This is a genomic window from Collinsella ihumii, assembly GCF_900046475.1.
Taxonomy (GTDB): domain Bacteria; phylum Actinomycetota; class Coriobacteriia; order Coriobacteriales; family Coriobacteriaceae; genus Collinsella; species Collinsella ihumii.
On the sequence record NZ_FCOU01000010.1, the window covers coordinates 57,355 to 172,697 of the forward strand.

96 protein-coding genes, 3 tRNA genes, 1 other RNA gene and 3 pseudogenes (2 of these 103 only partly in view) are annotated in these 115,343 nt (G+C 64.3%); 19 read left to right on the forward strand and 84 right to left on the reverse strand.

The window, feature by feature from the left end; genetic code table 11:
- The 3 genes from BN3789_RS08260 to BN3789_RS08270 all read right to left on the reverse strand — a co-directional run.
- A protein-coding gene (locus tag BN3789_RS08260; RefSeq protein ID WP_066832786.1) for an ATP-dependent Clp protease proteolytic subunit crosses the window boundary here: on the reverse strand, positions 1-344 show its 5' portion. The gene continues 277 nt to the left of window position 1, outside the view; the window shows 344 of its 621 coding nt (coding positions 1-344); the start codon lies at positions 342-344; its stop codon lies off the left edge, out of view.
- 127 nt (positions 345-471) lie between these two features.
- Positions 472-1,776 carry a trigger factor gene (tig, locus tag BN3789_RS08265; RefSeq protein WP_066832788.1) on the reverse strand — a complete coding sequence of 435 codons (1,305 nt, stop codon included), beginning with the start codon at positions 1,774-1,776 and terminating at the stop codon, positions 472-474.
- A 73-nt stretch (positions 1,777-1,849) separates the two neighbouring features.
- Positions 1,850-1,933: transfer RNA gene (locus tag BN3789_RS08270), tRNA-Leu, on the reverse strand.
- Positions 1,934-2,202: 269 nt separating this feature from the next.
- Here BN3789_RS08270 and BN3789_RS13510 point away from each other — a divergent pair.
- Positions 2,203-2,628: pseudogene (locus tag BN3789_RS13510) on the forward strand (IS110 family transposase); the annotation flags it as partial.
- A gap of 229 nt (positions 2,629-2,857) precedes the next feature.
- A complete protein-coding gene (locus BN3789_RS08280) occupies positions 2,858-3,307 on the forward strand; it encodes a transposase (RefSeq protein WP_066832794.1) in 450 nt (149 codons plus the stop codon).
- A gap of 445 nt (positions 3,308-3,752) precedes the next feature.
- On the opposite strand, the gene BN3789_RS08285 is transcribed toward BN3789_RS08280, so the two are convergent.
- From BN3789_RS08285 to BN3789_RS08295, 3 genes are read right to left on the reverse strand one after another with little or no spacing between them, the layout of a single operon-like run.
- Entirely contained in the window at positions 3,753-6,182 is a 2,430-nt protein-coding gene (locus BN3789_RS08285; RefSeq protein WP_202615104.1) for a xanthine dehydrogenase family protein molybdopterin-binding subunit, read from the reverse strand.
- Between the two features lie 3 nt (positions 6,183-6,185).
- Complete coding sequence (locus BN3789_RS08290; protein WP_202615105.1) at positions 6,186-6,746, reverse strand: (2Fe-2S)-binding protein; 561 nt, start codon at positions 6,744-6,746, stop codon at positions 6,186-6,188.
- Complete coding sequence (locus BN3789_RS08295) at positions 6,743-7,594, reverse strand: FAD binding domain-containing protein (protein WP_066832797.1); 852 nt, start codon at positions 7,592-7,594, stop codon at positions 6,743-6,745. The genes BN3789_RS08290 and BN3789_RS08295 overlap by 4 nt, the downstream gene beginning before the upstream one ends.
- A 364-nt stretch (positions 7,595-7,958) precedes the next feature.
- On the opposite strand from BN3789_RS08295, the gene BN3789_RS08300 reads away from it, so the two are divergent.
- Together BN3789_RS08300 and BN3789_RS08305 are read left to right on the forward strand one after the other, a co-directional pair.
- Positions 7,959-9,233, forward strand: coding sequence for an ammonium transporter (locus tag BN3789_RS08300; RefSeq protein WP_066832800.1), 1,275 nt, complete (start codon positions 7,959-7,961; stop codon positions 9,231-9,233).
- Positions 9,234-9,387: 154 nt separating this feature from the next.
- Positions 9,388-9,726 carry a P-II family nitrogen regulator gene (locus tag BN3789_RS08305; protein ID WP_066832802.1) on the forward strand — a complete coding sequence of 113 codons (339 nt, stop codon included), beginning with the start codon at positions 9,388-9,390 and terminating at the stop codon, positions 9,724-9,726.
- A gap of 960 nt (positions 9,727-10,686) precedes the next feature.
- Here the strand turns inward: BN3789_RS08305 and BN3789_RS08310 are convergent.
- The 5 genes from BN3789_RS08310 to BN3789_RS08330 all read right to left on the reverse strand — a co-directional run bounded on the left by BN3789_RS08310 (position 10,687) and on the right by BN3789_RS08330 (position 15,168).
- Positions 10,687-10,887: a hypothetical protein gene (locus tag BN3789_RS08310; RefSeq protein ID WP_066832807.1), complete on the reverse strand. Its 201-nt coding sequence runs from the start codon at positions 10,885-10,887 to the stop codon at positions 10,687-10,689.
- 218 nt (positions 10,888-11,105) lie between these two features.
- Positions 11,106-12,461 carry an NADP-specific glutamate dehydrogenase gene (gene gdhA / locus BN3789_RS08315; protein WP_066832810.1) on the reverse strand — a complete coding sequence of 452 codons (1,356 nt, stop codon included), beginning with the start codon at positions 12,459-12,461 and terminating at the stop codon, positions 11,106-11,108.
- A gap of 253 nt (positions 12,462-12,714) precedes the next feature.
- Complete coding sequence (selD, locus tag BN3789_RS08320; RefSeq protein WP_066832813.1) at positions 12,715-13,764, reverse strand: selenide, water dikinase SelD; 1,050 nt, start codon at positions 13,762-13,764, stop codon at positions 12,715-12,717.
- A gap of 96 nt (positions 13,765-13,860) precedes the next feature.
- Positions 13,861-14,103 (reverse strand): putative Se/S carrier protein, encoded by a 243-nt coding sequence (locus BN3789_RS08325; protein WP_066832816.1) that lies wholly within the window; start codon positions 14,101-14,103, stop codon positions 13,861-13,863.
- 27 nt (positions 14,104-14,130) lie between these two features.
- The gene (locus BN3789_RS08330; RefSeq protein ID WP_229254295.1) at positions 14,131-15,168 is read right to left on the reverse strand and encodes an aminotransferase class V-fold PLP-dependent enzyme; all 1,038 of its coding nucleotides are present in this window, start codon (positions 15,166-15,168) and stop codon (positions 14,131-14,133) included.
- Between BN3789_RS08330 and BN3789_RS13275 the strand changes: the two genes are divergently transcribed.
- Complete coding sequence (locus BN3789_RS13275) at positions 15,103-15,264, forward strand: hypothetical protein (protein ID WP_229254282.1); 162 nt, start codon at positions 15,103-15,105, stop codon at positions 15,262-15,264. The two genes, BN3789_RS08330 and BN3789_RS13275, sit on opposite strands and share 66 nt — an antisense overlap.
- Before the next feature lie 31 nt (positions 15,265-15,295).
- Here BN3789_RS13275 and yedF read toward each other — a convergent pair whose 3' ends face one another.
- The 8 genes from yedF to BN3789_RS08370 form a co-directional block, all read right to left on the reverse strand.
- On the reverse strand, positions 15,296-15,940 hold the full coding sequence (gene yedF, locus BN3789_RS08335; protein ID WP_066832819.1) for a sulfurtransferase-like selenium metabolism protein YedF: 645 nt from the start codon (positions 15,938-15,940) through the stop codon (positions 15,296-15,298).
- 237 nt (positions 15,941-16,177) lie between these two features.
- Positions 16,178-17,014: a formate/nitrite transporter family protein gene (locus BN3789_RS08340; protein WP_066832822.1), complete on the reverse strand. Its 837-nt coding sequence runs from the start codon at positions 17,012-17,014 to the stop codon at positions 16,178-16,180.
- Between the two features lie 1,010 nt (positions 17,015-18,024).
- Positions 18,025-18,098 (reverse strand) — tRNA-Gly (locus BN3789_RS08345).
- Between the two features lie 6 nt (positions 18,099-18,104).
- Positions 18,105-18,181: transfer RNA gene (locus BN3789_RS08350), tRNA-Pro, on the reverse strand.
- A 791-nt stretch (positions 18,182-18,972) separates the two neighbouring features.
- Positions 18,973-19,926, reverse strand: coding sequence for an S-layer homology domain-containing protein (locus BN3789_RS08355; RefSeq protein WP_066832825.1), 954 nt, complete (start codon positions 19,924-19,926; stop codon positions 18,973-18,975).
- Between the two features lie 269 nt (positions 19,927-20,195).
- Positions 20,196-21,377, reverse strand: a complete 1,182-nt coding sequence (locus BN3789_RS08360) for an MFS transporter (RefSeq protein ID WP_066832828.1) — start codon at positions 21,375-21,377, stop codon at positions 20,196-20,198.
- Between the two features lie 341 nt (positions 21,378-21,718).
- The gene (locus BN3789_RS08365; RefSeq protein WP_066832831.1) at positions 21,719-22,504 is read right to left on the reverse strand and encodes an acyl-CoA dehydratase activase; all 786 of its coding nucleotides are present in this window, start codon (positions 22,502-22,504) and stop codon (positions 21,719-21,721) included.
- A 126-nt stretch (positions 22,505-22,630) separates the two neighbouring features.
- Positions 22,631-23,941, reverse strand: a complete 1,311-nt coding sequence (locus BN3789_RS08370) for a double-cubane-cluster-containing anaerobic reductase (RefSeq protein ID WP_066832834.1) — start codon at positions 23,939-23,941, stop codon at positions 22,631-22,633.
- A 545-nt stretch (positions 23,942-24,486) separates the two neighbouring features.
- Here BN3789_RS08370 and BN3789_RS08375 point away from each other — a divergent pair.
- Positions 24,487-25,698 (forward strand): L,D-transpeptidase family protein, encoded by a 1,212-nt coding sequence (locus tag BN3789_RS08375; RefSeq protein WP_066832837.1) that lies wholly within the window; start codon positions 24,487-24,489, stop codon positions 25,696-25,698.
- 283 nt (positions 25,699-25,981) lie between these two features.
- Here BN3789_RS08375 and BN3789_RS08380 read toward each other — a convergent pair whose 3' ends face one another.
- From BN3789_RS08380 to BN3789_RS08400, 5 genes are all read right to left on the reverse strand, one after another.
- The gene (locus BN3789_RS08380; RefSeq protein ID WP_066832839.1) at positions 25,982-27,061 is read right to left on the reverse strand and encodes a sulfate/molybdate ABC transporter ATP-binding protein; all 1,080 of its coding nucleotides are present in this window, start codon (positions 27,059-27,061) and stop codon (positions 25,982-25,984) included.
- 3 nt (positions 27,062-27,064) lie between these two features.
- Positions 27,065-28,594 (reverse strand): molybdate ABC transporter permease subunit, encoded by a 1,530-nt coding sequence (gene modB / locus BN3789_RS08385; protein WP_066832842.1) that lies wholly within the window; start codon positions 28,592-28,594, stop codon positions 27,065-27,067.
- Between the two features lie 118 nt (positions 28,595-28,712).
- On the reverse strand, positions 28,713-29,588 hold the full coding sequence (gene modA / locus BN3789_RS08390; protein WP_066832844.1) for a molybdate ABC transporter substrate-binding protein: 876 nt from the start codon (positions 29,586-29,588) through the stop codon (positions 28,713-28,715).
- 277 nt (positions 29,589-29,865) lie between these two features.
- Complete coding sequence (locus BN3789_RS08395; RefSeq protein ID WP_066832847.1) at positions 29,866-30,339, reverse strand: MogA/MoaB family molybdenum cofactor biosynthesis protein; 474 nt, start codon at positions 30,337-30,339, stop codon at positions 29,866-29,868.
- Between the two features lie 38 nt (positions 30,340-30,377).
- Positions 30,378-31,643: a molybdopterin molybdotransferase MoeA gene (locus BN3789_RS08400; protein ID WP_066832850.1), complete on the reverse strand. Its 1,266-nt coding sequence runs from the start codon at positions 31,641-31,643 to the stop codon at positions 30,378-30,380.
- Between the two features lie 181 nt (positions 31,644-31,824).
- Between BN3789_RS08400 and BN3789_RS08405 the strand changes: the two genes are divergently transcribed.
- Positions 31,825-33,231 carry a chloride channel protein gene (locus tag BN3789_RS08405; RefSeq protein WP_066832853.1) on the forward strand — a complete coding sequence of 469 codons (1,407 nt, stop codon included), beginning with the start codon at positions 31,825-31,827 and terminating at the stop codon, positions 33,229-33,231.
- A complete protein-coding gene (locus BN3789_RS08410; protein WP_066832856.1) occupies positions 33,228-34,238 on the forward strand; it encodes a diacylglycerol/lipid kinase family protein in 1,011 nt (336 codons plus the stop codon). The genes BN3789_RS08405 and BN3789_RS08410 overlap by 4 nt, the downstream gene beginning before the upstream one ends.
- 490 nt (positions 34,239-34,728) lie before the next feature.
- On the opposite strand, the gene BN3789_RS08415 is transcribed toward BN3789_RS08410, so the two are convergent.
- From BN3789_RS08415 to BN3789_RS08440, 5 genes and pseudogenes are all read right to left on the reverse strand, one after another.
- The gene (locus BN3789_RS08415; RefSeq protein ID WP_066832859.1) at positions 34,729-35,844 is read right to left on the reverse strand and encodes an IS110 family RNA-guided transposase; all 1,116 of its coding nucleotides are present in this window, start codon (positions 35,842-35,844) and stop codon (positions 34,729-34,731) included.
- A 360-nt stretch (positions 35,845-36,204) separates the two neighbouring features.
- Positions 36,205-38,889, reverse strand: coding sequence for an Ig-like domain-containing protein (locus BN3789_RS12420; protein WP_229254283.1), 2,685 nt, complete (start codon positions 38,887-38,889; stop codon positions 36,205-36,207).
- Between the two features lie 297 nt (positions 38,890-39,186).
- A pseudogene (locus BN3789_RS13515) lies at positions 39,187-39,732 on the reverse strand (CAP domain-containing protein); the annotation flags it as partial.
- Between the two features lie 297 nt (positions 39,733-40,029).
- On the reverse strand, positions 40,030-41,307 hold the full coding sequence (locus BN3789_RS08435; protein WP_066832873.1) for an AAA family ATPase: 1,278 nt from the start codon (positions 41,305-41,307) through the stop codon (positions 40,030-40,032).
- A 321-nt stretch (positions 41,308-41,628) separates the two neighbouring features.
- Entirely contained in the window at positions 41,629-41,928 is a 300-nt protein-coding gene (locus BN3789_RS08440) for an ATP-binding protein (RefSeq protein WP_324608432.1), read from the reverse strand.
- Between the two features lie 48 nt (positions 41,929-41,976).
- On the opposite strand from BN3789_RS08440, the gene BN3789_RS08445 reads away from it, so the two are divergent.
- Both BN3789_RS08445 and BN3789_RS08450 read left to right on the forward strand, forming a co-directional pair.
- Positions 41,977-42,264 carry a transposase gene (locus tag BN3789_RS08445; protein WP_066832877.1) on the forward strand — a complete coding sequence of 96 codons (288 nt, stop codon included), beginning with the start codon at positions 41,977-41,979 and terminating at the stop codon, positions 42,262-42,264.
- Between the two features lie 32 nt (positions 42,265-42,296).
- Positions 42,297-43,175 carry an IS3 family transposase gene (locus BN3789_RS08450; protein WP_229254297.1) on the forward strand — a complete coding sequence of 293 codons (879 nt, stop codon included), beginning with the start codon at positions 42,297-42,299 and terminating at the stop codon, positions 43,173-43,175.
- 415 nt (positions 43,176-43,590) lie between these two features.
- Here the strand turns inward: BN3789_RS08450 and istB are convergent, their stop codons facing one another.
- From istB to BN3789_RS08565, 25 genes and pseudogenes are all read right to left on the reverse strand, one after another.
- Positions 43,591-44,373, reverse strand: coding sequence for an IS21-like element helper ATPase IstB (gene istB, locus BN3789_RS08455; RefSeq protein ID WP_066832890.1), 783 nt, complete (start codon positions 44,371-44,373; stop codon positions 43,591-43,593).
- Complete coding sequence (gene istA, locus BN3789_RS08460; RefSeq protein WP_066832893.1) at positions 44,370-45,620, reverse strand: IS21 family transposase; 1,251 nt, start codon at positions 45,618-45,620, stop codon at positions 44,370-44,372. The genes istB and istA overlap by 4 nt, the downstream gene beginning before the upstream one ends.
- Positions 45,621-45,752: 132 nt before the next feature.
- The gene (locus BN3789_RS08465; RefSeq protein ID WP_147569633.1) at positions 45,753-46,322 is read right to left on the reverse strand and encodes a Mu transposase domain-containing protein; all 570 of its coding nucleotides are present in this window, start codon (positions 46,320-46,322) and stop codon (positions 45,753-45,755) included.
- Positions 46,319-46,873, reverse strand: a complete 555-nt coding sequence (locus BN3789_RS08470) for a transposase (protein WP_066832897.1) — start codon at positions 46,871-46,873, stop codon at positions 46,319-46,321. Before BN3789_RS08470 ends, BN3789_RS08465 begins: the two co-directional genes overlap by 4 nt.
- Positions 46,874-47,268: 395 nt before the next feature.
- Positions 47,269-47,940, reverse strand: coding sequence for an HAD family hydrolase (locus BN3789_RS08475; protein WP_066832899.1), 672 nt, complete (start codon positions 47,938-47,940; stop codon positions 47,269-47,271).
- Between the two features lies 1 nt (position 47,941).
- Entirely contained in the window at positions 47,942-49,534 is a 1,593-nt protein-coding gene (locus BN3789_RS08480; RefSeq protein ID WP_066832902.1) for an aldolase catalytic domain-containing protein, read from the reverse strand.
- 54 nt (positions 49,535-49,588) lie between these two features.
- Positions 49,589-50,353: a 3-deoxy-manno-octulosonate cytidylyltransferase gene (locus BN3789_RS08485; protein ID WP_202615107.1), complete on the reverse strand. Its 765-nt coding sequence runs from the start codon at positions 50,351-50,353 to the stop codon at positions 49,589-49,591.
- 936 nt (positions 50,354-51,289) lie between these two features.
- Positions 51,290-51,985, reverse strand: coding sequence for a 6-hydroxymethylpterin diphosphokinase MptE-like protein (locus tag BN3789_RS12425; RefSeq protein ID WP_161938994.1), 696 nt, complete (start codon positions 51,983-51,985; stop codon positions 51,290-51,292).
- A gap of 94 nt (positions 51,986-52,079) precedes the next feature.
- Positions 52,080-53,564, reverse strand: a complete 1,485-nt coding sequence (locus BN3789_RS08495; protein ID WP_147569635.1) for a lipopolysaccharide biosynthesis protein — start codon at positions 53,562-53,564, stop codon at positions 52,080-52,082.
- Positions 53,565-53,628: 64 nt separating this feature from the next.
- Complete coding sequence (locus tag BN3789_RS12760) at positions 53,629-54,810, reverse strand: hypothetical protein (RefSeq protein WP_147569637.1); 1,182 nt, start codon at positions 54,808-54,810, stop codon at positions 53,629-53,631.
- Positions 54,803-55,912 (reverse strand): glycosyltransferase family 4 protein, encoded by a 1,110-nt coding sequence (locus tag BN3789_RS08500; RefSeq protein ID WP_079989211.1) that lies wholly within the window; start codon positions 55,910-55,912, stop codon positions 54,803-54,805. Before BN3789_RS08500 ends, BN3789_RS12760 begins: the two co-directional genes overlap by 8 nt.
- Positions 55,913-56,422, reverse strand: a complete 510-nt coding sequence (locus BN3789_RS08505; RefSeq protein ID WP_066832912.1) for an acyltransferase — start codon at positions 56,420-56,422, stop codon at positions 55,913-55,915.
- Positions 56,419-57,600, reverse strand: a complete 1,182-nt coding sequence (locus BN3789_RS08510; protein WP_079989212.1) for a glycosyltransferase — start codon at positions 57,598-57,600, stop codon at positions 56,419-56,421. The genes BN3789_RS08505 and BN3789_RS08510 overlap by 4 nt, the downstream gene beginning before the upstream one ends.
- 2 nt (positions 57,601-57,602) lie before the next feature.
- The gene (locus BN3789_RS08515) at positions 57,603-58,808 is read right to left on the reverse strand and encodes a UDP-N-acetyl glucosamine 2-epimerase (protein WP_324608433.1); all 1,206 of its coding nucleotides are present in this window, start codon (positions 58,806-58,808) and stop codon (positions 57,603-57,605) included.
- 1 nt (position 58,809) lies between these two features.
- A complete protein-coding gene (locus BN3789_RS08520; RefSeq protein WP_066832914.1) occupies positions 58,810-59,499 on the reverse strand; it encodes a TIR domain-containing protein in 690 nt (229 codons plus the stop codon).
- A gap of 7 nt (positions 59,500-59,506) precedes the next feature.
- A complete protein-coding gene (locus BN3789_RS08525) occupies positions 59,507-59,944 on the reverse strand; it encodes a hypothetical protein (protein ID WP_066832916.1) in 438 nt (145 codons plus the stop codon).
- A 2-nt stretch (positions 59,945-59,946) separates the two neighbouring features.
- A complete protein-coding gene (locus tag BN3789_RS08530; protein ID WP_066832920.1) occupies positions 59,947-61,137 on the reverse strand; it encodes a polysaccharide biosynthesis C-terminal domain-containing protein in 1,191 nt (396 codons plus the stop codon).
- On the reverse strand, positions 61,137-62,183 hold the full coding sequence (locus BN3789_RS08535; RefSeq protein WP_066832923.1) for a polysaccharide biosynthesis protein: 1,047 nt from the start codon (positions 62,181-62,183) through the stop codon (positions 61,137-61,139). Before BN3789_RS08535 ends, BN3789_RS08530 begins: the two co-directional genes overlap by 1 nt.
- Complete coding sequence (locus BN3789_RS08540) at positions 62,180-62,920, reverse strand: WecB/TagA/CpsF family glycosyltransferase (protein ID WP_161938996.1); 741 nt, start codon at positions 62,918-62,920, stop codon at positions 62,180-62,182. Before BN3789_RS08540 ends, BN3789_RS08535 begins: the two co-directional genes overlap by 4 nt.
- Before the next feature lie 39 nt (positions 62,921-62,959).
- Complete coding sequence (locus BN3789_RS08545; RefSeq protein WP_229254284.1) at positions 62,960-63,697, reverse strand: sugar transferase; 738 nt, start codon at positions 63,695-63,697, stop codon at positions 62,960-62,962.
- Between the two features lie 84 nt (positions 63,698-63,781).
- Positions 63,782-64,303 carry an antiterminator LoaP gene (gene loaP, locus BN3789_RS08550; RefSeq protein WP_066832938.1) on the reverse strand — a complete coding sequence of 174 codons (522 nt, stop codon included), beginning with the start codon at positions 64,301-64,303 and terminating at the stop codon, positions 63,782-63,784.
- 206 nt (positions 64,304-64,509) lie between these two features.
- The gene (locus BN3789_RS08555; protein WP_066832941.1) at positions 64,510-65,109 is read right to left on the reverse strand and encodes a hypothetical protein; all 600 of its coding nucleotides are present in this window, start codon (positions 65,107-65,109) and stop codon (positions 64,510-64,512) included.
- Between the two features lie 608 nt (positions 65,110-65,717).
- Positions 65,718-65,846, reverse strand: coding sequence for a hypothetical protein (locus BN3789_RS13355; RefSeq protein WP_267872875.1), 129 nt, complete (start codon positions 65,844-65,846; stop codon positions 65,718-65,720).
- 204 nt (positions 65,847-66,050) lie between these two features.
- Positions 66,051-66,359, reverse strand: a pseudogene (locus tag BN3789_RS08560) (peptide chain release factor-like protein); the annotation flags it as partial.
- Positions 66,360-66,703: 344 nt separating this feature from the next.
- Positions 66,704-67,282 carry a xanthine phosphoribosyltransferase gene (locus BN3789_RS08565; RefSeq protein ID WP_066832947.1) on the reverse strand — a complete coding sequence of 193 codons (579 nt, stop codon included), beginning with the start codon at positions 67,280-67,282 and terminating at the stop codon, positions 66,704-66,706.
- Between the two features lie 366 nt (positions 67,283-67,648).
- Between BN3789_RS08565 and BN3789_RS08570 the strand changes: the two genes are divergently transcribed.
- The 4 genes from BN3789_RS08570 (at position 67,649) to BN3789_RS08585 (ending at position 72,149) form a co-directional block, all read left to right on the forward strand.
- On the forward strand, positions 67,649-68,731 hold the full coding sequence (locus BN3789_RS08570; protein ID WP_066832950.1) for a 6-phosphofructokinase: 1,083 nt from the start codon (positions 67,649-67,651) through the stop codon (positions 68,729-68,731).
- Between the two features lie 152 nt (positions 68,732-68,883).
- Entirely contained in the window at positions 68,884-69,363 is a 480-nt protein-coding gene (mscL, locus tag BN3789_RS08575; RefSeq protein ID WP_066832953.1) for a large conductance mechanosensitive channel protein MscL, read from the forward strand.
- Positions 69,364-69,617: 254 nt separating this feature from the next.
- On the forward strand, positions 69,618-69,893 hold the full coding sequence (locus BN3789_RS08580; protein WP_066832956.1) for a metal-sensing transcriptional repressor: 276 nt from the start codon (positions 69,618-69,620) through the stop codon (positions 69,891-69,893).
- A 144-nt stretch (positions 69,894-70,037) separates the two neighbouring features.
- Complete coding sequence (locus BN3789_RS08585; RefSeq protein WP_066832959.1) at positions 70,038-72,149, forward strand: heavy metal translocating P-type ATPase; 2,112 nt, start codon at positions 70,038-70,040, stop codon at positions 72,147-72,149.
- 555 nt (positions 72,150-72,704) lie between these two features.
- Here the strand turns inward: BN3789_RS08585 and BN3789_RS08590 are convergent.
- Both BN3789_RS08590 and BN3789_RS08595 read right to left on the reverse strand, forming a co-directional pair.
- Positions 72,705-73,655 carry an alpha/beta fold hydrolase gene (locus BN3789_RS08590; protein WP_066832962.1) on the reverse strand — a complete coding sequence of 317 codons (951 nt, stop codon included), beginning with the start codon at positions 73,653-73,655 and terminating at the stop codon, positions 72,705-72,707.
- A 196-nt stretch (positions 73,656-73,851) separates the two neighbouring features.
- A complete protein-coding gene (locus BN3789_RS08595; RefSeq protein WP_066832964.1) occupies positions 73,852-75,132 on the reverse strand; it encodes an O-acetylhomoserine aminocarboxypropyltransferase/cysteine synthase family protein in 1,281 nt (426 codons plus the stop codon).
- 410 nt (positions 75,133-75,542) lie between these two features.
- Between BN3789_RS08595 and BN3789_RS08600 the strand changes: the two genes are divergently transcribed.
- Positions 75,543-78,284: a cellulose biosynthesis cyclic di-GMP-binding regulatory protein BcsB gene (locus BN3789_RS08600; RefSeq protein WP_161938997.1), complete on the forward strand. Its 2,742-nt coding sequence runs from the start codon at positions 75,543-75,545 to the stop codon at positions 78,282-78,284.
- A 640-nt stretch (positions 78,285-78,924) separates the two neighbouring features.
- On the opposite strand, the gene BN3789_RS13440 is transcribed toward BN3789_RS08600, so the two are convergent.
- The 4 genes from BN3789_RS13440 to BN3789_RS08615 form a co-directional block, all read right to left on the reverse strand.
- The gene (locus tag BN3789_RS13440; protein WP_187119132.1) at positions 78,925-79,095 is read right to left on the reverse strand and encodes a DUF1949 domain-containing protein; all 171 of its coding nucleotides are present in this window, start codon (positions 79,093-79,095) and stop codon (positions 78,925-78,927) included.
- A 140-nt stretch (positions 79,096-79,235) separates the two neighbouring features.
- Complete coding sequence (locus tag BN3789_RS13445; protein ID WP_187119133.1) at positions 79,236-79,571, reverse strand: YigZ family protein; 336 nt, start codon at positions 79,569-79,571, stop codon at positions 79,236-79,238.
- A 230-nt stretch (positions 79,572-79,801) separates the two neighbouring features.
- Positions 79,802-80,425: a DUF47 domain-containing protein gene (locus BN3789_RS08610; protein WP_066832969.1), complete on the reverse strand. Its 624-nt coding sequence runs from the start codon at positions 80,423-80,425 to the stop codon at positions 79,802-79,804.
- Positions 80,426-80,521: 96 nt separating this feature from the next.
- Positions 80,522-81,523, reverse strand: coding sequence for an inorganic phosphate transporter (locus BN3789_RS08615; RefSeq protein WP_411431535.1), 1,002 nt, complete (start codon positions 81,521-81,523; stop codon positions 80,522-80,524).
- A gap of 346 nt (positions 81,524-81,869) precedes the next feature.
- Here BN3789_RS08615 and rnpB point away from each other — a divergent pair.
- Positions 81,870-82,231: RNase P RNA component class A (gene rnpB / locus BN3789_RS08620), an RNA gene on the forward strand.
- Between the two features lie 148 nt (positions 82,232-82,379).
- Here the strand turns inward: rnpB and BN3789_RS08625 are convergent.
- The 20 genes from BN3789_RS08625 to BN3789_RS08730 all read right to left on the reverse strand — a co-directional run bounded on the left by BN3789_RS08625 (position 82,380) and on the right by BN3789_RS08730 (position 107,327).
- Positions 82,380-83,078 (reverse strand): DivIVA domain-containing protein, encoded by a 699-nt coding sequence (locus tag BN3789_RS08625; RefSeq protein ID WP_066832976.1) that lies wholly within the window; start codon positions 83,076-83,078, stop codon positions 82,380-82,382.
- Positions 83,079-83,138: 60 nt separating this feature from the next.
- Positions 83,139-83,369: a YggT family protein gene (locus tag BN3789_RS08630; RefSeq protein WP_229254286.1), complete on the reverse strand. Its 231-nt coding sequence runs from the start codon at positions 83,367-83,369 to the stop codon at positions 83,139-83,141.
- 51 nt (positions 83,370-83,420) lie between these two features.
- Positions 83,421-84,146 carry a cell division protein SepF gene (locus BN3789_RS08635; RefSeq protein ID WP_066832981.1) on the reverse strand — a complete coding sequence of 242 codons (726 nt, stop codon included), beginning with the start codon at positions 84,144-84,146 and terminating at the stop codon, positions 83,421-83,423.
- 70 nt (positions 84,147-84,216) lie between these two features.
- Positions 84,217-84,951, reverse strand: a complete 735-nt coding sequence (locus BN3789_RS08640) for a YggS family pyridoxal phosphate-dependent enzyme (RefSeq protein WP_066832984.1) — start codon at positions 84,949-84,951, stop codon at positions 84,217-84,219.
- Between the two features lie 135 nt (positions 84,952-85,086).
- The gene (locus tag BN3789_RS08645) at positions 85,087-85,944 is read right to left on the reverse strand and encodes a phosphate signaling complex PhoU family protein (RefSeq protein ID WP_066832987.1); all 858 of its coding nucleotides are present in this window, start codon (positions 85,942-85,944) and stop codon (positions 85,087-85,089) included.
- Between the two features lie 267 nt (positions 85,945-86,211).
- On the reverse strand, positions 86,212-86,994 hold the full coding sequence (locus tag BN3789_RS08650) for a purine nucleoside phosphorylase YfiH/LACC1 family protein (RefSeq protein ID WP_147569639.1): 783 nt from the start codon (positions 86,992-86,994) through the stop codon (positions 86,212-86,214).
- A 1,883-nt stretch (positions 86,995-88,877) separates the two neighbouring features.
- Positions 88,878-90,032, reverse strand: coding sequence for a cell division protein FtsQ/DivIB (locus BN3789_RS08665; protein WP_229254288.1), 1,155 nt, complete (start codon positions 90,030-90,032; stop codon positions 88,878-88,880).
- A gap of 542 nt (positions 90,033-90,574) precedes the next feature.
- Positions 90,575-91,486 (reverse strand): UDP-N-acetylmuramate dehydrogenase, encoded by a 912-nt coding sequence (gene murB, locus BN3789_RS08670; RefSeq protein WP_066833001.1) that lies wholly within the window; start codon positions 91,484-91,486, stop codon positions 90,575-90,577.
- A gap of 3 nt (positions 91,487-91,489) precedes the next feature.
- Entirely contained in the window at positions 91,490-92,914 is a 1,425-nt protein-coding gene (gene murC / locus BN3789_RS08675) for a UDP-N-acetylmuramate--L-alanine ligase (protein WP_066833003.1), read from the reverse strand.
- A 117-nt stretch (positions 92,915-93,031) separates the two neighbouring features.
- On the reverse strand, positions 93,032-94,159 hold the full coding sequence (gene murG / locus BN3789_RS08680) for an undecaprenyldiphospho-muramoylpentapeptide beta-N-acetylglucosaminyltransferase (protein ID WP_066833005.1): 1,128 nt from the start codon (positions 94,157-94,159) through the stop codon (positions 93,032-93,034).
- 177 nt (positions 94,160-94,336) lie between these two features.
- Entirely contained in the window at positions 94,337-95,818 is a 1,482-nt protein-coding gene (gene ftsW, locus BN3789_RS08685) for a putative lipid II flippase FtsW (protein WP_147569641.1), read from the reverse strand.
- Positions 95,819-95,826: 8 nt separating this feature from the next.
- Positions 95,827-97,233, reverse strand: a complete 1,407-nt coding sequence (gene murD, locus BN3789_RS08690) for a UDP-N-acetylmuramoyl-L-alanine--D-glutamate ligase (RefSeq protein ID WP_066833012.1) — start codon at positions 97,231-97,233, stop codon at positions 95,827-95,829.
- Positions 97,234-97,242: 9 nt separating this feature from the next.
- Positions 97,243-98,274, reverse strand: coding sequence for a phospho-N-acetylmuramoyl-pentapeptide-transferase (gene mraY, locus BN3789_RS08695; RefSeq protein ID WP_066833014.1), 1,032 nt, complete (start codon positions 98,272-98,274; stop codon positions 97,243-97,245).
- Positions 98,275-99,711 (reverse strand): UDP-N-acetylmuramoyl-tripeptide--D-alanyl-D-alanine ligase, encoded by a 1,437-nt coding sequence (locus BN3789_RS08700; protein ID WP_066833017.1) that lies wholly within the window; start codon positions 99,709-99,711, stop codon positions 98,275-98,277.
- Between the two features lie 142 nt (positions 99,712-99,853).
- Positions 99,854-101,701 (reverse strand): peptidoglycan D,D-transpeptidase FtsI family protein, encoded by a 1,848-nt coding sequence (locus tag BN3789_RS08705; RefSeq protein ID WP_229254289.1) that lies wholly within the window; start codon positions 101,699-101,701, stop codon positions 99,854-99,856.
- A 22-nt stretch (positions 101,702-101,723) separates the two neighbouring features.
- The gene (locus BN3789_RS08710) at positions 101,724-102,203 is read right to left on the reverse strand and encodes an FtsB/FtsL family cell division protein (protein WP_066833020.1); all 480 of its coding nucleotides are present in this window, start codon (positions 102,201-102,203) and stop codon (positions 101,724-101,726) included.
- Between the two features lie 95 nt (positions 102,204-102,298).
- Positions 102,299-103,264: a 16S rRNA (cytosine(1402)-N(4))-methyltransferase RsmH gene (rsmH, locus tag BN3789_RS08715; RefSeq protein WP_079989215.1), complete on the reverse strand. Its 966-nt coding sequence runs from the start codon at positions 103,262-103,264 to the stop codon at positions 102,299-102,301.
- A 27-nt stretch (positions 103,265-103,291) separates the two neighbouring features.
- Positions 103,292-103,726 (reverse strand): division/cell wall cluster transcriptional repressor MraZ, encoded by a 435-nt coding sequence (locus tag BN3789_RS08720; protein ID WP_066833023.1) that lies wholly within the window; start codon positions 103,724-103,726, stop codon positions 103,292-103,294.
- A gap of 703 nt (positions 103,727-104,429) precedes the next feature.
- Entirely contained in the window at positions 104,430-105,323 is an 894-nt protein-coding gene (xerD, locus tag BN3789_RS08725; protein WP_229254290.1) for a site-specific tyrosine recombinase XerD, read from the reverse strand.
- A gap of 342 nt (positions 105,324-105,665) precedes the next feature.
- Entirely contained in the window at positions 105,666-107,327 is a 1,662-nt protein-coding gene (locus BN3789_RS08730) for a CTP synthase (RefSeq protein WP_066833026.1), read from the reverse strand.
- A gap of 597 nt (positions 107,328-107,924) precedes the next feature.
- On the opposite strand from BN3789_RS08730, the gene BN3789_RS12915 reads away from it, so the two are divergent.
- A complete protein-coding gene (locus BN3789_RS12915) occupies positions 107,925-108,263 on the forward strand; it encodes a nucleotidyltransferase family protein (RefSeq protein ID WP_161938998.1) in 339 nt (112 codons plus the stop codon).
- Positions 108,244-108,609, forward strand: coding sequence for a HepT-like ribonuclease domain-containing protein (locus BN3789_RS08740; RefSeq protein WP_066833029.1), 366 nt, complete (start codon positions 108,244-108,246; stop codon positions 108,607-108,609). Before BN3789_RS12915 ends, BN3789_RS08740 begins: the two co-directional genes overlap by 20 nt.
- 390 nt (positions 108,610-108,999) lie before the next feature.
- On the opposite strand, the gene BN3789_RS12435 is transcribed toward BN3789_RS08740, so the two are convergent.
- Both BN3789_RS12435 and BN3789_RS13285 read right to left on the reverse strand, forming a co-directional pair.
- Complete coding sequence (locus tag BN3789_RS12435) at positions 109,000-109,830, reverse strand: DUF4143 domain-containing protein (RefSeq protein WP_324608434.1); 831 nt, start codon at positions 109,828-109,830, stop codon at positions 109,000-109,002.
- Positions 109,758-110,978 (reverse strand): LuxR C-terminal-related transcriptional regulator, encoded by a 1,221-nt coding sequence (locus BN3789_RS13285; protein WP_066833035.1) that lies wholly within the window; start codon positions 110,976-110,978, stop codon positions 109,758-109,760. The genes BN3789_RS12435 and BN3789_RS13285 overlap by 73 nt, the downstream gene beginning before the upstream one ends.
- Before the next feature lie 427 nt (positions 110,979-111,405).
- Between BN3789_RS13285 and BN3789_RS08755 the strand changes: the two genes are divergently transcribed.
- Positions 111,406-111,708, forward strand: a complete 303-nt coding sequence (locus tag BN3789_RS08755) for a hypothetical protein (protein WP_066833038.1) — start codon at positions 111,406-111,408, stop codon at positions 111,706-111,708.
- A gap of 238 nt (positions 111,709-111,946) precedes the next feature.
- Here the strand turns inward: BN3789_RS08755 and BN3789_RS12920 are convergent, their stop codons facing one another.
- Both BN3789_RS12920 and BN3789_RS08770 read right to left on the reverse strand, forming a co-directional pair.
- Positions 111,947-114,427, reverse strand: a complete 2,481-nt coding sequence (locus BN3789_RS12920) for an S-layer homology domain-containing protein (RefSeq protein ID WP_066833051.1) — start codon at positions 114,425-114,427, stop codon at positions 111,947-111,949.
- A gap of 294 nt (positions 114,428-114,721) precedes the next feature.
- Positions 114,722-115,343 carry the 3' portion of a DUF1846 domain-containing protein gene (locus tag BN3789_RS08770; RefSeq protein WP_066833054.1) on the reverse strand. The gene runs 860 nt beyond the window's last position, so only the last 622 of its 1,482 coding nucleotides appear in the window; its start codon lies beyond the right edge, outside the window — the gene reads right to left on this strand; the stop codon is at positions 114,722-114,724.

The following is a 115,343-nucleotide window of genomic DNA, read 5'->3' on the forward strand; positions in this document are numbered from 1 at the left end:
CCCTTCGCACCGCTCGCCAGCAGGACGGCGGCCATGCTCGCCGCCATGCCCACGCAGATGGTGGACACGTCGGGCTTGATGAAGTTCATGGTGTCGAGGATGGCAAGACCCGAATACACCTCGCCGCCCGGAGAGTTGATGTACAGCGAGATGTCCTTCTCGGCATCCTGGCTCTCAAGGTGCAGCAGCTGGGCGATGACGAGGTTGGCCGTCGTGGAGTTGATCTCCTCGCCCAGGAAGATGATGCGATCGTTGAGGAGTCGAGAATAGATGTCGTAGCTGCGCTCGCCGCGCGGCGTCTGCTCGATGACGTAGGGCACGAGCGCGGAATCGATCCGGTACATGGTGCTTCCCCTTTCGCAATCTTTCTCATTTACGTAGGTACGGTGCACGTCTGGCGCCACGCGCCCGATCATGCACCGTACTCGCGATCCCGGTTACCCCGGTATGATACCCACCTGGGGGCAGATGTTACTCGGCGTCAGCCTCGGCGTCGTCCTTCTTGGCGAACTCGTCGACCTCGGTGACGACCGCGGTGTCGACCAGCCAGTCAACGGCCTTGGAGCGGCGGATGGAGTCGCGGACGGCGGGCATGCGGCCCTCGGAGAGGAACGCGGCCTTGGAGGCGGCGACATCCTGGATGCCGGCGCGCTCGAACTCGGCGTCGACGTCCTCGTCGGTGACCTCGATGTTGAGCTGGCGGGCCAGCGCGTCGAGGGCGAGGGACTCGCGGGCGACGTCGTCGGCCTGGTGATGCAGGTCGGCGAGGAAGGCCTCGGTGGACATGTTGGACATCTTCAGCCAGGAGTCGAGCGTCATGCCGCGGCCGGACAGGCTCTGCAGGAAGTTCTGGCCCAGCTCGGAGAACACGGACTGCTCGTAGTCCTCGTCGACCTTCTCGAGCTCAAGACGCTCGGCCAGCTTGGCGACGGCGCGGTTCTCCTTGATGCCCGGGAGCTTGGAGGACTTGTCGGCATCGAGCTCGGTCTTGACGGCGTCGCGCATGGCGGCGATGTCGTCGAAGCCGAAGGACTCCTTGGCGAACTCGTCGGTGAGCTCGGGCAGGACGCGCTCCTTCACGCTCTTGACGGTCACCTTGACGGAGGCCTCCTCGGCGCCCTCGACCTCGGGGGTCCAAGAGATCTCCTTGGTCTCGTCGACGTTCATGCCGACCAGGCCCTCGTCGAAGGCGGCGGGCAGGTTGCCGGAGCCGACCACGATCATGCGGCCCTCGCCGGCGAGCGCCTCGGCGTTCTTGACGTTCTCGATGTCGACGGTGACGTAATCGCCGTTCTGGACGGCGCGCTCAGCGTCGTTGAAGGTGGCGTGATAGCCCATGAGCATCTCGATCTGGGCGTCGATCTCGCCCTCGGTGACCTCCGCGGGAGGCATCTCGATCTCGACGGGATCGTAGGAGGTGAGCTCGCAGCTGGGGCGCAGCTGGAACTCGATGGTGTAGACGTAGTCCTCGTGGTCCGCGACGATGTTGTCGACGTTGTCGTAGTTGCCGGCCTTGACCGGGACGATGTCGAGCTCGTTCAGGACGTCGGCCTCGTTGGCGCCGATCAGGTCGTTGGTGGCCTGAGCCAGCACGGCCTGGGCACCGAGCATGTTGTCGATGACGGGACGAGGAGCATGACCAGCGCGGAAGCCCGGGAAGCGGTATTTCTTGGCAGCCTCACGGTAGGCCTTCTTGATGGCAGCGTCGACGTCGGCGGCCGGAATGGTGACCGTCGCGGTGAGCTTTGCGTCCTTCACGTCAGAAGTGATGTTCAACGTTCCTCCTCTTACATACTGTCGGCATGGTCAGGGTGCCGATAGCCCTTGTAACCGGTTGATACGGCGAAAATGGTGCGGGCGAAAGGACTCGAACCTTCACGGGAAGCCCACTGGAACCTAAATCCAGCGCGTCTACCAATTCCGCCACGCCCGCCTATTTGCGCACAGTTTATGAATGATAGCAGATAGCGCCTGCACGCGGGCGATGAAGCTTTTCGGGTTGCCTACGCTCACGTTCCGCGCACATGAAGGGGTTGGTTGACGATATGTTCATCGGGTGACCAGGTCGCAGCCGCCCCTGGCCGAGGGGGAAGCCCCGTCGCTCGGAGCGTGGGTTAGCATCGTCTCGTGTCAGCAAGGCGGCCGCCAGGGCCACAGAGAGAAGGGGGCTTCCCGATGAGCGAGTATACCACCCAGGTCGGCATGGACGTGCACGCGCGCAGCGTGTCCTGCAGGGCGCTGAGGCCCGACACAGGCGAGTGCTGGTCGGGCACGTTCCGCGGGGAGGGCTTCGAGCGCGCCCTGCTCGAGTGGCTGAGGGGGCTCCCCCAGCCGGTGAGGTGCGCGTACGAGTCCGGCTGCACGGGCTTCTGGCTGAGCCGGTTCCTGGAGGGGGCCGGCGTCGCCTGCGGCGTGGTCGCCGTCTCCACTATGCCGCGCTCCCCGAGGGACAGGCGCCACAAGAACGACAGGCGCGACGCCGCCGTCGTGCTGCGCGAGATGTGCAACCCCGCCAGCGACGTCTCCTACGTGTGGGTCCCCGACCCGCAGACCGAGGGCGCCCGCGACCTCGCCCGGGCCGCCGACGCGGCCGCCCGGGACGTCCGCTCCGCCAGGCAGCGCGTGAGCATGCTGCTGCTCAAGCACGGGTTCGCCTGGTGCGAGAGGACGCCCTCCGGCAACCTGAGGAAGACGTGGACGCGGGAGTGGCGCAGGTGGGCGCTGTCGCGCGACCTGGGCGACGCCCTGTCGAACAGGGCGCTCGAGATGGAGTTCGGCGCGGTCGAGCGCCTCGAGCGCGAGGCCGCCGGGCTCCGGGCGGGGCTGGGGCGAGGCGGGGCGCAGGTGGCGGCCCTACGTGGACGCGCTCGTCCGCCTCAAGGGCGTCGACGTGCAGACCGCCTTCCTCGCGTGCGCCGAGTTCGGGGACTTCTCGCGGTTCCGCAGCGGCAGGGCCGTCTCCCGCTGGATCGGGTGCACCGCCTCGGAGAGCTCCAGCGGCGAGGCCGACCGCCGGGGCCCGATCACCAAGGAGGGCAGCTCGCGCCTGCGCCGCGCGCTCGTCGAGGGCGCGGCCTCGATGCCGCGCCGGAACGGGCGCCCGAAGCGCGTGCGCCCGGGCCACGAGGTGTCCCCCGCGGTCGAGGAGATGGCCGCAGCCGCCAACGAGCGGCTCCGGCGGCGCTACGAGCGCCTCAGGGGCGCCGGCAAGCACGCCAACGTCGCCAGGGTGGCGGTCGTGAGCGAGATGGCGCGCTGGATCTGGGCGATAGGCCTGCAGGTGCAGCGCGAGCTCGCCGCCGCCTAGCGCGCGGCGCGAGATAGGGCCGTCCCCTCCGCCGGCCGGGCCCGCGGCGCGCGGGGCAACTCGCGTCCGTCCCCATGCGCGGCCCCGCGGCAGCCCGCCGCCGGGCCATGCGCGTCCGTTGACTCCCCGCCGCGAGGCGGGGGCTGCGACACTGCCCGCACCGAAGAGAGCCGTACTGCGGGCCGGGGCCCTCCCCGGCATCCGCGATTCTGTGAGTGGAACGCGTTGGGCGTCCGAGGTTCCCCGGGGCCGCCGGGCCCCGGTTCGAGGACACGCCCGCGGCCCGCCGGCGGGGGTGGGGGAAGCCGGCCCCCGGGCCAGCTACCCGGGGGCCGGCGGAATATTGCCTATTGACAGTCCGATGAACATATGTGGGGACGGGTTCGTTTCAACCCATTGGGGCCGCAGAACGGCAAAACCCATCTGCTCTGCGGCCCCGGGACCCCTACTCTCCGAACAGCGCCTTCTCGGGCGTGATCGGCAGCGTGCGCACATAGTTGCCGGTGGCGTGCGCCACGGCGCTCGCGATGGCCGGGCTCGGCGTGTTGATGACGACCTCTCCGATGGACTTGGCGCCGAACGGGCCGGTCGGCTCGTAGCTCGGCGCGAACTCCACGCGGATGTTCGGCACATCGAGGCGCGTGGGCACCTTGTAGCTCATGAACGAGCGGGTGCGCATGCGGCCGCGGTCGCTGTACTGCACGTCCTCGGTGAGCGCCATGCCGATGCCCTGGCCGATGCCGCCTTCGGCCTGCACGCGGGCGAGGTTCTCGTTCACGACCGTGCCGCAGTCGACAACGCTCACGTAATCGACGACCGTGACCTTGCCGGTCGCCTTGTCGACATCGACCTCGGCGATGCCGCTCATGAAGGGCGGCGGGCTCGTGGGCGAGCTCGCGGCAGCATGCGCCGTCAGGCAGTCGCCGTCGCCGCCCGCCACGAGCTTGTTGGCGAGCTCGGCGAGCGCCATGCGCGCCACCGGCTCGGCATCGGGCGCCTCCTGGGCCACGCGGTAGGAGCGCGCGATCGCGTCGATGTCGTCGTCGATGTCCGTGAACTCGGGGCGATCGGCCTCCACGCCGTCGATATCGAGCACGCCGGGCTCGAACGCCAGCAGCTCGTCGCCATCGAACAGCACGTCGGCGGCGTCCACGCCCATGAAGCCCGCGGCACGGCGGCGCAGCTCGGCGATGAGCTTTTCTGCGGCCTTCACCACGGCCATGCCGGTCAGGTAGGTCGAAGCGCTCGCATACGAGCCGGTGTCGAACGGCGACACGTCCGTGTCGACGCCGTGCACGACGATGCGGTCGGTGTCGCAGCGCAGCGCCTCGGCGGCGAACTGGGCCAAGATGGTGTCACAGCCGGTTCCCATATCGGTCGCGCCGATGGAGAGCGTATAGAAGCCGGTCTCCTCCAGGCGCAGGTCGACCGAGCCGATGTCGATGCGCGCGATGGCGGAACCCTGCATGGACAGCGCGCAGCCGAGCGCGCGCACGCGGTCGCCCAGGTCGCGACGGAGCGGCTTGTCCTTCCAGCCGATCATCTCCATCGCGCGCTCGAGGCACGCCGACACGCCGCACGAGTACAGCACGTTGTCGTCGTACTGGGCCAGGCGCTCGCCCTCCTGGACGAGGTTCTTGAGGCGCAGCTCGCAGGGGTCCATGCCCAGGCGGTCCGCCAGCTCGTTGACGGCCGACTCGACGGCGAACAGGCCCTGCGTGGCGCCGTAGCCGCGGTAGGCCCCGGCGGGCATGGTGTTGGAGTACACGACGTCGAAGGCGAACCGGCTCGCCAGCGCGCGGTTGTACAGCGGCAGGCTCTTGTGGCCGGACAGGCCGACCGTCGTGGGGCCGTGCTCGCCGTATGCGCCCTGGTTGGAGAGCGTATACAGGTCGATCGCCACGATCGTGCCGTCGTTTTTGGCGCCGAGGCGCACGTGCATCCGCATCTCGTGGCGCGAGTTGGACGAGCTGAACGTCTCCTCGCGCGTGTAGACGATCTTGGAGGGGCGCCCGGTCTTGTAGGTGACGAACGCGCAGAAGATCTCGTTGCAGCCGCTCTGCTTGGCGCCGAAGCCGCCGCCGATGCGCGGCTTAATCACGCGCACGCGCGACTGCGGGATGTCGAGGGCGTTGGCCACCATGCGGCGCACGTGGAAGGGCACCTGCGTGGAGGAGGTCACCGTGATGCGGCCGTAGGCGTCGAGCTCGGCGAAGGAGCGGAACGTCTCCATCATGCCCTGGTTGTCCGCAAGCGTGTGGTAGGTCTCGTCCACCACGATGTCGGCCTGCGCGAAGGCGGTGTCGAGGTCCCCGTGCTCCGAGAGGCCGGAGGCCACGACGTTGTGCATGCGGTCGTTGTTGATCCATGCGCCGTTGACGTGGTAGTTGTCCTCGGTGTGGATGACGATGGGGTTGTTCTTCGCCTTCGTGAAGTCGAGCACGGGCTCCATGACCTCGTAGTCGACCTTGATGAGCTTGAGCGCGCGGGCGGCGGCGTCATCGTTCTCGGCGGCGACGATGGCGACCTCGTCGCCCACGTAGCGCACGGTCCGGTCGAGGATCAGGCGGTCGTAGGGGCTCGCCTCGGGATAGGACTGGCCGGCGAGCGTGAAGCGGCGGTCGGGGACGTCCCTATAGGTGTAGACGGCGACCACGCCGGGCACCTTCTCCGCGCGCGACGTGTCGATGTCGCGGATGCGGGCGAAGGCGTGCGGGCTGTGCAGAATCTTGACGCTCAGCACGTCCGCCGGGGCGAGGTCGTTCGTGAACAGGGGCTTGCCGGACAGAAGCGCCGCGGCGTCGCGCTTCACGGCGCGGGAGCCGACGTGGGTGAGGTTTTCGCGCTCGCTTTCCCGCGTGACGATCATGCTCATGGGCTACTCCCCCTCTCCGGAGACGATGGTTCCCGCCCACGCGCCCTCGGGCGCCGGCGCCGACTCGAAGCGGCTCGCCATATAGCGGCGGATGGCGCGGCGCTGGCTCGTGTATCCCGTGCAGCGGCACAGGTTGCCGGCGAGATAGGAGTCCATGTCGGCATCGGTGGGCATATACGCCTGCTCGCCCGCCGCCTCGGCGCGCTCGCGGATCTCGCGCTCCATGGCGAGCACGTTCATGATGAGGCCCGGGGAGCAGAATCCGCACTGCTCGGCGCCCTCCTCGGCCATGCAGCGGGCAAAATCGGCGGACTGCTCCTGCAGGCCCTCGAGCGTGGTGACGGCGTGGCCGTTCGCGCGCGCCATAGGCACGGCGCACGACAGCACCGCGCGGCCGTCGAGCCACACCGTGCACAGGCCGCAGTTCGTCGTCTCGCAGGCACACTTCACGGATTTGCAGCCGTGGTCGCGCACGAAGGCGAGCAGCGACATGTCGGGCGCCACCTCGGCGGCGACCTTCTTGCCGTTCAGGTTGATCGTGACATCCATCAGCTTTCCGCTCATCGAATCGCCTCCTCGCGGGTGCACGCGGCAAGCGCCGCCTGGTAAGCCTCGGTCGAGGCGTAGTGTGCCGCCTGTACGATGGAACGGGCCGTGAGCGCGCCGGCAAGGTGACGGCGGTAGCGCTCGGAACCCCACATGTTGGAACTGTAGGCAAGGCCGCGGACCGCCTCGACGGCGCGCGCGATCTCATCGGCGGTCGGCTCGGCAGAGCTCACGCCGAGCGCCTCGCCGGCAAGCAGGCGCGCCTTCGCCGGACGAGATCCGACGGCGACGTGCCAGGTGCCGTCCCAGCGCGCCGCGCACACGTTGATGGTCGAAAAATCGGTCGCCGCCTTGCGCAGGCACTGATAGGACGCCAGGTAGTCGTGCTTCTTCACGATGACGTGGGTCAGGACGTCGAGCTCGTAGGGCATATCGATGAAGGTGGCGAGGGGAACGCGGCCGGCTCCGACGAGCTCGACCTCAGAGTCGAGCGCGAGCAGCGCGCAGATCACATCCGAGAAGCCGAAGCGCCCGAACACGCTGCCGCCGACGGTCGCGAGCTGGCGGAACTGCACGCCCACGATGTCGTGGACCGCTGCGTTGAGCACGTTTCCCGTACGGTAGTTGAAATCCGCCGCGCACTCGAGGTCGCGCAGCGTCACGTAGGCACCGATACGGTACTCGTCCTCGGTCTCCTCGATCTTGTCGAGACCGCAGTCCGACAGATCGATCACGCAGGGCACGGTGCGGTCGGACAGGCGCATCCACATACCGCCTCCCATGACCTGCGCCCCCTTGCGGAAGCGGAGCACCTCGAGGGCGTCCTCGACGTTCGCCGCCCGGACGTATCTTCCGAATCTGAGCATTCCTCCCCCATCCCTCAAGATAGGTCGATTCCTTGACAGAACCCGATAAGTGTAGCGGAGCGACACAACATATGCGCCCATGCGTCGGTGCAAGCACAAAATACGCGCCCGACCGTGCGCCTCTCGGTGCGCCGGGTGCCGAAGTTGGCAAAAAACGACCCCATCCCCGACGGCCCCGACCGATGGCCCAAAAAAGTACCTGCTGCGATAAATCCTCGTTTCCAACGTTGCGGTTCGGTTTCCGGCCGGATGCGAGAAGGATTCGCACCGGTTACGATTCGGGTTTTCGAAATCCAGCTCCCGGATTCGCTAAGACCCCATGCCATCATGGCCGCGTCCTGCACATCCGAACAAAGGAGTGACCATGTTCGACAGCGGCTCCACTGCCTTCATGCTCGTCTGCACCATGCTCGTGTTCCTCATGACACCGGGCCTGGCGTTCTTCTACGGCGGCCTGGCGCGCCGGAAGAACGTCGTGAACACGATGCTCATGTGCTTCGGCATCATCGGGCTCGTCGGCATCCTATGGGTTGTCGCGGGCTGGTCGTTCGCCTACGGCGGCGACGGCTCGCTCTCGTTCTTCGGGGGCTTTGACCAGATGCTCGCGTTGCCGACCGTATCCGACCTGCTCGCCGAGACGAGCAACCCGCCCGCCGACGCGACCTACCCCGGCGTCGTCGATATCGCCTTCCAGATGGCCTTCGCCATGATCACCTCGGCGATCGTGACCGGCTCGCTCGCCGGACGCGCGCGCTTCGGGTTCATCGCCCTGTTCATGGGCATCTGGGTGCTCGTGGTCTACGCGCCGCTCGCCCATATGGTCTGGGGCGGCGACGGATCGCTCATCGGTGACGTCATCGGAGCCCTCGATTTCGCGGGCGGCGACGTCGTGCACATCTCCTCGGGCGTGACCGGCCTCATCCTCTGCCTCATGGTGGGCGGGCGCCGCGGATTCGGCGTCATGAGCTACCGTCCGCACAACGTGCCGTTCGTCGCCCTCGGCGCTGGGCTGCTGTGGTTCGGCTGGTTCGGCTTCAACGGCGGTTCCGCCTTCGCGGCCGACGGCATCGCCGCGCTGGCGGTGCTCAACACGGTGACCGCGAGCGCCGCGGGCCTGGCCTCGTGGATGGTGGTCGAGCGCGTCTGCACCGGCAAACCCACCCTCGTGGGCGCGAGCACCGGTTTGGTGGCGGGCCTCGTGGTGGTCACGCCGGGCGCCGGCTTCGTCGAGCCCTGGGCGGCTCTCGTCATGGGCGCCATCGTGTCCCCCGTGTGCTACCTGGCCATCTCGCACCTCAAGGCCCGCTTCGGCTATGACGACGCGCTCGATGCGTTCGGCTGCCACGGGGTGGGCGGCATCCTGGGCGGCGTACTCACGGGCCTGTTCTGCGTGCCCGAGCTCTCGTGGACCGAGCACGGCGGCCTCATCTACACCGGCGACCCCGCGCTGCTCATCGACCAGATCCTCGGCATCGCGGTGACCCTGGTCATCGTGGTTGCGCTCGACCTCGTCATCGCCTTCGTCGTGCGCGCGCTGATGGGCGGTAAGGTCAGGGTGGACGAAGCCGTCGAGGCGCTGGGCCTCGACGTCGCCGAGCACGGCGAGAGCGCGTACCCGGCGTTCAGCGGATTGGACTGATCGTGAGCCGCTCCATGATGCGATCCCCGATTCCCGCGGCCCTGCTCATCCGTCGCGTCCGCTCGCTCGCGTTCGGACGCGCCGCCGCGCACGGGGAAGCCGCGCACAGGGGCGGGTGCCGACACAACGACGAAACGAGAAGGAAGGAAGCGAAATGAAAAGAATCACCGCGATCGTTCGCGCCGAGAAGCTCGAGGCACTGAAGGACGCGCTGTTCGCCGCAGACGTCCGCGGCATGACCATCGTCCAGGTGATGGGCTGCGGCAACCAGCACGGGTGGAAGGAGTACGTGCGCGGCACCGAAGTCCTTCTTAACACCATCCCCAAGGTGCAGTTCGACCTCGTGGTACAGGAGTCGCAGGTAGATGAGGTGATCGAGGTCATCTGCAGCGCCGCGCGCACCGGCGAGGTGGGCGACGGCAAGATCTTCGTGGCACCCGTCGAGGAAGTCGTCCGCATCCGGACGGGCGAACGGGGCGCCTCCGCGCTGTAGTTGCACGGGCCGCCCGCGCCTCGCATCGGGATTCCCGGCGCGGGGCGCGAGGGTCCGCGCCCGCCATGGGGACGCCGCGATTCATCCCGCACTCGGCGCCCGGCACGGTAGATGCCGGATGCGGGACGAATCGCAGCGTTCCTTCGCTGAGTTGGTTGGGGACGGGTTCTTTCCAACCCATGCTCGACGTCGCGACGGTTTCTGCGGGAAGCTCAGACGAAATATGCATGTCGATTCGAGCATTATGCAGAACCACGAGGTGAGCGGCCATGTCGTATTGGCCGTTATGCAGATTGTCCCTGCCGTTCCCGCAGAATCCGTCGCGACGTTTTCTGCGGGAAGACGCCGCAACGCCCCGAGCGCCCGGAATGCAAATCGGGGACGTACCTTCCGCATGCACTTTTGCACGCCGGGGACACCCCTTCGGTGCGCTTGCACGAGTCCCTGTATCCACGGTGGCATAACAGGGACTTTCATGAATTACCTCCGCGGAGCGGGCCCTGTGACACAAAGCGGACCGTTTGGCACGCTAACTCCTTTTACAGACCCCCTTTAGCGTGCCAAACGGTCCGCTTTGTGTCATCGGCACCTCTTCGCCCTTCTCGTAAGACACGAAATCTGCCCGTATGCGCGCGATGGGCAAACCGCACTGCAAAACCCCAGGTTAGAGGGGGTCATTGTTTCTTGAAAATGAATTTGGCATCAAATCGGGAAGTATGAATAGCAAGCGGTCATATCTGACAAGTCTGTGACCTGCGAGTTCTTTGACCGACCGATCCCGGAGGCCTCTTCCGGAGTCTCAGAACCGCCCCCAGGCGGCCCTTATTGCCCTATATTTGATACCAAATTCAAAACGAAGCGCCCGCGCACCTTGATAAAACCTTTAACCAAGGTGCGTTTTCGCATACGGGCGGATACAGCCGCCTCTTCACGCACTCCGGGAGCCCGGTCGGCGCTTCCCTAGTTGATGAGCATGCGCTTCATGGGCTTATGGCACACCCGGCACTCCGGGGTCGAGCCAAACATGTACTCGACCGTCCTGCCGCATGCGGGGCACACGAAGGTCACGGGAAACCTCGCCCCAAAGAACCCGCCGGAAGCCTCGTTCAGCTCGTCGTCGGACAGCTCCTCGCCCTGCACGCGATCCCTCTCGTCAGCCATATGCCCCTCCATCTCGCACGTATCGATCGTTGCGAGCCGCGCTGCCGCAGCCCTCTCGACCGTCCTCATGATACAAACCGAGAGGCCCGCAGCGGGCAGCGCCGGAATGAAAGCCTCGCATTCGGAACGAATGGGCGCCCCGCACCAACCAGGTGCGGGGCGCCCATCATCTCAGACGTGTTGCGATCGGCAGAATCGCTGCGATATGCCTCGGGCCGTTAGCAGACGCCCTGGGCCATCATGGCGTCGGCGACCTTCAGGAAGCCGGCGATGTTGGCGCCGGTGACGAAATCGCCCTCGTGGCCATAGGCGCGCGCGGTGTCGTCCACGTTGTGGAACATGCCGCGCATGAGGCTCTCGAGCTTGCCGTCGACCTCCTCGAACGACCAGGACAGGTGCTCGGCGTTCTGGCTCATCTCGAGGCCGGACACGAGCACGCCGCCCGCGTTCGCCGCCTTGCCGGGCATGAACGCGACACCGTTCTTCTGCAGGTAGATGGTGGCATCGGGGGTGGTGGGCATGTTCGCGCCCTCGCCGACGACCTTGCAGCCGTTCGCCACGAGCGCCTTCGCGTCGTCGAGGTGCAGGGTGTTCTCGCGGGCGCAGGGCAGCGCGATGTCGCAGGGCAGCTGCCACACACCGCGGCCGTCGCCGGCGTGCCACGTGGCGCCCGGGCGCTCGTCGACGTACATCGCGAGGCTCACGCCGGCATCATGGCCGGAGCGCTTCTTGTTGTAGATGCCCTCGAGCACCTTGTAGTCGACGCCGTCGGGATCCTCGATCCAGCCCTTGGTGTCGGACGCGGCGATGACCTTGCCGCCGAGCTGGGTGACCTTCTGGATGGCGTAGATGGCGACGTTGCCGGAGCCGTGGACCACGACGGTCTTGCCCTCGAACGAATCGCCCGAGCTCTTGAGGTACTCGTCGACGAAGTACACGAGGCCGTAGCCGGTGGCCTCGGTACGGGCGAGCGAGCCGCCGAAGGTGAGGCCCTTGCCGGTGAGCACGCCGCTCCACTCGTTCTTCAGGCGCTTGTACTGGCCGAACAGGTAGCCGATCTCGCGGCCGCCGACGCCGAGGTCGCCAGCGGGCACGTCGGTGTTGGGGCCGATGTGACGAGCGAGCTCGGTCATGAAGCTCTGGCAGAACGCCATGACCTCGCGGTTGGACTTGCCCTTGGGATCGAAGTCCGAGCCGCCCTTGCCGCCGCCCATGGGCAGCGTGGTCAGGCTGTTCTTGAAGGTCTGCTCGAAGCCGAGGAACTTCAGCATGCCGAGCGTGACGGTCGGGTTGAAGCGCAGGCCGCCCTTGTAGGGGCCGAGCGCGGAGTTGTACTCAACGCGGAAACCGCGGTTGACCTGGATCTTGCCCTCGTCGTCGACCCACGGCACGCGGAACATCACGACGCGCTCGGGCTCGACGAGGCGCTCGAGCAAGGCGGCCTCCTCGAATTCAGGATGCGCCTCGAGAGCGGGCTCGATGGTCTCGAGGACCTCGATGGCGGCCTGAAGGAATTCGGGCTGATCGGCATAGCGATCGCGAAGCTCAGCGATGACTTTCTCAGAATACGACATATGGGTTACCTCTCCATTCGTTCCTCTCGAATGCGGCACCCATGCTACACGCGCGAAGCCTTCTTTACCGTAACAAAGTATATGGAACATTTTTGTTGAGACGCGTTTTGCCTGCTCACAAATGTCGTAATGGTTTCGGATGTTGCAAAAACGTTTCACGGTTGTTTCGCATTATTACGCGCCCGAAACATCTTTGGGTCATCTGGGGACGGGTTGAAACGAACCCGTCCCCAGATGACCCATGCCTGGAAGGCTATCTCACGATGACGCGCGAGCCGCCCTCGTACGCCCCGACCGCTCCGATGCGCTGGACGGCGGGGACGGCAGGAGACGCCGCCTTGAGCGCGGCCTCGAGCGCGTCCGCGTCATCGGGATGCACGGAGAACAGCAGGCCGCCGGAGGTCTGCGGGTCGAACAGCACGTCGGCTACGGCCAGCGGGACCGAATCGGCGATGCTCACCTCGGCCTCGGCATAGCGGCGGTTGCGGTACACGCCCGCGGGGAGGATGCCCATGGCGGCGTAATCGAGCACGCCCGGCAGGAATTCGAACGCCGTCGAATCCAGCGTGACCTGGGTGTCGGAGCCCTGCGCCAGCTCGAGTGTGTGCCCGAGCACGGCGAAGCCCGTGATGTCGGTGCAGGCGTGCACGCGATACGGGCGCGCCGCCTCGGCCGCCGCGCGGTTGAGCGTGCTCATGACCCGCTCGACGAGCTCGCGCTCGTCCTCCCCCGCGATCCCACCTTTGAGCGCCGTGGTCAGCACGCCGATACCGACCGGCTTGGTGTAGATGAGCACGTCGCCGACCTGCGCGGTGTCGTTGCGCAGAAGCTTTGCCGGATCGATGACGCCGGTGACGGACAGGCCGTATTTCGGCTCATCGTCGTAAATGCTGTGCCCGCCCGCGACGATGGCGCCCGCCTCGGCGACCTTGGTGGCGCCGCCGCGCAGTATCTCGCGCACCGCGTCTTTGGGCATGCTCTCGGGCACCGCCATGATGTTCAGCGCCGTGATGGGGCGGCCGCCCATCGCGTAGATGTCGGACAGGGCGTTTGCCGCCGCGATCTGCCCGAACGTGAACGGATCGTCGGCGATGGGCGGGAAGAAGTCGAGCGTCTGCACGATGGCGAGGTCGTCGCGCAGCCGGTAGACCGCCGCATCGTCCGCATGGTCGAAGCCCACGAGCAGGTTGGGGTCGCGCATATCGGGAAAGCCCTCGAACAGGCTCGCGAGCTCGCCTGCGCCCACCTTGGCCCCGCACCCGGCGCAGTCGGCGAGCTTCGTCAGTTTGACCTTGGTTTCCATAGGACCTTCCTTCCTCGCCGCGCCCCGCGCGGCGCGCGGCCGGCTCCCGTGCAGGCCCTCAAGGGCCCGCTCGCACGGGGCCGCGCTGTGGGTGGATTACAGCACGAGGGCGTAGATGCCCTCGGGAACGAGATGCCCGGCGACCGAGGCCTCGAACGCCGCGAGCACCGCCTCGTCATGCGGCATGGACCACGCCATGCCGCATTCGGAATCGATCTCGACGGGCAGCGGGATGATGCGCCCCTCGACCCCGGCCTCACGGCACAGGCGCTCGGCTTCCATCGCATCGAACGTGCTGGAGAACGAGGCGACGTAGCGCTCGGTCCTTACACGACCCATCGGACCCCCTTTCACACAGCTCGAAGATCACCTGGCATCGCCTAGATCGCATGCGATGTCCTGCAGCGCAGAAATCGCTGCATCGATATCGTCTTCGGTCGTATACCATCCGAACGAGAACCGTACCGCCCCGCGCTCGAGCGTGCCGAGCGCGGCGTGCATGCGCGGCGCGCAGTGCAGGCCGGCCCTCGTGGCGATATCGTACTCGCAGGCGAGCCGGTCGGCCAGGCTCGACGAGTCGATGCCCTCGAGGTTGAGGGCCACCACGCCGGTGTGCCCGCGGCCGTCGCGATCGCCGTACACGACGAGGCCGGGGATGGACGAGACGCCTTGGATGAAGCGCTCCCTCAGCTTCCAATCGTGCTCCGCCACGCGCTCGACGCCCAGCTCGAGCAGGAACTCGAGGGCGGCATCGAGGCCCGCGAGCCCATGGGCGTTCATGGTCCCCGCCTCGAGATGCTCCGGGTAGCTCGGCGGCTGGAAGGGATCGGCGCTCTTGACGCCGGTGCCCCCGTGAACGAGCGGAGCGAGCTCCAGGTCCGGCACGACCGCAAGGCCGCCGGTGCCCTGCGGGCCCATGAGCGCCTTGTGACCGGTGAAGCAGAGGACGTCGATGCCGAGCTCGTCCATGCCGACCGGCAGCGCGCCGAGCGTCTGGGACGCGTCGAGCACGAACCGGGCGCCGTGCCCGTGCGCCGCGCGGACGAGCTCCGGCACATCGGTTACCGCGCCCGTGAGGTTCGAGGCGTGCGTGGCGACAACCGCGCGCGTGGTGGGCCTGAACAGCCCCTCGAGCTCTTCCATGCGAAGCCGCCCGCTGGCGTCTGCGCGCACGTAGTCAAGCTCGATGACACCGCGGCGCTCGAGCTCGTGCAGGGGCCTCAGCACGGAGTTGTGCTCGAAATCGGTCGTGATCACGTGGTCGCCCTCGTGCAGCATGCCGAACAGGGCAGTATTCAGAGCCATCGTGGCGTTCTGCGTGAAAACGACGCGCTCGGGATGCGCGAATCCGATGAGGCGAGCGAGCCGGACGCGGGCGCTCGCGACCGACCGGGCCGCGACCAGATCGCTTGTCGACGCGCCGCGCGAGCGAGGGCGGCCACGACCGCCTCGGTCACCGCGGGCGGTTTCTGGATCGTCGTCGCAGCGTTGTTCAGGTAGATCATGCCGAGGTTCCCCCAGATCGCGCGACCTACAGCGTCACGACCTTGTCGGGACCGAGCACGAACTCCGAGATGGCGTACAGATTCGTGACGCCACCGACGGCGAGCTTGTCGCGCAGGCCGTGGAAGTCGAGGCAGGTGCCGCAGGTCAGCACCTCGCAGCCGCGACGCTCAAGCTCGCGCACGTCCTCGACGAGCTCGGAGCCCTCGCAGGTGAGGGCGGCGCCGTCGTTGAAGAACACGATGCGGTGCGGGGGCTCCTCCGCCTGCGACATGGCGTACACGAGGCCCTTGATCAGGATGTTCCCGAGCTCGGGCGCGCCCTGGCCGAGTGCACGAGAGCCGACAAAGACCGTGACCGGCTGCTGCTTTGAGGGGGCTGCCTCCGGCACCGGGCACGCGATGCCCGCCTCGGCGAGCGCCGCCTCATCCCCCGCGGGGTTCTCGGCGGCCTGGGCGGACACGCCCGAGATTGCGACGGCCCATCCGCCCTCGATCTCGTCGACCGCCACCTCGCCCTGCTTGCTCGACGCCAGGCGCTTGAGGTTCTCGACCGCCACCGTGTTATCCACGAGCACGCGGACTGAGCCGCTCGACGCGGAGTCCTGCAGCGCCTTCATGGCACGAATCACGGGCTTGGGGCAGGTCTCGCCGAAGCAGTTAATTTCGATCATGGGCGTCGTCCTTTCAACTCGACCCGTCCGCGCGGCAGGCTGGCGGGCAATCATTATCCTCACGGTAAGGATAATAATAAATTATCTGATTGCCAGACAATTCGTCAGACGCGATCTTTCGCTATGCGGATGCACATGCGATGCGAACGGCAGGCCCCGTCGACGCAAAGCAAAGGCGGGCACGCCGCGACGCACCCGCCCTAGGCAAAACCGCTCGTTTGCAGAACGTTCCCGAGGCTACTCCTGCTTGTGATAGACGAACCAATAGCCGAGCGCCACGATGAGCGCGCCGCCGACGATGTTTCCGAGCGTCGCCGCTGACAGGTTGAACAGGATGCCTCCGGTATTCAGCGAGGCCGTCCCGGCGATCTCCGACCCGTAGCCGTTCGTGACCATCATGGCGCCCATCGGCAAAAAGTACATGTTCGCCACGCAGTGCTCAAAACCGCAGGCCACGAACGCGGAGATGGGAAGCAGGATGCCCACGACCTTGTCGACCACAGTCTTGCCCGCAAAGCCGATCCATACGGCAAGGCACACGAAGATATTGCACAGGATTCCCCGGAAGAACAGCGTGGCCCAGTCAGGCGTCACCTTGCCGGCCGCGACAGACACCATGGACGCGGCGACCGTCTCGCCGTTGAGCTTGTAGATGCCGGCGAAAAACACGAGGGCCACCACGACGAGCGCGCCGGCGAAGTTGCCGAGCCAGACCGTCACCCAGTTACGCACGAGGTCGCCCGCGGAGATCTTTCCCGACTTGAGGGCGCAGACCATGAGCGAGTTGCCCGTGAACAGCTCCGCCCCGCACAGCAGCACGAGAACAAGGCCGAGGCAGAAGCACAGGCCGCCGATGACGCGCTGCAGCCCCCAGGTAAGATCGGTGTCGGCGAGGAAGACCGTGAAGAACAACCCGCCGAACGCGATGAACGCGCCGGCGAACATGGCGAGCACGAACGCCTTGCCGAACGGAAGCTGCGCTTTGGTGACGGCAGCGGCCTCCGCCTTGGCCTCGATGGCAGCGGGCGCCAAGCATTCGGGCGTCGGAAGATCATGAGCTTGCTGTTGAGACATGCGGTACCCCTTTCCCATCGTTTCACCGCGCAACTATCTTACGCCCCTGCCGGAAGGGCGGGGACGCCAGAGGGTTTCGATGTGACGATTTGAAACGAAGTGGGTTCGGGCGGAACGGGGTGCCCAACAGAAGCAGAGGAAATGGGTTGAAACGAACCCGTCCCCAAACAACCCCTTCGGGCCATCGGCAAAACCGCGGGATTACCCGCTAAAAGGGCCCCGTAACTGTGCCCCGAACTGCGGGAGAGGAGCCCTCGAGGGGCCCTCTCCCGCAGTTCGGGGTACAGTTACGGGGCCCTTTTAGCGGGTGGCCTAGTTCATGAACGTAGAAGGCCGTCTCGACGTTACTGCAGGAAAAGAAGAACGGCCTCGTAGTTGTTCATTATGAATAACCTCCGCCATGCCACCGTGCTCACAGCTGTCTATCAGAGGCGGGCAAAACGACCGCGTTCCAGATCGCGCCAATGCGCCGTATCCGCCCGGCGGCGAAACCGCACCTTGGCGAAAGGTTTTATCAAGCTGTGGGGAGACGCGTATTTGAATTTGGTATCAACCTTAGCAGTAAAAAGGGCGTTTTCGGAGCGTTCTAGACGTCCTGCGATAACCTTCGCGGCAGTCTCCTCGGAGAAACCGCAGGTCAGAAGCTTGTCTTATTTGTCCGTTTCCCTTGAGTACCTTGAAGGTTGATACCAAATTCATTTTTATAATATATTAACCCTCTCTTTCCTGAGGTTTTGCGGTGCCGGACGCCCACCGTGCGCATACCCGGACTCTGCGGTTCGTGTACCGGCTTGCCCAGAAAGCCCGATGTGCACGCCAAAGGGGTGTCCCTGATTTGCACTTACCGCAGGAAAGGTAGCAACTGCAAATGAACGGAGGTGAAAGGAATGGGTTGAAACGAATCCGTCCCCAAGCAACCCATCTCATGACTATTTCATGACTGATTTCATGACTTGATAGCAAAAAGAAAACAGGTCAGACCGTTTGCCGTGTCTGACCTGCTGTTTTTCTGGAGCGGGCGACGGGAATCGAACCCGCGTCATCAGCTTGGAAGGCTGGGGTTCTACCATTGAACTACGCCCGCAAGATATGGTCGGGACGACAGGATTCGAACCTGCGACATCCTGCTCCCAAAGCAGGCGCGCTACCAAACTGCGCCACGTCCCGAAGGTGTTGAGCAGCTGGGGTCTTTGACCCTGCTTGTCCCAAGGCCTATTTAGTATAGGGCACGTTTCGCATGCTCGCAACAACTCAAATTGTCACCACAGGCCGCGCGACAAAGGCGCATACAATGCCTGACTCCGAATGGGAGAAATCACGCGAAACATCCTGCCCTTTATGGGAGAAATCACCTGCCCCCTATCCAGCTAACCCGCCTTTCAAACACCAAACATATCTCTGCAAGTAGAAATATAAATCTATTATGTTTTTACTTACTTATGTGTTAATGCTATAGACGCTAACCGTGCAATCGCATACGTTGACCAGACACTCAGACCTCACCGAGCGGCAAGATCGGTATAGCTTCACCTTCCCATGAAGCAGTCTCGTCTGCCGCGCACTTTTTCTAGAAACCTCATTTAGACCACTGCGGACATACTGACCCGGCAGGGCTCATCTATGGAAAAGCACGGGTGGGGACAGGAGGATCCCTCGGAAACGCAGAGCCCATATGCGCACGGTGGGGAAAGCGTGCCGCGAAGGGTCATTTGGGGACGGGTTCGTTCCAACCCATCGGTGACCCGGCGGAGGTTATTCATGAAAAAGCATGGGGTCGTCATTCCCTTTCCTGCGGGAACGTCGGATCGGCCCACTCTAATTCATGAAAAAGCATGAGGCAGAGACGGCTGCGGCAGGACGAGTGATGCCAAACGCACCTGTCCCCAATGGCTGAAAAAGGAGCCCCGATTCTTGCGAGGCTCCTTTGGTTCTAGAGTTGCTTAAGTGTCGTTTCGGCGTCAGTCGTCCCAACGATCGTCGTCGACATCGTCGTCGTTGTCGTCCCAGTCGTCATCGTGGCGGTCATCATCGTCGTCATTGTCGTCCCAGTCGTCGCGATCGTCGTCGCCGTCATCCCAGTCATCGTCGAACCGGTCGTCGTCCCAGTTGTCGTCCCAATCGTCATCGTGGTCGTCGTCCCACTGGTCATCATCGTCGTCCCAGCGGTCATCGCCCCAGTCGTCGTCATCATCCCAGTCGTCCCGGTCGTCGTCCCAACCGTCGTCGTCGAGATCCCAGTCGTCATCCCACTCGTCTCCATAGTGGAGGAAGCGGCTGTCGGTCGTCTTGGTCATCGAGACGAACTCGCTGCGGGTGCAGGGCTGGTTGCCGTTGAGCGCGCCGCCGTTGCCCATGACGCCGGCCTGAACGGCCCAAGCGACGACTTCGCGGGCCCATTCCGAGACAGATCCGGCATCCTGGTAGCGGTTCAGAACAGACGTGTTGCCGGCCCTGTTTCCCGCGAGAACGCACAGGATCTTTGCCGCCTGCTCTCGGGTCAGCGAATCCCAGGGATCGAAAGTGAGCCGGCCGTCCGCATGCACCGTGCCGGAGAAGATCCCCTGCTGCTGGGCCCATGTCGCGGCGGTCTTTGCCCAACCGAGCTCTGAGGCGTCGTCGAAGCGCGGCTCTCCGGACACGGCAGGCTGCCCGGCGAGGTTGTAGAGAATGGCCGCGGCCTGGGCGCGGTTGACGGGCTGATCCGCTCCCCAAGATCCATCGGGGAAGCCGTTGACGACGCCGTTGCGGTCCGCCCAGTCGATGATCCCGCTCGTCGCCGCCCAATGGTCGGCGGGAACATCATAGTAGTTCTTGTAGGCTGCGTAGGCCGTTGCGGGTGCAAAGGCGGCGGCAACGGTCACACTGGCGAGGCCGACCACGATAGCGCGGCACGCCTTGTCGTTGATGCGCATGATCTTGTCTCCTCCTAGTCGATTGCGCCTGCGGGCGTATGCCCACGATTAGCCTACCATGGAGGGGTTCATTATTTGCTACCTGCAGCATGAGGATGCGGTAACGCTTATGTCAGCATCGTGTAAGGGATGCGCAGACAAGCCCCTACAGCATCCGTTCGCCGAAAAGCCGCCTCGACCTGCGCGTCGCATTATGGTATAGACCAGAGGCCTTTCCCCACCGCGCTTACGAGGGGCATCCCCATACGCATCCGGGCGGGAACCTGTCGCTACGCCCTATGCGCCGCACGGATCTTCTGGACGCGGTTCACCTTCTCCGCGGCGATGACCATGACCACGAGGAACACGCCAAGGTAGTAGGGGTACAGGTCGATCGAGATGTACTGCGCGAGGACGCCGAACAGAGGCGAGCATACCAGGAAGCCGACGTAGGCGATCGCCATCTGCATACCGGTGAGCTCGAGCGCCACGTCGTCGCCGAAGCGCGCCGGCGTGGCGTGGATGATCGACGGGTAGATGGGTGCGCAGCCAAGACCGATCAGCACGAGCGCGGGCGCCAACACGTCGTGGCCCCACGGCGAGATCATGGTGAGCACGCCGGCCGCGATGAGCACCTGCCCCAAGCGGATCATCTGGCTATCGGAGCACTTGAGCGACAGAAAGCCGCTGAGGGCCCTGCCGACCGTGATGCCGATGTAGAACATCGACGCCCAGCTCGCCGCCGTCTGCGTCGGCACGCCCGCCGCGAGCGAGCTGTACGACGCGGCCCAGTTGCCGCAGGTGCCCTCGACCGCGCAGTAGCAGAAGAAACACAGGAGCACCGCGACGACGCCGTCGATGCGAAGCAGCTCGCGCCGCGTGCGACGAACTGGGGAACCCCCTTCGCGACCCTTCGCCTTGGGCAGCTTGCGGTCGCGCCACAGCGGCAACGACAGCGTGAGCACCGCCACGATCGCAAGCTGGATGGCGCCAAGCGCGCGGAACCCGTCGTTCCACACGCCCATCCCCAAGCAGGCGCCCATGATCATCGGACCGCCGCTCGCCCCGACGCCCCACATGCAGTGCAACCAGCTCATATGCTGGCTCTCGTAATGAACGGCGACATAGGCGTTCAGCGCCGCATCGACGGCGCCGGCCCCCAGGCCGTAGGGCACGGCCAGCAGGCAGAGCTGCCAGAACTCATGGGACAGCGAGAAGCCGATGAGCGCGAGCGCGGTCAGAAGCACGCTTGCCGCCGTCACGCGTCCGGTCCCGAACCGCTCGACCACGCGCACCGACATCAGGCTCGACACGATCGTGCCCGCAGAGATGATCATCGTGACGGCGCCGACCCACGAAAGGCTCGCCCCGAGCGACGGGGCCATGGCCGGCCATGCCGAGCCGATGGCGGAATCGGGCAGACCAAGCGCCACGAACGCAAGGTAGATGATGGGCAGCAATCCGGCAGGCATGGCGTCTTCTCCAGGCGATCGCCTTGTATGGACAACAGCACGCCATCGTAGCATACCTGCAGCGCCGACAGGGTACAGGACGGCAACGCGGTATAGACGGGCCGCATCCGCGCATCTTGCCGCCTGCGCAAAAAGCCGCCCCGCCCTTCGAGTCGCTTGAGGGCGGGGCGGATGCCTAAGGACGACCGACGGTACGCTATAGGCACGTCACCCTATCGAGGGTACGGTATAGGCACGCTTCCGAGCGAAAAACGTGCCTATACCGTACCCTCGACGGCAGCGCGTGCCCTATGCGTACCGTCGACGGAACGACGCCGCGGAGCACACCGGACCGGCCTGCGTCAACACGCCAGCGCGCGGGCGCGGTCGGCGGCGCCCAAGGCGCCGGCATAACGCGCCTCAGGACAGGTCGTCACCGGAGAGCCCAGCATCGCCCTGAGTCGTTCGATGACGAAGCCGTTCTCGCACAGGCCGCCGGTCAGGAAGAACGGGCCTCCGGACGACTGGCCCGCAAGCGCCGCGACGCGCGCAACGACCGAGTCGATGACGCCGCGCGCGATGTCGCTGCGCGGCACGCCGCGACCGATGAGGCTGATGACCTCGGATTCCGCGAACACCGTGCACATGCTCGAGATCTTGGTCTCGGACCCCTCGCGGGCAAGCGCCGACAGCTCGGCCTGCGACACGCCCAGACGGTCCGCCATGATCTCGAGGAAGCGCCCCGTGCCGGCAGCGCACTTGTCGTTCATGGCGAACTTGGCCACACGGCCGCCCTTGAGCTGGATGACCTTGGTGTCCTGTCCCCCGACGTCGACGACCGTGCCCGTCGGGCCGAACAGACGGGCGGCGCCGATGCCGTGGCAGGTGATCTCGGTTACCACCTTGTCCGCGTACGGCACCGCTATGCGGCCGTACCCGGTGGCGACGACGCGGGCATCCGGGTCGTCGACGGGAAAGCCGGCGGCCCGCAGCGCGCCCTCCACGCGACCGGCGGCATCCACGCTTGAAAAGCCCGTCGGCATGAGCTCGGTGTGCACGATCGCGCCGCCCGCATCGAGCACCGCGACCTTCGTTGCCGTCGAACCGATATCGACGCCGATTCCATATCCGCCTGCCATGGCCGGCATCCCCTCTCCCTCAACAAGCCCAGCGGGCACGCAGACACCCGCGAGATCTCCTGCGACCGGCGGCGCGGACCCCTGCATGCAGTCGATGACAGGCCCGCGCCGCCGGCGCATCCCCGGTATGCGGGACTACAGCATCTCGAGGAAGGCCTCGATGCGCGTGGTCAGCTGGCCCGCGTCCTCGTTGGCGTAGTCGGTCGTGATGTGCATGAACGGGATGCCCGCCTGCTCGGCGGCCTTCTCGACCGTGAAGGACTCCATCTCGTACAGCGTGCAGAACTGCAGAGAGCAGTCGATGATGCCGTCGGCGTTGAGCTCGCGGGCCATGCGCACGATATCCTCGATGCGCCCGTCGTTGGGCGTGAAAATCGCGCAGTTGATGCCGAAATAGCGCTCGGCGATGGCATCGAGCATCTCGTCGACCGTCTCGCCCGACTCGTCCACCAGGTCCTTGTAGTAGCGAGAGCCCGTGCACGCCTCCTCGCCCACGACGACGCCACCGGCCTTCTCGATGATGTTGAAGAGCTTCCAGTTAGGCACCGCCATCGGCGTGCCGGTGTACAGGATGCGCTTGGCACCCTTGGGCGCCACGCCAACCCCGTCGGCCGCGCGCTGCTCGCACTCGTCGGCCATGGCGTTGATGGCCCCGGTCAGACGCTCGGCGTCGTCCATGAAGGCGGCCTGGACGGTCAGCAGGCTGTCGAGGCCCGAGATGGGCGCCGGATCCGCGGCGCGCGTGGCGGACAGGCGCTGCAGGGCGCGGCGCTTGTCGTTCGCGAGCTTGATGGCGGCCTTGAGGCTCTCGGCGGTGATCTTCTGACCGGTCTCCTGCTCGACGCGCTCGGCGAGCTTGCGCACCTCGCCCTTCCACAGCTCAAGCGTCTGGGCGTTGTGGACGTTGGGGATGTCGACCGTGTACATGTTCACCTGCGTGGCCATGAACTCGTAGGCCTTCTTCTTCCCGTCGCAGGTGTTCTCGCCGATCACCAGGTCGCTCGACTCGATGTACGGGCAGACGCTGCCCAACTTGAAGCCCGCGAAGCTCTTGATGAGCGGGCAGGTCGCGCGCGGCAGGTGCTCCTCGACCTTGTCGGTCGCCCAATCGGCACCGGAGCACAGGCCGACGGGGATGCCCCCGGCGGCGATCACGATCTCCTCGGGCACATACAGGCAAAACGACCCGACGATCTTCTTGGCCTCGCCGGACGCCTTCTTGTCGAGCATCTCTTTGATGCGGCCGGAGTGGATGCCCGCCACGACCTGGTTGAGGTAATCCGTGGATGCCGGGCGGTTCTCCTGGGCGAGGAACACGTCGCCGAACATCTGCCCCACCGCCCCCAGCAGCATGTCGTGGGCGGGCACGTCCATGCCGAGCGATTCCCACATGGGATGGAAATCGTACTCGGCGGCCGCGGTCGTCTCGTTGGTGTTGTCGCTCATGGTTACCCCTCTTCTCTCTTTTCACGGCGCACGCAGGGCCAGCTGGGCCGAGGATCAGCCAAGCAGGTCGATCGATGCGCCGACTATCAGGCACAAGGTGCACGTTCTGAATGGTTTCCGTGTTGTCGCCACAGCGCCATGCCGCCCGGCAGGGCTCTGGCAAAAGCTCGGCAGTCCGTCCTCCCCCGCAGCGTCTCGCACCCGTCTCCCTTCATACCGAGGGCGCGAAACCTGGCCAGCACGACGACGGCACCGAATCGAAGGGCATATGCGCGCTTTTCCCTCGTTCGCTTCAATCGCATGCGAGATGTGTTGCCGGCGGACAGCTTTATCACATCGCGAGGATAATATACGGGGCCTGAATTCCGTCGAACAAGCTTCCGTTCGGCAAACGGCGCTCTCCGCGAGATGAACGGCCCCATCCCAAAACGCACCGCCCCCGCCAAAAGGCGCCGTCCGGGTCGCGTTCGCGCAATCGTCCAGCGCGCCACTTCAGAGCGCTACACTTATGGAACATGCCGACCATGCGGCTGAGAGGAGCGGAAATGTTGTCACGAAACCGTACGTTCGCCTTCCCTTGCGCTCTGGCTTTCGCGCTCGCGCTGATCGTCGCGCCCCCGCCGGCATTCGCCGATCAGGAGCCCGTCCAGCCTGGCACCACCGAAAGCGGCCAGGATTCCGCACCTCGCGACGGCTGGGACGCAACCAAGGAGCACTGGTACGAAGACGGCGAGATGGCGCGCGACCACGCGTTCTTTGACCCCGACAGCGATGCCTGGTACTGGGCGGACGCCGACGGCTCCATCGCCTGCGACAAGGACGTGTTCATCCCCGTCGACGAATCGGACCGCGACAAGGGCGGAAAATGGGTCCGTTTCGACGAGAACCGAGCCATGGTCAAAGGCGAGGACTATCGATATGACGCCTGGTATTACTTCGACCCAATAACCGGCGAGATGGCCAAGGGCATCACGCTCATCGAGGACTCCGCAGGGCCCAAATGGGTCTATTACGATTGGACGACCGGCAAGATGGCACACGGCGAGGCGTTTGTGAACTACGATGCCGAGCACACGGGCTGGTACCTGTTCGATCAGCACACGGGAGCCATGGTCCACGGGTTCGCTTATCTCGACGGTGACCCGTCCGGCAAATGGGTGTATTACGACCAGACGACGGGCATCATGGCCTATGGGCTCCAGCTCATCGACGATGCGTGGTACTACCTCGATCCCGTCACGGGAGCGGTAAGCTACGGCATGACGTACGTGCCGACATGGGATACGTGGCGTTATTTCGACAAGGTGAGCGGCCGTTGGTACGAAGGGATGCCCATGGGCGACTGGCAGGGGGCCTCGGGAGACGCGTATCCCTCGCTTTCCGGCCGCGCAGACCTCAACGTGCACGTCGATATCGCCAACCAGGTCGTGCTCGTGCGCGACGGCACCGAGGTGCTGTACGCGATGGTCTGCTCATCGGGCATCAACGACTGCACCCCGCGCGGGGCCTACTCGGTCACGGGCCGCGGCTATTCGTTCTACAACCGCCGCGAGGCCATGGGCGGTCGCTATTACGTGCAGTTCTACGGCGACTACCTGTTCCACAGCGTGCCGACCGACGCAGCCGGAAACTACATGCCCGCCGAGGGCGAAAAGCTCGGCCAGCCCGCATCGCACGGCTGCGTGCGCCTGACGGTATCGGATGCCAAGTGGCTCTACGACAACCTCCCGAACGGGACGCGCGTCACGATCGAGTAACCTGCGAGCGATACGGCAGAACAAGGCGAAACAGCAAGGTCCGTCGGAAGACAGCTATTCCGGCGGACCTTTTCGTCCGGCGGAGGCCACCTGCAGCGGGGCCGGCTTTCTCGGCGCGCTCGAGAACATCGGCCCTGTTCCAGATGGCTCACCGCCTCGTGAGTGCACGCGGCGTCTGCCGCTGGGGCCATTATGCTCGATCGCGAGTCCCCTATTCAGAATCACCGCAGCATTAAGCGAACGGCAAGAAGCGCCGAAGATGTCTTAAGGAACGAACCCATCATTACCGGGAAACCAGGTGGATGCGCCGAGCATCGAAATGCATGCGCAGCACGTCGCCCTCGTGCGGGAGCCCCTCCTCGGGCACGCCCACCTTGTTCACGCGCCACTGCAGGCGGCTCGGCGCGTCGGCGAGCGGCACGTCGAGCAGCACCAGCCGCTCGAAGCGGGCATCGCTCACCCGGGCGACCTTGAGCTCGTAGCTGTTGCGCCCGCGCTCCCCCGCCGGGCGCTCGCGGTCGATATGGAAATAGCTCGCGCGGATGCCGAGGTAGGCAACGTTTTCGGGAACCTCGCGCCCCACGTCGAACACCATGCCCCAGTCGAGCGCCTCCACCGTGGTCGGACCCACCTTTCGCGCCGGGCTCGTGTTCTTGCACCCCGTCAGGCGCAGCGCCGCCAGCGTGGCGGGGCGCTCCATGAGGTCGGACACGGTCCCGATCTCCTCGATGCGCCCGTTGTGCATCACGGCGATGCGCTGGCACAGACGGCAGGCCTCGTCGATATCATGGCTCACGTACAGAACGGTGCGATTGACGACGGAGAACACGTCGAGCAGGTTCTGCTCGAGGGCGCTTTTGAGATAGGAGTCGAGCGCTGAGAACGGCTCGTCGAACATGAGGATCCCGGGTCGCGCGGCGAGCATGCGGGCGAGCGCCACGCGCTGCTGCTGCCCGCCCGAAAGACGCGAGGGGTAGCGGTCGGCGTACTCGGCCATACCGAAGATCTGCAGGTAGCGCAGGGCATCCTCCTGCTGCCTGCGGGAATCGGCCGCATGGTCCATGCCGGCGCGGACGTTGTCCGCGACCGTCAGGTTCGGGAACAGCTGGTAGTTCTGGAACAACAGGGCGCACTTCCGCTGCTGCGGCGTGAGGTTGATTCCCGCGCTCGAGTCGAAGAACGTGACGCCGTTCACCACGATCCTACCCTCATCGGGGGTCTCGACGCCCGCGATGCAGCGCAGCGTGCAGCTCTTGCCGCAACCCGACGCGCCCAGAAGACCGATGCGCTCCTCGCCCGCCTCGAGCTCGATGTCGAGCGTGAACCCGGGGTAGCGCTTCTTGATCGCCAAGGACAGCGACATGGGCTACCGCCTCCCTTCCGTCGATGCCGCGTCCGTCGAGGAGCCGCCCAGCAGAAGCTCGGAAAGCGCCTCGCGATCGATGCGCAGCGCGTCGCCGCCATGCTCCTCGAGTGCATCCGCCTTGCCGGAGGCGGCCATCTGGCGCCGCTCGGCGCGCGAGATGCCGCGGGCACGGTAGCGCTGCGAGCGCACCGTGTAGATGTTGATGAACAGGATCACGAGGAAGCTGAACAGGATGACGACGATGACCCAGAACAGCGCGACGTCGGTGTTGCCGCTCATCCACTGGAAGTAGATCGCGATGGGGATGGTCTGCGTCTCGCCCGCGTAGTTGCCGGCGAAAAACAGCGTGCAGCCGAACTCGCCCATGGCGCGCGCGAAAGCGAGCACGGTGCCGGCGGCGATCGACGGCCAGGCGAGCGGCAGCATGAGGCGGCGGAAGATGCGCGCCTCCGACCACCCGAGCGTGCGGGCTGCGTCGAGCATCTGCGCGTCCAGGCCCTCGAAGGCGCCGAGCGCGGTGCGGTACATGAGCGGGAACGAGACGACGATGGCGCTGATCACGGCGGCCGGCCAGGTGAACACGAGCGCGACCCCGTGCTCGATCAGCCAGCGACCGACCGGCATCGACTGCCCGAACAGCAGCAGGAGCAGAAAACCGCAGACCGTGGGCGGCAGGACCATCGGGATGGTGAACACCGAATCGAGCAGGCCCTTCAGCCGGCTCGAGGTGCCCATGGTCTTCCATGCGGCGACAAGACCGAGCACAAACGTCACCACGAGCGCGACGGCGCTCGTCTTGAGGGACACCCAAAACGGCCGCATGTCCAAGCCGGTGAAGAACGAGACGAGCTCGTCTTGCCAGGTGGGGGCGGCCTCCATCGCCACATCCGCGGCGGCGACCAGCTGCGCGTTATCGACCCATAGGGCGCCTTCGCCCAAATCGAGCCCGCTCACCGCAGCGGTCTCCGACGGCGTCGAGCCCTGCGCGACCTCGGCGGGCTGCACCGAGGTGTAATATCCGTCACCGACCTGGGCCCGGAAGATGTAGCGGTAGGCGCCATCGACCACTTCGTCTTGCGTGGAGACGACCCAGACCTTGTCCTCATCCGCCAGCAGCACGCCGCCGCGCGAATGGGTTTCGTCCAGCTGCTTTATCAAGGCGATGAGCGCGTTCACGTCGTCCTCGTCATCGGCCTCGAACCCGGCGGCCTGGGCCGCATCCGGATCGACATGCACCCAGATGCTTTGGGGCATGTTGATGACCACGACCGTGCTGCCCTCAGCGACCGGGAAGCGGTAGCCCAGGTCGGTATCATCGACCAGACGCTGGGCGCCGCGGTTGTAGCGCACGAACCCATTCAGGCCGAAGCCCGCCGTCTCGTCGATCGCCGAATCCTCCTGGGCCTGCTCGCCGCCGTCCGCCCGCGCGCGCGCCGGAAGCGCGCACAGCACCGACAGCAGCAGCGCCGCGAGCAGCGCGACCAGCAGGCTCCTGCGGCCCCGGAAGTATCTTGCGGCTCTTCCCGTCATGCCCTCATCCCCATCACATCGCCCTGTGGAAAAAAGGCGGCCCCGAGTGAACGAGACCGCCTCTTCATGTGCCAAACTGCAGGCGCAGCCCGGCTTTCGAGTATATCAGCCGCGCGGCTTACGCCAGCTCGAAGCCGTACTCGGCCCAAATGGCGAGCGCGTCCTCGTCGGTCATGCAGAACTCGAGGAAGTCAGCGGCGGCCTCGGCGTTCTCGGACGTAGAGGACACGGCGCCGGGGTACACGATGGGCTTGTGGGAGTCATCGGGGCAGGTGTAGGCGACCTCGATGCCGTCGTAGCGGTAGACGTCGGAGGTGTAGACGAAGCCGATCGTGCAGTCGCCGGTCGAGACGTACTGAGCCGCGGTGCCGACCTTGTCGGCGAGGCTCACCTTGTCGGCGATCTCGGGAGCGTACTCGCCGCCCTCGCCCTCGGCGTTCGTGTAGAGGCACACGCTGGCGAGCGACTGGTTGGCGTACTTGCCCGCGGGCACAGCGCCCGGCTCGCCGATCGCGATGTTGCCGTCGACGTTGGCGACGTCCTCGAGGGAGTTGATCTGGACGTCAGAGCCCTTGCCGCGCACGATCACGAGGTCGTTCACGAACATGTCCTGACGCGTGGACTCATCGACGAGCTCGCCCTCGACGGCGTCGTCCATGGTACCGGCGGAGGCCGTGATCAGGATGTCGACCGGGGCGCCGCCGCGCATCTGCTCGACGAGGTCGCCGGAGCCCTTGTACTGGGTGTCGGCGAAGGTCACGCCGGTCTGCTCGGTATAGAGCGCCTCGACCTCGGGCATGGCCTTCTCAAGGGAGTTGGCGGCGAAGATCTGCAGCTCGACGGACTCGGCGGCGGGCTCTGCCGACCTGGAATCCGCCGGGGTGGAACCCTGGGCGGCCGTGGTGTCGGAGCTGCAGCCGGCAAGCGCGGCGCCCAGCATGAGCGTGCAGCCCATCGCGGCGAACGCGCGACGAGTCAGATGGTTTTTGAGCATGGTTCATCCTTCCCGAGATGTTTTGCGCTAACGCTCGCCGCCCCGCTCCCAACACGGTGCGGCGAACGCTCGCAATTCGTTGCCATTATTATACTGAGTTCAGAATAGTTCTGTTCGAGAATGTCCTTGTCTGAGGATAATTTTGTATTCCCGAGGAGTCGCGAAGGCCATGTCGCGTCTTTCGAGAAGGAAAGCGGGGACGAGTTAATCGACCTTTTCCTCGAGAGGCGCCGCACTGCCGGAAGGGGGATACGGCGCCGTCAACATGCCAAACCGCTCAGTGGCCGGCTCCTGCCGTCATGCTGACCGCATGCTCGAACTGGTCGGCGATCCCCTCCCAGCATTCGCGCGCCGCCTTCGTAGATCCGGGGAAGTTGACGACGAGCGTGCCCCCGCGCTGCATGCAGACGGCGCGCGAGAGCATCGCTCGCCTCGTCTTGGTCATGGAGTAGGCGCGCATGGCCTCCGCGATGCCGGGCACATCGCGGTCGCACACGGCGCGCGTGGCCTCGGGCGTCACGTCGCGCAGTGACAGCCCCGTGCCCCCGCAGGTGATCACGATGTTCGAGCGGTTGTCGTCGGCCGCGCGCACGATGGCTGCCGAGATCTCGTCCACCTCATCGTGCACGACCTCGTGGGACGCGACCGTCCAGCCCTGCGCGCAGATCAGCTCCTCGAGCGCGGCACCGGCCTCGTCGGCCGCCATGTCGCGCGTGTCCGAGCAGGTGACGATGGCGATACGGATATCCATGCAGCTACCTCTCCTCAAAACGTTCGGCCCCCGGCCGTCTACAGAACCGCGCCCTCTTCGATATCGATGCGCACGCAGCGAACCTCGTTCCCCGCCTGATAGCCTTTGAGGCCCTCGGGGACCATGAGCAGGCAGTTCGCATGATGCAGGGTCCCGAGCAAGGCGGAGTTCTGCGACGACGCCTCGCTGACCAGCAGCTCCCCGGTCGCATCGTCGCGCTCCACGCGCGCGCGGTCGTAGAAGCGGCGCTGTTGCCCCTTCTTGACATCATGCGTCACGCGCGCGGACTGCACGGGGCGCACCAGGTCGCGAAAGCCGAGCATCTTGCGGATCGCGGGGCGGGCGAGCATTTCGAACCCGACCGCCGCGGCGGCGGGGTTGCCCGAAAGGCCCAGGTAGGGCACGCCGCCGATCAGGCCGAACGTGATCGCCTTGCCGGGGCGCAGCGAGATGCGGTCGAACAGGACCTCGCCCTCGCGCCTGACGAGCGCGGTCACGTAGTCGTAGTCGCCCGCGGACGCGCCGCCGCTCGTGATCACGAAGTCGCACTCGGCCATGGCCTGATGGATCTTGGCGGAGATCTCGTCCTCGTCATCGGTCGCGATGCCGTAGAACCTCGCGTCTGCACCCGCCTGCAGGGCGGACGCCATGAGCGCCGAGGAGTTGGCGTCGCGGATCTGCCCGCGCGCCGGCACGCGGTCGGGGGCGACGAGCTCGCTGCCGATGGAGATGATGCCGAGCACGGGCCGGCGGTGGACCTCGACCTCGGCGGCGCCGGCAGACGCAAGCAGGCCCGCCCCCGCCGCGGTGACGGTCTCCCCCGCGCGCATGACGACCTCCTGGGCATGCGCCTCGAGGCCCGCGGCGCGCACGTTCTCGCCCTCGGCGATCGGCGCGGTGAAGCGCACGCGCGACCCTTCGTTCCCGTCGCCGTCAAGCACCTCGACGACCTCGTATTTCACCACGGCGTCGGCACCGTCGGCCATGGGCGCCCCGGTCATGATGCGCACCGTCTGGCCCGCCCCGATCGTGCCCTCGAAGACATGGCCCGCCGCCTCGTGCCCGATGACGTCGAGCACCACGGGTGCCTCGGGCGATGCGCCCGCAAGGTCCGTAGCGCGCACCGCGTAGCCGTCCATCGCGCTGTTCGCGAACGGAGACAGGTCGATATCGGTCGCCACGTCGGCCGCAAGCGGAAAGCCCACGGCCCGCCAGCATGGGACGCGTATCGGGTCGGTCGGCTCCACGTGATCCAAAACGATAGCCTGCGCCTGCTCGAGCGCGATCATGTTCTCGTCGGCCATCACACTCCGCCTTTCGATGGTTGTATTCTGAATTAAGTATAATCAGGAGCCCGCATATGTGCTGAGTTTCTTTCGGGCACATTACATTCCGCTTCCCGCATGCGCCGCCCGTCCCCCGACGCCGCCGGTGCGTATAATGCATCCGTACCCTTATCCACCCCTCAAGAGCAAGGACGCGCCCATGTCGGGACGACCTGAAGATATACAGCGAAAACTGAGACGCCACGGCACCGGCTTCGTCAACACGCTGGGGCTCGAGCTGGCGCATACCGAGCGCATGCTCGCAAGCGATGCCGTGCGCGACCTGGGCAACATGCGCGCAAGCCTGCGCACCGTCTGCCTGACCGTCCTCGTCTCGGCCCTGATGGGGGCTGCCGCCTGGGCGTTTCTGGCAGCGCTCGACCTCGTGACCGGCGCGCGCGAGAACCATCTGTGGATGTTCGCCCTGCTGCCGGTCGTGAACCTCGCGACCGCCTGGGTCTACCGCAACCACGGCCTGCGCGCCGCGCGGGGCAACAACCTCGTCATCGACAGCTCCATCACCGGCACCCCCATCCACGCGCGCATGGCAGCGCTCACGTTCGTGTGCTCGGTGGCGACGCACGCGGCGGGAGGATCGGCCGGACGCGAGGGCACCGCCGTGCAGATCGGCGGCACCATCGCGAGCAACGTGGCGACGCTGTTCCACCTCGACGGGCGCGAGCGCCAGGACCTCATGCTCGCCGGCATCTCGGCGGCGTTCGGAGGCGTGTTCGGCACGCCGCTGGCCGGGGCGTTCTTCGGCATGGAGATGTGCACCATCGGCAAGCTCAACTACAGCGCGGGCCTGTACTGCCTGATCGCCTCGTTTGCGGGCGACCTCACCGCGCGCACGCTCGGGACGACCCATGCGTTCAACACGATCGCCTCCGTCCCCGCCATGGAGCCCGCCACCGTCGCGCTCGTGGTGGCGGCCGCCGTCGCCTTCGGCCTCATGGCGCGACTGTTCTCGCTTTCCATCCGCACCGTCAAGCGCATCTACGCCTCGCGCATCAAAAACTATCTGGTCGCCGCCCTGGCGGGGTCGCTCGTGCTGCTGGGCGTCTATGCGGCATGCGGTCTGTACCGCTACGGAGGCCTGTCGGAATGGCTCGTCACGGCGGGCTTCGAGGGCTCGACGGGCCCGGCCGACGTAATCGCCAAGCTGGCGTGCACGGCGCTCACGCTCGGCGCCGGCTACCAAGGCGGCGAGGTGACGCCGCTGTTCGGCATCGGCGCCGCGCTCGGAGGCTGGATCGGCCAGATCTCGGGCGTGGAGCCGAGCTTCATGGCGGCGCTCGGCATGGTCAGCGTGTTCGGGGCCGCGCTGAACGTGCCCATCACCACCATCATGCTTTCGGTCGACATGTTCGGGGGGCAGGCGGCGGCCTACTTCGTCATCGTGGCGTTCATCAGCTATCTTGTCGCCGGGCACCGCGGCGTGTACCCCGCTCAGCGCATCGTCACGCCCAAGCGCCGCTCGCTCGAAGTCGATCAGGGCGACACGGTCGAAGCGGCGCTGGAGCGCCATCGCGAGGACGCGGCAACGAGTGAGGATGTAAAAGCATGAGCGACGAGACGAACCTGGGAAGAACCCTCATCATCTGCAACCCCGCCGCGCAGTCGGGCGCCGCGGCCGAAGTCGGAGAGCAGCTCAAGCGGTTTCTCGAGATGTATCTGCACGACGGGAGCGCGTTCAACCTCGTGTGCACCGAGCGGCCGCACCACGCCACGCAGCTGGCATCGCGCGCGATGGGCTACGACACCGTGCTCGCGGTGGGAGGCGACGGCATCGTGCACGAGACGGCAAACGGCCTCATGCGCATCGAGGCTCAGGCGCGCCCCGCACTCGGCGTGATTCCCGTCGGGTCGGGCAACGACTACGCGCGCACGCTCGGCATGCGGGAGATCTCGCGCGACCGCGATCTGGCGGCGATCCTGTCGTGCAAGGCCAAGCCACTCGACGTGGGGCGCATCGAATACACGCCTGCGGATACAGACGAGGTCACGCAGGGACCCGTCGGCCGAACCAGAGGCGCACGCACCGAGTATTTCGTGCAGACGCTCTCGTTCGGCATGGACGCGGCGATCGCGCTCGGCACGTACAGACTGCGCGCATCGACCGGACTTACCGGAACGCCGCTCTATCTCGCAAGCGGGTTCTCTGCCGCGGGGAGGCGCTACCGCGACTACCCGGTCATGGCATCGATCGACGGGGCGCCGGCCGAGCGCATGCGCACCATAGCCTTCGCCGTGCAGATAGGCCCGACGTACGGCTCCGGCTTTCGCATCTGCCCGGATGCCGACCCCGCCGACGGCATGCTCGACATCTGCTATTTCGCGGGACCCATGCCGCGCGCCCACGCGCTTGCGCTGCTGTTCGCGGCAAAAGGCGGGCACCATCGGTCGGACAAGGCGGTCCACACGCGCCGCATCCGCTCCGCGACGTTCACCTTTGAGGACGGGGGCTATCCCATCCAGGCCGACGGAGAGCTCATCCGCGCCACACGCGTATCGGTGGGCATCCTGCCCGGCGTGCTGCGCGTGCTCGTGCCGACCGACGGGCGGAAGAGGTAGCCGAGGGCCGCTCACAGCAGGTGAATAACCTCTGCTGTATTGTGGTAAACTACAGATGCATCAGCAAAGCCCGTCTTTTGTTAACTTGGTCGCGGGCGGCGCGGTGTTTTGTTCGAAGGAGCCTGATTGCAGTCGGGCTCCTTTCGCGTAATATGAGAAAGCCATTGTCAAGAGGCATGATGCGGCAGGTCCGGAAATTCCATTCCGGACCTGCGCTTATTCCAGCCGGGAGGGCCCGCGCGGATGCTCGTTAGTCGTCGCTCGCCTGGCAAGCTAATATCCGCGGGCTCTTGGCGCGGCATGCGGGTTCGGTATGTCGCCGCGCACCACCGCATTTCGATTCTCCGTCCGGGGCCGTCGGTCGAAAAACCCTTGGAGTCTTTCTTCTCGGGCGCGGCCGTCCGGCTGCCCATCGGAAAAGTCGTGAGCCGGCCCCGGCGATGCGTCGAAGCGCGGGCCCTCCCGGCGGGAAGGCGTGTGGTCCCGGGCGCTACCCGAGCGTCCCCTCGGCGCTCCTGCCGATCTCCCAGACCCAGCAGGCGAGCTCACGGGCGACCGCGACGTTGGCGACGCACGGCCGCTTGCCGGCCGCGCGCAGCGCCTCGTGGCGGGCGCGCAGCCTCCTCGTGGCGTCGGCCGCCCTGCCCCTGATGCGCGGGGGAACGTCGTAGCCGGCGGGGGCGGCCTTGGGCTTCGGCGAGCACGAGGCGTAGTGCCATGCCGCCTCGACGAGCGCCCGCCTGGAGGCCGAGTTGCCGGTCTTGGTGATGCCGCCGGTCGCCTCCTTCTCGCCGCTCGAGTGCTCGGACGGCGTGAGGCCGAGCCAGGACGCGTAGGCGCCCGCCGTGGCGAACCGGGAGAAGCACCCGGCCTCGGTCGCGAGGCAGAACGCCGTGACGGCGTCGACGCCCTTGATGCACGACAGCGCGCCGACGACGCCGGCCCACCGCTCGGAGCGGGCCTCGGCGAGCACCAGCTTCTCGAGGGCGCGCTTGTCGGACTCGGCGCAGCGCACGCAGGTGGCGTAGTGGTCGAAGGCGGACGCCGCGGCGAGCTCGTCGTGCCTGAGCCACTCCTCGGCCCAGCGCCTGAACTCGCGCGTCCAGGCTCCCCGCCTGCGGCCGAGCGCGTCGGTCTCGTCGAAGACGTGGCCGCGCCGCAGCAGGAACTTGGAGAGCCGCTGCCGTGCGCGCTGCAGGTCCTCGCGCGCGTCGTCGAGCGCCCGCGACAGGTCTCGGGCGGCCTCGGCCTCGGCGGGCGGCACCCACACCTCGACGACGTTGCGCGTGGCGAGCAGGCGGGCCAGGAACGCCGCGTCGCGCCTGTCGTTCTTGCGCCTCTTCTCCGCGGCGGGCTTCTGCATCCTCGACACCGCGCCGACGGCGCAGTCGACGCCCAGCGCCCTGAGCTGGCGGCAGAGGGCGAAGCCGGTCGGCCCGCTCTCGTACACCGCCTTCGGCTCCTCGAACCCCTTGATCCAGGCGGCGATCTCGCCGGCGTCGGTCCCGAAGGACCTCTGCACCACCTCGCCGGTGAACGGGTCGAAGGCGCATGCCGACACGGAGCGCGCGTGTACGTCGAGCCCGATGGAGGTAACATGGGTCATGGGGAGCCTCCTCCCATGCGTGCGGTACGGCGGCACCGCAGGGTGACAGATACAACACCATTGTTCCCGCCCAGCCCGCGACCCGGCATGCCGCGGGGAGGCTTTCCCCTCAATGGCTTTCTCATATCGTCTTTATGGGTTGTTTGGGGACGGGTTCGTTTCAACCCATCCGGCGGCCCCTACGAACCGGGACGGGGCGAGCTATACGAGAAGTCAGACTATGCATGCGCCCATCGGAACGCGAAATCGCCCGCTGCAGCCGCTCGCGTTTCGTCCGTCGGCGAAGCGCACCGAAACCTCCTTACGAGAAGGGGCCCGCTATCGGGCCCCTTCGTTGGCGTATCGCTATGAAATGTTGCGTTACCCGCCGATCACGTCGCGATGGAACGTGGCGGACATCGTCGCCATCGAGGCGCGCCACGCCGTGTCGTGTGGGCGCAGCTGCGGGCCGGACGACGTGTCGACACCGCTCATCAGGCCCTGGTCGACCGCCCAGGCGATTGCCGGCTTGGCGTAGGCGTCAACCGTGCTCCAACCGGAGATCTGCGAGGCGGCGCCCATGTCGGACGAGGTGTCGAGCTTGGCCACCTTGTTCGCGTAGTTGTACAGGAAGGTCGCGAGCTCCTGGCGGCTGACGTTGCCGTTGGGGTTGAAGAGGTTGCTGCCCGCATAGCCGTTCGCCACGCCTGCACCACGCGCCCAGCGGACCGCGTCGTAGTAATACGCGGTCGTGTCGCGGTTATCGGAGAAGTTCTCGACCGAACCGGGGGCGGGCTGGCCGGCCATGTTCCACAGGACGCAGATGACCTGCGCGCGCGTGATGGTGTCGTACGGGCCGAACAGCGTCGTGCCCGAATAACCGCTCATGAAGCGGTGGTCGATGGTGTAGTCGAACAGGTCGCATATCACATACCAGTCATCCGACACGACATCGGTGAACCCGCGGTACGGGCTGTAGCCGGCCCAGCCGGCATACAGGGTCAGATCCGTTGTGACGGGCGTCGAGAAATCGTAGGCCGTCCGGAGCGAGGCGTCGGCGAACCAGCCGGTGAAGCGGTAGTACGTACGCGTCGGATCCGCCGGGCGCACAGCCTTCTCACCCTCGTTGACCAGCTGACTCTTGACGGCCGTACCGCCGTTCGTCACGAACGTGACGACGAACTGGTCGCCGACCTTCACCGTGCACGTCGCTGTCTTGTTGCCGTCCACGGTCGTGACCGTGATGGTCGCGGTTCCGGGTGCCACCGCCCGCACCTTGCCGTTAGCGTCGACCGTCGCGACCTTGGTGTCGGAGCTCGTCCAGGTGACCTTCTTGTTGAGCGCGTTTTCGGGAAGGACCGTCGCCTTCAACACGGTGCTCTCGTCCACCTTGAGGGCAAGCTCGGTCTTGTTGAGCGTGACGCCGCTCACCGCACCGGCGACGCTGACGGCACATGTCGCCGTCTTGTTGCCGTCCTCAGTGGTCACGGTGATGGTCGCTGACCCCGGAGCCACCGCCGTCACCTTGCCGTTGGCGTCGACCGTCGCGACCTTGGTGTCGGACGAGCGCCAGGTGACCTTCTTGTTCTCGGCATCAGCCGGAGTTACCGTCGCCTTGAGCGTGTAGCTTTCGCCCTTGTCGAGCGAAAGCGAGGTCTTGTCGAGCGTGACCCCGCTCACCGCACCGGCCACGCTGACCGTGCACGTCGCGGTCTTGCCGCCGTCATCGGTGGTCGCCGTGATGGTCGCGGAACCGGAGGCGATTGCCGTCACCCTTCCGTTGGCATCCACCGTCGCGACCTTGTTGTCGGAGCTCTTCCAGGTGACCTTCTTGTTCTCGGCATCAGCCGGGACAACCGTCGCCTTGAGCGTATAGCTCTCGCCCTTTCCCAGCGACAGGGTAGTCTTATCAAGAGACACACCCGTAACCGCCGGCCCCTTGACCGTGACGGTACAGCTCGCCGTCTTGCCGCCGTCGTCAGTCGTCGCTGTAATGGTCACCTTTCCAGAGGCGACCGCCGTGACGTTACCGTTGGAATCGACTCTCGCGATGCTGCTGTCGGTGCTCTTCCAGGTGACTTCCTTATTCTCGGCATCAGTCGGAGCGACCGTCGCCTTGAGCGTATAGCTCTCGCCCTTGCCAAGAACAAGCGACGTCCTGTCAAGGGATACGCCCGTGACAGCAGATCCCTTGACCGTGATGACGCAGGTCGCCGTCTTGCCGCCGTCCCTTGTGGTTGCGGTGATCGTCGCCTTACCGGCAGAGACCGCTATCACCTTGCCGCTAGAGTCGACCCTTGCAATAGCGGAGTTGTTACTCGTCCAGCCGACTTCCCTGTTCTCCGCGTCTGTCGGGTAGACAGTCGCCTTGAGGGTACGAATATCGCCCTTGTTAAGCGTCAGGGCAGTCCTGTCGAGGGATACGCCCGTAACCGCCGGCCCCTTGACCGTGACGGTACAGCTCGCCGTCTTGCCGCCGTCGGCGGTCGTGACTGTAATCGTCGCCTTGCCGACCGAGACCGCCGTGACCCTACCGGTGGAATCGACCCTCGCGACACTGCTGTCGGAGCTCTTCCAGGTAACGCCCTTGTTTTCCGCATTCGAGGGACTAATCGTGTACGTCAGCTTGTACGTAGAATTCTTACCGAGCGTGAGGGTTGAAGGAGAAAGCGAAATCCTTTCAACCTTGACATCGGACTTGACGGCCACCGTGCATTTCGCGGTATAGCTCCCATCATCGGTCCTTACGGTGATCACCGCGGTGCCGGCGCCGACGGCGCGCACGTTACCGGAGCTATCCACCGTGGCGACCCCAGTATTGGAGCTCGACCAGCTCACACCCTTATCGGTAGCGTTACTCGGAGACACCGTCGCGGTCAGCACAGCCGTGTCGCCCGTATCCAGCGAAAGCGACGTCCTGTTTAGCCGCACGCCCGTAACCGACACCACATTGGACTTGACGATAAACTCCTTCGACCAGGAACGGCCGCCGGGACTCGTAGCGGTAATGGTCGAGGTGGCCCCCACCTGCGCCCCGGAGCTGACGCTGACGATGCCGTTATCCACGGTGAAGGCAGCAGGATTGGAGGATTTCCACGTATAACCGTGAGCCTCGGTAGACGTATAAATGTAGGAGAATTCCGGATTTCGAATACCTACGACCAGCTCATAGGTTTCACCCGGCTCAAGGGGCTCTGGATCTTCCTGTCTCATGTTCAAATTGAAACCCGAACCATCATAAGGGACGAGACTGTGGCTGTAGTCCACTTTCGTGATGGCAGTAAACACACCAGCATCGGCATAGGTCTCTGATCTATGGGCGGTACCGAACAGCTCTACCCAGCAGGAAACACTTCCGATTCTGAAGCAGCCCACACCGATGATCGCATAGCTTGGATCCAAAATGTTCGCACGATGCCCGTCGCTATTCATCCACGCATCGGTCACATTCTCTGCAGCATCAGAGGACCCAAATCCTCCAATAGCGATGTTCTCTCCGTAAGCTCCATTGGTAATAGTGGACCAACTTGAACCATTTGGCCTTGTGTGCGAATTGTAGAGCGCAATCTCGGCGGCGCGCTGCATGGCAGCTGACTGCAGATCGGCATCCATCACGAGCGCAGATGCGCCATTGTTCACACGGTGCTGATTTATCAGATACTTTTGATAATTCGCTTCCTTATAGTCGAAAGTACCCTTGATATAGCAGCAGTCATCGCTTGCGGCAGACGACCACTGCAGGGAGATTCCGGTATCCTCCAGAACCGCCGGCTCCCCTATCTGGACCTCAACGCCCGCAGCATCCTCCCCCGCGACGATTCCCTGCGGCTCGTCTGCGAAACCCGCGACGGGCAGTGCCGCCAACAGAGCCGCCGCAAAACCGACTGCCAGGAATTTGAGCTTTCGCATCTCGCTCACTCCTTCCCGTACCTACGCGCGCCGCGGATCGACACCGCTGCAAACGGGACCGACCCCCGAGCATCCTTCATCTTCATCTTTACCACAGGAAAAAGGTATGTTGTTGCGCAACATCGGGCTGGACGGCCTTGGATGCCAGAAGAATATCGGGCGCATCAACCATTTCCGACCCAAATGCGACCGCGAAATAACCCGTCACCGGTCAAGCGAGCTACCCGTCCGACCGGCAGCACGTCCGTGCTCCTCCTCTGCAACGCGGCAAACCCCATCGCAGCGCACTTGGAGCCCTCAGCTTTGGAGAGCCCCTCCCAGCATGCCGCGCATATAGAGGTCGTAAACCTCCCCCTTCACGTCGTAGCGCACATCGCTGAAGTCCGAAAGGGCGTACAAGGTCGATGCGAGCGTATCCGGGTCCTTGGCCACAAAGTAGATCTGCTCCTTCAAGAGCGTTCGGGGGGTAAGGATCAAGACGTTGTGAGTCGTGAAGACCAGCTGCCCCCTATGCTCCATCCCATTGATGAACGCCAGCGCGCGCTCGGCGAGAAGCGGGTCGATGGAGCCATCGACCTCGTCGGCGAATACCGTTTTGTCGCCGTAAACAACCAGGTAGACAATGACGGCCCATTGCGCAAAATCGATGATACCCGCAGAATCGTCGCCGAGCCTCCGCTCATATGTCTTACCTGATGGCAATGTTCGAACGAGGACACTGTCGCCAAACGGGTTATCGCGATCGATCTTCACGTCGGTGATGCTCGCATCCGCCAAACGAAGGATCTCGAAATAGCGCTTGTCATGCAGGATGCTGTCAAGACTATCGTCGGAGACGCCCTCGAAAACAAATGCTCCTTCACCGCGCGAGGCAATCACCAGATCGGATGTGAACCATGAAACGATGTCTTTGCAGCTTCTCTCCCCGAGCATCGAAAGCGTTATGACCATCAGCCGCGCGGAATCGAGTTCAGGCTCCAAAAAGGATGCCAGCAGGTCCCCGGAAACGCCGACGAGGTTGCCGACTTCTGCACGGTACGAATAGCGGTCTGAATCCCGGTCCCCGCCTTCACACCCTTCGGACGTCGCCCGGTCGACGCGCTCAACAATAGATCGCTCGCATCGCAGTAGCCGAAAAACCGGATGATAGGAATGCGGGGACTTTTCCGACCGCTCAAGCTGCTCCAGCACAATGCCAGCCTCATCAACATGGAGCGTGTAGCGCAGAAAGTAGTCTTTGATGGCGATCTCGATCTCAAAAGGCTGCAAGGTCGTTGAAGAACCGTCGCTGGCATCCCATGCGCCCTCGCAGAAGATCAGGTTCCTAGAGCTACGAGGCACGACATCATTCCGGACGAATAGAGAGCGCAAGAACTTGAAAGCCTTGATGAAGTTGGATTTGCCACCCGCATTCTCTCCTGCCAACACCGCGTATTTCAGCAGGAGCTCACCGGATTCAAGTTGAACGAAGTTGCCGGGATAACGTCTTCTAACACGGTTTTTTGGAGCAGCAAGGTCAAATATCGCGTCATCGCGAAATGAAGTGAAGTTGTTAAATGTGCTGCTATACAACATAGACATCACCCGCTTGGCCCGCTTTCTGTTTCTAGTCTAAACCAGATTTCTGGTCTAAACCAGAAATCTGGTTTAGACTAGAAACAGAAAGCGGGCAGGGCAGGCAAGCGTCGCCTTCCTCAACCACTTCCTCTCTCGAGGTACGGACCGAACTCGCCGAATATGTCGGCAATCCGCGTCGACGGATTCATGGAGGAGGGCTTGACTGAGTATTTGCCCCGCTAAGCACCACAGATTATCGCGATTCAGCACCGGCAGCATTGCGAATCGGCGCCGGCCGCGGCATGGGTCGGCACCGCGGCCGGCGCCCGCACAAGATCTCTAGCCCGAGTCTCCGCCCAGCTTCCTCCTCATGTTCATCTCGCCCATGCCGACCCATGCGGCGCCGTGGACGATGCGGTCCATGATGGCGTCGGCGTGGACGCCGCCGCCGAGCCTGGCGTGCCAGTCCTTCTGGCGGAACTGGGTGCAGAAGACCGTGGGGGCCGTGCCGTAACGCGCCTCCATGAGCTCGAGCAGGAAGCCGCGGAACAGCTCGTCCGGCCTGTCGAGCAGCCACTCGTCGAGCGCGAGCGCCTGGAAGGCCGCGTACTTGAATCTGCCCCATTCCCGTTGACACACGGAGTTCCGTTTCGGCATGATGCCGTAAACGGGGAAAGGGGGCATAGGATGGGACATCCGTCGCCCAATTATTCGGCCGAGTTCAAGCAGCAGGCGGTGAGGCTGTACAGGGAGCGAGGCGGCACCTACGCGGAGACCGCCCGCGAGCTCGGCGTCGACCCGGGGAGCCTGTCGGACTGGGTCAAGAAGGCCGACACCGCCCAGGCGTCGCCCGAGGACGACCCCTTCAAGGTGGCCGAGGAGAACCGGCGCCTGCGCAGGGAGGTCGAGCGGCTCAGGCGCGAGAACGAGGTGCTTTTAAAAGCGAGCGCCTTCTTCGCCAGCAGGCAGCTGTAGGCGCCCAGGCGGAGAGGGCGAAGTTCGCTTTCATATCGCTCAACGGAGGAGCCTGGAGCGTGTCCGAGATGTGCCGCGCGCTCCATGTCACCCGCCAGGGCTGCTGCGCGTGGAGGAAGAGGCGGCCGAGCGCGCACGACGAGAGGGACGCCGAGCTCGCCGGGAAGATCTCGGAGATATACGCCGCCAGCCGCGGCATCTACGGGGCGCCGAAGGTCCTCGCCGAGCTCAAGAAGGCCGGCGAGCCCGCGTCGCGCAAGCGCGTGGCGCGCATCATGCGCGAGAACGGCTGGGTCGGGACGGCGCGCGGCTGCGCCAAGCGGCCGAAGGGCGAGGCGAAGGCGGCCGCGCCGCAGGCCGACTCCGCCCCCGACCTGGTGCGCCGCGAGTTCTCGGCCGACGGCCCGAACAGGGCCCGGTTCGCGGACATCACCTACGTCCGCACGCACCGGGGCTGGCTCTACCTGGCCGTGGTGATGGACATATGGTCCAGGATGATCGTCGGCTGGTCGATGTCGGACCGGATGACGGCCGGGCTCGCCGACGGCGCCCTCGGGATGGCGATAGCCCGCCGGCACCCGAAGGAGGGTTGCATCCACCACTCGGATCACGGCTCGCAGCACGTCTCGCTGCTGCTGGGCAAGACGATGCGCGAGGCCGGCATCGAGCCCTCGATGGGGTCGATATCCTCGCCGTGGGACAACGCCGCGATGGAGTCGCTCATGGGCCTCATCAAGGCGGAGCGCGTGCACGCGAGGACCTTCGAGACGCGCGAGCAGGCGGCGCTCGAGATCTTCGAGTACATAGAGTGCTTCTACAACAGGGTCGGGATCCACTCGGCTCTGGGCAATCTCAGCCCCGCGGAGTTCGAGGCGAGGAATATGGAGGGCGCCGTCAAGATGGCGGCGTAAGGGTGTAAACGGAATCGGGGTAGATTCAGATTCACCATCGCGCACGCCCCCTCCAGCCTCGGCCTCGTGTAGCGGTGCCCGGGCCTGAGCACGGCGAGGGCCGCGTCGAAGCCCCGCTCCTCGCAGTCGACGCGCCGGAAGATGCGGTCCACCACCTCCCTGCAGGACGGCCCGGCGCGGTCGGCCCGGCGCCGGATGCGGCCCGCGTCCCAGTCGGAGTGCGACCTCCCCTCGGGAAGGTCGCCGGCATGAGTCGAGTAGCGGTTCCTCGCGAACGACGGGAAGAGCGGGCGCGTCGCCAGCCGCTCGCCGGCGAGGAAGACCCCCGCGGTGTTAGTGTCAATCTATCTTTCGCCGATTTCACCAACGAACCTCACCCGTTCGCGCCAACGCACATGCGCCGATCCCGCCAGCGTCACGCGCCGCTTCCGGCGTCCCGGTCCGGCGCCAGGTCCTTGGTGCGGTAGGACCTCCCGGTGATCTTCAGCACCGTGCAGTGGTGGCAGAGGCGGTCCGCGATGGCGCTCGCCACCACGGGGTCGCCGAACACCTTCGCCCACGCGCCTATCCCGACGTTCGTCGTCACAATGGTCGACCTCCTCTCGTACCTCCTGGAGACCAGCTGGAACAGCAGGTCCGCCCCCTCCTTGTCCACGTCCAGGTAGCCCACCTCGTCCACGATCAGCAGGGAGAGGTGGGCGTAGAAGCGCATCCTGCGCTCGAGCGCGCCCTTCTCCGCCGCGCGCTTGAGGTCGCCGACGAGGCGCTGGCAGTCGACGAAGTAGGTGAGCTTGCGCGCCCTCACCGCCTCGACGCCGATGGCCACGGCCATGTGGGTCTTGCCGACGCCCGGGCTGCCGACGAGCACGACGTTCTCTCGGCGCTCCAGGAACCCGAGCGACGCGAGCTCCTCGACCACCGGGCGGCTGAGCGAGGGCTGGAACGAGAAGTCGAAGTCGGCGAGCGTCTTCACGTAGGGGAAGTTCGCCTTCTCGACCCTGCGGTCCAGGTCGCGGGCCCTCACCGCCGCGACCTGGGCGTCCGTCATCTCCATCAGGGCCTGCGCGAAGGTCTTGGAGCCCGAGGCGACCAGGGCGGAGTACTCGGCGGCCGAGGCCGCCATCGCGTCGAGACCGAGCTCCTCGAGGTTGTTGCGCGCCCGCTCCGGCGCGCTGGCCTCGACCAGCGGGGCGCTCATGCGGCACCGCCCCCTCCGAGCGCGTCGAGCAGCTCGAGGTTGCGGCGCGCGGCCTCCTCGATGTCGCCGTCGGCGCGCCACCGCTTGCCCTCGAGCGCCTCGGTGTAGTGGGCGGGGTCGTAGACGATCGGGCCGCCCGGGGCGCGCGTGTCGTGCACGGCGGCGAGGTCGCCGCCGTCGTAGACCCTGAGGACCCCGTCGGCCGACAGCACGAGCCTGGCGCGGCGCCCGATCATTCGCCTGGGCACCGAGAACTCGCGGCCGGCGCAGCGGACGAGCATCGTGGCCGGCACCTCCTGGTAGGAGACGTCGCCGAGCATCGACTCGAGCAGCCGGCGGTTGCCCAGCGGCCCGAGCGCGTCCTTCTCCCGCATGAACAGCAGCTCCGGGGGCACGCCGGTGGTGCCGTTGGGCTCCTCGTTGCTGCGGCGCTCGATGCGCGCTATCGCCTCGTCGAGGCCCTCCCAGCCGTCGAAGTCCCCCTCGTAGGCGAGGAGCCTCGAGAGGAAGCGGTTCGCGCTCTCCACCTTGCCCTTGGTCTGGGGCGTCCTCGGCGCGCAGAGCACGATGCGGAAGCCGGCCTCGCGGGAGAAGCGCTCGACGCGCGGGTCGCGCGCCCGCCTGCCGTCCCCGCCGACCGCGGCGATCGCGGACATGTTGTCGGTGAGCCACTCGGCGGGGACGCCCCCGAGCCTCACCGCGACGTCGTACATGCAGGCCAGCAGGTCGTCCCGGGTCCTGGTCGGCGACCTGCGGTACAGGTGGCGCCTCGAGTACCCGAGCGTCGCGGAGAACACGTTGAAGCGGTACTCGGCGCCCGAGCGGCCGCGCATCACGACGTCCTCCTTCCAGTCGAACTGGAGCTGCTCGCCGGGCCCGGTCTCGAAGCGGGGGTGCGCCTCGGGGGAGCCGGCGCCCACGGCGATGCCGCGCGTGCGCAGGTAGTGGGTGAAGGCGTTGTAGCCCGGGACGGGCGGCTCGTCGCCGGCGTGCCGGTCGAGCAGGAACTCGTGCAGCCCCCTCTTCGTCATCCCCGGCAGGGCGGCCTTCCCCTCGATCTCGGCGCGGTAGCGGTCGAACCCGCTGCCCCGGCCCTCCCGGCCGTCGAGCGGCTGCGGGCCGCCCCCGTTCCAGTACCTCGCGACGGTATGGCGGTCGACGCCGTACCTCCTCGCGATGTCGGTGAAGTTCGGCTTGGCGCCGCTCTCCTTCATCATGTTCATCTCCCCGATCAGGTTTCTCTCCATATCGCCCTCCCGTGTCTCTGCACGGTCGAGCGTACGCCCGTTGGCGGAAACGGTGAAAATACGTTGGCGCGATCGGCGGGGATGCGTTGGCGGACTCGGCGCGACCCGTTGGTCTAAACGGTGAAACCCAGATTAGCAATAACACGCGGTGGCGTCGGTGACCCTCAGGTCCACCGTCCTGCCCACGGCGAGGCGGCTCACCGAGTAGCAGTTGCGCTTGTAGGCGACGTGGCAGTCGCGCTGCACCTTGCGGCCGTAGACCCACTCGCAGACCTCGTAGGGCGCCGCCGGCAGCGGCCTCAGCAGCGGCCCCTCCTGCTCCCCGGAGACCTCCCGGCGCGTGCCCTCGCGCTTGGAGAAGGGCCTCGAGTTGTGCTCCTCGAGCTTCTCCGCCACAGCCCTCTTGAGCTGGTTGAAGTCGGTGAAGACCTCGTCCCTGAGCGCCGCGATGGCCTCCAGGGCGGCCTGCCGCACCTCGTTCTCGGCGCTCGGCTTGTCGCGCGGCGTCGCGACGCGCGCGGGCATCACCGCCGAGCCGTAGCGGGCGGCCATCTCCCGGTAGGCGCCGTTGAGCACGACCTCGCCCTCGCGCGGGTGGGCCCTCACGCCGGTCCTGAGGTTGTCGGGCACTATGCAGGGCGTCGAGCCGCCCATGTAGGCGAACGCGTGCACGTGGCAGCGCAGCCATGTATCCTCTCTCATGCCCGGCGTAGGCTCGACGCAGGGCAGCGGCTGAAGGGCAGGCGGGCCACGAACGGGTAGACCTTCGACACCTCGCCCATGGCGGGGCCGACGAGCGCCATCGTCGGCCCCGCCCAGTCGACCTCAAGAATCCTGCCGGCCCTGTGCCCGACGCGGCTCACGACCTGCTTCCTCACCGTGAACTCCCGGTAGCGCTTGCAGAACCGGTCGCAGGGCATGAAGGGCCCGCCCTTCGACATCTGCTCGTCGCGGTACTCGGCGTGCAGCCGCTTCAGCGTGACGCCCACGCGGGCGAGCTCGCGGTGGACATGCTCCCAGTCGGGGTCCGCGTAGACCGGCCCGTCGTGCACCCTCTCCGGGAACGGCAGCGCGTAGGCCTCGGAGTCCGACATCGGCTCGACGTCATCCCGGGAGACCCCCTTCTCGTCGGCGGCGTGGAACGTGTCCATCACGCTCGTCTTGGAGACCGACTGCGTCCTTGCGATCGCATTCCCCGACAGCCCCGAGGCCCTGAGCCTCAATATGCCCCTCACGGGTATCCTTCTCGCCATGCTCGATACCTCCTTGTCTCGCGTTGCGACATGGCGCCGCGAGCGTAGCGCGGTCGCCCGGGGCCGGCGCCGCAGCCCCCGCGGGCGGTATCGATGCGGAATATCGGCGGTATCGAGCGGGAATATCGGCGGGGGCGCCGGGCGGTATCGATTCGCGCTACACCAGGTACCGAGAAAGACGATTACTCAAATTAATCCCCGCTCCATATGTGTCAAGGCCAAATCCTATGCCCAATTCGACGCTTGCTCAACAATATTCGGAAAAGAATGGCCCGATATCAATTATCCCAGCTATCTGGCAGTATCCCGCCAGCATTGCGATGGGTAGCAGAACCTTAATAATCATAGAGAACGCCACGAGGGGCAGCAGATCGACCAGTATAAACTCAAGAAGGCTACTCGCAAATTGCGCATCTATTTATCCGTTCAATGCGCTCAAGCAACTCACCGGAGCAATTCGCCAATCCAACAGAGTATGAGGGCATTTCGTATTTCTGATACCCAAATCCATATCCAACAGCTAGGAAATCGATACTGTTTGCCATTGCCGCATTGCAATCTGTTTCTGTATCACCTACAAGCAGGGTAGTGGATAGCTCGGCTCCAATTTGCTGAAGACATCTCGCCACAATTTGGGGTTTTGACTCGAACGTGCCCGGTTCAGAACCGCATACTGCGGAGAACAGCTCGTCCAACCCAAACATTCTCAGAATATCTTTAGTACAATCGGTCCTCTTATTCGTTGCGATAGCAAGATTGACACCATTGGAAACAAGCTTATCCAGCATGTCAGAAGTGCCTGGATAAAGCACAGTCTCAGCAAGCCTCTCTGGTTGAGCGTACTCCTCCCGGAACAGCTCAGCACCCTCCCGTGCGGCATCCTCACCCAGACCGTAAAGCCTTGCGAACGATTCCTTGATCGGTGGTCCTATCAGCCCCTCCCTGCGCTCGGACGGAAGGACAGGGAGCCCCATCCTTCTCGCGGCAGCGTCGAAGGCGTTGTTGATTCCGACAGACGTGTCGGCGAGGGTCCCATCGAAGTCGAACACAATGAAGCGATAGCGCACGTCAATCATCCTCCCCGACCGTCACGTAGCGCGGAGTGGTGAGGAACCTAATATCAGCTTCTCGCACGAGTTCCCCCAGCACACGGCTCATCCCGCGGTTGATTTCCTCGTACTGTTTTCTGTCGACGACCTTAGAGACCCGGTCGCCCGAGTAGTTCTCCTCGGGCAGGGGGGAGTACCCATCCATACCCGCCAACAGGATCTCATCGACGCCAAGGGAGATCAGCAGGCGCACGAGCATGAGCGCGGCGTTGTCACGCACCGGCTCCTCTCCGTTCAGGAGAGAGGAGTAGTCGACGACCGCATACGCCCCGGGAGCGTCGATGTTCGACGTGACGACGAGCTTGCTCCCCCGCAGGTCGCCCGGCAGGCGCTCGCAGCGCCTCATATTGCTCGCAAAGACAACATCCACCGTTGCGTGCGGATAGAAAAAGTTCACGGAGAAGGCAGCGGTATCGGCCTGCGCAACAGTGTCGGCGATGAGATCCGACTCCTCGTCCGAACTCTTGCCCGGACAGATCACGAGCGCCCGCTTTCCCTTGAGGAGCTCACGAATACCCTCGACGCCTCCTGACTCCCCACCGCGGGCGGACATGTACTCATCGTAGAGGTCCTCGATGTAGGCCTTGTCGAACCTCAGCCGATGCTCCTCGTCCATCATGTCGAAGATGTCGTTCACGCTCCCGATGGTAAGCGTATCCTTGTCGGCAAGCCACCCAGCGTAGTTCGGGTGGGCGCTGTGCGACGCGGAGAGGAAGTTGGGCAGGGAGTAGCCCCACGGCCGCCTGTAGTAGAACTGGCCGACCACATCATCAATCACCTTGAGCAGCGGCCTCAAATCATAGGCGCCGCCGTACCCATCGTTGAGATAGTCCACGAAGAGCTCTGTGCACAGGTTACCGGCGCCCCTGCCCATCCCGTAGATCGAGGAGTCGATAATCAGGTCGCGGACCGGCCGCATATCGACGAGCGTCTGGGCGTTCGAGTAGGCAAGCTGCATGTTGTTATGGGAGTGGAAGCCTATCGGTATGCCCTCCGCGAGGTTGTGGTCCGTCAGGTAGAAGAGCCTGAGCATGTCCCTGCGTTTCATGACGCCGAAGCTGTCAACAATGTAGAAGGCGTAGGGCCCGATCTCGTTGACGCGCCGGATGAGGTCGAGGAACTCCTCGTCGGTATAGGAGAGGGACACCATCGCCTGGATGAACACGAGGTAGCCCTTCTCCTTAATCTCGCGGCACATCTCGAGCGCCTCGAAGCGGTCGCGCTTCGAGAACGCGACGCGGATGCCCCCGATTGACGACCCGTCGCACTCGGGCAGCGCATCCGCATCGAGCTCCCCGTAGTTCGCCATGGCGACGAAGAGGCGGGAGCCCCTGTCGGCCGGGATGATCGACCCGACCCCCTCCACGGTGTTGAACCTGGTCGACCCCTCGTGGTGCCGCACCCTATCCGTCAGGAAGCCGCACTCGATGATGTCGACGCCCGCCTCGACGAGGCTCCGGGCGATCGCGCGGGAGCCGGCGACGCCGAACTCCCAGCCGTTGCAGTAGCCGCCGTCGCGCAGCGTGCAGTCGAGTATCCTCACATTGCCCATACCAGACCCTGCATTCCTCTCTATTCCGTTCTCAAAGCTCCGAAAAACGCGCCGCTACCGGGAGAGACGGCCCTCCATGATGGACCTGACCTTCGCGAGGTCCTTCGGGGTGTCGACTGCGACGGTGTCGGAGTCGACCTCGACGTACTGGACCTTGAAACCGTTCTCGATCAACCTGAGGATCTCGATGTCCTCGATTTCCTCGATCTTGGCCTTCCCGAACCTTCTCCCGTAGTCCCGGAAAAACCTGAGCGCCTCTGGCTTGTACCCGTACACGCAGACCTGCTTGTAGTACGGGTACCCGATGGCGCCCTTCGGGTACGGGGCCGTGGCGCGCGTGAGGTAGACCCCCACGAGCTCCCTGTTTGTGATCACCTTCGGAATCGTGAAGTTCACGACGTCCACCGGGTCGGTGATCCTGGTCATCAGGTTCGTGACCTCGATGCCGTCGTCCTCGAAGAACGGCCGGATCGCAGCGTCGATCGTGGACGGCTCGAGCAGGGGCTCGTCGCCCTGTATGTTCACGTACAGGTCCGCCTGAATCGCCTCCGCGACCTCCGCGACCCTGTCGGTCCCCGTCAGGTTCCCCTCAGACGTCATCACGCACTTCACACCGAGCTCCTCGCACGCCTCCGAGATCCTGCTGTCATCGGTCGCGACGAGGACCTCGTCGAGCGTCTCCGCAGCCAGGCAGCGCTGGTACACCCACCAGATCATCGGCTTGCCGCAGATGTCGACCAGCGGCTTGCCCGGGAACCTGCTGGATTTGTATCTTGCTGGAATGACCGCTAAAACCTTCACATCGCTCGTGTAGCTCATGCCGCTACACCACCTTTCTGAACTCGACTATCCCCGTTGCGAAAGACGCAACTCCATCCTTCTCAAAACCCAGAGGCTGCACATCCCCGCAGCCCAATGCCTCAACGCGATGTGCCTAGAACACCCGCCCCCTTCCCCATGCCGTCAAACGTTGCGGTATCAATCGTTAATCTAGGCTTCCCTGTCAATCGAACAGGAGTAAGTCCTAGGGGCAGTTAATGCCAAGCGCCTCAATCTGGTCGAGCTCCAACACAGCGCGAGGCGGTCTCATATGCACCCGCTCTTCCCCGGTAACGCCACAGATAGATAGCATGGAGCTCCTTCATCTCAACAAAAGCGAATTATGAGTCTTGAGCCCCTGTGGTAAATTCGGGGTTATAGTTGGACGGGCTCAGAGGGACCCCGCCCAGGAGGACTCGCACCACCCGTGCATCGGAAGAGCACTATTGGCAAGCCCATCCACAATTATCTCCAGCGTAAGCATAATACGTCGCTGCAATCTACTTAGCTCGACCTAATCAACAAGCAGATGAGCAAAGATTCTGAAGGAGAACCCTAAGCAGAATGCCGCCAGACAAACATCGAAGGTCTCTCCGATACGTGCCCGCTTCTCATCTTAATCGGCGCGACAGACTCTACTGCCATCCGTTTCCTCCTCCTTCCAATTCGCCGATAGCCTTATCTCCATCTTGCAGGCTTCTCGGCCCGCCGTTTACCAACCCCAAAAAAGCGTCTTTTACATCAAGGCATCCAATATGCTCCAGTCCATTTATCGAGAAAGCGTCCCTTCCGCCACGGAAGAGCCTGACGCTTTTCCACGGCGGGATGTCAAACAATTCTTTCCGAAAAACTCCACACATCGCCTTTTACAATTAGAATTCCTAAAGATGAATTACCGAGACGACCATAAGAAGTAACTTCCGCGTAGGACAGGACTCACCCTACGACATCATCGAAATCAACGCGCTCAAATGTTTCAAGGCAGCCGCCTCTTGTTGCGTTATAAATCCTGAACCCGAGCTGATGGGAAATTCGCTCAGCATAGTCATAGGCGATATCCATCTCCCAGGACGCACCCGCCATGTTCTTCCCGCAGCTACCATCTGCGCCGAAATAGCTCCGAACGCCATCATTCTCAGTTATTATTCCATCCCTGCCTACAGTTTTTGCATATTTATGATCGACCCCGAGCAAATACATATTACGGAAACCCATATGATAAGCAATCTGCATCAGCGTATAGGTAACCGTTGCTATGGTGTAAACACCTCGACGAAGATCGGTAGAAAACTTAGGATCCTCCAGATACTTTCTGGAATCATGCGCGTGTAAATAGCAAATGTCTCCCGTTAACCTCCGATACGCCTTGAGGTAACCTTGCTCTCTCACGAACTTCATCTCGCACCCAAACGAGTTGATACCATCAACTACGCCTTCGCGACGAGCGACGCCCTCATCGAATACGGCATAGTAGGTGGGTCGCCATGAAGTCTCTGGAAATATGTTGTAAATCCTATTCGAAGCAAAACTTGGTATACCCGATATACGGTCGAGATCGGCTCCGTTCAAACTAGGACCGTTGCCTATGATGAAGCATCTCTCGCCGAAATATCTGTTCTTGCTTCTCTCCAAGTATGATTCAGTACGGGAGAGGCATCCATTTACCACGAGACACGCATGACTACAGAATCTTAGCCCTCTATCTAATGGCGCGAAAACAACCGATTTATTCAATCTTCCCACCAGCCTTTTCAATTGACATTGCAGTCAAAACCGTTTTCCTTTTATGCACAAGAGTGATCGCTACAATTGTGATCAAAACATAGCGAACAGCATCATTTAGATAGAGCAGCTCAGCAGCGAGGGAGACAATAACCACTCCGAAGGAAATCACAAATGCCGCCCTTCCATCAACAGGCATCCGCTTTAGTCCCTTTGCAGCGCAGACTCTTTTTGCAAACAGAAAATGCATTACGGCAAGCAGGGCGTAAGATGCAAGCGAGACGAACCCTGCGGCGACAAATCCATAATCTGGGATGAAAACTGCGTTAAGAACTATATTTAAAACAGATGCCACAAGCGAAGCAACCATGATTGAAAAACTCTTCTCATAGTAAAGCTCAATATTAGAAAAAAGCGTATAGAGGAATATGAAATATATCCCGGCTGCGGCTGGAGGCATCACCCAAACTCCCTCAAGGTATTCCGAAGAACCGAGAAGCATAACTAGCTCCGGACCAAATAGAACGGGAGTAAGACAGGTTGCCGCAACAACAACGAGAATCGCAGAGGTCTTCCTTCTAATCAGTCCATAATCCCCCTCCTCCATTCGCTGATAAAACCAGGGAATCAAAGAGGAATTGATGCTGCCAACTAGCAAGTTCATTGTAGCTGCAGCGCTATATGGAACACTGTAAAATGCGGCAGATGCTGCCCCACATATGTTTCCGACCATAATCCGTCCCGCAGCAGAAAGCAGCGACATAGAAAGATAATGCGGGATGAGGGGCAGATCGAGCTTCAGCATATAGCGCCATTTTTCCAAAGAGAAGAACGTCTTCCCTAGCTTCACCAGACGTAAATGCAATACCAGCCCAAAGGCGATATTTACAACCGCAATGGACATCACTCTCGCTAAAGCTTTCTCCCTAGAAAGGCCTACGAGAACTAGACCAAACAAGGATGATGCGAGGGCCTGCGTCAACGTCACAAAAACTACAGCCTGATATCGAAAATGATACCGTTCCCTAACCGCCCAAATCGAGAAAGCCATATTGAAGTAGTATTGAGAGAACATGGCCAGCATATACGGCGTCGAAAGCCCGGTAAAACTATTCACCTGTTCCCGGAACACGCAATAAGCAATGAGCAAGACGGTAGTTGCGGTGTTCGACAGTCCAAGAACAGAGCTAGAAAGAGCATGCTCGTTGTCCTTGTATCGCAAGAAACCATTGTTGAGAACTTGATTCGCTAGATTGAGAGTCGCAAAAACACTGACAATACTATCCCAGCCTAAATATAAAGTATATATTCCATATTGCTCAGAAGTCATCAGTCTTGTAAAAAGTGGAGTCGTTAAAAAAGCAATTCCTTTTTGGATAAACGAGCAAAACATGAACCATATAGAAGCCTTCACTTGGACACTTAAGTTCTTATATCTCGCAAAAAGGGATCTTATGGCAACAAGCAACACAGCCTCGGCCTCTTCCAATTGGTTATATCTATATACCAACGGTTCTACAACGGTACTTCTGAATGACTACAGCTCTGCAGGCTCAAATCTTTAGGACAAGGCCTTCACTCATCAGCAACAGCGGAATACAGACAAACACATTAAGAGCATGCCATTCACAAAAACCGAATGCGAATACAGAAATGAACGCTCCTGAATAAGCAGCGATGTCTATTATATCTAATTGCTTTTGATCCATATGCTTATATAATTTGGAAATTAATATTACGATAAAAAGAAATCCAGCTAGTCCAATATTAAATAGTAATGATGCATACATGCCATCAACGGTACTAATTTCATTGTAAGTGCCTCTAATGAGAACAGAGCCTTGAAATGCATGCTGGCCAAACACCGTCAAACCCCGGTAGCTGTACTGTGCCCACCAGAGAAGTGGGCGGCCGGTTAATAAATAATTTATTTCCTGAGAATACAACGGACTTGTAAACCAGTATGAACTCAACCAATATGTAAACAGCATTAATATGATAGGTATCGCGATAACAGTATAACCTATTATGGATGCTTTTATTATTAAATGTCGCTTTATTATGGTATGAACAACAAGATACGATATAGGAAAAACAAGCAGTGCAACCATGGATGTTCTCGAGCCTGCTATAAAAAAGATAATTAAACTACATATAATAAAATAGATGACTTTACTCAATGCTGATAAATCTTTTCGTACGCATTGACACACAGCAAATGCAAAAGTGAAAGCAGCGCAACCATTAGGATGAGAGAAAAAAAGCGCATTCCTAGATTCCCTGAATCCTCCGATATTATAATACATATTCCCTGTTTTATAACCAATAATAGTGAAGATAATATAGATTATAATCATTGATCCTAGAATTATAGTCATCGCACGTGCCCAAAATCGGAATACTTTTTGTGTATTCATTCCAGATGCAGCAGAGACAGTCAACAGAGTGGTGACCAGCACTGTCTCTCCTGACAGGAAATAAGCAGATAACGATAGGGCTATACCTGACAGCACCAAAGAAGGACATTTGTAATATGGAAGCAGCATCGCAACTCGAAAACCTAGAAACAATATTCCGAATAAAAGAAGACAATTAAAAACAATATCTTCCTTCGGCAGTAATGTTGTCATTTGCCATATAAACTTTATTTGTAATAGCCAAAAGCCTATCCAGAAAAGTATTTCGCTTTTTTTAGGGACAACTAGATCTCTCCGCTTTGATGACATGTCATCCATTGCTAAGAATCTCCCAATATCGTTGTGCAACGTAATCCCAAGTATTGGCTTGAGCCACCCGCCGAGCGGCACAAGACTGCTGTTCGTACGCGATGTCATCCGACGCAAGCGCAGCCATACGTTCTGCGGCGGTATCAAGGGCGGCGGGATTGTTAATATCCACAATAATGGCACTACCAGAATCGAAAAGCTCAGCGGCTCCACAGAACGTGGAGATGACGGGTACACAGCCAACTGCCGCACCCTCGAGAACGGAGACGTTGAAGGTGTCGAAACGGCTCAAACCCACATAGAAGTGCGCCTGGGCGTAGAGTTCCCGCAGACGTGCCTTGTCCTCAATCTCGCCTTCATAAACAAGCTCGACGCCGGCGTCAGTCGCCAGTTGCTCGCAGAGTGCACGGTTGGATCCCGTCTCGACGGAGTCCCGCCCGCAGACAATGAGCTTCGCGCTACGCCCAAGCTTGGAGAGATGGCCCAGCACTTCCAGTGCAAGGTCAACTGCCTTGCACTGCTCGAATCCTCCCGTCGTGATACACGTAACGGGTTCAAGCAGTGCAAGGCGAGCGGCTTTGCGCTGCGGCTGCTCCATCCCTCGAGGTATATCCACCCCGTTGTGCACTACACAAACGCGATTCCTCTCACCGTACATGGCGAAGAGTTCTCTACGCTCAAAGTCCGACACGCAGATGACGTTCTGGAAGTTCTTAAAGATGTAGGGCTCGAGCCTCGTGTCCCTCCGTTCGACGGGGCGGTAGGCGCTCTCGACGTTGACCACTCCATGCATCACACAGAAATAGCGGTTAGAGCGGTTGATGCATGAGACGAGGTGCATGAGCAAGGGCACGCGGTAGCCGTTCGCATGGATGCAGATCGACCAGCCGCGCAAACGCAGTGCGATACTCGCTAGCAGGCGGAGCATGCCCGCTCCGCCGCCAACTTCGACCATACGGCAATCCGGACGGTCAGCGAGCCACGCATTCACCGCACGAGCCACACCGAGGGGGCCACGCGTGCCGTCAGCGCGAGATATGAGCATGATGCGGCGCTTAGTAGAGACTATGCACGATATCCTCTTTGTACTCATGTTTCTTGAAGCATTCATCTACGCCGCCCACGACCCTCGATGGGTTGCAGCAGACGATGGAGCCGTCTGCATGGGTTCTTTTGACGACGATGCCCCCACGACGCAATTGTCGCCGATGGTCGCGTCCGACAGGACGAGCGTACGGGCACCGATAAACCAGTTCCTGCCCACCGCGACGGGGGAGATGAGCTTGCCATGGCTTTTATCGCGCTCGTAGAGAGATTTGTCGATGCTTAATTCGTAAACAAGGAGGACGGTATCGAAGGAGATCGTCGTACCATCCCCGATGGTTATGAGGTTATAGCCAGCCGCGTCGAAAACGCATGCGGGACTTATCCACGGGTCGCCATAGGAGGCGGAACTGGGAGAGATGTTCACGCCGAGCCACCGCAAATAGCGCGGATAGAACTTCTTATAACTCCTGTTGCTCAACTTGTTCAGCGCAATGAGTGCAGCCTTGGCGGGGAACTTAAGATAGTGCTTCGCTCCCTGGCGCTGAAACTGGGGAGCGGTTGTTTGAGGGCTCATCTGCTCATCTCCTCTGCAGCGAGTAGAAATTCTTCATAGTTCTGGACGACCTTCGACGAGGGAAGCGCTATGGTCTCCGGGCAGCCGCCGGTGCTATAGGTGATGACAGGGGTCCCGCAGGCCTCCGCCTCGAGGTTCACGGTCGGATAGTTGTCCTCGCGAGTAGGGTTGAAGAAGACATCGGCAGTGGCGTATATGGAGGCGAGCTGCTGTGCGGACGATGTACGCTCGAGGGCGACGACGCTTGTCGGTAGCGATTTGGCCTGTTTTCTGGTCAGACCGACAAGGACGATGGCGAAGCGCTCCGTGTCAAGCTCAGAGGCAAGGCGCACGAAGTCACCCAGCCCCTTGCGCTCGGTCCAAGGAGAGGCCACGCCGAGAATCATGAAGCGGTCCCCTATTCCATAGCGCTCTCGGAAGTCGCTCGGGGTCGGCCTGAAGACCGACTTGTCGATCGTGTTATAGCAGACCTCGACGGGATAACCCTTCAGGAAGCTCTGCTTGACCAGCCCCTCGAGCCAGTGCGAGGGGGTGATCAGCGTCATCCTCTCGGGAGGGACGCTCATGAAGATGCGCCTTTTGTCCTCGAAGTTCCTCGAGCAGGAGCGCCTGGAGATCGTTCTGGGATAGGTATCTAGCTGCGGACAGCATCCCGAGTACGCGCAATGAGACTGCCATTGCGCACACTTCACATATGTGAAGTACGCGCAATGGCCCGTAAACGCCCAGCAATCGTGCAGAGTCCAGCGGACCTGGCAGCGATGGGACGAAAGCCACCCGAAGAGCATCTCTATGTTCACGTAGTAGCCGTGTATGTTGTGCAGGTGCACCACGTCGGGATCGATCTTGTTCAGCTTCCTCAGCAACTTCGCAGTATCGCGCCTCGAGTGGAAGCCCATTCGGTCGTCAAGACGGACCATGGCTCCGTGGGAGAGGTAACCGAGTTTGGTGGCGCAGCACCGCTCACGGTCGCTTATCGACTCGTGGCGCCTGCCCCAGAAGATGTAGGAATCCACCCCACGTTCGGAGAGCTGCCCGTGGAGCCTCCTCATAATCGCCCCGGTCGACCCGTTGTAGAAGCTGTTGAGCTGCACGTAGCGCAGCGGGCGGCCGAGCCCCTGCGCTAGCCCCAACGCCTCGTCCACGAGCGCGTCGGTGGTCGGGGTACCGTCGGTCATGCTCACAGGCCCTTCCTCCACACCATCCTGTCCACGATGCCCGTATAGGACTGGACGATCTTCACGACCTTGGTCGACACCTTCCTCGTGTCGTAGTCGGGCACGGGCGCCTCGGGGTGGGAGCCTTCCGCCTCGAGCGCCACGGCGGTGCGCACGGCGTTGAGAAGGCCCCTCTCGTCGATTCCTGCGAGCACGAAGCAGCCGCGATCCATCGCCTCGGGACGCTCGGTGGACGTGCGTATGCACACCGCCGGGAACGCCCGACCGATGGAGGCGAAGAAGCTCGACTCCTCCGGGAGCGTGCCGGAGTCGGACACCACGCAGAAGGCACTCGATTGCAGCTTGTTGTAGTCGTGGAAGCCCATGGGCTCGTGCGTGCGCACAAGCGGATGCAGGGCGAACCCGGTGGCCTCCAAGCGCTTCCTGGAGCGCGGGTGACAGCTGTAGAGGACCGGTTTGCCGTACTCCTCGGCGAGGGCGTTCACTGCGGAGAACAGGGAGAGGAAGCTCACGTCGTCGTCGATGTTCTCCTCGCGGTGGGCGGAGAGCAGGAAGTAGCCGCCCGGCTCCAACCCCTCGCGCCCGAGCACGCCGGAGGCGTCGATCTTCCCGAGGTTCGCGGAGAGGACCTCGGCCATGGGGCTGCCCGTGACGAAGGTGCGCTCCGGCGCGCAACCCGTGGCGGCGAGCCATCGCCTCGCGTGCTCTGAGTAGGCCATGTTCACATCGGAGATGACGTCCACTATCCTGCGGTTGGTCTCCTCGGGGAGCCTCTCGTCCCGGCAGCAGTTGCCCGCCTCCATGTGGAAGATGGGGATATGCAGGCGCTTGGCCGGTATCGCCGACAGGCAGGAGTTGGTGTCGCCGAGCACCAGCAGGGCGTCGGGTCTCACCTGGACCATGAGCTTGTAGGAGGCGTCAATGATGTTCCCGATGGTGGAGCCCAGGTCGTCGCCGACGGCGTCCATGTAGACGTCCGGGGACCCCAGCCCCAGCTCCTCGAAGAAGATGCCGTTCAGGGTCCAGTCGTAGTTCTGCCCCGTGTGCGCCAGCAGGGTGTCGAAGTGCCTGCGGCATTTCTTGATCACCTCAGACAGGCGGATCACCTCGGGCCGCGTGCCCACGATGACCAGCAGCTTCAGACGGCCATCTTCCCTGAACGCAGCCTTCGGACAGCTATCCATCATCGCCTCACTTCGATTCGTCATGCTAGATTTCCACGGACTTGGAGATCATGAAGGACCCGATGTCATCGCGCCTCTTATACGCGTCCCCTATGTGGCGGTCCATATCCGCGATGAAGTCCGACCATCTCACCGCCTTGATATAGGACACATCCCCCACCCAGTACCCGTCGTTCGAGCACGGGACAGTCTCGGCGTCGACCCTGTTGAACTTGTTCCTCCGCAGGATGCCGAACAGCGTCCCCGTCCGGTGCTCGGTGCACGCCTTCGGGCAGCACGGAAGGCTATGGAGGTAGTAGTCGTAGCTCCCCGACGAATCGGGGAGGACGACGGCGAGCATGGCGTTGGTCCTGCTCGTCACAGGGTTTCCCTCCGAGTCGCGGCGCGACGTCTCCTTCAGCGAATACGAGATCTCCCACGGGATCCACTGGTCCCGGTCGGGCTTCGAGCCGTCCCTCATGCCGGGTGAGATCATGACGATGGCGAGGGAGCTGTCGTAGATCTTGTCCTTAAGACTCTCCCATATGGCCCCGTCGCTCAGCGCGGAGAGGTCCTCCCCGTCGTGCTCGCCCTTGAAGATGTGGGAGGTCGTGCCCAGCCTGTCCTCGATCTCGTTTACGTAATCGCGTACGGTGGTCCTCCTCGGATAGCTCCTGACCATGAACTCGACGTCGTCGTCGGCGTACTTGTACGACACGAAGATCTTCCTGCCCACGGTCTTATCACATCCCCAGAAGCAGCGAGGCGGCGACGCAGATCGCCGCCGTGACGGAATAGAACCCCGCGACCGACCAGCTCAGGTACGCGTCCCTGCGCCTCGTGCCGTCGACGACGCTGGGCGCGGGCGGCAGCATGTCCGTCGGGTAATTGCCCGCACGGTCCTCGTCGATGATCCTGTAGAGGACCCGGTAGCGCCGCTCCAGCTGGAGGTAGCCGCTGTCGAACGCCGAGAACGCGGCCGCCATCGCGGCGACGACGGCTGGGCACGCCCAAGGGAGGTCCGGGCCCTCCTGGTGGAAGAGGGCGAGCACCGCGGCGGCGAGGGCGCAGAACGCCGCCTTGGCGGCGCAGGAGCAGTTCGCCATCCTGGCTATATTCGATTGGGCGAAACCGAGGTACGCGGCCTTGTCGCGGAGCTTCCAGCCGATCCTGCGCCCCACGGCTACACCTCCTCGTAGAACGTGTCGGGCCTCTCCGGGTCGAACGGCTCGCTCGCCCACATGACGGTGACGAGGTCGTCGGTCTCCGAGAGATTGGTTATCGAGTGGGTCATCCCCGGCGCCATCTCCACGACGACGGGCTCGGAGCCCGAGACGCGGTACTCGTCGACGGGGAACGGGCGCCCGTCGGGTCCGAGACCCACCCGGCGAAGCCGGATGAGCGCGTCGCCGGAGACGACGAGGAACTTCTCCCACTTCCGGTGGTGCCAGTGGTTGCCCTTTGTGACGCCCGGCCCCGAGACGTTCACGGAGACCTGGCCGCGCTCCGGCGTGCGCAGGAACTCGGTGAACGAGCCGCGCTCGTCGCGGTTGGCGCGGAGAGGGTACGCGAGGGAGCCCTCCCCGTAGTAGCTCAGGAACGTCGCGTGGAGCCTCTTGCTGAACGACCCCTCCGCCTGGTCCGGCACGGAGAGGTCCGAGCGGGAGTCGCGGAAGCCCTCCAGCATCGAGACGATCTCCCCGAGCGTCGCCCGGTCCGTGGGGCCCGCCTGGCAGAGGCCGTCGGGCCCGGGCCGCACGTTGCCCAGCAGCAGCTCCAGCATGCACGCTACGAGGTCGTCGATGTGCAGCAGCTCGAGCTCGACCGAGGGGTCGGAGACATGGAACTCCCGGCCGTTGGCGATGGCGTCGCAGAACGTGGCGACCGCCGAGTTGTACCTGGGGCGGCACCACTTGCCGTAGAGGTTGGGGAACCGGTAGATGTACACGGGGGCGCCGGTGCGCTCGGAGTAGTCCCGGAGCAGCCTCTCCCCCGCGAGCTTGGACTCGCCGTAGGCCGACCCGGCGTAGCGCCCCTCGAGGGAGGCCTGCACGGAGCTCGAGAGCATGACCGGGCAGCGGTTTCCGTGGTGCTCGAGCAGGCCCAGCAGCTCCGAGGCGAACCCGCGGTTGCCGCTCATGAAGTCGGCGGGGTCCTCCGGCCGGTTCACGCCGGCGAGGTTGTACACGAAGTCCGCCTCGGAGCAGTACAGAGAGAGCTCCTCGCGCGTCCCGTCGACGTCGTACTCGCACACGGTGAGCGGCAGGAGGCCCCGGTAGCGCTCGCGGCGGTCCTTCCCGTCGCGGATGGTCTTCAGGGACTCGCAGAGGTTGCGCCCGACGAAGCCCTTGGCGCCGGTGACGAGGACCTTCATCACTGCACCGCCTCGCCCTCGCGGCCCTCGAGGGCCAGCTGGACGTACTCGGCGGTCCTGATCTTCTCGACGGTCCCCGCCACATCGAGCCTTCGGGTGTTGTGGCTCGTATAGGAGTCGTCGGCCTGCGTCCGCACGGAGCCCACAGTGAACCTGTCGTAGTTGAGGTCGCGCGTGTCCGCCGACACGCGGAAGTACTCCCCCATGTCCTCGGCGCGCAGCATCTCCTCGCGCGTCATGAGGGTCTCGAAGAGCTTCTCGCCGTGGCGCGTCCCGATGACGCGGGTGCCCGTGCGCCCGAAGAGCTCCTGCACCGCCTCGGCGAGGTCGCCGACGGTGGCGGCGGGCGCCTTCTGGATGAACAGGTCGCCGGGGTTCGCGTGCTCGAAGGCGAACCGCACGAGGTCGACCGCCTCGTCGAGGTTCATGAGGAAGCGGGTCATGGCGGGGTCGGTCACCGTGACGGGCTCGTCGGCCTTGATCTGCTTGATGAAGAGGGGTATGACCGAGCCACGGGAGCACATGACGTTGCCGTACCTCGTACAGCAGATGGTGGTACGGCCGGCGCCGTTGCGGGCGTTGGCGTAGATGATGGACTCCATCATGGCTTTGGACTTGCCCATAGCGTTGATAGGGTAGGCGGCCTTGTCGGTGGACAGGCACACCACGCGCTCCACGCCCGCGTCGATGGCGGCGTGCAGGACGTTGTCCGTGCCGATGACGTTGGTCCTCACCGCTTCCATCGGGAAGAACTCGCAGGAGGGTACCTGCTTCAGGGCAGCCGCGTGGAACACGTAGTCCACCCCGCGCATGGCGTCCGCCACGCTCCTGGGGTCGCGCACGTCACCGATGAAGAAGCGCACCTTGCCGGCGTGCTCGGGCGAGCGCTCCTGCAACCTGTGCCGCATGTCGTCCTGCTTCTTCTCGTCGCGGCTGAAGACGCGGATCTCGCCGACGTCGCTCTCCAGGAAGTGCTTGAGCACGGTGTTGCCGAAGCTGCCCGTGCCGCCGGTAATCATGAGTGTCCTGCCCTCGAAGGCGCTCATCTGCTTCCCTTCCTTCGCTTCGCGCCCGTGAGCTGGTACGCGATGAACTTCGTGTTGGTCACTGCATATCGCTTGAAGAGCCTTCTCGGCTCCTGGACGAGGCGGTAGAGCCATTCGAACCCAATGTCCTGCATCCAGCGCGGCGCCTCCGGGACGCGACCCGCGAGCACGTTGAAAGCGCCGCCCACCCCGACCATGAGGGCGGGCACCCGTCCTCTGAGCTCATGGCAGAGCACCTCCTGGCGCGGAGCGCCCAGGGCGACCCATAGGAAGTCGGCCCCGGACTCCGCGACCCGCCCGCACAGGGCGTCCTTCTCCCCTTCGGCGAGCGGCCGGAAGACCGACGGCTCCATGCCTACAATCGCAAGACCCGGATAGGCGCCCTCCAGCGAGAAGCGCAGCGCGTCCAGCGTCTGCTGCCGGTCCCCGTAGAAGTAGTGGCCCCATCCGCGCGACGGCGACATGGCGAAGATCTCGCGCATGAGGTCCGGGCCGGTGACCCTGTCCATGGACGGGACCTCCCTGCGCCCCACCACAGACAGGGGCTTCCCGTCGGGCAGCGACATGACCGAGCCTGCCTGGACCTCCCAGTAGACGGGGTCGTCGTGCGCCATGACGCAGGTGTGGGCGTTCGAGACGCAGACGTAGGAGCCCTTGATGGCGGGCAGGTTCCGATCAATGAAAGAAAGGCAGTCGTTCATATTGGTCGCCGTGATGGGAACGCCGATGACGTCCACGCGTCGGGGCTGCTTACATGCAGGAATTCGACCCATCGATCAATGCGCCCCCTTCCCAGTGCACACCACTGCTATCGTCTGGAGGATGAGGACGAGGTCAGTCTTGACTCCGCGTCTCGCGATGTAGCCGAGGTCGAGCCTCACCATGTCGTCGAAATCGAGGTTGGAGCGCCCTCCCACCTGCCAGGGGCCGGTGAGGCCGGGCTTCACGGCGAGGCGCTGCATGGCCCACTCGTCGTACTGCTCCACCTCGCGGGGCAGCGGCGGCCTCGGGCCCACCACCGACATCTGGCCCAGCAGGACGTTGGCGAACTGCGGGAACTCGTCGATGGAGTGCCTCCTTATGAAGTGGCCGATCCTCGTGACCCTGGGGTCGTCTGCCATCTTGAACATGGGGCCCTCGACCTCGTTCTTGTCGAGCAGGGACTCCAGCTGCCTGTCGGCGTCCTTCACCATGCTCCTGAACTTCCACATGGTGAACTCCCTCGGCTTCCCGTTCGGCCCGATGCGCCCCACGCGCTTCTGGCCGTACAGCGGCCAGCCCGGCGAATCCAGGCGGATGGCGACGCAGAGGATTATCGAAGGGACCAGAGCGACCAGGATCACGGCCAGGCTGAAGACGATGTCGAACGCGCGCTTCACAACCCGGTACCCGAGCCTGGAGCGGTCCCAGGCCTCGGCGCTCCTCATGAGCGAGTAGCGCTTGCCCTTGCGGGCGTCCTTCCTCGCGCGCTCGCGCGTACCGGAAACCGGCACCCGCACCTCAGCTGGAACCACAAGGCTGCCCTCGCCTCGCGCCTCCCCTATTCGATTCTCATCAGTTAGATCCGACACACTCGACCCAACGTGGATACACGACCGTCAGCGCTTGCTCACGATCTCCAACCCGACCCGAATCCTCTTCACCCGGCCGAGCATCGGCACTTCCAGATCTGCCTCGCGCTTGTGGCGGTCGATCTTCTTGATCTCGAACTCGTGGCCCTTCAGGGGCCCGCGCAACACGATGACCCGGTCGCCCTCGATGACGCCCGAGCTCATCCTCACCACGTGCTCGTCGAGGTCCGCGTAGCGCGTGAGCCACGCGACCTCGTCGGCAGAAAGCGGCATGAACTTCTCCCCTTCCGCACCCAGCAGGCGGGCGAACACCGGTGCCGCGCGCAGCCGCTCGAGCACCGTCTCCGGGCAGCGCGTCTGCACGAACACGTAGCCCGGCAGAAGTCTGAGGCTCACGGTCCGCCACTCGCCACGCTGCGCCCGCAGCGCCTCGTAGGACGGCGTGAAGACGTCCTCGGCGGCGTCGCCGAGCGCGCGCTCGAGCAGTCGGCACATCCGGTCCTCGGTGCCGGAGCGCACCTGGACCACGTAGAGCTTCGCTTGCGCCATAGGACCCCCTGGGTTCGTATGGCCGGGCCGCCCCGCACCGACTGCACGGCACATGGGAAGATATTCATGCCCTCGCTGGATCCGCCAACGCGATACGCGACGATTGCCGGCCGGAAGGATTGTTCTTATGCAGGGCAGCTCCCTGCGCGCGCCCCGCGGGCTATGTCCCCGTGGGGCGCGCGAAAGAAGCTGCAAGCTCGGAGCCGCTAGGTCTTGATGGGCACATCTATGGCCATCAACTCCGAGAAGCCCCCGAGGGCGCTATCGCCCACGTCCACCATGCAGCGCCTGCGGTGACGGTCCACGTCGCGCACGTGCGCCTCCTGGCCCATAAGCGGGCCTTCGGTCACGTGCAGGATGCCGTCCTCGATCACCGCGGTGGAGCCCCGCAGCACGTGGCGCTCGTCCATGCTGTGCGCGAACCACGTCTGGGCCGCGGGCGACAGCGGCATCCAGGCGCGGCCGTCCGCTCCGCAGAGCTCGGCGTGGGTGTTGGTGCCTGCAAGCTGCTTGTACAGCGCCGCCGGGTCCGCGGTCACCGCAAAGGCGTAGCCCCGGTACGCGGGGATCGTCTGCAGCGACCATGCTCCCCCGCGCTTGAACCAGCGCTCTTTCTTAATACAGAAGCAGTCGGTCAGGATGTCGCGCGGCGTAAGGCGCAGCAGCTTCTCGCACGTGGCGTCCTCCGCGCCCTCACGGACCCTGAGGAGGTACCAGCGCTCACTGCCGCGCGGTACGCGGCGCCCGCACGGGAGGCCCATGGCCATGCGCGACGCGCGCTTGACCTGCGTCTGTGCGACGACCATTCCGACCCTCCCTTGTCCGTGTCCGCCTGCGCGCAAAGCGCAAAAAGGTACACCTTTTGAGGAGGGTCGAATTAACAAACGCTAAGGTCAGCGCCGCTATGTGAAACTGCGGTTTCTTTACACGCCGCCCCTCAACGATGTGTATAATTGGGTCGAACGTAAGTGTTTCAAAAGGTATACATTTTGACGAAGGTCATACCCTTGCTGACCTGCGGAGTATGGCTTAAGGCAGCGTGCCCGCTCGCCCCGAAGGCTCGTTACGATCCCTTACCAACACTTCGCAGACTGCGCACAAATGGGGTCTAAGGCAACACGAATGGCTGCGCGTCTCGTGTTTTACTGGCACCCGCACCGACAGCATCCCATGCCCGGCGTAACACGGCCGAGCCTCACCGGGTCCAAGCTTGCACCTTTGCTTCCTGGCAGATCGGCTCATCGCAGACCGAACTGATCGTGTGTACCCTATCGCCCGACATCGAGATGAATAAACTCCCCTTGGACGTGGTACACTAGCAATGCATAAGCAAAGCCCGTCCTTTGTCAACGGGAGCGCGGGCGGCGCGGTGTTTTGACTGAGGAGCCTGACTGCAATCAGGCTCCTTTCGTGTCTACGCTACGTCATCCACATGCTGCTTATCCTCCTCTTTGGACTTGAGGAACCTCCTGAGATCGAGAAGGCACCTCGCGATGCTCGCGATGTTTGCGAGAGCCGAGAGAACTTCAAGAACGTCGTTCATAGGCGTCGCCCCTTTCAAAGAGATCGGAGCACCGCCCGCAGCGGACTTTGCTGATGCAAGCTTCAGTATAGCAAAATGTATTATATTTTGTGCTGTCTTTTAGTTGTTAGATATGAGTAAGATATTGCAGGAAATCTGTTGGGAAGTGTTTGGGGCCGTGCCGATACCGGCAGCCTTTCATGCAGGCGGCTGATGCTGCCGCCCCTACTCCTCCCCTGACACGCGGCGGCGCAGCATCTTCGTCTGCGCGCGTTGGCGCTTATCGGCCAGACGACGGCGCTTGGCCGCGGCGGGCACCTTCGTCTTCTTGCGGCGCTTGGGCGGACGGGCCCGCTGCTCGAACTGCTCACGCAGCTTGGCAATGCACTTCGCCCGGTTCTGGAACTGGCTTCTGCTCTCGCGCGACGTGACGGTGATACCCGTGGGAACGTGGCGCATACGCACAGCTGAATCCGACGTGTTCACGCCCTGCCCGCCCGGCCCATGAGCATGAAACACCTGCACCTCGCAGTCCCGCGCGATCTCATCGGCCGACATGGCCGCAAACGCCGCGAAGTCCTTATACGTCAGCTTCTGCCCCTCGTCCATCTCGCCACCTCCTATATATACGTAAAGAAGGCCCCCGACCAAGCCGAGAGCCCGCAGATCAATCAAATGCCCGCCGCAAATCTAAGGCAAGTCTCACGTGCGGCAGGTTGCCCCGAAAGAGGAGCGACGCGTGCCTAGGCACGCAAGTGTTTCGCCATGACAGACACTAGGCGGTTCCCAGATGCGTCGATGTACTGCGAAAGAGGAGGGAGCACGCCTCAGAACGTCGACCGACGATTGAACGCCAAAGCGGCGTGCCTGGGGACAGCCTAGGCGAAGGTGAGCTCGCCCGTCTCGCAGTCCATCCCGACCAGCTTGGCCAGGCTCTCCACGCGGTACCCGCGCTCGCGAAGCTTGTCGCCACCGCCCTGGAATCCCTTCTCGATAGCGATGCCGATGCCCTCGACCGTGGCCCCCGCGCTCTCGACGATGGCGATCAGGCCCTCGAGCGCGCAGCCGTTGGCCAGGAAATCGTCGATGATGAGCACGTGATCGCCCGGGGACAGAAAGCGCCGACCCACGATGACCGGGAACTCGCGCTTCTTGGTGAACGAGTAGATGGTCGTGGAGTACTGCTCGCCGTCCAGGTTGATAGACTGGGCCTTCTTAGCGAACACCACCGGCACGTTGCCGAAATGCTGCGCGGCGATGCAGGCGATGCCGATGCCGCTCGCCTCGATCGTCAGGATCTTGTTGATGGGAACACCCTCGAACAGGCGGGCCCACTCGGCGCCCATGTGGTCGAACAGCTCGACGTCGCACTGATGGTTGAGAAACGCGTCCACCTTGAGTACGTCCCCCGCTTTCACGATGCCGTCCTGGCGGATGCGATCCTCAAGCTCCTTCATTGCAGCCCCTCTCTTATGCATGCGCGCGCCCGTGACGCGCATCCCCTGTGCCCCCATTGCGTTGTCTAGAGAAGCGCAGATCGATCGCTTTCGCGGCGCCCGGCACGGAGCCGCCGTCGTGTAAGGAATTGGTCAGCGCTTTCCTAGCAGAATATCACGTTCGCGTATAAGGCAGCGCGAAAGAGCCCGACCCGAGGCAATTTTGCGCAGGCATCTCGACTGTTTTGTCCGCTTCTTTATGGATGCTGCATGGTGGGTGCGTAATGGTCCAGAAAAGGTTTGGCGATACCCGGTCTTGCCGGCCGCACCCCGCATCTGTTGCGCTACACTTTTCAAGTTCTACATCACCTTGTATGAGGGGGAATCATGCTGAGGATCGGTCTTCTCACGAGCGGCGGCGACTGCCAGGCGCTCAACGCCACCATGCGCGGCATCGTCAAGACGCTGGAGAACAACGTCGGCGCCGACAATCTCGAGATCTACGGTTTTGAGGACGGCTACCAGGGCCTCATCTACAGCCGCTTCCGCATCATGACGCCGCACGACTTCAGCGGCATCCTTACCCGCGGCGGCACCATCCTGGGCACGAGCCGCACGCCGTTCAAGCTTCTCGACACGCCCGAGGCAGACGGCGTCGAGAAAGTCCCGGCCATGATCCACACCTACCACAAGCTGCAGCTCGACTGCCTGTTCATGCTCGGCGGCAACGGCTCCACCAAGACGGCCAACCGCCTGTCCGAAGAGGGCCTGAACGTCATCGCCCTGCCCAAGACCATCGACAACGACACGTGGGGCACCGAGCGCACCTTCGGCTTCTCCTCCGCCGTCGAGGTCGCCACCGAGTGCATCGACAACATCCACACCACCGCGAGCTCGCACGGCCGCGTGTTCGTCATCGAGATCATGGGCCACAAGGTCGGCTGGATCCCGCTGTACGCGGGCGTCGCGGGCGGCGCCGACGTCATCCTCATCCCCGAGATCCCGTTCGACATGAAGAACGTCATCAACACCATCGAGCGCCGCATGGAGCGCGGCAGCCGCTTCACCATCGTGGCAGTCGCCGAGGGCGCCATCACCAAGGAGGACGCGAAGCTCTCCAAGAAGGAGTACAAGAAGAAGGTCGCCTCCCGCACCTCGCCGTCCATCGTGTACGACATCGCGCGCGAGATCGAGGAGCGCACGGGCCGCGAGACCCGCGTCGCCATCCCCGGCCATACCCAGCGCGGCGGCGAGCCCGACGCTCAGGACCGCGTGTTCGCCACGCAGTGCGGCGCCGAGGCCGCTCTCGGCTGCATCGCGGGCGAGTTCGGCTACATGATCGCGCAGGTCGACGGCAAGATGACCCGCGTGCCGCTCAAGGATGTCGCCGGCAAGCTCAAGTACGTCGACCCCACCTGCGACCTCGTGCGCGAGGCCAAGGCGCTCGGCATCAGCTTCGGCGATGAGTAGCTTTCGGCTTCAGGCGGCGCCGCGCAGCCGCTTTGCATCCGCTGCTGAGCGCGGTGCGTGCATGTCCGTCGCCCACCCGATCACCTGAGAGCGGCTGGAGGCCACACGGCTTCCAGCCGCTTTTTCGTACGCGTCCATCTGAAGGAGTGGATATGGCTCGAGCCAACAGGGGCATCATCCAGGAATTCGTCGAGTTCATCAGCCGCGGAAACGTAATGGACCTGGCCGTCGGCGTCATCATCGGCGGCGCGTTCACCTCCGTTGTGAACGCGCTCGTTTCCACGATTATCCAGCCGCTTATCGCGGCGATCGGCGGAAGCCCCGACGTCAAGGGCCTGGCGGTCGTGCTGAACGGCCAGACCATCGACTTCGGCGCCTTCATCTCCGCCGTCATCAGCTTCCTGATCACCGCAGTCGCCGTGTTCGCCATCGTCAAGACCGTGAACACGATGAACGACCTCAAGGAGATGGCGATCAAGAAGGCGGGCCTCGCGAGCATGATCGAGAAGGAGCAGGCTCCCGCGCCGCGCATCTGCCCGTATTGCAAGCAGGAGATCGCCGACGACGCGACGCGCTGCCCGCACTGCACCTCAAAGCTCGCAGGGTACGAAAACGCCATCGAAGCGCGCTGAGGGAACGCCGATTGCCGCTCCCCTGCGGCGGTCCATGGCACGTTCCGTATATTCTCGGCCCGAACCTGCATAAAAAAACTGGGACATCGGCCCCGTTCAGGCACTGCGGATCGGGAGGGATCGAGGCCGCCGCACGCCGCCCCGTCCATGAGCTCGGCGCGGCGGCGAACACGTAACGAATTGTTCAGCGGTTCCTTAAGGATTGCGGGCCCTCTTTTGGGTACTATGGGCACAACGCCAAAAGAGGAGCCGCAATGAGACAATGCATGGACGCCGACAACCTGCACCGCCGCCTGAGAAAGATCATCGGACAGGTTCAGGCGATCGACCGGATGGTGGACGAAGACGTCCCCTGCGAAGACGTGCTTTCGCAGATCAACGCCGCCAAGAGCGCGCTGCACCGCTGCGGGCAGGTCGTGCTCGAGGGCCACATCCAGCATTGCGTGCGCGACGGCATCGAGCACGGAGACGCCGACAAGACCATCGCCGATTTCACCAAAGCGGTCGAGCGCTTCGCGAACATGGGCTGACATCCGCAGCCAAGCCGCCAGGCCACCTCGTCTCGCACTCCGTACGCCTTTTCCAAACCTTGACTTTATACCCCTAGGGGTATATAACTCGATTTGATACCCATAGGGGTATTGGTAATCGACGTACAACGGAGGAGTTCGGCCATGAAGCAGCGCATCGACCGCATCATGGGGCGCCTTGAGGAGGCGCTCGGCTGGGGCGGCGTCAAGAAGGACATCGCCCTGTTGGCCATCGGCGGCATCGCGCTGCTCATCAGCCTGTTCGAGCCGTATGGCATGCGCGAGGCGCTCCCCTTCGACCCGGCGTGGATAGCGATCGTGCTGTGCGGCATCCCCATCCTGTGCGAGGCGGTCATCGGCCTCGTCACCGAATTCGACATCACAGCAGACGTGCTGGTGGCCATAGCGCTCATCGCAAGCGTCGCCATCGGCGAGACGTTTGCCGCAGGTGAGGTCGCCTTCATCATGCAGCTCGGCGGCTTGCTCGAAGAGCTCACGGTCGAGCGGGCGCGCGCCGGCATCGAGAAGCTCGTCCACCTGACGCCGCGCACGGCGCGCCTCATCGCCCGCCCCGGCGCCGAGCTTGCCGAGCGTGTGCAGAACGCGCTGTCATCCGCCCGCATCGACGGGACCCCGGCCGAGCCGGCATGCGCCGCCGTCCTTCCGAGGCTCGACCATGCATCCGGAGAGCAGATCGCGGCGGAGAGCGTGCAGGTGGGCGACCTTCTGCGGGTGAACCCCGGCGAGACCGTCCCCGTCGACGGCGTGATCGTGGCGGGCCAGACCTCCATCGACCAATCAGTCATGACCGGCGAATCCATCCCCGTCGACAAGGCAGCCGGCGACGAGGTCTCCTCGGGCACGCTTAACCAATTCGGCAGCTTCGACATGGTGGCCACGCGCGTGGGCGAGGACAGCTCGATTCAGCGCATGATCCGCCTCGTGCAGTCGGCCGACGCGAGCAAGGCCAACGTCGTGCGCCTCGCCGATCGCTGGGCGGTCTGGATCGTCATCATCGCGCTGAGCGCAGCCGCCGTAACGTGGGTCGTGACGGGCGAGATCATCCGAGCCGTCACGATCCTCGTGGTCTTCTGCCCGTGCGCGCTCGTGCTGGCAACTCCCACGGCCATCATGGCTGCCATCGGCAACGCCACCAAGCACGGTTTCATGGTGCGCGAGGGCGATGCGCTCGAGCGCCTGGCGTCCGTGCGGGCCGTGGCGCTCGACAAGACCGGCACGCTCACCTACGGAACGCCGCGCGTCGTGGCCGTCGAGAGCGCAGACGATGCGGACGGGCGCGCGGCCGAGGAGCTGTTCGCCCTTGTCGCATCAGCGGAAACCAAAAGCGAGCATCCACTGGGACGCGCCATCGTGGCCGGATACCGCGCGCGCTCGGGCGCATCGGGCGCCAGCGAGACGCTGCGCGCACCCGCGTCGTTCTCCATGATCCCCGGCCGCGGCGTCGAGGCGGTCTGCATGGGCGAATCGGGTCCCGTCACGGTGATCGCGGGCAATCTCGAGCTCATGGCGGAGCGCGACATCGATCTTCCCGCGTCGCTGCTCGAGCGCGCGCAGCGCCATCTGGATACGGGATGCACCGTCACCTACGCAGCCTGCCTCTATCCCCGCAGCGCGGACGCGCTCACCGTCGAGGTGGACGGCGCGCCGGCATCCGTGTCTCCCGTCGAGATCGCCTCGTGCCTCATCGCCCTCTCCGATGTCGCGCGCGAGAACGCCCGCGACACCGTGGCCCGCATCCACGCAACCGGCGCAGAGCCCGTGCTCCTCACCGGAGACAACGAGGCGGCAGCCGCCGCCATGGCATCCCAGCTCGATATCCGAAGCTTCCGCTCGGGCTGCACGCCCGAAGATAAACTCGCCTGGATAGACGAGAGCGAGCGTGCGGGCCGGGCCGTCTGCATGGTCGGCGACGGCGTCAACGACGCGCCGGCCCTGAAGCGCGCCCGCGTGGGCATCGCCATGGGCGGCATCGGTTCCGACATCGCCGTCGATGCCGCCGATATCGCGCTCGTCTCGGACGACGTCGCCGAGCTGCCCCACCTGCTGGCGCTCAGCCGTCGCATGATCTCGACCATCAAGATCAACATGACCTTCTCGATGGCGCTCAATTTCATCGCCATCGCGCTCGCCATCACAGGCGTGTTGAACCCGGTCGTCGGCGCGCTGGTCCACAACGCGGGCTCGGTGCTCGTCATCTCCAACTCGGCGCTGCTGCTCGGCTGGAAACGCCGCTAGCGGCGGGGTTACAGCCCGTGGAGGGCACCTGGATCTCTGGGCTGGCAGGGGCGACCCGCGCGTTCCCCTCCCCGCCGACCGGGCTCCCGGGGTGCGAGAGGGCCGCTGTATCCGCCCGTGTGCAAAACTGCACCTTGATAAAAGGTTTTATCAAGGTGCGGGGACGGTCCGCGTTGAATTTGGTATCAAATCTTGGACAAGAAGGGCCTCTTGAGAGCGAATCGGAAGCCCCTCCCGGGCCCACTAAGATCGGCCGGCCAGAGAAACCGCAGGTCAGAAGCTTGTCAGATATGGCCGTTTTCCATGTATACTTCCCGATTTGATTCCAAATTCATTTTCAGAAAACTTTGACCCCCTCAATCCTGCGGATTTGCGGTGCGGTTTCCCCACCGCGCGCATACAGGACCCCGGAATCCGCCCGTCGCGCGGTGACGGAGCGCGAAAGGCGCCCCGGAAGACCGCAGCTCACGTATAGGCCATCCATCTTTGCGCGCAGCGCCCCGCGCGACCGTGTCTCCGCGTCCTACACGAGGGGACGGATTGGTCTACGCTTCCCTAGAGCCTGTGGCGCTCGAGCCATGCGAGCACGTCGGCCTCGACCTGGGCACGGATGGGCTCGTTGAGGATCTCGTGGCGAGCCCCGGGATAGATGATCTCGTCGACGTCTTCGATACCCGCCGCACGGCACTGCTCGACGGCGCGGTGGACGCCGCGCCCGCACTCCCCCACCGGGTCCTCGCCGCCCGCGATGAACAACATGGGAAGCCCGTGCGGGATGCGCGCGACCAGCTTGGGCGATTGCGCGTCGGCAGCGAGCCTTGAAAGCGTGCCGTACCCGCCGACGGTGAACACCTGGCCGGAGAGCGGATCGGAGAGATAGTCGTCGACGACCGCGGGGTCCGTGGAGATCCAATCGACATCGGTCCGCGCGTCCTTGATGGCGCGGCCGAATCCGCCCGCCCCGAGCGCATGCGCGATGCGGCTCCGATGGCGCTCGCCGCGAACCGCCGACACGATACCCGTGAACACGCGGCCGACGCCCGTGAGCAGAAGCGGCTGCTGGCCGGTGCCGCAGATGATCGCGGCGCGAACGCCGAAGGCGTAGCGCGTGAGGTAGATGCGTGCGATGAAGCTGCCCATCGAGTGGCCGAACAGGATATAGGGGGTGGAGATGCCGAGTCGGGCGATCGCCTGCATGCGCAGCGCATGGACATCGCCGATCAGGACATCCTCGCCGTCCTTCAACGGCATATGGCCGAGTTCCTCCTCGGAGGCGGCGGTGCGGCCGTGGCCCACATGGTCGTTGGCGCACACCGCGAAGCCGTGGTCGCACAGGTACTCGATGAACGGCAGGTAGCGGCCCGCGTGCTCGGACATGCCGTGGATGATCTGGACAAGGCCGCGCCTTGCCGCAGGAGCCTCGGCATTCCCGTCGGGCTCCCACAGCCAGGCGCGCACGGTGGAGACGCCGTCGGCGCTGGGATAGGACAGGGCTGTGGTCTTCATGGGCGGACACCTCGCAACACGCGGTCGTTTCCCTACCATCCTAACGGGTCGCCCCGCCTTTGCGAGGTCCTCATCGGTATCCGGCAGGCGGCGCCCCGGATCGGCCGCACGACCCGGCAGACGGCCGCGGGCCAAGAAAAAGGTGCCGGCGAGATCCAATCCCGCCGGCACCCTATCGGCAACGACTGCTCGACCGCTACACGGCGGCGAGGGCCTGCTCGACGTCGGCAATGAGGTCTTCGGTGTCCTCGATGCCGCAGGACAGGCGCACCATGTCGGGCGCGATGCCGGCGGCAGCCAGCTCCTCGTCATTCATCTGACGGTGCGTGGCGTTGGCGGGGTGCAGCACGCAGGTGCGGGCGTCGGCGACATGGGTGGCGATCTGAGCGACCTTGAGGTTCTTCATGAACTCCTCGGCGGCAGCGCGGCCACCGACGAATCCGAAGCTCACCACGCCGCACGAGCCGTTGGGCAGGTACTTCTGGGCGAGCTCGTACCACGGGTCGGTGGGCAGGCCGGGATACTTCACGAAGCGGACCTTGGGATGCTGGGCTAGGAACTCCGCCATCGCCTGGCCGTTCTTGCAATGCTGTGGCATGCGCACGTGCAGGCTCTCGAGGCCGAGGTTCAGGTAGAACGCGTTTTGCGGCGACTGGATGCAGCCGAAGTCGCGCATGAGCTGCGAGGTCGCCTTGGTGATGTAGGCGCCGGCCTGGCCGAACTTCTCGGTGTAGACCACACCGTGGTAGGTCTCGTCGGGCGTCGTGAGGCCGGGATACTTGTCCGCATGGGCATCCCAGTTGAAGTTGCCGGAATCCACGATGGCTCCGCCCACGGCGGCGCCGTGGCCGTCCATGTACTTGGTGGTCGAATGCGTCACGATGTCGGCGCCCCACTCGATGGGACGGCACATGATCGGCGTGGGGAACGTGTTGTCTACGATCAGGGGCACGCCGTGCGCATGCGCGGCGTTGGCGAAACGCTCGATGTCGAGCACGTCGAGCGCGGGGTTGGCGATCGTCTCGCCGAAGACCGCCTTGGTGTTGGGCTGGAACGCCGCCTCGAGCTCCTCATCGGTGCAGTCGGGGGCCACGAACGTGCTCTGGACGCCCATGCGCTTCATGGTGTGTGCGATGAGGTTGTACGTGCCGCCGTAGATGGCGGAGCTCGCCACCACGTGGTCGCCCTCGCCCAGGATGTTGAACAGCGCGAAGAAGTTCGCCGCCTGGCCGGAGCTCGTCAGCATGCCGGCGGCACCGCCCTCGAGCTCGGCGATCTTGGCCGCAACGGCGTCGTTGGTGGGGTTCTGCAGACGGGTGTAGAAATACCCCGCCTCCTCGAGGTCGAACAGACGACCCATGTGCTCGGACGTATCGTACTTCCACGTCGTCGACTGGTAGATGGGGACCTGACGGGGCTCGCCGTCGCCGGGACGATAGCCGCCCTGCACGCAGGTCGTTCCAAGATGCTCTGCCATGCTTTGCTCCTTTTGCTTGAGACGTTGCGTCGTTAGCAAGGATACTGCAAGGCGGCCGGTGCGGACACAGATGGCGGGCGATGTTTCGAACAAAAGTCATGCCGCGCCCGCGCGAAGATTGCGCGGCGCGCCGAGCATTGGTACCGCATAGACCCCACGTTCGATGCCCCATCCGCCCGCCCAGGCTCCATTTCTAGGCATTCTCCCTGCTCTAGGCTATAGTTTTCTCTATATGGAGCATGCCTTCTTCTCACTGCAGCATAAACGGACCGGACAAGGGGGCGATTGCGTGCACGCTATCTCAAGCATCGGAACAGCCCGCCGTGCGGTGTGCGGGAACGCGGCGGCGAAGCATCGCCCCGTGGCGCCCTCGCCCGCCCCTTGTCGTTTCTTTTCGCGGAGCCCCATCCATGAGCAGGTCCGCTAGCTCCACTCGCACAACGGCGCTTCGCGGAAGCCACCTCCACCTTGCGCGCATGCACGCGACGGCCCGGCTCGCCGTCGCGCTTTCGCTGACCGCGACGGCAGTCGCCCTCACGCCATCGCTCGCCGCGGCAGAGCAGGACGCGACGGGTGCCGTAGACGAGACGATCGTCGACAGCACCGCGAGCACGCTTGCCGCCGACGGCCATGCGTTCGACGTGTACGCCGACCATGTCGACATCCAGATGTTCTCCGGACGCCAGACCCTGGATTCCGCGGATAACCTGCAGACGTTTTTCTTCACCATCCCTGCGGGCGTGGAGCTCGATGGGACCTGCACCATGAATCTGCTCGTCTCCGCCAGCGAGCACCTCGATGACGACCTCGCGCTGACCATCAGCCTGAACGGAACGGTCGTGCAGTCGATCCCCGTGCAGAAGATCGGATCGGACGGGACCGGTTGGCTCGTCTGCAACATCCCCTCCCAGGTCTTCAAGGTGGGCGCGACCAACTCGGTCACGCTTGCGCTCGTCCTCGCCGACGTCTCCTCCGACGCCTCCGACGTGCAGGATTACGAGGCACGCTTCACCTCGAGCGATACGAGCAACTGGGTCGAATTCGACGCGTCGTCCACCATGCAGATGCGCGTGAAGAGCCTGCCCGCCTGCACGAACGCGACGTGGTACCCCCTGCAGTTCGACAGCGTGCTGAGCGACCCCAAGACCTCGCTCTCCTTCATCACCGACGGCCAGACATCATCGCGCAACGCCGCCTTGTGCATCGCATCGGCATTCGGAGCGCAGGTCCCCTACCAGTCGGCCATCGACCTGAGCGCGGCGGGCAGCGCCGAGGAGGCAAACGTGCTGGTCGGAGGCATTTCCGACTGGAAGAGCCTGTTCGGCAACCTCGATGTGGCACGCGCCGGCGACGGGGAGGGCATCGTCGCGACCGCGGGCTCGGTCTCGTACACGTCGATCCCGCGCCTGCTGGTGTATGCGCAAGACGACCAAGGCCTCTCGCTTGCAGCGGACGCAGCATCCGATCCCGACGCCATGGCCGAGCTCGAGGGAACCTCGGCGGTCATATCGTCCTTTGCATCGACGTCCTCCGTGACGCCGGAGGAGCGCGCCGACGGCGCCTACCAGCTCTCCGATTTCGGCTACGAAGACGTGACGCTGCAGGGATCGTCCGGCGAGATCGCCTCGTTTCGCCTGACACAGCCCGGAGGCGTCGCGAGCGGACCGGGCTCGACGGTGACCATCGAGTTCAGCCATTCGGACAACCTCGACCCCGCGCAGGCGGAGCTGACCGTCTACATCAACGACGAGCGCGTCGACAGCGTGAGCCTGTCTGATGCAAACGCCGAGGCCGGAAGCCTCACCGTGTCGATTCCTCAGGCGGCTCGCACGAGCCCCATCATCGACGTGCGGGTCGAGGTCAACAACTACACCGGGGACGTCGACCCGACCAAGAGCGAGAACGCCGGCTCGACCACGATCTCGAGCACCTCATCGGTGCATCTTGCCCACAGCGACGAAAGCATCAGCCCATCGCTGAGCAGGCTGTTTGCATTTGCATCCACAAGCGGCGAGGAGGACGGGACGGTCGTCGTCCACGCCGACGGCTTCGATGACGCGCTGCTGAACCTCGCCATGCGCATCGGTCAGGCGAACCTGCAGGCCGTTGACTTCGAGCTGGCGGAGCCGAGCGACGCCGCAGACGAACAGGACCGTACTCACGACCTCGTCTACATGGGAAGCGCCTCGACCATCGAGCTCCCCGACGAGATCGCGGAGGCGCTCGACGCCGTGCCGCGCTCGGACGGCACGTACCGCACCGACCGGAGCCTTCCCCTCGATACCGACGATCTGGCCGATGCCGTCGTGTTCCAGACGGTGCCGTCGCCTTGGGACCCCGCGCGCGCGGTGTACGTCATCACGTACCCGGAAGGCGCGGAGGACTGGTCGTGCAGCGTGCTGTGCAACGGAGAGATCCTCGGTGCCCTCGACGGGACCATCGCCGCCGTCTCCGCAGACGGAACCGTCCACTCCTGCGATACGGCAGGTGTGCAGGATGCCGCCTCCGATGAGGCAGATTCCGCCCAGAAGCTGTTGCAGAGCCTGATCGGATACCTGCGCAGCCCCGTGGTGATCGCTTGCGGCATCGGCGGGCTTGCAGCCGCGCTCATCGTGGCGATATTCCTGCTGGCGCGGCATATCTACCGGATGGGACGCGAGCGCGGGGCCGCGGAGGCCGCGGCGAATCGTGCCGAGCAGACGGCCCGTGAGGATGCGGCCGTACACGAGTTGAGGAAAGAGGCCGACTCCGATTTCGGCATCGGATCGTTCACGTTCGAGGCGCCGGCAAGCGATCTGGAACTGGTCGAAGCTAAAGCGCAGCATGAGACCGGACACGGGACCGATGCCGAGATGACGGCAGAGCCCGATGAAGCCGAGCAGGCACTGGAGGCCGAAGCGGATACCGGGGCAGATCGCGAGCCGGCACCGACGGCCGGCGCCGCTGCTGCAGGCGCTCCCGCGGCCGAGACGGAGGCCGAAGCGGAGGCGAGCCCTCGTCCTGAGGCGGAATCGAAAGACGAGCCCGCGACCGAGCTCGCGGTCGAACTTGCGACCGCACCCGCGGACCTTGCTTCGCTATCGGAGCCCGCGCCCGCGGTCGAGCCTCGCAGGCGCAAGCAGATCCCCGGCTACTACGTCTACGACGACTGACGCCGCGATCCGCTAAGCGGGCGCCCGCGACCCCCCCCCGCACCCCTTCCGCCCCGTGCCCCGCGGCACCCCCCCAGATCGACGGTACGCTATAGGCACGCCACCCCATCGAGAGTACGCCATAGGCACGTTGTTCGCCTGAAAGCGTGCCTATGGCGTACCTTGGATTGAGCTGTGTGCCTATAGCGTACCGTCGTTCACGCGCCCGCGCTCCAGGATTCCTGCCGCACCCTCCTTCGGGCAAAAGTGGCTAGAAATTTCTGTTTTGCTGTAAGCCGAGCGCGGTGGAAATGTCCGATTGACCCATCTTGTCCGCATTGGCTGGTTGAAAAGACGATTTCCGAGCCCTTGCATCCTCGAATCGGGCACTGCCGAGGAGAAACCTGGCCGACACCGGGCCTCTGGCCCCTCCATCCTGGTTCAGCAACAGCAAAATAGAAAATTCTAGCCACTTTCTCCCCGGAGAGTGGCATCCCCGGGCCCTTCGACGCAATAGAGGGGAGTACGGTGCCGTTGATCAACGTTTCCTGAGGTTCATACCCCTGTTCATTCATGAATCAACGGAGCACCTTTTGACGTTTGCCCAGGATTGGATTTTTTAACACCCCCGTTCATTCATGAATGAACGGGACGAGGGCGCCTAGAACTCGGCGAAACGCGGAGAACCGACGTCAACGTCCTCTTTTCCGGCAAGCAGCTCGGTGAGAGCGGCCAGAAACGGCTCCTCCTCCCCCGCCTTGAAGACAAGGTGCAGGCACACCGAATCGGTGAAGTCCGTTCCCGAGACGTGCGCGCCGGCATGGTCCGCCACGCGCCTCTCTCTTATACACATCTAGATTGTCTAAGAGACAGGGGCGGTGGGGACCTGACGGGGCTCGCCGTCGCCGGGACGATAGCCGCCCTGCAGGCAGGGCGTGCCACGATGCTCTGCCATGCGTGGCTCCTTTTCCTTCAGCCCTTGCCCGGCCCGAGCAACGTGCCGCCGAAATACCGGGTCGTCACGCAGCAGACGTCGCGCAGGTTCGCTCCGCGCAGCACCTCGAGCGTGGGCATGCCGCTTGTGCGCTGCGGCTCGCCGTCATCGCTTGCCCGTTCGCGGCCGTCCGCCAGAATCCACGCCGGCACGTTATGGCGCGCGTCGAAATGCCGGGCGCGCATGGCCGCCTGGTGGGCAGCAGCCTCCTGCTCGGTCTCCACGTGCACAAGCTGGGCGATGAACCGGCTCTTGCGGTCGATGAACTCGCCGGTCGCTTCGACCCCTGCCCGCATCGTGATATAGCTCTCCATACCCGTCCCTCGAACTCAACATGGCGAAAACGAACCGCTATCAATCGTATCAAGTTTTGCAAGAAGACGGACCGGAACCATAGGCGTCGGGCGATTCTGCCGTAAGGAGCCAGACCGATGCGACGCAAAAAACAAACGGACCCCACGCAAGCGACATGGGGCCCGTTATCGGCTTCGCAAAACGTACCGTTAATCTCCCGCAGGCGCGAAAGCGATTGACCGGCGCATTCCTAGCTGTTCTTCATCACGATGGAGCCAACCGTGTCGGCAACGTGCTCGACGCTGTCGACGCAATACTCCAAGAACGTGTAGACCTCGTGCCACGTGAACACCTGCATGGGGTCGTCGCACGACGTGTGCAGCTTGCGCATGGCGTTGATGTAGACCTGGTCGGCCTCCTCCTCGATCGAGTTGATCGCGATGACATGCTCTCGCAGGGAGTTGGTGCGCCTGAACTGCGGCAGTTCCTCCAAAAGCTTGCACATCTCCTGGCAGCTGCGCTCGATCATCTCGACGAGCTGCAGCGCGTCGGGACGGATGGACTGGATGTTGTCGAAGTACAGCCGAAGCAGCACGCCCTCGATCCGGTCGACCACGGTGTCGAGGTAGTCGCTCACCTCGGCCAGGTCCTCGCGGTCGATCGGCGTCACGAACGCCGTGCTCAGGGCGTCGAGCACCTGATGCTTGTGCTCGTCCGCCTGCTGCTCGATCGCATGCATGGCGTCGATGTTCTCGCCTATGCGATCAGGGTCGAACGTGCGCATGATGTCGGCGAGCAGCTGAGCCGCCTGGCATGCGAGTTGACCGCACGAGGTGAACGAATCGAAGTAGAAAGAATCCTTTTTCCTGGCCACGAGACCTGCCTCCCAAGTAGCAGTCGCTATACTTTCATCTTTCGCGCGCAGACAGACGGCCCGCGAAAGTCCATTGCGAAACGGTTGATACGGACGTTAGAACAGCAGCATGAACAGCTTGGCCATGACGAAGCTGATAAGGCCGCATCCCGGGAACGTGAAGACCCACGTGAGCATCATGTCGCGCACGACGCTCATGTTGATCGCCGAGAGACGCTTGACGGCGCCCACGCCCATGATGGCGCTCGTCTTGGTGTGCGTGGTGGACACGGGAATGCCGAACACGGTCGAGAGCAGGATGCAGAACGCGCCGGCGAGGTCGGCCGAGAAGCCCTGGAAGCGCTCGAGCTTGACCATGTCCATGCCCACGGACTTGATAATCTTCTCGCCGCCCACGCTCGTGCCGACACCCATGACCGTGGAGCACAGGAGCATCAGCCACACCGGGATGACCGCGCCCGAGAGGTCGGGCTGCCCGTTGGCGAACGCGACGCCGAGCAGCAGCACGCCGATGAACTTCTGGCCGTCCTGCGCACCGTGCATGAAGCTCATGGCCGCCGCGGCGAAGATCTGCAGGTACTTGAAGGCCCCGTTGGCTTTGCGCCGATCTACGTTCGCGCAAAGATACGTCAGCGCCTTGCAGATCGCCCAGCCGATGGCGAAACCGAGAACAAGGCTCAGCACCAGGCCGTAGATGACCTTGATCCACTCCTGGCCGTTGACGCCGTCCAGACCGTTCTGGATGGCGAGCGCGGCGCCGGTGAGGCCGGCGATCAGGCTGTGGCTCTCGCTCGTGGGGATGCCGAATATCGACGCGCCCACGCTGTAGACCACGATGGAGAACATCGCCGCGCACAAGGCGATCAACGCTTCGTGGGCGTTGCCGCCAAAGTCGACCATATTGGAGATTGTTGAGGCTACTGATGCGTTGAGGTGCGTCATGATCAAGACGCCCAAGAAATTGAAGATCGCGCTCATGATGATCGCGGGACGCACGTTCATGCAGCGCGTCGAGATGCAGGTGGCGATAGCGTTGGGGGCATCCGTCCATCCGTTGACGAAGATGACCCCGAGGGTAAGCAACACCGATATCGCCATGATCGGGTTCGAGGTTACTTGACCCAAGAATTCAGCTAGAGAGACTTCCAAGACGCCAACTCCTCCGTCGTAACGCATGCGCATACAGTCCGAACGATCGGTGGAGCACCCGGGTCGTTGGGACCATACAGCACAATAGGGCGGGCTTTATTGTGAAACAGCCCGTGGACCTGCGCGTATGCGCGTGACAAGGGTATCACTTTACCGTTTCTTAGCCAATACGTTACAAGCAACCTTGTTTGTAAGCTCTTTGTAAGCTCGTGGTAAGCCAACCCCTGATAGACAGTGTGAGAGATCGCCCGAGGCCGCGCCTCGCTCGGGCGCGACATGCTATAATGCCCTTCGCAAAGCGGGCCAGACGGTCGCGCGACCGAAACGTCCGTTTCGGCGTGAGGAAAGTCCGGGCTCCACAGGGCAGGATGCTGGCTAACGGCCAGGCGGGGCAACCCGACGGATCAGTGCCGCAGAAAAGAAGACTCCCACCTACGGCGTGCCGTAAAGGGAAAAGCTGAAACGGTGGTGTAAGAGACCACCAGCGTCGTGGCAACACGGCGGCTTGGTAAACCCCATCCGGAGCAAGCGCAAATAGGGGCGCCATGGGTCGGCCCGACCCGCGTCCGGGTAGCGTGCGAGGAGCCGCATGGAGACATGCGCGCCGAGATAAATGACCGTCCTCGACAGAACCCGGCTTATCGGCCCGCTTTGCCCTTCTTGTTCTCATCACGCACATCGTGGACGCAGGCCCGCGCAAGCGCATGGAGCCTGCGTCCACGATCGCGTTCAGGGGCCGCAACGAGAAAAGGCCGGCTGCACAAGTAGTGCAACCGGCCCTAGAGACTGCAAAATAGCCTGGAACCTAGTCGAGATCGTCGACGCCGAAGTTGTCGATCGGGGCGAACGGATCGGCGACCGGGGTGGGCATCGGCGCGGGAGCGGGCTCGGGCACCGGGGTGGGCGTGGTCATGGGCGCCGGATCGGCCGCAGGCACCGCGGCGGCGGAACCGCTCGGCGTGGAGCTCAGCAGATCCTTGGGGAACGAGTTCTGCGCATCGTCCATGAAGTGCTGGATGAGCTTGAGGTACTCGCTCTTAAACTCCTCGCGGGAGGCCTTGAGACGGTCAATCTCCTCGATCTCGGTCTGCTTCTCGGCGAGCGCCTGGCGGATGACCTCGCGCGCCTTGGCGTCTGCCTCGTTGCGGATGCGCTCGGCGTTCTCACGCGCCTCGGAGATGATGTTGTCGGCGGTCTGCTGGGCGGCGATGAGCGCAGCGGAGATCTGGCGCTCGCTGGCGGTGTACTCGGGCGCCGGAGCGGGTGCGGGAGCGGCAACGGGCTCGGCCTGGGCGGCAGCCTGAGCGGCAGCGAGCTGGGCCTGCGTATCGGCCAGCTCCTGCTCGGTGGAGGTCAGGCGGCCCTTCAGATCGACAATCTTGTTGAGCATGGCGTCGACTTCGGCAGAGACCTGCTCGAGGAACACATCGACCTCTCCGGGATCATAACCGCGCTTGGCCTCGGAGAAGGTCTGCGCCTGGATGTCAGCAGGTGTGATAGCCATGGTAGTTCTCCTTTTCGTCACTGAGGCGCATCCAGGATGCGGCGTGCGCCTCGTGTCATCTTACAGCAAAATGTTGACGAGCAGCCGAAAACCGAGGTTCAACGCAAGAAGCGCAATAACCGGCGAGAAGTCGAGACCGCCCATCGGGGGGGTGATGCGGCGGAACAGGTTGAGATACGGCCCGACCAGGCTGTTGAGGACCATCGCCACATCGTACATAAATCCACCCTGTCGGATGGGAAAGAAGCTGAACAGGCAATAGACGACGATCAGAATCTCGTAGAAATTCACGAGCGTCGAGAGCACTTGAAGCAAGGTGTAAATTGGTATCGAACTCCTCGGTTACTTGAGATAGCCGTCGTCCCGCAGCTTGGCGAGGTCGGAATCCTTGATCTCGCAGCCCTGGGGCAGGACGATGAAGACGCGGTCCCCCAGCTCCTTGACCGAGGCGCCGAGGCCGCAGGCGAAACCGTAGCTGAAGTCGAGCACGCGCTTGGCGATCTCGGTGCGGACGCCCACGAAGACGAGCGCGACCGGCTGGCGGGTGCGCACGCGGCGCACGACCGTCTCGACGTCGTCATAGCTCTCGGGACGCAGGATATAGGCGGGCAGCTGCGGATTGCCGTTGACCACGGCGCTGATGTGGGCGGTGGTGTCGGCTGCCGCCGGAGAGGGCGCGTATGCGCTCGCGGCGGCCTGGCGACGCGTCTCGGCATAGCTCGAGGGCGTGTCGTAGGCGCCGGGGCGGTACGCGGCGTCGGCGCTACGCGCCGGCGGGTTGAACGTCGTGGCGTGACGATCGGCATCGCCTACGAGCTGGCCGCTACGCGTGTACACGGCGACCGACTCGGCCTCGCCGCGATGGGTCTGGCCCAGCACGCCATGGCTGGATTCCTGGGGCTCGTATCCGTAGGACTCGGATTGGCCGTAGCCACGCTCGTCGTAGGAACCGTCGGCTTCATCGTAGTAGCCGTCGGCGTAGCCCTCCTCGTCTCCATACGAATCGTTCCCGAAACCGCGATTCGTGCGCTCAGAAATCCTGTTCTTGATGTCGTCTAGAAAGCTCACGATGGTACCTCTCTGCCCGTGGTGCATGTGGCGTATAGATGGTGCAGGTCGGGCATGCGCCCAGACACCCCTATTGTAGTGCAAAAGAAGGGTCGAACACCACTCGCCCGAGACGAACGATGGTAGAACCCTCCTCGAGCGCGATCTCGAAGTCCTCGCTCATGCCGCACGAGAGCTCCGGAAGCACGATGCCGTGGGAGACCTGAAGCTCATCGCGCAGGTCGCGCAGGCCCGAAAACGTCCGGCGCGCAGCATCTTTATCCCCTCTGGGGGCCATGGTCATAAGGCCGCGGATGCGAATACCCATAAGCTCCACGAGTTGACCCATGCAGGCGCGCAGCTCGTCCGGGGCGAAACCCGACTTGGACTCCTCGCCGCTGACGTTGACCTCGAGCAGCACATCAACCGGAGCTTCAAGCTCGCCCGCCTCGATGCGCCGCGCCGCGCGGCTTGACACCGCCTCGGCAAGGTGCTGGGAGCGGATGGAGTGGATGAGCTGGGCGCGGCCGAGCACAGCGTTGATCTTGTTGGTCTGCAGGTTGCCGATCATATCGAAGCGCACCGGCGGAAGGCCGTCGCGCTCGGCCAGGTCCGCGAGCTTGCGGACGAGCTCCTGGGGGCGGTTCTCGCCGAAGGTGCGGTACCCCGCGCGGATCGCGGCGACCACCTCGTCCGTGCCGACCGTCTTGGAGACGGCGATGAGCAGCGCGTCGTCCGCACCGCGCCCGGCGCGCGCCAAGGCATCCGCCATGCGCTCGCAGATCTCCTGGCGACGGCGTGAAATCAGTTCTTCATAGCGTTCCATAGGTGCCTCTTTATCTGTTGCGGTACGAACACCATGGTAACGCGAAAGCACGGCCCCGCCTGCGCGAAGCCGTGCTTTGGCAATCGTCTGTACATATATGCCAGATGTCAGACGACCGATCGTATGCGAAGGAGGCTACTCCTCGTCGAGGACCTCGTCGTCATCGCCGGCGGCAGCACGCGCGATGAGGGCCTTGAGGCCGTCGGTGATCTCGTCCTCAGGCAGGTTGGACACATAGCGCGCATCGGAGACCGGCTGCAGGATGACGTCCTCGCCGGACGGGATGCGCATGGACTCGAGCTCGTCCTCGTCGATCTCGGCGATATCGGAGATGCTCAGGCGCTGGCCGGTGAGCAGGAAGGACAGGGAGCTCGTCGCATCGATGGAGATGCTCGCAATGCGGTCGAGGTACCGGGAGACCATGATGGCGCGGCGCAGGTCGTCGTAGGAGCTGTCGTCCGCGAGCTCGACGGAGGACATGCGGTTGTATGCGCGGAAGAACTCCTCGTAGAGCTCGTGCACCGTGTCGTCCTGCACGAGCAGCTCGCGCATGAGGGACAGATCGTTGCACACGAGCACCGAGATGCAGCGGCCCACGATCTTGTAGACGTAAGAGGCCTCCTGCTCGATGATCTCGACGAGCTCGGCGGGCAGCTCGATGTCGGAGCTCACCTTGTGCTTGGCGGCGCGGGCGATGCGGCGGACCTTGTCGCAGATGCGCTGCAGGTTGAACTCGATGTTGATGACGGTCTGGAGCAGGCGGAAGTCGGAAGCGACCGGGCTCTGGGTGGCGATCAGGTTGTAGCACACGGCCTCGAGGTTCGCGCAGCGGGCATCGATCTGCAGGGTCTTCTGCTGGGCCTTGCTGGCAAGCTTCTTGTCGTTGGTCACGAAAGCGCGGATCGCATCGTGCATCGTCAAATCGAGTGCCTCGTAGATGGAAAGCATCTCGTGACGCGCCTCAACCAGCTGACGTGAGAACATCTTACGCATTACTGAATCTCCAATCGGTCGACTTAGGTATCTCTACCCGCCAACGACGTGTACGTGCGACTCGTCCACAGAACGGCTCGCGTTCGGAAAAGACCACACCTAGTGTACAGAGGCGATGTCAAGCGCATGTAAAGACTGCGCAGGAATCTGATTACACGCATGCCGGGGGGTGCAAATCGGGGCGCGTGCACGCAACAGGTACGTCCCCGATTTGCACCCCCCGGCACCCGGCACGCGCCCCGATTTGCACCGGCCCAGAAGGCCCCGTCAGCGCATGAGGGCCACGGCGGCGTGCCTGCCGCAGGTTCCCGCTTCCTTGCGATAGGAGAAGAATCGGTCGTTTTCGCGCATCGTCGACAGCCCCGTGTCGCATATGGCGTCCGCGGAAAGCCCCTCCCCTTCCAGCGCCTCCGCTATCGCGACCGACAGGTCGAGCAGGCGTGCGGCGTTCATCTCGATCCGGTCGAACCGGTCGGCGAAACGCTGGAGCAGATCGCGCGAGACCTCGTACTCATCGCCGAGGATGTGCGGGCCGATATAGGCGCGGATGCTCCCAGGATCCTCTCCGGTGCGGTCCATGAGGATGCGGGCCGCCTTGGCGGAGATGGCGGCGATCGTCCCCTTCCAGCCGGAATGGACGACCGCAAACCCTCCGGGACAGGTGAGCACGACCGGCACGCAGTCGGCGAAGCAGAGCATGACCGGGATGTCGGGGGCGGTGCAGACGATGGCGTCCGCCCCCGACGCGATCAGCTCGCGAACGCGGGAAAGAGCCTCGGGTTCGGCCGAGTCAACGACGACCACGTCGTCACCATGGACCTGATTGGGAACGAGCAGGTTGTCGACAAGGTCCTCGGCTCCGAGCGCCGCGAGGACGCGGCGACGGTTTTCGGCCACAGCTTCGAGATCGTCCCCCACATGGGCCCCCAGATTCAACGATTCGTACGGGGCCTGGGAAACCCCGCCGGTGCGCTCGGTAAACGCAAACCTGACCGGACCGTCGGAACCCTCCACCAGCGCAACCGTCCCGTGCTGCACACGCTCGACCATAATCGGCCTCCCTTCAATCGATTCTGAGCATAGTATCCCCCGCCCACCGCATCCATGACGCGCGCGGGCGATTTCTCATCGCATCTCTCGCATGCAGGGCACCCGGCCCATGCATCGCACGAGACAAAAAAGCGCCCCAGCCGCAGCCGGGGCGCGTTGAAGACGATGTGAGTTCGGCTTAGAAGTTGCCGCGCTTGAGGAAGTCGGGGAGCTCGAACTGGTCGTTGCCGAAGTTCGGCAGCTCGGTCCCGCCGATGTTGCGGGTCGGGGCGCTCTGGGAGCCGGAGGGACGGGCGGCATGCTGCGGCTCGGACGCGCGCGAGCTCGCCGAGGACTGGCCGAACAGCTGATCCTGGCGGTTGACGTTCGCATCGGAGAAGCCGGTGGCGATGACGGTGATGCGCACCTGGTCGCCCAGGGACTCGTCGACGACAGTACCGAAGATGATGTTGGCCTCGGGGTCGACCGCGTTGGCGACGAGGTCGGCGGCATCGTTGATCTCCTGGATGCCGAGGTCCTTGGAGCCGGCGATGGAGAGCAGGACGCGCGTGGCGCCGTCGATGGAGCTCTCGAGCAGCGGGCTGGAGATGGCCTGCTGGGCGGCGTCGACCGCGCGGGTGTCACCGGACGCGGTGCCGATACCCATCATGGCGGTGCCGGCCTGCTTCATGATGGTCTTCACGTCGGCGAAGTCCAGGTTGATGATGCCGGGGACGGTGATGAGGTCCGTGATGCCCTGGGTGCCCTGGGACAGGACGGCATCGGCCATCGCGAAGGCCTCGAGCATCGTGGTCTTCTTCTCGGCGATGTCGAGCAGCTTGTCGTTGGGGATGACGATCATGGTGTCGACGCACTCGGAGAGGGTCTGGATGCCCTCCTCGGCGGACGCCTTGCGCTTGCGGCCCTCGAAGGTGAACGGCTTGGTGACGACCGCGACGGTCAGCGCGCCCACGTCGTTCATGGCGATGTCGGCGACGATGGGCCTGTCTCTTATACACCTCTAGATGTGTATAAGAGCCTGGTACGGCCCAGTTACAGATACTGAATGCGTCCTCACCTGATGTGATAGTACGGAAGAGCGTCGTGTCGGGAAAGAGTGTAGATCTCGGTCGACGCCGTATCATTAATAGAACCACGCGGCCGCCGACATGGTCTTCATCACCGTCGGCGCCCGCGAGCGCCTCGGCGATGTCGTCACGGGATTCGTCGGCGGCCTTGCGGCCGACCTCGGGGTTCGCGCCGGCGCCCAGGCCGCGCGTCAGGTCGGTGCCGATGTGGACCTTGATGTCCGCGTCGGAGATGGCCAGCGCCTGGGCATCGGTGTTGATGGCGACGAACTCGACGCCGCGGATGCCCTCCTCGATCATGCGGTTGACGGCGTTGGTTCCGCCACCGCCAACACCGACAACCTTGATGACGGCAAGGTAGTTGTTGATCTCGTTCTCGTGCATGTTACGGTCCTCCGAACATCGGTGTAAGCGCTTGGCGGCCTGTCGACTATAACCCTCAAGTACAGATTAAATGTCGAGGTAAACTGCTGTATCTTTGCATATAATCCGGCGTCAAGTCAACTTTGGCATCCTCTAAATGTGAAATTCGCAGGTAAATCCCTCAACCGTTCGCGGACGGCGAACGGTGCGGACCGCAATCGTCGCAGGTCAGGCCCAATCCATGGGGTTCCGCGCGCCGAACAACCATCTGCCCGCGTGCAGCGAGAGGACGATTGAAGGTACGCTCTGGTCACACCGCCTGATTGACGGTACGCCTCAGGCACGCTTTTGTGCGAAAAACGTGCCTGAGGCGTACCGTCAATCAGGCGGTGTGACATATGCGTACTGTCAATCCACGCGACGGCACGGGACGCGCAGCAAACCGGCGAAGCCCTACACCGTGGCGCTCCGGAAGGTGTAGGCATCGGCCACGCGGACGTTGATATAGGTCACGCCCTGCTCCTGCTCCAGTAGGCGGCGCACGACCTGCTCCTTCTGCTGGATGTCTTCGGGCTTGCCGAGCGACACCTCGACGCCGGACTCCAGATCGCACGAGATGGCCTCGACCGAGGGGATCGAGATCTCCTTGATCTGGCTCAGGAAGTCCGCGCTGAAGCCCTTGGCGTATTCCAGGCCGGCAAGGACCGTATCGTCGGTGACCTCCTGCCCGCTCGAGGGGGACACGTCGGTCCCCACGTCGGAGAGCAGCACGGCGCCCGCCTGGCGAGCGAGCGCTACCGCCGCGTCGATGCTCTGCTGATTGCTGGACGACGTCGACGCGGCGGTCCCCGTGGTCCCCGTGGCCTCCGCATCCGTCGACGAGCCCTCGCCGCCATCCCCCTCGGCGCTATCCGTCGAGGTCTGGCCCGTGCCCGCGGAGGCGAGCGAGACCGGGGCGATCCAGTGCGAGTCCTCGCTCACCGCCCACGCGATGTCATCGGCGGACAGGTAGACGATGGCCTGAATCTTGCGTTCAACCGGCGTGATCACGATGGTGTGCGGGAACTGCCGCTCGATGTCGACGCTGCTCACCCAGGGGTTCTGCAGCAAGGCGGCGGCGATGTCCTCATCGCTCACGTTGAACAGCGTCGACCCCTCGGGGACCGACACGAGCTGCTCGACGGTCTGCTGCGGGACGTGCTCGCTGCCGTTGACGACGACGCCGGTAACCGAGAAGAAGCTTGAATTGACCAGCACGGCGGCACCAAGGCCGAACACGAGCACGACCGCGAGCACGACGGCCACGATGATGCGGGGCGCGGACGGCAGCGTCGGCTTCACGCGCGCGGACGCCGCGGCGGACGGCTGCGCGGAACCCGTCGGAGCGAACCCCTTCCGAGCGGTCGAGAGCGCGGCGCCGGCACCCGCCAGAAGCTTGACGGGCTGGGAGCTCTTCAGGTCGAACTTGTGGGACGTCGGCCCCTTCGCCCGCACCTGGCCGAGCGAGGGCGCGGATTTGACCGGCTTCGCCTTCTGCTTGACGGGGGCCTTGACCTTGGGGCCGGCAGCAGGAGCGGCGAGCTCTCTCTGCGGCTGTCTCCTATACACACCTAGATGTGTATAAGAGCCCGGGCTCAGGCCCCCACCCCCCCTGCCGTGCGTGCCGGCGACCGCGATGGTGGTGTATCCCTGCGAGAGCGCCGAGAGCATCTTGGCGCGCGGCCACACGGGGCTGCCGAGCTCGCGGGCGCGTACGACCTCCTGTCTCTTATACCCCTCTAGCTGTGTATAAGAGACAGGGGCTCGCGGCGGCGGCGCGAGCAGGAGCTGCCTGGCGGGAAGGGACGCGCTTGATGGAGGTAGCGGCCTTGCGCTTGGTCGGAGCAGCCGAAACGACGGGACGCGCCGCGGGGCGCACGGAGGGAGATCCCGACCGCGTGCCCAGGGGCTTTGCCGACATCTGCTTGGAGCGCGAGGCGCGCGCAGAGGAGACGTGGTTGACCGCGGCGCGCTTCGTGGGCGCCACGTACGTGCGGGCAGGGGCATGCGCGCTATGGGCAACCGGCGCCGGCGATGCCGCTTTCGGCCGGGCGCCCGAGGCGCTGCGCGAGGAAGGGGCACCGGTCGAGCGCCGGAAGGTGGGCTTCTGCTTAGAAGCCGAGGAATTTGACTTCCGGCTTGAGCTCGACGCCATACGTTTCCTTTACCGTCTTGTACACATGCTGGATGACGGCGACCACATCGCTTGCGGTCGCCGTGCCGTTGTTCACAATAAAGTTAGCGTGAACCTGCGACACCTCGGCCCCGCCGACGGAAAAACCCTTCAATCCGCATTCCTCGACCATAGCTCCCACACTTCTGTCGGCGGGATTGCGGAACACCGACCCGCATGACGCCGACCCGATGGGCTGGGTCCGCCGACGCCTGACGAGCGACTGCTCCATCTTCGAGCGGATCTCGGACTTGTCGCCGGGCTTCAACTTCAAGGTGACCTCAAGGATGATCTCGTCGCGGGGGATACCGCTCTCGCGGTACGCCCAGTACACGTCGTCGTGGCTGTAATGGCGGATGCCCGAGCCGGGCTTGTAGGTGACGACGTCCTCCACGAGCGAGCCGATCCACTCGGTGCGGGTCCCCGCGTTCATGGAGACGGCCCCGCCCACGGTGCCCGGGATGCCGACGGCGAACTCCAGGCCCGACAGCCCGCGTGACAGGGCGTCGTTCACCAGGCGGGCGAGGATGACGCCGGCTCCCACCGTGAGCGTGCAGCCGTCCTCGGCGAGCACCGAGCGCTGGAACTCGCGCCCGAGCGTGATGACCGCCCCGTCGTATCCGGAGTCGGAGACCAGCAGATTGGAGCCCTTGCCCAAGATGACCCACGGCACGGACTCGCGCGTCAGCACCTCGACGGCGCGGCGCAGGGCATGGTAGCTATGGCAGGTGAGAAACAGCGCCGCCTTGCCGCCGATACGATAGCTCGTATGGCGAGCGAGGCGTTCGCCTTCGATCGCATCGGTGTCGATGGCGCCCGAGAGCGCCATCACGGCGTTGAACAGGCCCATCGCCTATCGGCCGTCCCTGTTCGCCTCGGCGACGTGGTCGAGATACTCCGGCCCGACCTGGGTGACGTCGCCCGCCCCCATGGTGATGAGCAGGTCGCCCTCCTCCACCTCGGCGTCGAGATAGCCCATGAGGGTCGCGCGGTCGGGCGCGTAGAGCACCCGCTTGCCCGGATGGCGCTCGGCCACCAGGTCGGCGAGCATCTTGCTCGTCACACCGGGGATGGGCATCTCGCCGGCGGGGAACACGTCGATCAGGATGAGCTTGTCGGCCTGGGCGAACGCGTCGGCGAAATCGTCGGCGAGCGCCTGCAGGCGCGAGTAGCGGTGCGGCTGGAACACGACGTCCACGTGCTTGAAGTCAAGCGAGCTCGCCGCGTTCAGCGTCGCGGCGATCTCGGTGGGATGATGGCCGTAGTCGTCAACCAGCGTGACGCCGCGCACGTCGCCCACGTGGGTGAAGCGACGGCGCACGCCCTCGAACGAGGACAGCGCCTGCGCGGCGGCCTCGGTGTCCTCGCCCACGGCCCATGCGACGGTCAGCGCGGCGGAGGCGTTCAGCATGTTGTGGCGACCGGGGTTGCTCTTGATGGTCACCTGGCGCTCGGTGCCGTCGGGCAGCTTGACGCCGAACCGGGAGGCCAGCCCGTGGCCGGCCGCATCCGGCGTGCACACGACGTCGCAGGAGGCGTCGAAACCGTAGGTCACCACGTGCAGGCCGGTCGAGCGCGCAAGATCGACCAGGTGCGAGGACTCGCCGCACACGACGATGGTGCCGTCCTCCCCCACGAGATTCATGAACTTGACGAAGGTCGCCTCGATCTCCTCGATGCCCGAGTAGTGATCGAGGTGGTCCGCCTCGACGTTGGTGACGACCACCACGTTGGGGTCGAGATACAGAAACGAGCTGTCGGACTCGTCGGCCTCGGCGACGAAGTACGAGCCCTTGCCGTTGCGGCCGTTGGTGTCGTAGCCCTCGACGATGCCGCCGATCAGAAAGCTTGGATCGAGCCCCATGCGGTCGAGCATGGTGGCGCACATGGACGACGTCGTGGTCTTGCCGTGCGTGCCGGCGACCGCGATGGTGGTGTATCCCTGCGAGAGCGCCGAGAGCATCTTGGCGCGCGGCCACACGGGGATGCCGAGCTCGCGGGCGCGGACGACCTCGGGGTTGGTGTCGGGGATCGCCGTGGAGACCACCACGACGTCGGGCATGACCTCATCGATGGTCTTGGCCTCGTGGCCCACGCGCACGTCGACACCGGCCCTCGTGAGCTGGCGGATGTAGCGGGAGGTCTTGAGGTCGGAACCCGTGACGTCGAAGCCCCGCTCGTGCAGGACGAGCGCGATGCCGCTCATGCCCGCTCCGCCGATGCCGATAAAGTGAGCGCTCTTGAACGAAGGCGCGATGGTGGTGCTAGTCTGTGCCATGTCGAATTGGTCTCCCCTTGGGACGACGATGTAATGCAGCAGCCTACTACTCTAACGCAAACGGGCCGCGCGCGGGGAGATTGATTGGCCGGCCACGCCGTCTGCACGCCTGAACGGTCAGCGGCGCAGCCCCTCCACGGCATCCGCCAGGCGCACCGCCGCCTGGTCCTGCGCAAGACCGCGGGCGGCCGCGCGCATGCGGTCGCGCTCGGCGGGATCCCCGAGCAGGCCGATGAGCTTGTCGGCGAAGGGCTCGCCGTCGATATCCGCGTCGGCGAACATGACGGCGGCGCCGGCGTCGACCAGAAAGCGCGCGTTGGTGGTCTGGTGGTCCGCCGTCGCCAGCGGGTACGGCACCAGGATGGACGGGGCGGCCAGCGCCGCGATCTCGGCCACCGACGAGGCGCCGGAGCGGGAAAGCACGAGGTCGGCGGCGGCGAGCATGTCGCCCATGCCGTCGATATAGGGCTGCACGCGATAGCGGAGGGCCTCCTGCTCCGTGCACGCCAGCGCGTCGCGCGTGGCCTCGAAGTCATCCTTGCCCGTCGAGTGGACGACATAGACGCCATCGAGCCCCAGCAGGCGCTCCTTGAGCTCAACCATGCGTTGATTCAGGTGATGGGCGCCGAGCGATCCGCCGAACACGAGCAGCAGGGTCGCATCCTCCGGAACCCCGAGGGCGGCGCGACCGCGGGCGCGATCGCCCGCGAGCACCGAGCGGCGCACGGGGTTGCCCGTGAGCTCGATCGCGGTCGAGGGGCCGGCGTGCTTCTCGAACACGGAGCGCACGCTCGGCTGCGCGATGGCGATCAGCGCCGCGCTCTTGGCGGACTGCTTGTTGGCAAGCCCCGGCACCGAGTTCTGCTCGTGCAGCACCACCGGGATGCCGAGCTTTGCCGCCGCGCGCATGAGCGGCAGCTCGACGTAGGCACCGAAGCCCACCGCCACGTCGGGCATGAGCGAGGGGTCGGCCTTGAACGCCGCGATCAGGCGGCGCTCCTCGCGCGCCAGATGCGCAAGCGCCGTGACGAGGGTCCAGGGTCGGGCGCGATCGAAGCCCGTCACCTGGACGGGGAAGAACTCGAATCCGGCCTGGGGCACGAGCGTGCCCTCCAGGCGGCGCGTCTCCCCGAAGAAGCGAACGGAATCGCCGCGGGACGCGAGCTCCTCCGCCAGCGCGAGCGCCGGGTTCACGTGGCCCGCGGTGCCGCCGGCGGCAATGGCAACAGAGAGCTTATCGGTCATAACGATCCCTTCTCGATGATGTCCGCGGCCCACGACGCACCTGCGGGCCGCGGCTTCTCAGGCGATCGGCGCTATCGGGCCCCAGGTCGACGCGCCCAAAGGAGCCGTCGCGGGCGGGACGCGCCGTGCGCGGGCGCGCGGGCCCCGCCGGCCGGCCGCCCCGCCCCGCCCCACCCCTCACGGAAAACCCCCCGGTCCGGGACGCGCCGTGCGCGGGCGCGCGGGCGCAGCCTGGCGGCCGCCCGCACCCGCTCCATCATATACGGAAAACCCGCTGGTGCGACGCGGACGCGCCTCGCCCGCCGTCGACGTGCCCACGTGCGCCGAGCCCGCGTCTGCGCGAGACATCACGGCGAAGCTGTCGCGGCGCATGTCGTAGACGGTCTGCGCCTCGGACTCGATCGACGCGCGCAGGATCAGGCCGGCGAGGATCATGCTCGCGATCATCGAGGATCCGCCGTAGCTGATGAAGGGCAGGGTCTTTCCCGTCATAGGCAGCACGCCGATGATGCCGAGCGCGTTGACGAGGAACTGCACAGCGAGCACGACGGCGCAGCCCTCGGCGACCAGGCGGCCGAACACGGTCTGGGACTCGCTCGCGATTTTGAACGCGCTCCAGATGAGCAGCGCGAACACCGCGAAGAACAGCACCGTGCCCACGAACCCGAGCTCCTCGCCGATGACGGCCAGGATGTAGTCGTTATGGGCCTCGGGCAGATAGTTGTACTTGATGGTCGAGTTGCCGATGCCGCGGCCGAACAGCCCGCCCGACGCGAACGCCATGATGGCGAGCGTCGCCTGGTAGCCGTCCCCGTACGGATCGGCCCAGGGGTCCATCGTGACCAGGAAGCGCTGGAGACGGTAGGGCGCCGCGATCATGGCGAGAACGCCGCCCACCGCGATCACCGCCACGATGAACAGGGCGTAGCGGACAGGGAGGCCGGCCAGGAACATCATCGTGAACACCGTCATGCCGATGATGAGGGTCGTGCCGAGGTCGGGCTGGACGATGATGAACACGAGCGGCACGCCCACGGCGATCGCCATGCGGGCCGCATACGTGTTGATGTCGATCGCGCGCTCCGCATAGTACTCGGACAACAGCTTGGCCACCACCAGGATGAGCGCCGGTTTGAGCAGCTCGGAGGGCTGCAGGGTGAAGAAGCCGAGGCTGATCCAGCGCTGCGCGCCGCCGCCGACCATGCCGACGAGGGTCACGGCGGCCAAAAGCACGAGGGCGACGCCCCACAGGGGCCACGCGAGCCAGCGCTTGAAATGGTCGAACAGGTTGGGGATGAAGGCCATCACTGCGATGAGGATGGTGCCGCCGAGCGCGAACAGCGCCTGGCGCTCCAGATAGTGCGTGGGCGCGTACCCGTCCGAGGCGGCCTCGACCGCCGAGGCGGAGTACACCATGAGCAGGCCGAACGCGACGAGCGCAACCAGGCAGCACAGGAAGATGAGGCGGGGGCGCATGATGCGCGCGGGGACGCCGGCGATCAGGCGCTCGGCGATGCCGTCCTGCGCGGCGCCCGACTGGCGCCGGGCTCCGGTGCGGCGGCGCCCGGCGCCGGCCTGGTCCCGGCGCGCCGGAACCCCGCCCCGCGCGTCCTGCCGCGGGCGCGGCGTCCGCTCCTGCATCTTCGTGTCGTTACCCACGCTCACCCTTATTCCTCGTCATCGTGCGCCTGGCGCAGCTTCTCCACATACGATTTGAAATACCTGCCGCGCTCCTCGAACCCGGAGAACTCGTCGAACGACGAGCAGGCGGGAGACAGCAGCACCACGTCCCCGCGCGAGGCGAGCGATCGCGCGACGTCGACGGCGTCGCGCAGGTCATCGGCCTCGGCGATGTCCACGTCCTGGTTGCGGTCGGCGTCCTCGATCGCGCGGCGGAACCGGGCGCGCGCCTCACCGTAGCACACGACGGCGCGCACGTGGTCGCACACGTAGGCGGCGAAGTCCTCGAGCGGCGTGCCCTTGTCGTGGCCTCCCAGCAGCAAGATGACGTCGTCGTCGGGAAACGCCGTCAGAGCCTTCTCGACCGCATCGGTGTTCGTCGCCTTGGAATCGTTGTAGTAGCGCACGCCGTCGAGCTCGCCGCACGGCTCGACGCGGTGCTCGAGCGGGCTGAACGTGTCGAGGCCCGCGCGGACGCAATCCGCGGGCGCACCGCAGTACAGGGCCGCCGCGGACGCGGCCAGGGCGTTGATGACGTTGTGCTGCCCCGCGATCGCCAGGTCGTCGGCGTGGACGAGGTCGAACTCCTCTCCGTCCAGGCGCACGACAAGGCGGCTCTCGCGCACGAAGGCCGCGTCGCGCGTTCCCGCGTCGGCCATGCCGAGCGACAGCACGCGGTGCCCGCCGGTGAAGATCCGGTCCGCATACGTCATGACGCCCTCGTCCTCGACGTCGACGATGATGAGGTCGTCTGCGGTCATGTTGTCGAACAGCTTGATCTTGGCCAGGGCGTAGTTCTCGTGCGTGCGGTGCCACGCCAGGTGGTCGGGCGTGATGTTGAGCAGCACGGCGACGCGCGGGTGCAGCTCATGGGTCGTCGCGATCTGGTAGCTCGACAGCTCGGCCACCATCCAGGCGTCCGGGCCGTGCTTCTCGGCCTCCTCGATCGCCGGCGTGCCGATGTTGCCGACCGCCACGGACTCGATGCCGGCGCCCTGGAGCAGGTGGTTCACGAGCGTGGTGGTCGTGGTCTTGCCATTCGTGCCGGTGATGGCGCACCACGGCGCGCGCGACAGGCGCCAGGCGAGCTCGGGCTCGCCCATGATCTCGCCCGCATGCGCCGCGGCGGAGGCGAAGAAGTCGGAGAACTCGGAGATGCCGGGGCTCGCCACGCAGATATCGTAGTCGCCCTCGACCTCCTCGGTGCCGTAGACGAACCGAACGCCCGCGGACTCGAGGGCCCGCGTGCGCTCAGTGGGCTCCGACGAGGCGCCCCCGTACACGGTGATCGAGCTCACGCGCGCGGAGCCCGCATCGAGCGCCCAGGTCACAACGTCGATCCCGGTCAGCCCCTGACCGAGCACCAGAAGCGAGAATGTTTTAGGCAACGGCATGAAGAATCACTATCCCAGCTGGAAGAACAAGGCGAAGCCCAGGGCGCCGAACGCCGCGGCGACGATCCAGAAGCGGATGACGACCTTGGTCTCGGCCCAACCGAGTTTCTCGAAATGATGGTGGATGGGGGCCATGAGGAAGACGCGCCTGCCGGTGAGCTTGAAGCTCACGACCTGGATCATGACGGACAGCGCCTCGATGATGAACAGGCCGCCGATGATGAGCGAGACGACCTCGGTGTTCGTGATCAGGCCCATGCTCGCGAAGGCGGTGCCCAGCGCGAGCGAGCCGGTGTCGCCCATGAAGATGCTCGCCGGGTAGCAGTTGAACCACAGAAAGCCCAGGCACGCGCCGGCGCAGGCGGCCCCGAAGATCGCCAGGCCCGGATCGCTGCGCATGAAGGCGATGGCCGCCATGATGAGCATGGCGATCATGGACGTGCCGCCCGCGAGGCCGTCGAGGCCGTCGGTCAGGTTGACGGCGTTGGAGAAGCCCGCGATCACGAGCCAGGTGAAGATGAGGTAGAGCCACGGGATGTAGTAGGCGCGGTCGCCGATCTGGAAGACGGTCTTGATGCCGGAGAGGTCGATGGTGAAGCCTCCCGGGAAGCGCACCGCGGGCGTGACGCCGCACAGGTTGACGGCGACCAGGCAGAACACGACGCAGATGAGGGTGAGGCCGATCATCTTGGCGTGCGGGGTGAGGCCGAGCGAGCGGCCGTGGGTGACGCTCGTGACGTCATCGATCAGGCCGAGCAGGCCCGTGGCGACGGTCGCCCCGACCACGAGCAGCAGCTCGACGGAGAAGCGGGCCATGAGCACGCAGGTGAGCACGACGGAGATCAGGATGACCACGCCGCCCATGGTCGGCGTGCCCTGCTTGACCAGATGGCGCTTGGGCCCGTCGGCGCGGACCTGCTGGCCGATGCCCTCGAACTTCAGGATGCGGATCCACAGCGGCATGAGCACGAGCGCGATGAGCGCGGCGATGCCGAGGGCGAGAAACGTCTGATAGGTAGGATACAGGGGGTTGCCGATCATTTAGCACACCTCTTCCACGAAGCGATCGAGGCCAACGAAGCGCGACCCCTTGACGAGCACCAGGTCATCAGAAGCGATCGCGTGCGAGAGGCGCGCGATCGCGGCATCGGTGGTGGGCAGCACGCGCACGCGGTCCTCGGGCATGCCCATGAGGCGCGCGGCGGCGGCCATGTGCCCGGCGTTCTCGCCGCCGACGCACACGAGCAGATCCAGCTTCTTGGCGGCCGCGTAGGCGCCGGTGAGCGCGTGCAGGCGCTCCCCCTCACAGCCGAGCTCGCCCATCTCGCCGAGGACGGCTATGCGCGAGCCGGTCGCGGGCAGCTTTGCCAGAAGGTCGAGGGCCGCGGCCATGGATTCGGGCGCCGCGTTGTACGAGTCGTCGATGATGCGCGCGCCGCACGCGGAGACGCGGACCTCGGTGCGGCGGCCGGTGATCTCCAGCTTCGCGAACTGCTCGTCGATCACGTACTGGGCGACACCCAGGCGGTGCGCGAGGGCGGCGGCGAACAGCACGTTCACGACCGACTGGGCCCCCGGGATCGAGACGTGCGTCCTGAACTGGGCGCCGTCCTCGAACGAGATGGTGAACGACGGGCAGCCGTCCTGCTCGAGCTCGACGTCGCGCGCGCTCACGTCGTCATCGTCGGTCATGCCGCAGAGGATGACCTCGATGCCCGCGGGCTTTGCGAAGTTCTCGATGATGAAGGGGGTGAAGTCGTCCTCCCCGTTCAGCACGAGCGCGGAATGGTGCCCCTCGAAGTTCTCGGAGCTGGGCGGCATGCCCGCCAGGATCTCCGCCTTGGCGCGCGCGATGTTCTCGCGGCTCCCCAGAAGGCCGATGTGGGACGTGCCGATCTTGGTGATGACCGAGTACGTGGGCTGCGCGCAGCGCGACAGGCGCTCGATCTGGCCGAAGCCGTCCATGCCCATCTCCAAGATCATGATCTCGGTGTCGCGCGGGGCGGACAGGATGGTCAGCGGCATGCCGATGAGGTTGTTGTGGTTGCCGCTCGTCACGTGCACGCGGTAGCGCGTGGACAGCAGCGCGGCGAGGGTGTCCTTGGTCGTGGTCTTGCCGATCGAGCCGGTCACGCCGATGACCGTGCAGCGCATGCGTGCGCGGTAGCCCTGCGCCAGGTCGAGCAAAAACTGCGTGGGATCCTCGCAGGTGAAGACGGCGCACTCGTGCCGGTCGGCCGCCTTGATGAGGTCGCGCGCGGGCTCACGCGTCAGCACGACGCACGCGGCGCCCGCCTCGATAGCCGAGGCGGCGAAGTCGTTGCCGTCGACGCGCTCACCGGGAAACGCCACGAAGATGGAATCCTGGGAAACCTCGCGCGAGTCGATCACGACGCCGCGGCACACGCGGTCGGCGTTGCCCGTCCACGGCTTCGCGCCCGTGACCCTCTCGAGGTACTTGACTGCGATTTCTATCATGCATCGCTCCTTAACGAGCCGAATATGCCGACCGTACATTTTAGCGCGACCGGCACCCCAGTTCGTGCAGGCCCTGTGGATGCTCGCGCCGTCGACATGAGCGCAAGCGAGCCCGACCCAACACGCGCCAAACGGACGTTGCCTAGCGGGTCGGCTTGACGCCGAGTGCCTGCAGGGCCGCACCCATGACGGTCGCGAAGGGCTGGGCCGCCGCGACCGAGGTGTACCCCGTGCCGTCGAGCGTGACGTAGACCTGCACCTTCGGGTCCTTCGTCGGGGCGAACCCCATGAACGACGCCAGGTACTTCCCGAGCTCGTAGCCGCCGGTCTCGCTCGCGCGCTGTCCGGTGCCCGTCTTGCCCGACACCTCGTAGCCCTCGACCTGGCCGAGCTCTCCGGTGCCCTCGTCCACGACGGTGAGCATCATGTCCGCGACCTTGGTCGCCGTCTCCTCGGAGAGCACCTGCTTGTCGTGCGCGGACCAATCGACCTTCACGCCCTTCTTGGCCATGAGGAAGTGGGGCGTGGTCATGATGCCCTTGTTGGAGATGGCAGAGATCGCGCGCGTCAGCTCGACCGGCGCCACCGAGACCGACTGGCCGAACGACATGGCCGCCACGCTCGCGCCGTCGTATTCGTCGCGCGAGCGCACGATACCGGTGTTTTCGCCCGGAAAGTCGATGCCCGAGGCATGGCCGATCTCGTAGCGGTCGAGATACTCGGCGAAGTTGTCGGCGCCGACCTTCTCGCCCACCAGGATCATGCCCGTGTTCGACGAGCGGCGCATGATCTCGCGCAGCGTCATGGTCATCGCGTAGTCGCGGTCGTCGACGTCGGTGACCTCGTCGTCGCCGGCGAGCACCACGGGCGGCACGTCGAACGTCGTGTCCACGTCTGCCACGCCCAGATCGATCGCCATGCCGCTCACGAGCGCCTTGAAGACGCTGCCGGGCTCGTAGGCGTCGGTCACCACGCGCAGGTTCATGTCCTCGGTGCGCGCGGTCGACAGGTCGGCCTGGTTGTAGGTGGGGTACGAGCAGGCCGCGAAGATCTCGCCGCTCGTTGGGTCGGTCACGATGATGGACCCGTGGTAGGCGCCGCTGTTGGCAACCGCCTCGGCAAGCGCCTCCTCCGCCTCGCGCTGGATGTTGATGTCGAGCGTGAGCACCAGGTCGTCGCCGTCGACCGCCGCCTGCTTCTCGTAGGCGCCCCCGGCGATATAGCTGCCGTCGGCGCCGCGCTCGCGCACGATCCAGCCGTTTTCGCCCTGCAGGTCCTGCTCGTACTGCAGCTCCAGGCCCGAGATGCCCTCGTTGTCGGTGTTGACGACGCCGAGCACCTGCGAGGCGAGCTGGCCGTACGGGTAGACGCGCTTGACCGTCTGCTCGAACTCGATGCCCGCGAGGCCCTCCTCCATGAGGGCGTCGGCCACGTCCTGGTCGACCTTGCGCGCCACGTAGGTCCAGGTGGTCTCCTCGTTGACCCTGTCGTTCGCGAAGCTCTTCTCGACGCCCAGGTGCTTCACGAGCGCGCTTGCGACCTTCTTCTTGTCCTCGATGTTGTACGTGTTGAGCGCGATGTTGCTGCACTCCTCGCTCGCCGCGAGCACGTTGCCGTTGCGGTCGTAGAGCGTGCCGCGCTTGGCGTGCAGCGTCGAGTTGGCGATGCGGCGCGCCTCGAGGCGCTCCATGTTGACGTCGTGGTAGAAGATCTGGTGCTGCGAGAGCTTGAAGACGCCCGCGAACGAAGCCGCGCCCAGCAGGCCCTTAACGAGCGTGCGGCGGGACATGAGCGCGCCGTCCGATGCGGAGCCTCCCGCACCGGAGCCGCCGCGGCCGCGCCGGCTGCCTCCCCCGCGGGCTGCGCGCGCCGAGGCGCGGTCGCGGCGCTCGCGGGAACCGTAGTCAAAACGACCGTCGCCAAAGCGACGGTCAGCAAAGCGGTCGCTCCCGTAGCGGTCGCGACCGTATCCGTTTCTGTTCTGTGCCATAGATGCGCCCCTCTTGCGGCTCCTACTGCTGGTCTGCGGACGGCTGGCCCTCGGTGGCAGACGATGCGGCCGAACCGGAAAGGTCGAGCTCGACGGTGTTCTCGGCATCGACCATGCCCAGCGTACCGGACGCGAGGTCGCGGATGCGCGTGGGGGAACCGTATACCGACTGCATGACCTCGAGGTTGGAGCTCTCGTCACGGCCGGTCTCGAGCTCGTTGGTGAGCGCGGCGTTGTTGTTGAGCGTCGCCGCCGTCGCGCTCGCCAGGCTGACGCGGGCCAGGCCGACGACGCAGAACAGGGCGATGAGCACGCAGCACACCTTGATGACGCTCACGAACGCCGGGCTGACCGCCTGGTTGGCCTGACGGCCCTCGCCGGTGACGACGTGCAGGCTCGGGCGCTCGGCGACGCGCGGCGCCTCGTTCTGACGGAGGCGCTCCGGTGTTGCGGCGGGTTGCATATCATAGGCGAATGCTGCGTTTGACTGACGATAACCCATGGTATGCAACCCATTCCCCTCGAAGTAAGAGTAGTGCGATTAAAGTACGTTTATGCTGCCGCTCGGGGATGGCCGCACCGCGATCGCACGCAAGGTCATAAGCGCCTCGCCACGCGGATCTTGGCAGACCGGGCCCGGGGGTTGCGCTCGACCTCCTCGGCCTGCGCAACCAGCGGTTTACGGGTGATGATCTCGACTACCGGCACGTGCCCGCACACGCACACCGGAATATCCGGCGGGCAGATGCAGCCCTGGCTATGCTCCTGGAACAGCCGCTTGACGATGCGGTCCTCGAGCGAATGGTATGAGATGACGCAGATGCGCCCTCCCGGATTCGCCCATCTGACCGCAGCCTCGAGGCCGCGCTCGAGCACATCGAGCTCATGGTTGACCTCGATGCGGATCGCCTGGAAGCTCTTGCGCGCGGGGTGCCCCCCGTGGCGCCGGGCCGCGGCGGGAATGCCCGCCTTGACCGCCTCCACCAGATCTCCCGTGGTCTTGAGAGGCGCGTCCGCCCTCCTGCGCACGATCTGGCGCGCGATCTGGCGGGCGTACTTCTCCTCCCCGTAGACGCGAAGAATCCGGGCGAGGTCTGCTTCGTTGTAGGTGTTCACGACCTCAGCTGCGTTTAAGGTGTTGTTACCCGGATCCATCCGCATATCGAGTGGGGCGTCCTCGTGGTACGAGAAGCCCCTGCCAGGGATATCGAGCTGCGGGCTCGAGACGCCCAGATCGAACAGGAAGCCGTCGACACCGGGCACCTGGGCCGAGCACAGAAGCTCGTCCAGGTCCCCGAAGTTCCCTTTCAGGAGCTTGCGGGGCACGCCCGGCGCCTCGCGGTCGAGGCGCTCGTGCGCCGCGGCCAGCGCCATGTCGTCCTGATCGATGCCGAGGAGCAGGCCCGTCTCACCGACCTCAGCGGCCAGCTTGACCGAGTGACCGGCCCCTCCGAGGGTGCAGTCGCACACGACCTCCCCCTCGTGCAAGGCGAGCTGCTCGAGCACTTCGTTGAGCATGACAGGTTCATGCCGATATTCGTATGTCAACGATCCCGTCTCCATGTTCGTGTTCTCCTCCGGACCGCTTCCCTAATCGAAGAAGTTCGCCAGCACGTTCTTGACCGCGGCCTGACGCGCCTCGTGCTTCGCGCGGTCCCAGATCACCAGACGGTCGCCGTTGCCGACGATCGTGACCTCGCGATCGAGACCGGCCTGAGCGCGATACGGCTCAGGAAGGCTGATGCGGGCGGCCGAATCGATATCGAGTGTAGCCGCCTGACCGTTCAGCGCCTCCCTGACCATGCGATGCTCTCCGTTCGTGGGGTCGTACCCGCCCTTTGCGCGGAACACATCGTCAAGCCAGGCCTTGAACGTGTCCTCGGTGAACACGTACAGGGCGTCGAGCTCCTTTTCAGGAGCGGGCAGCACGCGCACTTGCTCGTCGAACTGCTTGCGGAAGGCTGGCGGTAGAGACAGACGGCCCTTTGCATCGAGGTTTCGATCATAGGTACCGGTGAGATACACCGCCGCACCCCCTTAGGCGATTCGTGGGCTTGTGCGGGAGCCACCCCGCTGTCGACGTCTTCAATCTTATGGACTTTCGAACCCTTTCGCAACACTTTTTCCCACTTTCTCCCCCACCGGCTCCCACCAACCCACCCGACCTTGTTGAGAGGTTTCGGAACGCCATCGCCCCGACCACTACATCTTGTGTTTTGAGCACGAAAAGCCACCACCCCTCGCCAGAGAGACGGCAAAGCATAACGTTCAAGCTGAGGTTGAACCGATTTATCCGGCGGGGCGAAGTTGTGACGAAATCGAGAATCCGCAGGTCAGCGCGGTGGGAGAAAAAGTAGGCCTCTGACCAGCTGTTTTGCTGCTGCGGTCCGCGCTTTTGCAGCGATGTGCGCGCCCGCGGGACACCGGTGGGAGGAAGTGGGGGCGCCGTGGGGGCGCCGACGCTGCGGTCGATGCGCGCCCCAGGACGGTCCCTCGGGTGCGTCCCCGCGCGCCGGGTCGGCCCCGTCGACCCGTTCAGTATCGAGCAACGACGACAGCCGACCCGTTCATTCATGAATGAAGAGGGGTGTCAGAAAATCGAATCCTGGGCAAACGCCGAAACGGGCCCCGTTCATTCATGAATGAACGGGTTTTGGCCCAAGGCGAGCCGGTCGATTCGGTTTCTGCGGATATGCCGGATGCGCCCGCCCCCATGACGGACGCGCCCTCATGCGCGCGGATGGGCCGCCAGGTAGACCTCGCGCAGCTGGGTGCGGTCGACATGGGTGTAGACCTGCGTCGTCGAAATGCTCGCATGGCCCAAGATCTCCTGGAGCACGCGCAGGTCGGCTCCCCCGGCGAGCATATGGGTGGCGAACGAGTGCCGCAATATGTGGGGATGGAGGCCCTCGATCCCCACCGTCCTTCCCGCGCGCTCCACGATCGTGTGCACCGACTGGCGCGAGATGCGGCCGCCGCGCGCGTTGAGGAACACCGCCGCCGAGACGCCGCTGCGCGCATGGGCGGCAAGCGAGCGGCGCGCGTCGGCGAGATAGGAGCGCAGGGCGCTTTCGGCCGTGCCGGAGATCGGCACGAGCCGCTCCTTGGAGCCCTTGCCCCTCACGCGCAGAAACTCGTCATCGAGATACAGGTCGCCCACGTCCAGCCCCGTGAGCTCGCTGACGCGCACCCCGCATCCGTAGAGCACCTCGAGGATCGCGTGGTCACGCACGCCGGCATCGGTCTGGGGAAACGGCTGGTCGAGCAGGGCCGTCGCCTGCTCGATGGTCAGATACTCCGGTAGGCGGTCGTCTTTGCGCGCATAGCGCACGCCGGCGGTGGGATGCGTCTCGCTCATGCCCTCGCGCATCAGGAACCGATGCATCCCCTTGACCGCCGACAGCGTGCGGTTGATCGACGACGAGGCGTAGCCCGCCTCGCGCCGCGCCGCGATGAAGTCCTCGATGTCGCGGCGCGCGACGGCATCGGCCTCGTCGATGCCGCGCTCGGACAGATAGGACACGTACGCGTTGAGGTCGCGGCGATAGGCGTCGAGCGTGTTGCGGGAGAGCCCGCGCTCGACGGCGAGATGCCCGAGGTATTCGTCCTGTCTCTTATACACATCTAGATGTGTATAAGCGACCGTCCTTATACTGGCACGCGTTGATCTTCTTCTTATCCGGCTCGACATCGGTCTCATAGTCAGCTCCCCTGGATCCCTTCATGGCCAGCTCGCACGCATGGGGCGCGTCGGGCCAACGGCCTGCGCGAGGCGCATGAGCACTGCCGCGAGCTCGCGGCGGACGGGTGAAGCAATGCGGCGATGGTCGTTTAGGACCGTTCTGTATGACTGGTCATCTCACGCACCCAGCTTACGAGCTCCTCGTAGCAGAGAATTCCGGCAGCCCGCTGCCTCCTCTACACATGCGGCGCATGCGTCCGTCCGTCCATAGCGCCCGTCGCCCTACTGCTCGACCGGGTTGATGGGGTTCACCTCGGCGCGGGCGACCCCCTCATGCTGCGCGACCGATGCGCGCACGAACTCGCGGAACAGCGGCTGCGGCTTGGTGGGACGGCTCTTGAACTCGGGGTGCGCCTGCGTCGCCACGAACCACGGGTGGACATCGCGCGGCAGCTCGATCATCTCGACCAGGCTCTCGTCGGGGCTCACCCCGGAGATGACCAGGCCGGCGTGCTCAAGCTGGTCGCGGTAGGCGTTGTTGAACTCGTAGCGATGGCGATGGCGCTCGTAGACGAGCTCCTCGCCGTACGCCTCGCGCGCGAGCGAATCGGCGGCGAGCTTGCACGGATAGGCGCCCAGGCGCATCGTGCCGCCCTTCTCGGTCACGTCCTCCTGGGAATCCATGAGGTCGATGACCGAGTGCGGACCATCCGGATCGAACTCCGACGAGCTGGCCTCCGCCAGGTCGGCGACGTTGCGGGCGAACTCGCAGACCGCCACCTGCATGCCGAGGCACAGGCCCAGATACGGAATCTTGTGCTCGCGGGCGTAGCGCGCGGCGCAGATCTTGCCGTCGAACGCGCGCTTGCCGAAACCGCCGGGGACGAGGATGCCCGACGCGTCGCCGAGCATCTCGTCGACGTTGGCCTCATCGAGGCTCTCGCCGTCGACGAGCTGGACGTCCACATGGCGGTCGAAGAAGATGCCCGCGTGGTGCAGGGCCTCGATGACCGACAGGTAGGCGTCGGGCAGCTGCGTGTACTTGCCCACCACGGCGATCTTCACCTTATCGGCGTGCTGGTTGGCATGGTCCTGCTTGGACAGGAAGCCGTACCAGTCCTCCATGTGGCGCTCACGCGGGTCGAGCCCCAGGCGCTCGCAGACGCGTAGGTCGAAGTCCTGGTCCGCCAACAGGCGCGGCACGTCGTAGATCGAGGCGCAGTCCTCGTTGGTGAACACGCAGTCGTCATCGACGTCGCAGAAGCTCGCGATCTTGGTGCGGATGGCGTTGTCGATCTCGTGGTCGCTGCGCAAAACGATGATGTCGGGCTGGATGCCGAAGCTGCGGAGCTCCTTGACGGAGTGCTGCGTGGGCTTGGTCTTGACCTCGTGGGCGGCGGCGATGTAGGGAACGAGGCTCACGTGGATGTAGCAGACGTTCTCGGGCCCGACGTCTTTGCGGTACTGACGGATGGCCTCGACGAACGGCTGGCTCTCGATATCGCCGATCGTGCCTCCGAGCTCGGTGATGACCACGTCGGCACCCGTCTGCTCCTCGATGCGGCGGAACTTGTCCTTGATGGCGTTCGTGACGTGCGGGATCACCTGCACGGTGCCGCCCAAGAAGTCGCCGCGGCGCTCGCGATGGATCAGGCTCTGGTAGATGGCGCCCGTGGTGAAGTTGGAGTTGCGCGTGAGGTTCTCGTCGATGAAGCGCTCGTAGTGGCCGAGGTCGAGATCCGACTCGTAGCCGTCTTCGGTCACGAAGACCTCGCCGTGCTGGAACGGGCTCATCGTACCCGGGTCGACGTTTAGATACGGGTCGGCCTTCTGCATGGTCACCTTGTAGCCGCGGCTCTTGAGCAGACGGCCGAGCGAGGCTGCCGTGATGCCCTTGCCCAACGAAGATACGACGCCACCGGTCACGAAAACATGTTTAGTCATTATGTTGTACCTGAGCTTTCCCGTCGAAGTTCCAATATCTTCCACGGGTCTCCATTGTACGTCAGGAGACTGTGTCTTTCAGCGCGTCTTATTCTCGTAACATTTGGGGTCGCGGCAGCGCGGGCGGGCTGCTCGCCCGGTCCGGGAGCTTTCTGGTCAAAACATGCGCTCCCATTGCAAACACGTGCACGTGATCGGCTTTGTGGTCAATTAGGTCGTTCCCATTGCAAACCGAGGTGCCGAATCCGGTTCGTTCGAGCGTTCTGGGCCCTCGAGACAGGCGTTTCCCGGCTCATCGCTCCCCCACGGCCCGGAAAACCCGCCCGCACGGCCGCCTTCCCGGCCTCCGAGGCGGCTGCGGCCCGGATCAGGCGCGTCCGTTTGCAATGGGAGCGACCTAATTGACCACGATCCGCGTCAGGCGCGAGCGTTTGCAATGGGAGTGCATGTTTTGACCACCCGACGGCGGATGAAGGCAGCCGGCGCACTCGACAGGCGGCAGCACCACCGGCATCACCCCCCTGCACGCTTGCGATATGATACCGGTAGGCAGCAAACCGCACGCCATCCACCGTCGCATATGGAGGTATGTCCGCCATGGAGTCCGCCCAGGAACGAAGCGCCCGCATCGCGGAAATCGCCCGCATCGCGACGGCAGCGTGCTCCGCGCACCCCATCGTGAAGAAGCTCTATCTTTTCGGGTCGCGGGCACGCGGAGATTTCCGCCCGGACAGCGACTATGACTTCTATGCCGTCCTCGACTACTCCATCAAGCCCCTAACCGCCGCATACCTTGCGGCGATCGAGGCCTTGGAAGCCGCCTTCGAGTCGCACGTCGACTTCGTGAGCGGAGAGGTATGGCCAGCGCGTGACCAAACGCTCAAAGAGGAAATTGAGAGGGACAAGGAGTTAGTCTATGACCGCGATGCCCAATGACGAGCTGTCACTTAAGGAAATCAAGCGGTTGATTGCCGATGCCTACCGGAGGATTGAGGTCTTCGAGATGACAGAGGAGTCAGTGGTGCGACCCTCCTCCTTTAAAGAAGAAGCCCTCGTGGACGTCATCTTCATGAACGTGTACCGCGTGCTCGAAGAGGCGAACTCCCTTTCCTTCGATCTGAAAATGCGCCACCGAGACATCCCGTGGGACCAGGTCCGCGGGATGCGCAACAGGCTCGCCCACGATTACTCGCACGTCAATCGCGAAGTCGTATGGGGCACGATACGGGATAATTTTCCCCAGCTCGAGTTGCTGGTTGAACAGGAGCTCAGTCGCAGCTGACGTCCGATTGCCGTAGCCGAACTCCCGAAGGCTGCGATAGCGCTGCACAGGACATCAAACTCGTATACATACCTTGGCGCTGGAAAGAGGGCCGCCTGATCGGGCGGCCCTCTGAGGAAGGATTCACTTGTCCAGCGAGACGCACGCCTACGAGGCGGCCTGCGCGAGGCGCATGAGCACTGCCGCGAGCTCGCGGCGGACGGGTGAAGCAATGCGGCGATGGTCGTTTAGGACCGTTCTGTATGACTGGTCATCTCACGCACCCAGCTTACGAGCTCCTCGTAGCAGAGAATTCCGGCAGCAAGGGCGAGCATCACCCGCAAAACTCTCCATGGGGCAGCCTAAAAATCACGCCCTCAAGCCGCAGGTATGTGATGAGGCGGCGAGCACTCATTTTGCCAACTCTTCGAAGACGTCGACATACTCGTCCATGAAGTCTACGGCGACATCGACGTGACCAGAAGCCAACGACATGGACGCGTACAGGGGCAGCCGAACCAGGTCGTCACCATCGATGACCAAGGGCCTGGGGTGCAGCACGTACCTCGTCCCCACGCGCCCTCCGAACTTGTCCCTGAACTTGTCGAGCGACCGGGTGCTGTAACGCTTGGTCGATTTGACCTCCACCGGCGAGACGCGCAGCCTTCCCGCAGCGTCGTCGTAGCCTGCCGTAATCAAAAAGTCGATCTCCATGGTGCTCGACCGATCGCCGTCGTCGCGCTTGGAATAGAAGTACAGGCCGCGCCCGTCGCAGGTGAGCTGCTGAGCGACGACGTTTTCCGTGAGCATGCCCTCGTTGATCTGAAGCTTTCCGAGCAGGATGTCGCGATACACCTCGTGCGGGGTCTCGGCGCTGTCTGCAAAGACCTGCGACACAGGGAGCCCAGTGTCCCCCATATAGCATTTGAACGAGGACTCGTCGGCGGTCGAGGCAAGCCCGACCGACGGGTCCGTCACGTTGTAGCAGGTTTGGGGAGGGTCGCGTCCCGGGGAAGCGCCGACAAATTGCTTTCGCGGCGGTCGGCCCCATGGCGAATCAGATGCGGGCGAAGGCGAGGAAGGCGCAGTTGGGCTGCACCGACGCAGCCTGAGCGCGCAGGCGCCCGCCACGGGGCCGACCGGCGCGGAATGAATTGGTCGGCGCTTCCCTAAGAAAGCAGAAAGCGCCCCAGCTCCTTGCGGCTGTTCACGCCGAGCTTCTTCAGGGACTTGGAGATGCACTCCTTCACGCGATTCACCGAGATGCCCATGTGCGCCGCGATCTCGGCGTTGCTCCACCCGCGCGAGGCGAGCATGCAGGCGGCGAACTCGGTGGTGGTGAGGTTGTCGGCAACGTCGTCGCCGGTAACGGGGTTGTGCACGCGCCGCCAGCCGGCCGAGAACCGGTAGGTGATGTCGATGATGCGGCGGAAGTCGTCGGGCCAGCCCGGCTTGATGACCGCCTCGAGCATGCCGCCGAGAAGCCCGTGGTGCTCACCCAGCGGCTCGATCAGGCCGTCGGGGCGGGCGAGCCCCCACGCCGCCAGCAGGTGCTCGCGGGCCTCGTCCGCGCGGCGCTGCGCCATGAGGTCCATGACGGCCACAAGATGCAGGTAGATGGCGGGGATGGGATAGACGTCGTCCTGCATGGCGAAGGCGCCCAGCACCATGCCCAGGCTCGTCTGGTACTCACCCTCCAGATAGAGGCGGTGCGCCTGCACGTAGCAGGCGAAGAGCCGAAGGCCCGGCGGCAGGAGGGGTAGCGCCTCGCCCGCGGGCGGCAGGCCCTCGGGCTCGGGGATGTGCAGAAGCACGCTCGCCGTGCGCGCCACGAAGGACGCGGCGGCGGTCATCTCAAGAGAGGTCCCCCCCCCGATGGGTTTCTCGATGCCGGCGCGGGCGCGCGCGAGGGTAGCGCGGGCGTAGTTGATGCGGTCGAGGGCGAGGCTCGCGTACGCGCAGATGAGGCAGGCCGAAAGGCGCGCTCCCGCGTCCTCGCTCGTAAGGAGCGAGCGTGCGAGGGCGGCCGCCTGCGCGGCGTCGCCGGTGAAGTAGGCGAGCTCCGCCAGCGCCACGTCGCGGCGCGGACCCTCGGGAAGCGACTCGGCGTACTCGCGGGCATGGCCGGGGGCAAAGGGCGCGTTCATGAGGGGCATGAGGGTGTCGCACGACCCCTGCCGGCGCCGGGGCATCAGGGGCCCCTCATCTTCAAGAGCCGCTTCTTTGCGGGAACGCCGCAGGTCAGCAGGCCTGACGGCACCCGCGGGCACAAGCCAGGTGCGACCCGAGCGCTCAGCGCCGGGAATGCGCCCGCGCGAGCACATGAGCTGCACGGCGCGCGGCGTCACGCGCCAGCGACGCGCCGCCTCCGAGGCCGAGATGAACTCCATATGGCACCCCCATTCCTACACAGCGATAGCTTACCGGAGCTTCGAAGGCCCGATTCTTCGTTCGAGCGAAGGTTTGAGCGAGGTTTCCGGAAAGTTTTTTGGGGCGGCGTGAGCCTGTGAAGGCGTTGACCGGTTGCCTTTGCGCCGGACGCTCCTTGATCGACACCGCACGCTCGGGCCGCACCGGCGTACCACAGCGTTTTCCAGACCGGACAAGCTGAGCGATATGACACAAAATGGGCAGTTTGGCACGCTAAAGAGGGTCAATAAAGGCTCTTAGCGTGCCAAACTGCCCATTTTGTGTCATCGGCCTCTCCCCCGCCCCTCCCGGATGCTGAATTTGAATTTGAAATACATGGTGCTGGCCGGCCTATCTCCCAACTATGGGTATGAAATGGGATAACTGTCCCATGATGGAGAACTCTCTATGACCATACTTCCGATGAAAGAACTGAAGGACACCGCCGGCATCACCCGGCGGTGCGAGGAAGAAAACGAGCCCATCCACATCACCAAGAACGGCTATGACTGCTTGGTGGTGATGATTTCCAAGACGTTCGAGAAGTACGACCGCGCCCTGAAGCAGGCGGCGCAGCGCGAACTAGACAGGCAGCGTTACTTCGATGAGCTCGTTTCTGATATAGAGGCCGGTTTTGAAGACATCGCTGCGGGACGAACCGCCGACGCATTCGAATCCCTTGCGGCGCTGAGGGAAAAACATGGCCTATAGCATCCATCACACCGCGCGGTTCAACGAGCAGATCGAGGGCACGGTCGAATACCTGTTGCATGCCCTCTGCAGCCCTCAGGCGGCAAAATCGCTTCTCGACGAATACGAACGAGCACTCCAGCTTATTCGGAATACGCACGCGGCCTCCCGTCCTGCTTTGACGGGAGGCCGCCTAACTCATAGGGCGCCGTCGTCTCGCGGGGCGACGGCGCCCCTGTGCCGACAGGGGCGCTCGTGATTATCCCTCAACCAGCGCGCCGGCATCGACGGCGTTCAGCATCATGGCCGCCATCTCGGCACGCGTGATGTCGCGTACGGCATCGAGCGTGCGCGTGCCGTCCTCGCCCTCGACGCCGTTGATCACGCCGGCCTCGACCGCCCAGGCGACGGCCGGGCGCGCCCAATCGGACACGCCGTCGCCGTCCACATAGCCATCGAGCACCGAGGTGTCCTGTTCGGAGAGGTCAGCGCCGGCCGCGTTGGCGATGATGCAGGCGAACTGCTCGCGCGTGAGCGGATCGCCCACGCCGAACTTGTCGGAGCCGTCGTACCCGTTGATGAGCTCGCTCGCAACGACCCAGTTGACCGCGTTGGAGTACCACTCGTCCTGGGCGACATCGGAGCGGTCGGCAGCCGGCGCGTCCGTGGCGCCCTCGCCCAGCGCGTTCCACATGACCATGGCGGCCTGCTCGCGCGTGAGCTTGTGCTCGGGACCGAACGTGCCGTCGCCGTAGCCGCCCATGAAGCCGAGCTCGCTCGCGCGGATGACTTCGTCGTGGTACCAAGCGTCTGCCGGCACGTCGGTATACGGTTCATCGACCGGCACGGCGTACGCCTTGATGGAGGGGTTGTCGAAATCGATGACGCCGCCCAGCGCTTCCGACGCCTCCTCGGCCGCGTCGGACCAGTCCACCCAATCACCCTCGGCCATCATGAAGCTCTCGCCGTCGTTCACGACGCCCTTAAAATATCCCGGCACCTGCAGCTGGACGGCATCGTGGGTCGCCGTGGCGAGCCACTCCTCCTTCGTGGCGAGATAGGCGTCGACCTCCTCGTCGGTAGCGTCAGGATGCTCCGCACGGTACTCCGTCGTCAGCTGGTTGACGAGCTGGCTCCTCAAGGCATGCGTGGACTCCTCCTGCTGCTCCAGCTGGCTGATGGCCAGGTCCCGGTAGGCGTCGTTGAATGCGGCCTGCGCGAGGATGTAATAGCCGTCGGGGCCCTGCATGGTCACGACCACCGAGAAGCGCTCGCCCTCGTCGAAGTGCAGCTTGGCTCGGTCGGCCTCGGGAATCGTGGCCAGATGGTATCCACCGAACTCGTAGGTCTCCTCGAGCGTCAGCGCCAGCTCGCCATCGGTGGGATCGGCGGCATCGTCGGCAAGGCGGTACACCTCGTAGGTCACCTTGGTCTGCGGCGTGGAGGTCTCGCACGAAAGGCTCGTCAGGTCCTGCGGCTCGGCAGCGGTGAACACGTTGGCCACGCTCGCCTTGCCGTCATAGGGCACGGCGTTCGCCTGCTCCGTCGGCAAGTAATCGTACTGGTTGACGATGTACTGACCGTTTTGGTCCGTCTCGCGCCCGGTCAAATCGAAGTCGAAGGCCTCGACCGTCACGATGGACTGGTCGTAATACGATAGGTAGAAATAGCCGTTGTCACCCCATGCGAACTTGTTGGGGAACTCCCCGTCCGCAGAGCCCCAGCTGTTCTTGACGATCCATGCGCCATCTGCAGGGGGCTGGTGCCCCGCGTTGAAGTTCTCCTTGGAATAGGAGTCATCCCAGCCCACGATGGTCACCATGTGGTTGAGCGAAGCCGGCTCATAGGTGTAATGCGCCCAGGTATCGGTGTTGATGTAGGTGTTCTCCGATACCTGGCCGGGCATGGACTGATCGCCATGGAAGCTGATGGCCAGGGCGCGCCCCGCGAGGATCTGCTCCTTCATCGCAGTCGTGGCCAGCTCGTTGTACGTATACGTATAGGAGGTGCCGTCGCTGCTCAGCGTCGCGGGCGAGGGCAGGATGAACGACTCCTCGAGCGCGGCGACGGATGTGCCCCTCAGGCTCTCGGCAAGCGACCAGGTGCCCTGATCGGACCAGAATACGCCGCTCGGGTCCACAATCCCCTCGTCGTTTTGGTACGGCGCGTCCGATTCGAGCACCGGACCGATGCCGCTCGAGAACAGAGACGTCGCATACGTCGAGTATCCGCTCCTGTTGTATGTGGCGTTTTCCAGCGGGTACCCCAGGAGGTCCTCCGCCAGGGTGGGGTCATAGAGCGCATCCGTCTCGGTCAGCGCGTTGTAGCCGCCCTCGCCGCCCTGGTTGTCGTAGTTGCCGTCGCCCACGGGAATATGGTTGGAGGTGAAGTAGGCCAGATGGCGCTCGGAGAGGTCAAACCCGGTATCGGCGTACGTCTGGCCGGCCTCGGACAGGATGCTCGTCTCGGATGCCGCGATCGCCCCGAAGCCCCAGCACGTCCCCCAGGGATTCTGGAACTTGACGGGCGTCACCACGCCGAGGTCTCGCAGGTCGTACTTTGAGGGCAGAGCGTCTTTGGCCGTCTGCAGGCGGATGGTATCGGCGTTCGCGCTGAAGCTGTAGGCCTCGTTCGTCCTTGCCGCAAGCTCGCGGTCCACGTCGAGCCCCAGCGCGGGCTGGGCCGTCACGCCGAGCGCCGCCGTGGCGACGCCCAGCGCAAGCGCACCGCGCAGGATCACAGAACGGGTATGTTCCTTCCAATAACTGACCGGATGCATCATGCTGGCCTTCCTTCCTCTCAACCAAGCAGCAGCCCAGATGGAAACACGGTCTTCCCATCTTAGCAAACGGTTGTCATCGGAATGAAAAGCGAGCCTGTCGGTCGCATATCCGCTCCGAACGGCGCGTCGGACACGGCGATGCGGCAGCGCGACCAAGGATGGGTTGAAACGAACCCGTCCCCAAACAACCCAAAAAAACGCTCCGGCACGCAAGCGCGCCGGAGCGTCATGTCATCATAGAACAGAGCGCCCTTAGCGGTGATACATCCCGGCGCGCTCGTATTTGGGCTCGCAGCACACGTTGATGCCGAGCTTGCGGTAGAGCTCCTCGTCGGTGGCGGAGATGATCACCGAGAAGAACGCGTCGCAGCCGCGCAGCTTCTTCAGCCCCTCGAGCACGCGCGCGGCAACCTCGCTCGTAGCCGAGGTGATGGACAGCGCGATGAGCGTCTCGTCGGAATGCAGGCGCGGGTTCACGCTGCCCAGACGGCGGGTCTTGAGGCGCTGGATGGGCTCGATGGCGTCATCGGAGATGACCTCGAGCTCCATGTCCACGCCCGTCACGGCCTTGAGGGCGTTCATGAGCAGCGAGCTGGCCGCGCCCAGGCGCGCGGAGGTCTTGCCCGTCACGACGGAGCCGTCGGGCATCACCATGGCGCCCGCAGGGGAGCCGGTGGTCTGCTCCTTCAGCAGCGCGGCGGAGCGGGCGGGCGAGAAGTCCTTGTCCACCCCCGCCTTCTTCATGATGCTCTTCAGGCGCGCGACCTGCTCGGTGCCGGCGCCGGTGCGCTTGACCTGCTCGACGGCCGTGAAATAGCGGCGCACGATCTCCATCTTGGCCGCCTCGCGGCACGCCTCGTCGTCCACGATGGCA

Bases quoted from the DNA above. Each gene is read 5' to 3' on its own strand.
- BN3789_RS08400 (WP_066832850.1), bottom strand. From the start codon at position 31,643: ATGGCCGACGAGAACATGATCGCGCTCGAGCAGGCGCAGGCTATCGTT.
- BN3789_RS08500 (WP_079989211.1), bottom strand. From the start codon at position 55,912: ATGAATGCTTCAAGAAACATGAGTACAAAGAGGATATCGTGCATAGTC.
- BN3789_RS08530 (WP_066832920.1), bottom strand. From the start codon at position 61,137: ATGAAGGTCCTCGTCACCGGCGCCAAGGGCTTCGTCGGGCGCAACCTC.
- BN3789_RS08435 (WP_066832873.1), bottom strand. From the start codon at position 41,307: ATGTTGTATAGCAGCACATTTAACAACTTCACTTCATTTCGCGATGAC.
- BN3789_RS08405 (WP_066832853.1), top strand. From the start codon at position 31,825: ATGTCGGGACGACCTGAAGATATACAGCGAAAACTGAGACGCCACGGC.
- modB (WP_066832842.1), bottom strand. From the start codon at position 28,594: ATGACGGGAAGAGCCGCAAGATACTTCCGGGGCCGCAGGAGCCTGCTG.
- BN3789_RS08285 (WP_202615104.1), bottom strand. From the start codon at position 6,182: ATGAGCATGATCGTCACGCGGGAAAGCGAGCGCGAAAACCTCACCCAC.
- istB (WP_066832890.1), bottom strand. From the start codon at position 44,373: ATGAGCGCCCCGCTGGTCGAGGCCAGCGCGCCGGAGCGGGCGCGCAAC.
- BN3789_RS12915 (WP_161938998.1), top strand. From the start codon at position 107,925: ATGGAGTCCGCCCAGGAACGAAGCGCCCGCATCGCGGAAATCGCCCGC.
- BN3789_RS13445 (WP_187119133.1), bottom strand. From the start codon at position 79,571: ATGGAGAGCTATATCACGATGCGGGCAGGGGTCGAAGCGACCGGCGAG.
- BN3789_RS08325 (WP_066832816.1), bottom strand. From the start codon at position 14,103: ATGGGTCGTGTAAGGACCGAGCGCTACGTCGCCTCGTTCTCCAGCACG.
- BN3789_RS08640 (WP_066832984.1), bottom strand. From the start codon at position 84,951: ATGGAACGCTATGAAGAACTGATTTCACGCCGTCGCCAGGAGATCTGC.
- modA (WP_066832844.1), bottom strand. From the start codon at position 29,588: ATGCTCAAAAACCATCTGACTCGTCGCGCGTTCGCCGCGATGGGCTGC.
- murD (WP_066833012.1), bottom strand. From the start codon at position 97,233: ATGCCGTTGCCTAAAACATTCTCGCTTCTGGTGCTCGGTCAGGGGCTG.
- BN3789_RS08625 (WP_066832976.1), bottom strand. From the start codon at position 83,078: ATGGCTATCACACCTGCTGACATCCAGGCGCAGACCTTCTCCGAGGCC.
- BN3789_RS08370 (WP_066832834.1), bottom strand. From the start codon at position 23,941: ATGAGCGACAACACCAACGAGACGACCGCGGCCGCCGAGTACGATTTC.
- selD (WP_066832813.1), bottom strand. From the start codon at position 13,764: ATGGAAACCAAGGTCAAACTGACGAAGCTCGCCGACTGCGCCGGGTGC.
- BN3789_RS08380 (WP_066832839.1), bottom strand. From the start codon at position 27,061: ATGTCGCTGTCCTTGGCGATCAAGAAGCGCTACCCCGGGTTCACGCTC.
- BN3789_RS08340 (WP_066832822.1), bottom strand. From the start codon at position 17,014: ATGTCTCAACAGCAAGCTCATGATCTTCCGACGCCCGAATGCTTGGCG.
- yedF (WP_066832819.1), bottom strand. From the start codon at position 15,940: ATGATCGAAATTAACTGCTTCGGCGAGACCTGCCCCAAGCCCGTGATT.
- istA (WP_066832893.1), bottom strand. From the start codon at position 45,620: ATGGAGAGAAACCTGATCGGGGAGATGAACATGATGAAGGAGAGCGGC.
- BN3789_RS08355 (WP_066832825.1), bottom strand. From the start codon at position 19,926: ATGCGCATCAACGACAAGGCGTGCCGCGCTATCGTGGTCGGCCTCGCC.
- BN3789_RS08290 (WP_202615105.1), bottom strand. From the start codon at position 6,746: ATGAGCGGAAAGCTGATGGATGTCACGATCAACCTGAACGGCAAGAAG.
- BN3789_RS13285 (WP_066833035.1), bottom strand. From the start codon at position 110,978: ATGGAGTTCATCTCGGCCTCGGAGGCGGCGCGTCGCTGGCGCGTGACG.
- BN3789_RS08310 (WP_066832807.1), bottom strand. From the start codon at position 10,887: ATGGCTGACGAGAGGGATCGCGTGCAGGGCGAGGAGCTGTCCGACGAC.
- murC (WP_066833003.1), bottom strand. From the start codon at position 92,914: ATGGCACAGACTAGCACCACCATCGCGCCTTCGTTCAAGAGCGCTCAC.
- BN3789_RS08305 (WP_066832802.1), top strand. From the start codon at position 9,388: ATGAAAAGAATCACCGCGATCGTTCGCGCCGAGAAGCTCGAGGCACTG.
- BN3789_RS08480 (WP_066832902.1), bottom strand. From the start codon at position 49,534: ATGGGCAATGTGAGGATACTCGACTGCACGCTGCGCGACGGCGGCTAC.
- BN3789_RS08710 (WP_066833020.1), bottom strand. From the start codon at position 102,203: ATGGGTTATCGTCAGTCAAACGCAGCATTCGCCTATGATATGCAACCC.
- BN3789_RS08465 (WP_147569633.1), bottom strand. From the start codon at position 46,322: ATGAGAGAGGATACATGGCTGCGCTGCCACGTGCACGCGTTCGCCTAC.
- BN3789_RS08705 (WP_229254289.1), bottom strand. From the start codon at position 101,701: ATGGCACAGAACAGAAACGGATACGGTCGCGACCGCTACGGGAGCGAC.
- BN3789_RS08650 (WP_147569639.1), bottom strand. From the start codon at position 86,994: ATGGTCGAGCGTGTGCAGCACGGGACGGTTGCGCTGGTGGAGGGTTCC.
- BN3789_RS13355 (WP_267872875.1), bottom strand. From the start codon at position 65,846: ATGAACGACGTTCTTGAAGTTCTCTCGGCTCTCGCAAACATCGCGAGC.
- BN3789_RS08615 (WP_411431535.1), bottom strand. From the start codon at position 81,523: ATGGCGATATCGGTGTTGCTTACCCTCGGGGTCATCTTCGTCAACGGA.
- BN3789_RS12760 (WP_147569637.1), bottom strand. From the start codon at position 54,810: ATGGATGACATGTCATCAAAGCGGAGAGATCTAGTTGTCCCTAAAAAA.
- BN3789_RS08740 (WP_066833029.1), top strand. From the start codon at position 108,244: ATGACCGCGATGCCCAATGACGAGCTGTCACTTAAGGAAATCAAGCGG.
- BN3789_RS08565 (WP_066832947.1), bottom strand. From the start codon at position 67,282: ATGAAGGAGCTTGAGGATCGCATCCGCCAGGACGGCATCGTGAAAGCG.
- BN3789_RS08535 (WP_066832923.1), bottom strand. From the start codon at position 62,183: ATGAGCGCCTTCGAGGGCAGGACACTCATGATTACCGGCGGCACGGGC.
- BN3789_RS08600 (WP_161938997.1), top strand. From the start codon at position 75,543: ATGAGCAGGTCCGCTAGCTCCACTCGCACAACGGCGCTTCGCGGAAGC.
- BN3789_RS08730 (WP_066833026.1), bottom strand. From the start codon at position 107,327: ATGACTAAACATGTTTTCGTGACCGGTGGCGTCGTATCTTCGTTGGGC.
- BN3789_RS08555 (WP_066832941.1), bottom strand. From the start codon at position 65,109: ATGGTCGTCGCACAGACGCAGGTCAAGCGCGCGTCGCGCATGGCCATG.
- gdhA (WP_066832810.1), bottom strand. From the start codon at position 12,461: ATGTCGTATTCTGAGAAAGTCATCGCTGAGCTTCGCGATCGCTATGCC.
- murB (WP_066833001.1), bottom strand. From the start codon at position 91,486: ATGGGCCTGTTCAACGCCGTGATGGCGCTCTCGGGCGCCATCGACACC.
- BN3789_RS08395 (WP_066832847.1), bottom strand. From the start codon at position 30,339: ATGGATATCCGTATCGCCATCGTCACCTGCTCGGACACGCGCGACATG.
- BN3789_RS08365 (WP_066832831.1), bottom strand. From the start codon at position 22,504: ATGCCGGCCATGGCAGGCGGATATGGAATCGGCGTCGATATCGGTTCG.
- BN3789_RS08595 (WP_066832964.1), bottom strand. From the start codon at position 75,132: ATGGCAGAGCATCTTGGAACGACCTGCGTGCAGGGCGGCTATCGTCCC.
- BN3789_RS08295 (WP_066832797.1), bottom strand. From the start codon at position 7,594: ATGCTCAGATTCGGAAGATACGTCCGGGCGGCGAACGTCGAGGACGCC.
- rsmH (WP_079989215.1), bottom strand. From the start codon at position 103,264: ATGGAGACGGGATCGTTGACATACGAATATCGGCATGAACCTGTCATG.
- BN3789_RS08645 (WP_066832987.1), bottom strand. From the start codon at position 85,944: ATGCGTAAGATGTTCTCACGTCAGCTGGTTGAGGCGCGTCACGAGATG.
- BN3789_RS08505 (WP_066832912.1), bottom strand. From the start codon at position 56,422: ATGAGCCCTCAAACAACCGCTCCCCAGTTTCAGCGCCAGGGAGCGAAG.
- BN3789_RS08585 (WP_066832959.1), top strand. From the start codon at position 70,038: ATGAAGCAGCGCATCGACCGCATCATGGGGCGCCTTGAGGAGGCGCTC.
- BN3789_RS08300 (WP_066832800.1), top strand. From the start codon at position 7,959: ATGTTCGACAGCGGCTCCACTGCCTTCATGCTCGTCTGCACCATGCTC.
- BN3789_RS13275 (WP_229254282.1), top strand. From the start codon at position 15,103: ATGCGCGAATCCGATGAGGCGAGCGAGCCGGACGCGGGCGCTCGCGAC.
- mscL (WP_066832953.1), top strand. From the start codon at position 68,884: ATGGCTCGAGCCAACAGGGGCATCATCCAGGAATTCGTCGAGTTCATC.
- loaP (WP_066832938.1), bottom strand. From the start codon at position 64,303: ATGGCGCAAGCGAAGCTCTACGTGGTCCAGGTGCGCTCCGGCACCGAG.
- BN3789_RS08410 (WP_066832856.1), top strand. From the start codon at position 33,228: ATGAGCGACGAGACGAACCTGGGAAGAACCCTCATCATCTGCAACCCC.
- BN3789_RS08510 (WP_079989212.1), bottom strand. From the start codon at position 57,600: ATGACCGACGGTACCCCGACCACCGACGCGCTCGTGGACGAGGCGTTG.
- BN3789_RS08515 (WP_324608433.1), bottom strand. From the start codon at position 58,808: ATGACGAATCGAAGTGAGGCGATGATGGATAGCTGTCCGAAGGCTGCG.
- BN3789_RS08580 (WP_066832956.1), top strand. From the start codon at position 69,618: ATGAGACAATGCATGGACGCCGACAACCTGCACCGCCGCCTGAGAAAG.
- BN3789_RS08485 (WP_202615107.1), bottom strand. From the start codon at position 50,353: ATGAGCTACACGAGCGATGTGAAGGTTTTAGCGGTCATTCCAGCAAGA.
- BN3789_RS08445 (WP_066832877.1), top strand. From the start codon at position 41,977: ATGGGACATCCGTCGCCCAATTATTCGGCCGAGTTCAAGCAGCAGGCG.
- BN3789_RS08570 (WP_066832950.1), top strand. From the start codon at position 67,649: ATGCTGAGGATCGGTCTTCTCACGAGCGGCGGCGACTGCCAGGCGCTC.
- BN3789_RS08375 (WP_066832837.1), top strand. From the start codon at position 24,487: ATGTTGTCACGAAACCGTACGTTCGCCTTCCCTTGCGCTCTGGCTTTC.
- BN3789_RS08700 (WP_066833017.1), bottom strand. From the start codon at position 99,711: ATGATAGAAATCGCAGTCAAGTACCTCGAGAGGGTCACGGGCGCGAAG.
- murG (WP_066833005.1), bottom strand. From the start codon at position 94,159: ATGACCGATAAGCTCTCTGTTGCCATTGCCGCCGGCGGCACCGCGGGC.
- BN3789_RS08590 (WP_066832962.1), bottom strand. From the start codon at position 73,655: ATGAAGACCACAGCCCTGTCCTATCCCAGCGCCGACGGCGTCTCCACC.
- BN3789_RS08755 (WP_066833038.1), top strand. From the start codon at position 111,406: ATGACCATACTTCCGATGAAAGAACTGAAGGACACCGCCGGCATCACC.
- BN3789_RS08470 (WP_066832897.1), bottom strand. From the start codon at position 46,873: ATGGCGAGAAGGATACCCGTGAGGGGCATATTGAGGCTCAGGGCCTCG.
- BN3789_RS08415 (WP_066832859.1), bottom strand. From the start codon at position 35,844: ATGACCCATGTTACCTCCATCGGGCTCGACGTACACGCGCGCTCCGTG.
- mraY (WP_066833014.1), bottom strand. From the start codon at position 98,274: ATGATCGGCAACCCCCTGTATCCTACCTATCAGACGTTTCTCGCCCTC.
- BN3789_RS08360 (WP_066832828.1), bottom strand. From the start codon at position 21,377: ATGCCTGCCGGATTGCTGCCCATCATCTACCTTGCGTTCGTGGCGCTT.